The 111,698-nt window shown below is 63.4% G+C and carries 110 protein-coding genes, 4 tRNA genes and 1 riboswitch (1 of these 115 running past the window's edge); of the genes, 67 read left to right on the top strand and 47 right to left on the bottom strand.

Features of this window, described 5'->3' with window-relative positions; all coding sequences use genetic code 11:
- The 11 genes in view from ASD58_RS29760 to ASD58_RS29710 are tightly spaced (at most 22 nt apart) and all read left to right on the top strand, a layout consistent with a single transcriptional unit that may run on beyond the window.
- Positions 1-960: the 3' portion of an ATPase gene (locus ASD58_RS29760; protein ID WP_057266072.1), read on the top strand. It extends 330 nt beyond the left edge of the window; 960 of the gene's 1,290 nt are visible here — the last part of the coding sequence; the start codon falls outside the window, past its left edge; the stop codon is at positions 958-960.
- Positions 957-1,814, top strand: a complete 858-nt coding sequence (gene cpaB, locus ASD58_RS29755; protein ID WP_057266070.1) for a Flp pilus assembly protein CpaB — start codon at positions 957-959, stop codon at positions 1,812-1,814. Before ASD58_RS29760 ends, cpaB begins: the two co-directional genes overlap by 4 nt.
- A gap of 9 nt (positions 1,815-1,823) precedes the next feature.
- Positions 1,824-3,191, top strand: a complete 1,368-nt coding sequence (locus tag ASD58_RS29750; protein ID WP_057266069.1) for a type II and III secretion system protein family protein — start codon at positions 1,824-1,826, stop codon at positions 3,189-3,191.
- The gene (locus tag ASD58_RS29745) at positions 3,188-4,591 is read left to right on the top strand and encodes a pilus assembly protein TadG-related protein (RefSeq protein WP_057266067.1); all 1,404 of its coding nucleotides are present in this window, start codon (positions 3,188-3,190) and stop codon (positions 4,589-4,591) included. Before ASD58_RS29750 ends, ASD58_RS29745 begins: the two co-directional genes overlap by 4 nt.
- On the top strand, positions 4,588-5,025 hold the full coding sequence (locus tag ASD58_RS29740; RefSeq protein ID WP_057266065.1) for a pilus assembly protein: 438 nt from the start codon (positions 4,588-4,590) through the stop codon (positions 5,023-5,025). The genes ASD58_RS29745 and ASD58_RS29740 overlap by 4 nt, the downstream gene beginning before the upstream one ends.
- Positions 5,015-5,575 carry a TadE/TadG family type IV pilus assembly protein gene (locus ASD58_RS29735; protein WP_057266063.1) on the top strand — a complete coding sequence of 187 codons (561 nt, stop codon included), beginning with the start codon at positions 5,015-5,017 and terminating at the stop codon, positions 5,573-5,575. The genes ASD58_RS29740 and ASD58_RS29735 overlap by 11 nt, the downstream gene beginning before the upstream one ends.
- A gap of 22 nt (positions 5,576-5,597) precedes the next feature.
- The gene (locus ASD58_RS29730) at positions 5,598-6,779 is read left to right on the top strand and encodes an AAA family ATPase (protein WP_057266061.1); all 1,182 of its coding nucleotides are present in this window, start codon (positions 5,598-5,600) and stop codon (positions 6,777-6,779) included.
- Between the two features lies 1 nt (position 6,780).
- Positions 6,781-8,124 (top strand): CpaF family protein, encoded by a 1,344-nt coding sequence (locus tag ASD58_RS29725; protein WP_082565780.1) that lies wholly within the window; start codon positions 6,781-6,783, stop codon positions 8,122-8,124.
- Between the two features lie 10 nt (positions 8,125-8,134).
- Complete coding sequence (locus ASD58_RS29720; protein ID WP_057266059.1) at positions 8,135-9,112, top strand: type II secretion system F family protein; 978 nt, start codon at positions 8,135-8,137, stop codon at positions 9,110-9,112.
- The gene (locus ASD58_RS29715; RefSeq protein WP_057266057.1) at positions 9,109-10,044 is read left to right on the top strand and encodes a type II secretion system F family protein; all 936 of its coding nucleotides are present in this window, start codon (positions 9,109-9,111) and stop codon (positions 10,042-10,044) included. The genes ASD58_RS29720 and ASD58_RS29715 overlap by 4 nt, the downstream gene beginning before the upstream one ends.
- A 9-nt stretch (positions 10,045-10,053) precedes the next feature.
- Positions 10,054-10,839, top strand: coding sequence for a tetratricopeptide repeat protein (locus tag ASD58_RS29710; protein WP_057266055.1), 786 nt, complete (start codon positions 10,054-10,056; stop codon positions 10,837-10,839).
- Between the two features lie 33 nt (positions 10,840-10,872).
- Here ASD58_RS29710 and ASD58_RS29705 read toward each other — a convergent pair whose 3' ends face one another.
- Positions 10,873-11,634: a GIN domain-containing protein gene (locus tag ASD58_RS29705; RefSeq protein ID WP_057266053.1), complete on the bottom strand. Its 762-nt coding sequence runs from the start codon at positions 11,632-11,634 to the stop codon at positions 10,873-10,875.
- Between the two features lie 33 nt (positions 11,635-11,667).
- Entirely contained in the window at positions 11,668-11,865 is a 198-nt protein-coding gene (locus tag ASD58_RS29700) for a hypothetical protein (RefSeq protein ID WP_057266051.1), read from the bottom strand.
- A 211-nt stretch (positions 11,866-12,076) separates the two neighbouring features.
- Here ASD58_RS29700 and ASD58_RS29695 point away from each other — a divergent pair, with 211 nt between their 5' ends.
- Complete coding sequence (locus tag ASD58_RS29695) at positions 12,077-13,093, top strand: sensor histidine kinase (RefSeq protein ID WP_229210151.1); 1,017 nt, start codon at positions 12,077-12,079, stop codon at positions 13,091-13,093.
- A complete protein-coding gene (locus tag ASD58_RS29690; RefSeq protein WP_057266047.1) occupies positions 13,090-13,848 on the top strand; it encodes a LytTR family DNA-binding domain-containing protein in 759 nt (252 codons plus the stop codon). Before ASD58_RS29695 ends, ASD58_RS29690 begins: the two co-directional genes overlap by 4 nt.
- Here the strand turns inward: ASD58_RS29690 and ASD58_RS29685 are convergent.
- The 4 genes from ASD58_RS29685 to mscL are packed head-to-tail and all read right to left on the bottom strand — an operon-like array spanning position 13,845 to position 17,205.
- Positions 13,845-14,921 (bottom strand): tartrate dehydrogenase, encoded by a 1,077-nt coding sequence (locus tag ASD58_RS29685; RefSeq protein ID WP_082565779.1) that lies wholly within the window; start codon positions 14,919-14,921, stop codon positions 13,845-13,847. The genes ASD58_RS29690 and ASD58_RS29685 overlap by 4 nt on opposite strands.
- Positions 14,918-15,610: a DUF2461 domain-containing protein gene (locus tag ASD58_RS29680; protein WP_057266045.1), complete on the bottom strand. Its 693-nt coding sequence runs from the start codon at positions 15,608-15,610 to the stop codon at positions 14,918-14,920. The genes ASD58_RS29685 and ASD58_RS29680 overlap by 4 nt, the downstream gene beginning before the upstream one ends.
- A 1-nt stretch (position 15,611) precedes the next feature.
- Positions 15,612-16,748: a S1C family serine protease gene (locus ASD58_RS29675; RefSeq protein ID WP_057266043.1), complete on the bottom strand. Its 1,137-nt coding sequence runs from the start codon at positions 16,746-16,748 to the stop codon at positions 15,612-15,614.
- 31 nt (positions 16,749-16,779) lie between these two features.
- On the bottom strand, positions 16,780-17,205 hold the full coding sequence (gene mscL / locus ASD58_RS29670) for a large conductance mechanosensitive channel protein MscL (protein WP_057266042.1): 426 nt from the start codon (positions 17,203-17,205) through the stop codon (positions 16,780-16,782).
- A gap of 200 nt (positions 17,206-17,405) precedes the next feature.
- Between mscL and petA the strand changes: the two genes are divergently transcribed.
- The 6 genes from petA (at position 17,406) to ASD58_RS29640 (ending at position 21,602) form a co-directional block, all read left to right on the top strand.
- Positions 17,406-18,014: a ubiquinol-cytochrome c reductase iron-sulfur subunit gene (petA, locus tag ASD58_RS29665; protein ID WP_057266040.1), complete on the top strand. Its 609-nt coding sequence runs from the start codon at positions 17,406-17,408 to the stop codon at positions 18,012-18,014.
- Positions 18,015-18,017: 3 nt separating this feature from the next.
- Positions 18,018-19,430 carry a cytochrome bc complex cytochrome b subunit gene (locus ASD58_RS29660; RefSeq protein ID WP_057266038.1) on the top strand — a complete coding sequence of 471 codons (1,413 nt, stop codon included), beginning with the start codon at positions 18,018-18,020 and terminating at the stop codon, positions 19,428-19,430.
- Between the two features lie 35 nt (positions 19,431-19,465).
- On the top strand, positions 19,466-20,230 hold the full coding sequence (locus ASD58_RS29655) for a cytochrome c1 (protein ID WP_057266036.1): 765 nt from the start codon (positions 19,466-19,468) through the stop codon (positions 20,228-20,230).
- A gap of 112 nt (positions 20,231-20,342) precedes the next feature.
- Complete coding sequence (locus tag ASD58_RS29650) at positions 20,343-20,954, top strand: glutathione S-transferase N-terminal domain-containing protein (protein WP_057266034.1); 612 nt, start codon at positions 20,343-20,345, stop codon at positions 20,952-20,954.
- A gap of 60 nt (positions 20,955-21,014) precedes the next feature.
- Positions 21,015-21,500 (top strand): ClpXP protease specificity-enhancing factor, encoded by a 486-nt coding sequence (locus tag ASD58_RS29645; RefSeq protein WP_057266032.1) that lies wholly within the window; start codon positions 21,015-21,017, stop codon positions 21,498-21,500.
- 26 nt (positions 21,501-21,526) lie between these two features.
- Positions 21,527-21,602 (top strand) — tRNA-Thr (locus tag ASD58_RS29640).
- Positions 21,603-21,742: 140 nt separating this feature from the next.
- On the opposite strand, the gene ASD58_RS31745 is transcribed toward ASD58_RS29640, so the two are convergent.
- Positions 21,743-22,045, bottom strand: a complete 303-nt coding sequence (locus tag ASD58_RS31745) for a hypothetical protein (protein WP_057266030.1) — start codon at positions 22,043-22,045, stop codon at positions 21,743-21,745.
- A gap of 68 nt (positions 22,046-22,113) precedes the next feature.
- Here ASD58_RS31745 and ASD58_RS29630 point away from each other — a divergent pair, with 68 nt between their 5' ends.
- A complete protein-coding gene (locus ASD58_RS29630; RefSeq protein WP_373994487.1) occupies positions 22,114-22,440 on the top strand; it encodes a DUF1778 domain-containing protein in 327 nt (108 codons plus the stop codon).
- Positions 22,437-22,928, top strand: coding sequence for a GNAT family N-acetyltransferase (locus ASD58_RS29625; protein WP_057266027.1), 492 nt, complete (start codon positions 22,437-22,439; stop codon positions 22,926-22,928). The genes ASD58_RS29630 and ASD58_RS29625 overlap by 4 nt, the downstream gene beginning before the upstream one ends.
- Before the next feature lie 158 nt (positions 22,929-23,086).
- Here the strand turns inward: ASD58_RS29625 and ASD58_RS29620 are convergent, their stop codons facing one another.
- The 8 genes from ASD58_RS29620 to ASD58_RS29585 all read right to left on the bottom strand — a co-directional run bounded on the left by ASD58_RS29620 (position 23,087) and on the right by ASD58_RS29585 (position 28,435).
- Positions 23,087-23,569 carry a DoxX family protein gene (locus tag ASD58_RS29620; RefSeq protein ID WP_082565778.1) on the bottom strand — a complete coding sequence of 161 codons (483 nt, stop codon included), beginning with the start codon at positions 23,567-23,569 and terminating at the stop codon, positions 23,087-23,089.
- Between the two features lie 24 nt (positions 23,570-23,593).
- The gene (locus tag ASD58_RS29615) at positions 23,594-24,160 is read right to left on the bottom strand and encodes a hypothetical protein (protein ID WP_057266026.1); all 567 of its coding nucleotides are present in this window, start codon (positions 24,158-24,160) and stop codon (positions 23,594-23,596) included.
- Positions 24,153-24,893: a DNA-binding domain-containing protein gene (locus tag ASD58_RS29610; protein ID WP_057266024.1), complete on the bottom strand. Its 741-nt coding sequence runs from the start codon at positions 24,891-24,893 to the stop codon at positions 24,153-24,155. Before ASD58_RS29610 ends, ASD58_RS29615 begins: the two co-directional genes overlap by 8 nt.
- Positions 24,890-25,708, bottom strand: coding sequence for a DUF692 domain-containing protein (locus ASD58_RS29605; protein ID WP_057266022.1), 819 nt, complete (start codon positions 25,706-25,708; stop codon positions 24,890-24,892). The genes ASD58_RS29610 and ASD58_RS29605 overlap by 4 nt, the downstream gene beginning before the upstream one ends.
- A 19-nt stretch (positions 25,709-25,727) precedes the next feature.
- Positions 25,728-25,997 (bottom strand): hypothetical protein, encoded by a 270-nt coding sequence (locus tag ASD58_RS29600; RefSeq protein ID WP_057266020.1) that lies wholly within the window; start codon positions 25,995-25,997, stop codon positions 25,728-25,730.
- 28 nt (positions 25,998-26,025) lie between these two features.
- Entirely contained in the window at positions 26,026-26,787 is a 762-nt protein-coding gene (locus ASD58_RS29595) for an alpha/beta fold hydrolase (RefSeq protein ID WP_057266018.1), read from the bottom strand.
- On the bottom strand, positions 26,787-27,053 hold the full coding sequence (locus ASD58_RS29590; protein WP_057266016.1) for a DUF2282 domain-containing protein: 267 nt from the start codon (positions 27,051-27,053) through the stop codon (positions 26,787-26,789). The genes ASD58_RS29595 and ASD58_RS29590 overlap by 1 nt, the downstream gene beginning before the upstream one ends.
- A gap of 131 nt (positions 27,054-27,184) precedes the next feature.
- Entirely contained in the window at positions 27,185-28,435 is a 1,251-nt protein-coding gene (locus tag ASD58_RS29585) for a DUF3472 domain-containing protein (protein ID WP_082565796.1), read from the bottom strand.
- Positions 28,436-28,528: 93 nt separating this feature from the next.
- Here ASD58_RS29585 and ASD58_RS29580 point away from each other — a divergent pair, with 93 nt between their 5' ends.
- Entirely contained in the window at positions 28,529-28,897 is a 369-nt protein-coding gene (locus tag ASD58_RS29580; protein WP_156401559.1) for a hypothetical protein, read from the top strand.
- Here ASD58_RS29580 and ASD58_RS29575 read toward each other — a convergent pair.
- The 6 genes from ASD58_RS29575 to ASD58_RS29550 form a co-directional block, all read right to left on the bottom strand.
- A complete protein-coding gene (locus tag ASD58_RS29575) occupies positions 28,894-29,658 on the bottom strand; it encodes a hypothetical protein (protein WP_057266012.1) in 765 nt (254 codons plus the stop codon). The two genes, ASD58_RS29580 and ASD58_RS29575, sit on opposite strands and share 4 nt — an antisense overlap.
- Complete coding sequence (locus ASD58_RS29570; protein ID WP_057266010.1) at positions 29,655-29,846, bottom strand: hypothetical protein; 192 nt, start codon at positions 29,844-29,846, stop codon at positions 29,655-29,657. Before ASD58_RS29570 ends, ASD58_RS29575 begins: the two co-directional genes overlap by 4 nt.
- 100 nt (positions 29,847-29,946) lie before the next feature.
- Positions 29,947-31,053 (bottom strand): Rpn family recombination-promoting nuclease/putative transposase, encoded by a 1,107-nt coding sequence (locus ASD58_RS29565; RefSeq protein WP_057266008.1) that lies wholly within the window; start codon positions 31,051-31,053, stop codon positions 29,947-29,949.
- A 59-nt stretch (positions 31,054-31,112) separates the two neighbouring features.
- Entirely contained in the window at positions 31,113-32,813 is a 1,701-nt protein-coding gene (locus ASD58_RS29560) for a long-chain-fatty-acid--CoA ligase (RefSeq protein ID WP_057266006.1), read from the bottom strand.
- Positions 32,810-33,304 (bottom strand): helix-turn-helix domain-containing protein, encoded by a 495-nt coding sequence (locus ASD58_RS29555; RefSeq protein WP_057266004.1) that lies wholly within the window; start codon positions 33,302-33,304, stop codon positions 32,810-32,812. The genes ASD58_RS29560 and ASD58_RS29555 overlap by 4 nt, the downstream gene beginning before the upstream one ends.
- 53 nt (positions 33,305-33,357) lie before the next feature.
- Entirely contained in the window at positions 33,358-34,668 is a 1,311-nt protein-coding gene (locus tag ASD58_RS29550) for an amidohydrolase family protein (protein ID WP_057266002.1), read from the bottom strand.
- Between the two features lie 145 nt (positions 34,669-34,813).
- Between ASD58_RS29550 and aqpZ the strand changes: the two genes are divergently transcribed.
- Both aqpZ and ASD58_RS29540 read left to right on the top strand, forming a co-directional pair.
- The gene (gene aqpZ / locus ASD58_RS29545; RefSeq protein ID WP_057266000.1) at positions 34,814-35,503 is read left to right on the top strand and encodes an aquaporin Z; all 690 of its coding nucleotides are present in this window, start codon (positions 34,814-34,816) and stop codon (positions 35,501-35,503) included.
- A gap of 119 nt (positions 35,504-35,622) precedes the next feature.
- Positions 35,623-35,955, top strand: a complete 333-nt coding sequence (locus ASD58_RS29540; RefSeq protein WP_057265998.1) for a cupin domain-containing protein — start codon at positions 35,623-35,625, stop codon at positions 35,953-35,955.
- On the opposite strand, the gene ASD58_RS29535 is transcribed toward ASD58_RS29540, so the two are convergent.
- From ASD58_RS29535 to ASD58_RS29515, 5 genes are all read right to left on the bottom strand, one after another.
- Positions 35,936-36,964: an NAD(P)H-dependent glycerol-3-phosphate dehydrogenase gene (locus tag ASD58_RS29535; RefSeq protein WP_057265996.1), complete on the bottom strand. Its 1,029-nt coding sequence runs from the start codon at positions 36,962-36,964 to the stop codon at positions 35,936-35,938. The genes ASD58_RS29540 and ASD58_RS29535 overlap by 20 nt on opposite strands.
- Positions 36,965-36,969: 5 nt before the next feature.
- Positions 36,970-37,416, bottom strand: a complete 447-nt coding sequence (locus ASD58_RS29530; RefSeq protein WP_057265994.1) for an SH3 domain-containing protein — start codon at positions 37,414-37,416, stop codon at positions 36,970-36,972.
- Between the two features lie 85 nt (positions 37,417-37,501).
- On the bottom strand, positions 37,502-37,993 hold the full coding sequence (gene secB / locus ASD58_RS29525) for a protein-export chaperone SecB (protein ID WP_055928071.1): 492 nt from the start codon (positions 37,991-37,993) through the stop codon (positions 37,502-37,504).
- A gap of 140 nt (positions 37,994-38,133) precedes the next feature.
- On the bottom strand, positions 38,134-38,394 hold the full coding sequence (gene grxC / locus ASD58_RS29520; protein WP_057265991.1) for a glutaredoxin 3: 261 nt from the start codon (positions 38,392-38,394) through the stop codon (positions 38,134-38,136).
- A 4-nt stretch (positions 38,395-38,398) separates the two neighbouring features.
- Positions 38,399-38,800 carry a rhodanese-like domain-containing protein gene (locus ASD58_RS29515; protein WP_057266261.1) on the bottom strand — a complete coding sequence of 134 codons (402 nt, stop codon included), beginning with the start codon at positions 38,798-38,800 and terminating at the stop codon, positions 38,399-38,401.
- 103 nt (positions 38,801-38,903) lie between these two features.
- On the opposite strand from ASD58_RS29515, the gene gpmA reads away from it, so the two are divergent.
- From gpmA to ASD58_RS29425, 18 genes are all read left to right on the top strand, one after another.
- Complete coding sequence (gene gpmA / locus ASD58_RS29510; protein WP_057265990.1) at positions 38,904-39,650, top strand: 2,3-diphosphoglycerate-dependent phosphoglycerate mutase; 747 nt, start codon at positions 38,904-38,906, stop codon at positions 39,648-39,650.
- 11 nt (positions 39,651-39,661) lie between these two features.
- A complete protein-coding gene (locus tag ASD58_RS29505; protein ID WP_373994490.1) occupies positions 39,662-41,104 on the top strand; it encodes a murein hydrolase activator EnvC in 1,443 nt (480 codons plus the stop codon).
- 16 nt (positions 41,105-41,120) lie between these two features.
- Positions 41,121-42,527, top strand: coding sequence for a S41 family peptidase (locus ASD58_RS29500; RefSeq protein WP_057265988.1), 1,407 nt, complete (start codon positions 41,121-41,123; stop codon positions 42,525-42,527).
- Positions 42,528-43,280 carry a molybdopterin-synthase adenylyltransferase MoeB gene (locus ASD58_RS29495; RefSeq protein ID WP_057265985.1) on the top strand — a complete coding sequence of 251 codons (753 nt, stop codon included), beginning with the start codon at positions 42,528-42,530 and terminating at the stop codon, positions 43,278-43,280. It abuts the gene before it with no gap.
- A gap of 15 nt (positions 43,281-43,295) precedes the next feature.
- Positions 43,296-45,422 (top strand): amidohydrolase family protein, encoded by a 2,127-nt coding sequence (locus ASD58_RS29490; RefSeq protein WP_057265983.1) that lies wholly within the window; start codon positions 43,296-43,298, stop codon positions 45,420-45,422.
- A gap of 37 nt (positions 45,423-45,459) precedes the next feature.
- Entirely contained in the window at positions 45,460-45,894 is a 435-nt protein-coding gene (gene gspG / locus ASD58_RS29485) for a type II secretion system major pseudopilin GspG (protein ID WP_057265982.1), read from the top strand.
- Complete coding sequence (locus ASD58_RS29480) at positions 45,866-46,372, top strand: GspH/FimT family pseudopilin (protein WP_082565777.1); 507 nt, start codon at positions 45,866-45,868, stop codon at positions 46,370-46,372. Before gspG ends, ASD58_RS29480 begins: the two co-directional genes overlap by 29 nt.
- A gap of 3 nt (positions 46,373-46,375) precedes the next feature.
- A complete protein-coding gene (gene gspI, locus ASD58_RS29475) occupies positions 46,376-46,738 on the top strand; it encodes a type II secretion system minor pseudopilin GspI (RefSeq protein WP_057265980.1) in 363 nt (120 codons plus the stop codon).
- Positions 46,735-47,409 (top strand): type II secretion system protein J, encoded by a 675-nt coding sequence (locus ASD58_RS29470; RefSeq protein ID WP_057265978.1) that lies wholly within the window; start codon positions 46,735-46,737, stop codon positions 47,407-47,409. The genes gspI and ASD58_RS29470 overlap by 4 nt, the downstream gene beginning before the upstream one ends.
- Positions 47,406-48,386, top strand: a complete 981-nt coding sequence (gene gspK / locus ASD58_RS29465; RefSeq protein WP_057265976.1) for a type II secretion system minor pseudopilin GspK — start codon at positions 47,406-47,408, stop codon at positions 48,384-48,386. Before ASD58_RS29470 ends, gspK begins: the two co-directional genes overlap by 4 nt.
- Positions 48,387-48,406: 20 nt before the next feature.
- Positions 48,407-49,642: a type II secretion system protein GspL gene (gene gspL / locus ASD58_RS29460; RefSeq protein ID WP_057265974.1), complete on the top strand. Its 1,236-nt coding sequence runs from the start codon at positions 48,407-48,409 to the stop codon at positions 49,640-49,642.
- Positions 49,642-50,160, top strand: coding sequence for a type II secretion system protein GspM (gene gspM / locus ASD58_RS29455; protein WP_057265972.1), 519 nt, complete (start codon positions 49,642-49,644; stop codon positions 50,158-50,160). The genes gspL and gspM overlap by 1 nt, the downstream gene beginning before the upstream one ends.
- On the top strand, positions 50,157-50,930 hold the full coding sequence (locus ASD58_RS29450) for a type II secretion system protein N (RefSeq protein WP_057265971.1): 774 nt from the start codon (positions 50,157-50,159) through the stop codon (positions 50,928-50,930). The genes gspM and ASD58_RS29450 overlap by 4 nt, the downstream gene beginning before the upstream one ends.
- A complete protein-coding gene (gene gspD / locus ASD58_RS29445; RefSeq protein ID WP_057265969.1) occupies positions 50,930-53,137 on the top strand; it encodes a type II secretion system secretin GspD in 2,208 nt (735 codons plus the stop codon). Before ASD58_RS29450 ends, gspD begins: the two co-directional genes overlap by 1 nt.
- Before the next feature lie 9 nt (positions 53,138-53,146).
- Positions 53,147-54,571, top strand: a complete 1,425-nt coding sequence (gspE, locus tag ASD58_RS29440; protein WP_057265967.1) for a type II secretion system ATPase GspE — start codon at positions 53,147-53,149, stop codon at positions 54,569-54,571.
- 3 nt (positions 54,572-54,574) lie between these two features.
- Positions 54,575-55,795, top strand: a complete 1,221-nt coding sequence (gspF, locus tag ASD58_RS29435) for a type II secretion system inner membrane protein GspF (RefSeq protein ID WP_057265964.1) — start codon at positions 54,575-54,577, stop codon at positions 55,793-55,795.
- Between the two features lie 15 nt (positions 55,796-55,810).
- On the top strand, positions 55,811-56,386 hold the full coding sequence (locus ASD58_RS29430) for a type II secretion system protein N (RefSeq protein ID WP_057265962.1): 576 nt from the start codon (positions 55,811-55,813) through the stop codon (positions 56,384-56,386).
- 128 nt (positions 56,387-56,514) lie between these two features.
- Complete coding sequence (locus ASD58_RS29425) at positions 56,515-58,620, top strand: patatin-like phospholipase family protein (RefSeq protein WP_229210150.1); 2,106 nt, start codon at positions 56,515-56,517, stop codon at positions 58,618-58,620.
- 104 nt (positions 58,621-58,724) lie between these two features.
- Here ASD58_RS29425 and ASD58_RS29420 read toward each other — a convergent pair whose 3' ends face one another.
- The 9 genes from ASD58_RS29420 to ASD58_RS29380 all read right to left on the bottom strand — a co-directional run bounded on the left by ASD58_RS29420 (position 58,725) and on the right by ASD58_RS29380 (position 66,937).
- Entirely contained in the window at positions 58,725-58,928 is a 204-nt protein-coding gene (locus tag ASD58_RS29420; protein WP_057265957.1) for a hypothetical protein, read from the bottom strand.
- Positions 58,928-60,262 (bottom strand): ATP-dependent protease ATPase subunit HslU, encoded by a 1,335-nt coding sequence (hslU, locus tag ASD58_RS29415; protein ID WP_057265955.1) that lies wholly within the window; start codon positions 60,260-60,262, stop codon positions 58,928-58,930. Before hslU ends, ASD58_RS29420 begins: the two co-directional genes overlap by 1 nt.
- On the bottom strand, positions 60,259-60,801 hold the full coding sequence (gene hslV / locus ASD58_RS29410) for an ATP-dependent protease subunit HslV (protein ID WP_057265953.1): 543 nt from the start codon (positions 60,799-60,801) through the stop codon (positions 60,259-60,261). Before hslV ends, hslU begins: the two co-directional genes overlap by 4 nt.
- Positions 60,802-60,864: 63 nt before the next feature.
- Complete coding sequence (locus ASD58_RS29405; protein WP_057265951.1) at positions 60,865-62,196, bottom strand: STAS domain-containing protein; 1,332 nt, start codon at positions 62,194-62,196, stop codon at positions 60,865-60,867.
- Between the two features lie 103 nt (positions 62,197-62,299).
- Positions 62,300-62,743, bottom strand: coding sequence for an RNA polymerase-binding protein DksA (gene dksA / locus ASD58_RS29400; RefSeq protein ID WP_057265949.1), 444 nt, complete (start codon positions 62,741-62,743; stop codon positions 62,300-62,302).
- A 72-nt stretch (positions 62,744-62,815) separates the two neighbouring features.
- The gene (locus ASD58_RS29395) at positions 62,816-63,898 is read right to left on the bottom strand and encodes a GTP-binding protein (protein ID WP_057265947.1); all 1,083 of its coding nucleotides are present in this window, start codon (positions 63,896-63,898) and stop codon (positions 62,816-62,818) included.
- 92 nt (positions 63,899-63,990) lie between these two features.
- Complete coding sequence (gene xerC / locus ASD58_RS29390; protein ID WP_057265945.1) at positions 63,991-64,935, bottom strand: tyrosine recombinase XerC; 945 nt, start codon at positions 64,933-64,935, stop codon at positions 63,991-63,993.
- 19 nt (positions 64,936-64,954) lie between these two features.
- A complete protein-coding gene (locus ASD58_RS29385; RefSeq protein WP_057265942.1) occupies positions 64,955-65,626 on the bottom strand; it encodes a DUF484 family protein in 672 nt (223 codons plus the stop codon).
- Between the two features lie 216 nt (positions 65,627-65,842).
- Complete coding sequence (locus ASD58_RS29380) at positions 65,843-66,937, bottom strand: porin (RefSeq protein ID WP_057265940.1); 1,095 nt, start codon at positions 66,935-66,937, stop codon at positions 65,843-65,845.
- A 299-nt stretch (positions 66,938-67,236) separates the two neighbouring features.
- Here ASD58_RS29380 and ASD58_RS29375 point away from each other — a divergent pair, with 299 nt between their 5' ends.
- Positions 67,237-68,493, top strand: coding sequence for an SEL1-like repeat protein (locus ASD58_RS29375; protein WP_057265938.1), 1,257 nt, complete (start codon positions 67,237-67,239; stop codon positions 68,491-68,493).
- Between the two features lie 37 nt (positions 68,494-68,530).
- Here ASD58_RS29375 and dapF read toward each other — a convergent pair whose 3' ends face one another.
- The 3 genes from dapF to ASD58_RS29360 are packed head-to-tail and all read right to left on the bottom strand — an operon-like array spanning position 68,531 to position 71,144.
- Positions 68,531-69,394 carry a diaminopimelate epimerase gene (gene dapF / locus ASD58_RS29370; RefSeq protein ID WP_057265936.1) on the bottom strand — a complete coding sequence of 288 codons (864 nt, stop codon included), beginning with the start codon at positions 69,392-69,394 and terminating at the stop codon, positions 68,531-68,533.
- Positions 69,391-70,287 carry a lipid A biosynthesis acyltransferase gene (locus ASD58_RS29365; RefSeq protein ID WP_057265934.1) on the bottom strand — a complete coding sequence of 299 codons (897 nt, stop codon included), beginning with the start codon at positions 70,285-70,287 and terminating at the stop codon, positions 69,391-69,393. Before ASD58_RS29365 ends, dapF begins: the two co-directional genes overlap by 4 nt.
- The gene (locus ASD58_RS29360; protein WP_057265933.1) at positions 70,284-71,144 is read right to left on the bottom strand and encodes a lysophospholipid acyltransferase family protein; all 861 of its coding nucleotides are present in this window, start codon (positions 71,142-71,144) and stop codon (positions 70,284-70,286) included. The genes ASD58_RS29365 and ASD58_RS29360 overlap by 4 nt, the downstream gene beginning before the upstream one ends.
- A 187-nt stretch (positions 71,145-71,331) precedes the next feature.
- On the opposite strand from ASD58_RS29360, the gene metK reads away from it, so the two are divergent.
- From metK to metF, 4 genes are all read left to right on the top strand, one after another.
- Positions 71,332-72,495 carry a methionine adenosyltransferase gene (gene metK, locus ASD58_RS29355; RefSeq protein WP_057265931.1) on the top strand — a complete coding sequence of 388 codons (1,164 nt, stop codon included), beginning with the start codon at positions 71,332-71,334 and terminating at the stop codon, positions 72,493-72,495.
- Positions 72,496-72,590: 95 nt separating this feature from the next.
- A riboswitch (S-adenosyl-L-homocysteine riboswitch) is annotated at positions 72,591-72,658 on the top strand.
- 28 nt (positions 72,659-72,686) lie between these two features.
- The gene (ahcY, locus tag ASD58_RS29350; RefSeq protein ID WP_057265929.1) at positions 72,687-74,102 is read left to right on the top strand and encodes an adenosylhomocysteinase; all 1,416 of its coding nucleotides are present in this window, start codon (positions 72,687-72,689) and stop codon (positions 74,100-74,102) included.
- Positions 74,103-74,185: 83 nt separating this feature from the next.
- The gene (locus ASD58_RS29345) at positions 74,186-74,536 is read left to right on the top strand and encodes a phage holin family protein (RefSeq protein WP_057265927.1); all 351 of its coding nucleotides are present in this window, start codon (positions 74,186-74,188) and stop codon (positions 74,534-74,536) included.
- Positions 74,529-75,365 carry a methylenetetrahydrofolate reductase [NAD(P)H] gene (gene metF, locus ASD58_RS29340; RefSeq protein ID WP_057266255.1) on the top strand — a complete coding sequence of 279 codons (837 nt, stop codon included), beginning with the start codon at positions 74,529-74,531 and terminating at the stop codon, positions 75,363-75,365. The genes ASD58_RS29345 and metF overlap by 8 nt, the downstream gene beginning before the upstream one ends.
- Here the strand turns inward: metF and ASD58_RS29335 are convergent.
- On the bottom strand, positions 75,352-75,936 hold the full coding sequence (locus ASD58_RS29335; RefSeq protein ID WP_082565776.1) for a 5-formyltetrahydrofolate cyclo-ligase: 585 nt from the start codon (positions 75,934-75,936) through the stop codon (positions 75,352-75,354). The genes metF and ASD58_RS29335 overlap by 14 nt on opposite strands.
- A gap of 63 nt (positions 75,937-75,999) precedes the next feature.
- On the opposite strand from ASD58_RS29335, the gene ASD58_RS29330 reads away from it, so the two are divergent.
- The 5 genes from ASD58_RS29330 to ASD58_RS29310 are packed head-to-tail and all read left to right on the top strand — an operon-like array spanning position 76,000 to position 81,266.
- Complete coding sequence (locus ASD58_RS29330) at positions 76,000-77,940, top strand: lytic transglycosylase domain-containing protein (RefSeq protein WP_229210149.1); 1,941 nt, start codon at positions 76,000-76,002, stop codon at positions 77,938-77,940.
- Between the two features lie 18 nt (positions 77,941-77,958).
- Positions 77,959-78,678, top strand: coding sequence for a glutathione S-transferase family protein (locus tag ASD58_RS29325; RefSeq protein WP_057265923.1), 720 nt, complete (start codon positions 77,959-77,961; stop codon positions 78,676-78,678).
- A 5-nt stretch (positions 78,679-78,683) separates the two neighbouring features.
- Positions 78,684-79,799 (top strand): CCA tRNA nucleotidyltransferase, encoded by a 1,116-nt coding sequence (locus ASD58_RS29320; protein ID WP_057266251.1) that lies wholly within the window; start codon positions 78,684-78,686, stop codon positions 79,797-79,799.
- Entirely contained in the window at positions 79,786-80,466 is a 681-nt protein-coding gene (locus tag ASD58_RS29315) for a GNAT family N-acetyltransferase (RefSeq protein ID WP_057265921.1), read from the top strand. The genes ASD58_RS29320 and ASD58_RS29315 overlap by 14 nt, the downstream gene beginning before the upstream one ends.
- An 11-nt stretch (positions 80,467-80,477) precedes the next feature.
- A complete protein-coding gene (locus ASD58_RS29310; RefSeq protein ID WP_057265919.1) occupies positions 80,478-81,266 on the top strand; it encodes an ABC transporter substrate-binding protein in 789 nt (262 codons plus the stop codon).
- Between the two features lie 13 nt (positions 81,267-81,279).
- Here the strand turns inward: ASD58_RS29310 and ASD58_RS31590 are convergent, their stop codons facing one another.
- Entirely contained in the window at positions 81,280-81,429 is a 150-nt protein-coding gene (locus ASD58_RS31590; protein ID WP_156401558.1) for a hypothetical protein, read from the bottom strand.
- A gap of 13 nt (positions 81,430-81,442) precedes the next feature.
- Positions 81,443-81,964, bottom strand: coding sequence for an Lrp/AsnC family transcriptional regulator (locus ASD58_RS29305; RefSeq protein ID WP_028103119.1), 522 nt, complete (start codon positions 81,962-81,964; stop codon positions 81,443-81,445).
- A 127-nt stretch (positions 81,965-82,091) separates the two neighbouring features.
- Between ASD58_RS29305 and hppD the strand changes: the two genes are divergently transcribed.
- The 6 genes from hppD to ASD58_RS29275 all read left to right on the top strand — a co-directional run bounded on the left by hppD (position 82,092) and on the right by ASD58_RS29275 (position 96,348).
- Positions 82,092-83,219, top strand: a complete 1,128-nt coding sequence (gene hppD / locus ASD58_RS29300; protein ID WP_057265917.1) for a 4-hydroxyphenylpyruvate dioxygenase — start codon at positions 82,092-82,094, stop codon at positions 83,217-83,219.
- A gap of 156 nt (positions 83,220-83,375) precedes the next feature.
- Positions 83,376-86,924 carry an indolepyruvate ferredoxin oxidoreductase family protein gene (locus ASD58_RS29295; RefSeq protein WP_057265915.1) on the top strand — a complete coding sequence of 1,183 codons (3,549 nt, stop codon included), beginning with the start codon at positions 83,376-83,378 and terminating at the stop codon, positions 86,922-86,924.
- A gap of 127 nt (positions 86,925-87,051) precedes the next feature.
- Entirely contained in the window at positions 87,052-89,727 is a 2,676-nt protein-coding gene (locus ASD58_RS29290; protein ID WP_057265913.1) for a TonB-dependent siderophore receptor, read from the top strand.
- Between the two features lie 126 nt (positions 89,728-89,853).
- The gene (locus ASD58_RS29285) at positions 89,854-91,608 is read left to right on the top strand and encodes a M14 family metallopeptidase (protein ID WP_057265912.1); all 1,755 of its coding nucleotides are present in this window, start codon (positions 89,854-89,856) and stop codon (positions 91,606-91,608) included.
- 88 nt (positions 91,609-91,696) lie between these two features.
- Positions 91,697-94,024, top strand: coding sequence for a GH92 family glycosyl hydrolase (locus ASD58_RS29280; RefSeq protein ID WP_057265910.1), 2,328 nt, complete (start codon positions 91,697-91,699; stop codon positions 94,022-94,024).
- Positions 94,021-96,348 (top strand): GH92 family glycosyl hydrolase, encoded by a 2,328-nt coding sequence (locus ASD58_RS29275; protein ID WP_057265908.1) that lies wholly within the window; start codon positions 94,021-94,023, stop codon positions 96,346-96,348. The genes ASD58_RS29280 and ASD58_RS29275 overlap by 4 nt, the downstream gene beginning before the upstream one ends.
- On the opposite strand, the gene ASD58_RS29270 is transcribed toward ASD58_RS29275, so the two are convergent.
- Genes ASD58_RS29270 through ASD58_RS29255 form a run of 4 tightly spaced genes read right to left on the bottom strand, consistent with a single transcriptional unit; the run spans position 96,329 to position 99,670 of the window.
- A complete protein-coding gene (locus tag ASD58_RS29270; protein WP_057265906.1) occupies positions 96,329-97,513 on the bottom strand; it encodes a hypothetical protein in 1,185 nt (394 codons plus the stop codon). The two genes, ASD58_RS29275 and ASD58_RS29270, sit on opposite strands and share 20 nt — an antisense overlap.
- Before the next feature lie 54 nt (positions 97,514-97,567).
- The gene (gene ttcA / locus ASD58_RS29265; protein WP_057265904.1) at positions 97,568-98,470 is read right to left on the bottom strand and encodes a tRNA 2-thiocytidine(32) synthetase TtcA; all 903 of its coding nucleotides are present in this window, start codon (positions 98,468-98,470) and stop codon (positions 97,568-97,570) included.
- Positions 98,467-98,865: a dihydroneopterin aldolase gene (locus tag ASD58_RS29260; RefSeq protein ID WP_057265902.1), complete on the bottom strand. Its 399-nt coding sequence runs from the start codon at positions 98,863-98,865 to the stop codon at positions 98,467-98,469. Before ASD58_RS29260 ends, ttcA begins: the two co-directional genes overlap by 4 nt.
- A 22-nt stretch (positions 98,866-98,887) precedes the next feature.
- Positions 98,888-99,670: an SDR family oxidoreductase gene (locus ASD58_RS29255; RefSeq protein ID WP_057265901.1), complete on the bottom strand. Its 783-nt coding sequence runs from the start codon at positions 99,668-99,670 to the stop codon at positions 98,888-98,890.
- Positions 99,671-99,724: 54 nt separating this feature from the next.
- Between ASD58_RS29255 and ASD58_RS29250 the strand changes: the two genes are divergently transcribed.
- A complete protein-coding gene (locus ASD58_RS29250) occupies positions 99,725-100,873 on the top strand; it encodes a class I SAM-dependent methyltransferase (RefSeq protein WP_057266249.1) in 1,149 nt (382 codons plus the stop codon).
- Positions 100,874-100,885: 12 nt separating this feature from the next.
- A complete protein-coding gene (locus ASD58_RS29245; protein ID WP_057265899.1) occupies positions 100,886-101,836 on the top strand; it encodes a J domain-containing protein in 951 nt (316 codons plus the stop codon).
- Here the strand turns inward: ASD58_RS29245 and ASD58_RS29240 are convergent.
- Positions 101,833-102,324 carry a chemotaxis protein CheW gene (locus ASD58_RS29240; RefSeq protein WP_057265897.1) on the bottom strand — a complete coding sequence of 164 codons (492 nt, stop codon included), beginning with the start codon at positions 102,322-102,324 and terminating at the stop codon, positions 101,833-101,835. The genes ASD58_RS29245 and ASD58_RS29240 overlap by 4 nt on opposite strands.
- 144 nt (positions 102,325-102,468) lie before the next feature.
- Between ASD58_RS29240 and ASD58_RS29235 the strand changes: the two genes are divergently transcribed.
- The 3 genes from ASD58_RS29235 (at position 102,469) to ASD58_RS29225 (ending at position 107,386) form a co-directional block, all read left to right on the top strand.
- Positions 102,469-104,049 (top strand): DUF3369 domain-containing protein, encoded by a 1,581-nt coding sequence (locus ASD58_RS29235; protein WP_057265895.1) that lies wholly within the window; start codon positions 102,469-102,471, stop codon positions 104,047-104,049.
- A gap of 103 nt (positions 104,050-104,152) precedes the next feature.
- Positions 104,153-105,805 carry a response regulator gene (locus ASD58_RS29230; protein ID WP_057265893.1) on the top strand — a complete coding sequence of 551 codons (1,653 nt, stop codon included), beginning with the start codon at positions 104,153-104,155 and terminating at the stop codon, positions 105,803-105,805.
- 24 nt (positions 105,806-105,829) lie between these two features.
- A complete protein-coding gene (locus tag ASD58_RS29225) occupies positions 105,830-107,386 on the top strand; it encodes an HDOD domain-containing protein (protein ID WP_057265891.1) in 1,557 nt (518 codons plus the stop codon).
- Between the two features lie 166 nt (positions 107,387-107,552).
- On the opposite strand, the gene ASD58_RS29220 is transcribed toward ASD58_RS29225, so the two are convergent.
- Complete coding sequence (locus tag ASD58_RS29220) at positions 107,553-110,810, bottom strand: EAL domain-containing protein (RefSeq protein WP_229210148.1); 3,258 nt, start codon at positions 110,808-110,810, stop codon at positions 107,553-107,555.
- Between the two features lie 198 nt (positions 110,811-111,008).
- On the opposite strand from ASD58_RS29220, the gene ASD58_RS29215 reads away from it, so the two are divergent.
- From ASD58_RS29215 to ASD58_RS29200, 4 genes are all read left to right on the top strand, one after another.
- Positions 111,009-111,094: transfer RNA gene (locus tag ASD58_RS29215), tRNA-Tyr, on the top strand.
- 51 nt (positions 111,095-111,145) lie between these two features.
- Positions 111,146-111,219 (top strand) — tRNA-Gly (locus tag ASD58_RS29210).
- Between the two features lie 22 nt (positions 111,220-111,241).
- Positions 111,242-111,316 (top strand) — tRNA-Thr (locus ASD58_RS29205).
- Positions 111,317-111,384: 68 nt separating this feature from the next.
- A partial coding sequence (locus tag ASD58_RS29200) for a GTP-binding protein (protein WP_229210147.1) occupies positions 111,385-111,698 on the top strand: 314 nt, incomplete at its 3' end.

The following is a 111,698-nucleotide window of genomic DNA, read 5'->3' as shown; positions in this document are numbered from 1 at the left end:
GTGCCGCTCGAAGCCTGGCGCGCCCAGTTGCAGCGCCAGGCCCTGCAACTGCCGCCGGTGCTGGCGGCCGACGTAGCCAGCGTCTTCGCCGACGATTGCCTGCCGCCGCGCATTCACGAACTGGTCGGCGCCGCCATGCATGCGGGGCGCTCGGTATGCCTGTACGGGCCTTCCGGCAGCGGCAAGAGCACGCTGGCGCGCAAGCTGGGACGCCTGCTGCAAGGCGTGGTGGCCGTGCCGTATGCGGTGGCGGTGGGCAGCACCATCATCCAATTGTACGACCCGGCGGTGCACCTGGCGCCGCCGCCTTTGCCGGGGCGGCCATCCAGTGCCCGCAGCGGCGACACGCGCTGGCTGCTGTGCCAGCGTCCCGTGGTGCAACTGGGGGCGGAACTCGATGGCGCCATGCTGGACTTGCGTCACGATGCCGCCGGCGGCTGCTACCTGGCGCCACCCCAGCTCAAGGCTTGCCACGGCTTGCTGATCATCGACGACCTGGGGCGCCAGCGCCTGCCGGCCACCGCGCTGCTGAACCGCCTGTCGCAATTGCTCGATACCGGCACCGACCAGCTGGCGCTGCCCGGCGGCCATGCCTTCAGCGTGCCATGCCAGGCGGCGCTGGCCTTTGCCACCAACCTGGCGCCGCAAACGCTGCTCGATGGCGCGGCATTGCGCCGCATCGGCTACAAGGTGGCGCTCGGGCCGCTGCCGGAAGCAAGCTACCGCAGCCTGCTGCGCCAGCAATGCCGGGCGCGCGGCATCGAGGCCGATGAGGCGGCGCTGGCCTACCTGGTCGGAGAACTGCACCAGGGCAGCGGCCAGCCCCTGCTGGCCAGCCTGCCACGGGAAATCGTGGCGCGCGTGGCGGAATTTGCAGGCTTCGCCGGCACCGTGCCAAGCCTGAGCCCCGCCACGCTGGACCAGGCCTGGTCCAGCATGTTCGCCGACGGTGCCGTATGAAGAGCCGGCGCGCCCTGTTGATGCTGGGCCTGGCGATGGTGCTGGGCTTGGCCGCCGTGCTGCTGGCGTCGCGCTGGCTGCGCCAGCCTGCATCGTCCACCGTGCGCATCGCGGTGGCCGCCGCCGATGTCGGCCTGGGCCAGCGCCTGGCGCCGGACATGCTGTCGCTGGCCGAGTGGCCGGCCAGCAGCGTGCCGGCCGGTGCCCGGCGCGAAGTGGCGGCGCTCGCGGGCCGCGTGCTGAAAGCCAGCGTGCAGCGCGGCGAGCCGGTGACGGAAACCAAGCTGGCGCCGGCCGGCACGCTGGGCGGCTTGTCGGCCCTGATCGCGGAAGGCAAGCGCGCCATTACCGTGCGCGTCAACGACGTCGTCGGCGTGGCCGGCTTTGCCTTGCCGGGCAACTTCGTCGACATCCTGGTGTATGCACCGGCGCAGAACAATGGCAGCAGCGGCAACGAGGCCGCACTGTCCAAGATCGTGCTGGAACGGATCCTGGTGCTGGCAGTGGCGCAGGAAGTGGCGCGCGACGACACCAAGCCGCGCGTGGTCAACGCCGTCACGCTGGAAGTGACGCCGGGCCAGGCCGAGCAGCTCGACCTGGCGCGCAGCGTCGGCACGCTGTCGCTGGTGCTGCGCAACCAGGTCGACCCGCGGCCGGGCGCCACAGCGGGTGCCACCCGCCACAGCGTGCTTGGCCTGGAGGCTGCGCTGACAGCGCCGCATGCGGCCGCCGCCACCGCACCGCCCGCTGCCGCGCCACGCCTGGCGCGGGCCGCCCTGCCTCCCTCCGCCGAACCGGTGCGCTATTGCATCGGCGTTATCGACGGCAACCGCAGCAGCAAGGAATGCCTGTGAGGAGGGGCCATGCGATTCGCACCTACCTGCCTGCCGGCCGCGCTGGCACTGTTGCTCCTCCCTGTCGCGCCGGCACTTAGCGACAACCTGCGCTGCGCCGGTTCGCCAGCCGTTCCCGGCAAGCTGGCGCTGGAACTCGGAAAATCCACCCTGATGCGCCTGCCCGATACCGTGAGCGGTCGCAGTATCGGCAACCCGCACGTGCTGCAGGCAACCCTGGTGGCGCCGGACACGCTGTACCTGGTGGGGGCCGAAATCGGCAGCACCAACCTGATCGTGCAGGGCAAGACCGGCGCCTGCAGCGTGGTGGAGGTGGCGGTGGGCCTGGACGTATCGCCGCTGCGCGCCAGCCTGGCGGAGCTGCTGCCGCAGGAGCGCAGCATCAAGGTCAGTGCCGCCGCCGATGCCATCGCCCTGAGCGGCAGCGTGAGCGACGGCGCCACACTGGCGCAGGTGCTGGACCTGGCGCAAGCTTTCGTGCGCCAGGCGCCGCAGCCGCTGGCGCGCAAGGAAGGCGCAACGGCGCAGGCCTCCGCACCCGGCCCGCGATTGGTGAACCTGCTGGCCGTCAGCGCGCCGCAGCAGGTCAAGCTGGAAGTGAAAGTGGCGGAGGTATCCAAAACCCTGCTCGACAAGCTGGAGGCCGGGCTGTCGCTGCGCCATGCCAGCGGCAGTTGGACCGCCATGGTGCTGGCCGACTTCCTGAGCGGCACTTTGGGCAGCGGGCTGGCGCTGACGAAATCCAACGGCAGCAGCGTGCGGCTCGATGCGGAGCGGCAGGATGGCCAGGTGCGCATCCTGGCCGAACCGACCGTGATGGCCATGAGCGGGCAGGAAGGCAGCTTCCTCGCCGGCGGCAAGGTCATGGTGCCGGTGGCGCAGGAAAGCAACCGCATCACGCTGGAGGAAAAGGAATTCGGCGTCGGCCTGAAATTCACCCCGACCGTGCTGGCGGGCGGCCGCATCAACCTGAAGGTGGCGCCGGAAGTGTCGGAGCTGTCGCGTGACGGCGTTGGCGTCAGTAACGGCAACTTCAGCGGGCGCGCCATCTTCCCATTGATCACCACGCGCCGCGCCAGCACCACGGTACAGCTTCAGGATGGCCAGAGCTTTGCCATCGGGGGGCTGATCCGGCACACCCAGGTCAACAACGTCAAGGGTGTGCCATTGCTTAGCGAGATACCGGTGCTGGGCGCCTTGTTCCGCAGCAGCGACTTCCAGAACGACCGCAGCGAACTGCTGTTCGTGATCACGGCCCACCTGGTCAAGCCGGACGGCGAGGGTGCCGGGCTCGATGGCGCGGCGGCGGCGGCGGCCCAGGCGCGCTACCGCAAGTCCTTCACCGAACCAGCGCCGGACGCGGGAGAGCGCAAATGAACAGGCAGCGTGAACGCGGCTCGGTCTTGATCATGACGGCCTTCATCCTGCCGCTGGCAATCGGCGTGTGCGGGCTGGCACTGGAGCTGTCGATGGCCTTCCAGCGCCAGGGCCAGCTGCAGCAGGTGGCTGATTCGGTTGCATTGACCGCCGCGCAGCAGCTCGACGGCAGCGCAAGCGGCATATCGAATGCCGTGTTCGTTGCCGGTGCCGCCGTGGTGAACCGCCGTGTGCGTGGTGTGGGCCGGGTCGGGCTCAATGCCGCCGTGCTGTCGTTTGCCGCCAGCCCGGCCGGCCCCTGGCTGGATTCCAGTGCAGCGCAGGGCGCACCCGGCGGGCTGCGTTATGCGCGCGCCGACATGGCCGCGCAGGGCGAGGCTTTTACCGTCCTGCCGGTGGCGTTCGGCCGCCTGCTGGGCGGCAGCGACGCCACCACGGTGGGCGCGCGCGCCGTGGCCGGGCCGAACGGCTTGCGCGTGCTGCCGCTGGCTATCTGCGCACCGAGCAGCGTGCCGACCGCCACGCGCTACAACGGCGCCGGCCTGGACGAACGCATCGACTACGGCTTCCGCTTTGGCGTCGCCTACAACCTGCTGGCCCTGAATCCGGCGGCCGGCGCCAGCAGCGGCGAGTACTTCCTGATCGATCCGGCCAGCCCGCCAGGCAGCGTCGCGCTAGACGCCAGTACCGACAACAGCCAGGTGGCGCCGTTCATGTGCACCGGCAAGCTGGCCTATCCCGCACTGGACGGTGCGCTGCACTTGCGCCGCAACGCCGGTTTCGGCTTGTGGCAGCAGCTCAATTCGCGCTTCGGTATTTATGGCGGCAGCGACGCCTGCGACCCGTACACGGCGCCGCCGGACACCAATGTGCGCGAGTACCGCGGCAGCCTGGCCAGCTGGATCAGCAGCTACCCGCCGCAAGCCGCGGCCGTTGCCAGTACGCCCGGCGCCGGCAAGCCGCTGATGTCAGTCGCCGATGGCGCCTATCCGCTGCCGGCCATCGCCCCGGCGCAGTACGGGACGCTATGGGCTTACGGCCCCGCCAGGCGGAGCAACAACAGCGCCTTCCTTTCCAGCCATTGGAATAGCCTGTACCCCGCATCGCCGGTGTTCAGCGGCACCGGCACCAACTGGCCCGCCTCCGGCGCCTACATCAACAATGGCTTCAGGACCTCACCTGCCGGATACCCGGGCCGCAAGGAACGGCGCCTGCTGTATGTGCCGCTGCTGGCATGCCCGGTCGCGGCCGGGACCAATGCGGACGGCACGGTGCTGGCGGTGGCGCGCTTCCTGTTGACGGCACAGGCCTCGGCCACCGAAGTGCCGGGCGAGTTCGCCGGCATCCTCAGCGCAAAAGAGCTGGCGGCGCTGGCCACCGACGTGGAGCTGCTGCGATGAGGCAGCTGCGCTGCCGCGGCGTGGCCGCCATCGAGGCCGCCCTGGTGATGGCGGGGCTGGCGCCTTTGCTGGTGCTGGCCCTGAACATGGGGCGGTTGGCCATCAACGGCGCGGCGGTGGACCGCGCCGCCAGCAATGCGGCGCGCTTCCTGTCCACCGTGCCGCTCGAAGTGCTGCGCGACAGCGGCCGGCGTTCCGTGGTGCTGAATACCGCGCGTTCGCTGATCGACAGCACGCTGGCTGCGGCCGAAGTCGACGTCCAGACGCTGCGCGTCGAATTCATTTGCGATATCGGCAGTTGCAGCGCGCTGCTGGCAAGCGATACCCCGACCAAGATTGGCGTGCTACTCAGCGTAGACAACGATGCCATCGTCGATTTCGGCACCGATCCGGTGACGCTGGCGGCGTATGCGGAGGTCGGCCGTGACGACTGAGCCAACCCGCCAGCGCGGCAGCGCCACCGTCGAATTCGGCATGGTCTGCCTGGTCTTCATGCCCCTGCTATTCGCCATGTTCGAATATGGCCGCCTGCTGTTCCTGTGGAACGCGCTGCCCGAAGTCACCCAGCGCGCCGCACGTGCCGCCGCGATTACGGACTTCAGCAACAGCGCGGCAATGCAGGCATTGCGCCAGGCGGCGCTGTTCCGCGACGACGACAGCGCGCTGCCGCTGGCGCCGAACGTCAGCAGCGCCAATCTGCGCATCGAATACCTGTGGCAGAACGGCGCCGGCGAACTGGCGCCAGTATCCGTACTGCCGGCCTGCCCGCTGGCCAACCGCATCAACTGCGCGCGCGATCCGCACGGCCCGAGCTGCATCAGCTTCGTGCGGGTGAGCCTGTGCGGCAGCGGGGCCGATTGCCCGGCACTGTCCTATGAACCGTTGCTGCCGATGGTGCCGGTACCGGCTGTGATGCCGTCTTCCAGCGCGCTGGTGGCAGCCGAATCGCTGGGCTATACGCCGGGCCAGTCGCCATGCCCCTGAACCTGCAAGCAAAGGAGGTCCCATGAAAGCGCTGTTGATCAGCAATGACGAGCGGTTGCAGGCGGAGCTGGCGGCCCAGGGCTCCGCGCGGTTGCCGGCGCTGCTGCTGGCCGCCACGCGGCGCGACTTGCGCGATGCGGTGGAGCGCCTGCTGCCGCAGCCGCCGGAACTGGTGCTGTTCGATGCCAGCGAGGTGGCGCCGGCGCAGGCTGAACTGCTGGAGCCGCTGGCACGGCATTATCCGGACACCTCCTTCATCCTGCTGACGCGCGTGCCGCAGCACGAGTTGCTGATCCGCGCCATGCGCGTCGGCATGCGCGAAGTGCTGCAACTGCCGCTGGTGCACCGCGCGCTGCACGAGGCACTGGACCGCATCGAGATCGAGCGCGGCGTGACGGCGGTGCGCGAGGGCAAGGCGCTGGCCTTCATTTCCTGCAAAGGCGGCAGCGGCGCCACCTTCCTCGCCACCAATTTCGGTTATGCGCTGGCAGCGTTGGCCGGGCGCAAAGTGCTGCTGCTTGACCTGCACGGCCAGTTCGGCGACGCCACGCTGTACGTGTCGGACCAGAAGCCGGCCATGACCTTGTCCGATATCTGCGGCCAGATCGGCCGCCTCGATGCTGCGTTCCTGGAATCGTGCCTGGTGCACGTGGCGCCCGGTTACGGCGTGCTGGCGGCAGCCGACGATCCGGCACAGGCCACACAGATGAAGCCGGACCATATCGACGCCATCCTGCGCGTGGCGCGCCAGCATTACGACTTTGTGCTGCTCGATGTGGGGCGCCAGATCGATGCGCTGTCGCTGCGTGCGCTGGACCAGGCCGATGCCATCTACCCGGTGCTGCAACTGGCGCTGCCGGATATCCGCGACGGGCGCCGTCTGCTCGATATCTTCCGTTCGCTCGGCTATCCGCAGGAGCGCACGCGCCTGATCGTCAACCGGTATGAAAAGGGCGGCAAGTTGCGCCTGGCCGACCTGGAGCAGGCGCTGGGCGCCGACGTGCTGCACACGGTGCCCAACGATTACCTGTCCGCCACCGACTCGGTCAACCAGGGCATCCCGCTGCTACAGCTTGCGCGCAGCAGCCCGGTGGCGCGCAGCCTGGCGGAGCTGGTGGAGACGGTGACCGAGCGCCGCCTGCCCGAAAGCAAAGGCTTGTTCGACCGGCTGTTTGGCCGCGCCGAAACTTCGATGGGAGATTGACATGAGCTTGCGAGAACGCCTGGCACTGGGCGACGACGGACAACAGGCGCCGAGCGCCCCGGCGATGGCCGACGGCGCCTACCAGGAGCTGAAAAAGTCCATGCACCAGATGATCCTGGAGCGCATCGACCTGGAGCGCCTGAAACGCCTGACGCCGGAACAGTTCAAGCACGAACTGGCGCTGCTGGTGGCGCGCATCGTCGACGACGAGCGCATCGTGCTGAACCAGGGCGAACGGCACAAGCTGGTGCTGGACATCCAGAACGAGATGCTGGGCTTTGGCCCGCTGGAGCCGCTGCTGGCCGATCCCGGCGTGTCGGACATCCTGGTCAATACCCATGCTCAGGTCTACGTCGAGCGTACCGGCCGGCTGGAGCTGACCGGGATCAGCTTCCACGACAACACGCACCTGATGAAGATCATCGAAAAGATCGTGTCGCGCGTGGGCCGGCGTGTCGATGAATCAAGCCCGATGGTCGATGCGCGTCTGCCGGACGGCTCACGCGTCAATGCCATCATCCCGCCGCTGGCAGTGGATGGACCGATCCTGTCGATCCGGCGTTTCGCGGCGCAGCCGCTGTCGATGGAAAAACTGCTGGAGTTCAAGAGCCTGACGCCGCCCATGTCGGAAGTGCTGAAGGCGCTGGGCCAGGCGCGCCTGAACGTGCTGATTTCCGGCGGCACCGGCAGCGGCAAGACCACGCTGCTCAACGTGCTGTCCGGTTTCATCCCCGCCAGCGAGCGCATCGTCACCATTGAAGACGCGGCGGAACTGCAGCTGCGCCAGCCGCACATCGTGCGCCTGGAAACGCGGCTGCCGAACGTGGAAGGCAAGGGCGAGGTGACGCAGCGGGCGCTGGTGCGCAATGCGCTGCGCATGCGGCCGGACCGCATCATCCTGGGCGAGGTGCGCGGCGCCGAGGCGATCGACATGCTGCAGGCGATGAACACCGGCCACGAAGGCTCGTTTGCCACCATCCACGCCAACTCGCCGCGCGATGCGCTGTCGCGGCTGGAGAGCATGGTCGGCATGGCGGGCGCCAACCTGACGCCGCGCACCGCGCGCCAGCAGATCTGCTCGGCGATCACGGTGGTGATGCAGCTCTCGCGACTGACCGACGGCACGCGCAAGCTGGTCAGCCTGCAGGAGGTCACCGGCATGGAAGGCGACACCGTCGCCATGCACGAGATATTCCATTTCGAGCAGACTGGCGTCGACGCCCAGGGCAAGGTGCAGGGGCACTACTACGCCACCGGCGTGCGGCCGCGCTTTGTCGAACGCCTGCGCATGTTCGGCGTGCCGGTGCCGGACAGCGTTTTCGATCCCGGCAGGGTGTACGAATAAGGGGGCGGCCATGGACTTAGCCTGGACCGGTTTTTCCGTGCTGCTGTTTGCCGCCGTAATCTGCTTGTGCGAGGGCGTGTGGCTGTGGTGGAGCAGCACGCATGGCCGCAGCGCGCAACGCATCGCGCGCCGCCTGCGGTTGATGTCCGGCCGTACCGACAGTGCTGGCGGCGGCATCAGCATTCTCAAGGAGCGCCGTTACGCCAGGTCGCCGGCATTCGACGCGCTGCTGCGGCGCATCCCGCATATCGGCGCGCTGGACCGGCTGTTGCTGCAGGCCGGCTTGCGCTGGCAGGTGGCACGCTTCCTGCAGGTGCAGGGCGGCACCGCGCTGGCGGGCTTGCTGGCGCCAGCCATCCTGCACATGCCGCCGCTGCCCTCGATCATCGCAGGCGTGCTGTCTTGCTCCGCACCGGCCCTGCTGCTGCTGCGGGCCCGGGCGGCCAGGGTGCGCCGCATCGAATCCCAGCTGCCGGAAATGGCCGACTTCCTGGCGCGCGGGCTGCGGGCTGGCCATTCCTTCGCCAACGTGATGCAGATGGCGGGCGACGAGGTGGCCGATCCGCTGGGCGGGGAATTCCGCGCCACCTACGAGGAAGTCAATTTCGGCGTCACCATGCAGGACGCGCTGCACAACCTGGCGGCGCGGGTGCCGCTGACCGACTTGCGCTACCTGGTGATCGCCGTATTGATCCAGCGCGAGTCCGGCGGCAACCTGGCAGAATTGCTGGACAACGTATCGCGCATGACGCGCGCCCGCCTGCAATTGCTGGCACAGGTGCGGGTAATGTCGGCGGAAGGCCGCATGTCGGCCTGGATCCTGACATTGATGCCGCTCGGCCTGATGGCTGCGATGCAGGTGACCAACCCGAAATACAGTGCTGTCCTGTGGCAGGACCCTGGCGGGCAGCGCATGCTGTGGTATGGCGCGTGCGCCATCGTGGCCGGCATGGTGTGGATGCGCCAGGTCGTGAGGGTGCGCGTATGAACGGCGCCGAGATCCGCAGCGTCCTGTTGTTGCTGCTGGTGTTTATCGTGGTGGCTGGCCTGGCGTGGTGGGCCATGCTGGCACTGTCCAGCGGGCCCTTGCGCGAGCGGCTGAAGTCATTCGCCGGCGGTGCCGAAGCGGCAACTGCGCCGGGACAAGGCGAGTGGATCGAAAAGGTGGCGCGGGTGGCGGAGCCCTTCAGCCGCCTTTCGCTGCCGGAAGACGGCTGGGAGCAGTCGGCATTGCGCACGCGCTTCATGAATGCCGGCTGGCGCCATCCTTCTGCGCCAAAACTGTACTTTGCGGCCAAGACTTTGCTGGCCCTGGCCTTGCCTGCATTGGTGGCGGCGCTGGCGGGACGCCAAGGCAACCTGCTGCTGGTGCTGTTTGCAAGTGCAGCCATTGGTTACTACCTTCCGAATGGCGCGCTGGCGCGCCGCGCGGAAATGCGCCAGCGCGATATCTTCGAGAGCCTGCCCGATGCGCTGGACCTGCTGACCATCTGCGTCGAGGCAGGCCTCAGCATGGAGCGTGCCCTTGCCAAAGTTGCCGGCGAAATCCACATCAAGAGCCTGTCGCTGGCACAGGAACTGCAACTGGTGCTGATGGAGATGCGCTCCGGCTTTTCCAAGGAGCGTGCCTTGCGCAACCTGGCCCTGCGCAGCGGAGTGGAAGACGTGGATGCGCTGGTGGCAATGCTGGTGCAGGCGGAGCGCTTCGGCACCAGCATGGGCGATTCCCTGCGCGTGCATGCGGACAACCTGCGCCGCAAGCGCGCAGTGGTGGCGCAGGAAGCGGCGGCCAAGGTGGCGCTCAAGCTGTTGTTCCCGCTGATCTTCTGCATCTTCCCGGCGCTCATGATCGTATTGCTGGGCCCTGCTTCAATCCAGATGAAAGCCGTATTGCATCCTGTGGCGCAAGGCGCGCGTTAGGAGCTTGTCATGCGTAAGACAATCATTGCTGGCTGTGTTGGACTGATGGCGGCATGCAGCATGCCGGTGGTGCCGCCTGCGCCGGAGGTGGCATTCGCGCCGGCCGTCGCCCCGCCATCGCCCGCCGTTCTGGTTGGCGATGGCCGCTATGCCGAAGCAATCGCCCTGCTGAAAGACAGTGTACGGCGCCGCCCCAATGCGGCGCGCTTTGGCGACCTTGGCTATGCCTACTACCTTGGCGGGCACCTGAAGGAAGCAGTGGAGGCGCTGGAGCGCGCCTGCCTGATGGACCCTTCCAACCCGGTGGCGTGGGAGCGCCTGGCCGCGCTGCTGGAGACGGCCGGAGACAGCGGCCGCGCGCTGGAAGCCATGCGCCATGCGCGCATGCTGCGCGAGGCGGTGGCAGAAGACGGGCGCCCGCCGTTACCGGCCGTGAAAGCAGCACCCATGGAATTGTGGCCGGCCGGCATGGCGCGCGTCGAAGTGCGGCAGGTCAGTGCCGGCCTGGTCGAAGTAGCGCGGGTGGAGGGCAGCGCGCGAGCGCCGGCAGTGAGCCAGCCTGCGCGGCTGGAGGTCAGCAACGGCAACGGTATCCGCGGCATGGCGGCCGCAGTGGCGCGGCGCTTGCGGGCGGAAGGGATGCAGGTGGTGCGCCTGACCAACACCATTCCCTTCAACGTGGAAGAGACGCGGGTTGAAATTCGCGGCAGCGGCGAGCCGCAACTGCGCATCGTGCTTGGCAAGGACGCGGGAATAAAAAAGCCGCCCGGGATTAGCGGGCGGCAAGCACCGTGAAACAACTCACGAGTTGGTTGGGAAATCTTGGCTTCAGTTCCAGGACACGCTGCCCAGGCCACGTGCGGTGGACTGGCGGCTGGCCGGCTTGCCGTAGACGGTTGCCGAACCCATGCCGGACAGGCGCAGGTTGGCGGAAGTCTTTGCGTTGAAGGTGGCGCTGCCAAGGCCGGTCATGTCGGCATCCACGCTTTCGCTTTGCAGTTGCTTCGCATCGAGGCTGCCGATGCCGCCCAATTTGGCGTTCAGTTGCCTGCTCTGGCCGGAGATCGCGATCTGGCCGGCGCCTTTCAGGTTCAGGTCCACCACGTCGGCCTGGGTGTCGCTGACTGTCATGCTGCCCACGCCGGTCAGGCGCGCATCGACTTTCTTGAAGCGTGACGCCATGCTCACGGCGCCGGCGCCTTCCAGGGAGAGGTGTACTTCATCGCCGTCGAATCCCTTCACTTCAGCCGAGCCCACGCCGGCGGAGACCAGTTCGCGCAGTTGCGGCAGCGTCAGTTCCGCTTTCAGGTTGCGCGGGCCGATGTGGATGCCGCGCATATTTTCGGTACCGATGCGGATGGTGTCGCCGTTCTGCGTCACCGTGATCTTTTGCAGGTAGCGCTTGTCGCCGGAGAGCACCAGGGCCGGTGCGCCTTGCTTCAGCTTCAGGTCTACCACGCCATCCAGGACCACTTTCACAGCTCGTCCGTCAACAGTGCGCGCTTCGGTGATGATCTCGTCCGCGCGGGCGGCGCCGCCTGCTGCGAACATCACTGCGGTCATCATCGTGGCGGTGAAAAGCTTTTTCATGTTGGGGCTCCGTGAAGTGTCGATTCGTTCGAATTACAGTGCGGCTTTTTCAGCAGCGCTCAGGCGCTTGGCGGTAACGGTCACCACTGGCATTGCCTGGGCTTCGGCCTTGGCCACTACGGCAGCCGGTGCGCTGTGTTTCAGCGGGGTGGCGGCGGTGGCGAAGCCGGTTGCGCTGATCACGGCAACTGCTGCGAGGAAGATGTATTCCATGTTTTTGGCGATGTTCATTTTGCTCTCCGTTCGGTTGGGTTAAGTTCATTTCGCGTTTCGTTGATTGAACTATAGATATGTGCGGTGTCCAGCACTACCGGTGTGCGACGAAATGCAGAAATGGCGACCTGAAATGCAGGAAAGCCGGTGTGACGAAGGTGGATGCCCGTGTGACGGGGGCCGTCGGCCCCTATGGAAAGGGCCGGTATACTGTCCCGCCATGAGAACCTTGCATTTCCTACGTATCCTCGGCATCTGCGTGCTGGCATGGAGCGTCATCTGCCTGACCGGTGCCGCCTCCTCCTATGGCTCGCTGCTGCAGCGGGGCGCCAATCCCTCCTACCTGGAGCTGCTCGGCGAGTGGGGCGCTGCGCATGCGCTGATGGTGGTGTTCAGCGCAGTGCTGTACCTTGCGCTGGAACGCTGGCCACGATCGCTGGCCAGCCCGCGCGGCATAGTGCGCACTTATCTGCTGGTGCTGCTCCTGTTCCTGCCGCTGGAATGCACCTTCGTCTCGCTGCAGCAGGACCGGAGCTGGTTCGCCATCTTCCTCGAGCTGACCTGGACCACCTTCACTTTCGTGACGGTGGCCGGCATCCGCATCTGGCAGATCCAGCGGGCGCGCGAAACCGACAACCTGACCTTGCGCCTGGAACTGGAACAGCAGCGCCTGGCCGCGTTGCGCGGGCAACTGGAGCCGCATTTCCTGTTCAACGCGCTGAACGCCGTCAGTGCGCTGGTGCGCATGGACGACAAGGGCGCCACCCTGAGCGCGATCAGCCGCCTGAGCGGCCTGTTGCGCTACGCCCAGGCCGCCAGCTCGCGCGATTGGGTCACGCTGGCGGAAGAATTGCAGTTCGTGCGCGATTACCTGGCGCTGCAATCGATGCGCTACGGCGGCCGGCTGCGGGTATCGGTTGAGGGCGACAGCGGCGCGGTGCTGGCTGCCGACTGCCCGCCCCTGCTGCTGCAGCCCCTGGTCGAAAACGCCTTGCGGCATGACCTGGATTGCCATGACGGCGACAGCGACATCAAGCTGTGCTTCTGGGAACAGGGCGGCATGCTGCATATCCATATCAGCAATTCGGTGCGCGAAGTGGCGCCCAATCCCGGCATGGGAATGGGCTTGCGGAATATCGAGGCGCGGCTGCGCATTGCCTGTGGCAGCGGCGCTGGTTTGCGTACCGCGCGCACCGATGGCCGCTTTGTCGCCGAAATCAATATGCCGATGTATTTCGCCTCATGAAGATCCGCGCCCTGATTGTCGACGACGAAGAGCCTGGCCGCATCAACCTGCGCTACGGCCTTGCCGCGCATGCGAATTGGCAGCTGGTTGGCGAATGCGCCAGCGCTGCGGCAGCGCGCGCCGTTCTGGACGAGCAGGAAGTGGACGTCATCTTCCTCGATATCCAGATGCCGCAGGAAACCGGCCTGGCCCTGGCGCGCGACCTGGCCCGGCGCGAAGAACCGCCGCTGGTGATCTTCGCCACCGCCTTTAACGAGCACGCGATCGAAGCCTTCGAAGTGCATGCGCTGGACTACCTGCTCAAGCCCTTCGACGACCAGCGCCTGGCGCAAGCCCTCGAACGGGCCGCCGCCATGTTGGAGCAACGCCAGCGTGCCGCCTATGCCCGCGCCATGCGCGCCTTTACCGGGCCGGCAACCCAGGCATACCTGCAGCAGTTGAATGTGCGCTCCGTCGGGCGCATCGAATGCGTGCAGGTCGCCGAAGTGCTGTGGATCGAAGCGGCTGGCAATTACGTCGAGTTGCGCTTGCCGCAGCGGCGCGTGCTGCACCGCGTGCCGCTGGCGCGGCTGGAACTGCACCTGGACCCGGCCAGCTTCCTGCGCGTGCACCGGCGCGCGCTGGTGCGGGTGGGGGAGGTGGCGTCGCTGGAGCGCGACGCCGAAGGCGCCAGCCAACTGGTCTTGCGCTGCGGCGACCGGGTGCCGGTCAGCGAGCGCCACCTGGCGGCGGTGAAGGCCCTGCTGGGCGCTTAAACCAGGGCGGCGATGGCCGTGCCCATGTCGGTGGTGGAAGCGCTGCCGCCCATGTCCGGCGTGCGCGGTCCCTGTACCAGTACGGTTTCAATCGCGCGCATGATGGCGTCATGCGCCTGGGTGTAGCGGGCGTCGCCATTGCCTAGGAAGTCCAGCATCATGGCGCCGGACCAGATCATGGCAACCGGGTTGGCAATGTTCCTGCCGTAGATATCCGGTGCCGAACCGTGCACCGGCTCGAACAGTGAGGGCAGGGTACGTTCCGGGTTCAGGTTGGCCGATGGCGCGATGCCGATGGTGCCTGCGCAGGCCGGGCCAAGGTCGCTCAGGATGTCGCCGAACAGGTTGGACGCCACCACCACGTCGAAACGTTCAGGGCTCAGCACGAAGCGCGCCGCCAGGATGTCGACGTGGTACTGGTCCCAGCGCACCTCCGGGTAGTTGGCCGACACGGCTTTCACGCGCTCGTCCCAGTACGGCATGCTGATCGCGATGCCGTTCGACTTGGTGGCGGAAGTCAGGTGCTTTTTCGGGCGCGACTGCGCCAGGTCGAAGGCGAACTGCAGGATGCGGTCGACACCCTTGCGGGTGAACACGGCTTCCTGCAGCACGACCTCGCGCTCGGTATTCTCGAACAGGCGGCCGCCGACCGAGGAATATTCGCCCTCGGTGTTTTCGCGCACCACGTAGAAGTCGATATCGCCGGGCTTTTTGTCCGCCAGGGGGCAGGGCACACCTGGCATCAGGCGCACCGGGCGCAGGTTCACATACTGGTCGAATTCGCGGCGGAACTTGATCAGGGAACCCCACAGGGAAATGTGGTCGGGCACCGCATCCGGCCAACCGACGGCGCCGAAATAAATCGCATCGAAGCCCTTGAGCTGGTCGAACCAGTCGGCCGGCATCATCTGGCCGTGCTGCAAGTAATAGTCGCAGTTGGCCCACTCGAAGGTGGTGAATTCCAGCGCCAGGCCAAACCTGGCTGCGGCGGCCTGCAAGGTGCGCAAGCCTTCCGGCATCACTTCCTTGCCGATGCCGTCGCCGGCGATGACTGCGATGCGATGGTTGCTCACGCGGCCTCCTGTTCCTCGACCGGGGCGGAGCGCATCCACTGCACCAGCGGCCAGGCGTCCTTGAAGGCGCCGGCGATCAGGCCCAACAGCTCGTCCGGCTTGTTCAGCGGCAGTTTCACTTCCTGGTAGACGAAGAAGCTTTTCAGCTTGATGAATTCGATATGCTCATGCTCAGGGTCGAAGCCTTTCGGCGGACGCTGCAGCTTGTGTTCTTCGGTGATCGAGCCGTAGCGCGCTTTCAGGGCCTTGTTGTTCAGCGCCTTCTTGAAGCCGGCGGCGTCGTTGACCATGTGCTTGCGCAGCGCCTTCAGGCGGTGCGGCGGCGGGATGTATTCGCCGGCGCCGATGCCCAGCACGCCATCAGGGCTGATCTGGAAATACCAGGTCGGGCCGCCAGCCATGCTGGGGCGGCGCATGTCGTTCGGCGCGATGGCGGCCGAGAAGTGGGTCTTGTACGGACTCTTGTCGTGGGCGAAGCGCACGTCGCGGTTGATGCGGAACATGGCCTTCTTCGGGTTGCAGAACTTGACCTGGGCGTCGAATTTGCCCAGTTCAGCGATCACCTGCGTCACCAGCTCCAGGAATTCCTCGCGCAGGATGTCGTAGCGCGGCTTGTTCATCACAAACCATGGGCGGTTGTTGTTGTCGGACAGTTCGGTCAGGTAGCGGGTCAGGTCGCGCAGGTGCATATTATTTTTTCGCTGGGGGGCGTTTGCCCACGGTGAGTTGGAGTTCGCTTTCGCGGCTCTTGCGCAGGATGCGCATGGTCGACTGGCCGCCGGGCGAGAGCTGGGCGATCAGGTTCAGCATTTCGTTGGTGTCCTTGACCGGCTTGCCGTCCACCGACAGCAGGATGTCGCCCGGCTTCATGCCGGCCTTGTCGGCGGGGCCGTTGCGCACCACGCCGGCGATGATGGCGCCCGAATCGCGGTCCAGGCTGAAGCTGCGCGCCAGCTCCGGCGTAATTTCCTGCGATTCGACGCCGATCCAGCCGCGCACCACATGGCCGTCTTTAATAATGGCTTCCAGCACATTGCGCGCCGTGCTGACCGGAATCGCGAAGCCGATGCCAACCGAGCCGCCGGTCTGGGAGTAAATCGCCGAATTAATCCCCAGCAGGTTGCCCTGGGTGTCGATCAGGGCACCGCCCGAATTGCCGAAATTGATGGCAGCATCGGTCTGGATGAAGTTTTCGAAATGGTTGATATGCAGGTTGTTGCGGCCCAGGGCGGAGATGATGCCCATGGTGACGGTCTGGCCGACGCCGAACGGGTTGCCGATGGCCAGCACCACGTCGCCCACCTTGGCTTGCTCGACCTGGCCCAGCGCCACCACCGGCAGCTTGTCCAGTTCGATGCGGACCACGGCCAGGTCGGTTTCCGGATCGGTGCCGACCATCTTGGCGGCGGCCTTGCGGCCATCGGGCAGTACCACCTGGATTTCGTCGGCGGCTTCCACCACATGGTAATTGGTCAGGATATAGCCTTGCGGGCTGACGATCACGCCGGAGCCGAGGCTGTTCTGGTCATCTTCCTCGTCACGGTCGTCAAAAAAGCGCTTGAAGAAGGGATCGCGCGACAGCGGGTGGCGCTTGCGCACCGCCTTGGTGGTCAGGATGTTGACAACGGCCGGCATGGCGCGGCCGGCGGCAGTCCGGTACGACCCGGGAGAGGGCGGCATGGCCTCGGCCAGCACGGTAGGGCGGCCGGCCGCTGGGGCGGCCGGGGCACCGGAATTCGGTGCCGGCCGCTGCACAGCCGTGTATACAAAGAACAGTGCCAATGCGATGGTCACCGTTTGTGCAAACAATAACCAGAGTCTTCGCATGGCGGTATTGCTACAAAATGGGCGTTAACTCCTATTTTCGCAAAGAATCGCGAATTTCGCGCAGGAGCACGATATCTTCTGAAGGTGGTGCAGGTTCTGCCGGGGCGGCAACCGGTGCTTCGGCGCGGCGCAGCTTGGCGACCAGGCGTACCATCTGGAAGATCACGAAGGCCAGGATGACGAAATTCAGCAGGATGGTAAGGAAATTGCCGTAGGCGATCACCGCGCCCAGTTTCTTCGCCTCGGCCAGGGCCAGGTTGTGCGCCTGTCCGTTGAGAGGAATGTAATAGTTGGCGAAATCGAGGCCGCCCAGCAGCATGCCGATCGGGGGCATGATCACGTCGGCAACGAGGGAATCGACGATTTTGCCGAAGGCTGCACCGATGATGACGCCGACCGCCAGGTCGATGACATTGCCTTTCATTGCAAATTCTTTAAATTCTTGCATCATCCCCATAACACATTCTCCCCAAAAATTTATGGATTTGTATCAACTTTGCTGCAAATTCATCGATCGCGCAAGAGGCGCAACATTGGGATGGATTGGCTATTTGCAAGGTTTTGCTTTAAATCGCATCTTCACTACTTTATAATTTAAGGTTGCTAGAAGCTTTGTTAACAATAAAGATTTTGGATTTTTGACTGATTGGGGTTTGTATGAGTAACGAGAAGCAGGTCGATTCGAGCCGTCGCGGTCTCCTCGTCGCAACGTGTGCGGCAGGTGGTGTGGTCGGTTTGGGTGCAACTGGCGCCCTGGTAAGCACGTTCCAGCCGTCCGAGCGCGCGAAGGCAGCTGGTGCACCGGTGGAAGTGGATATCTCTACGCTGCAGCCGGGCGAAATGAAAACCGTCGAATGGCGTGGTAAGCCAGTCTGGATCCTGAAGCGTACCGCGGAAATGGTGGCAACGCTGGCGAAGGACGAGGCTGAACTGGCCGATCCGAAATCCGAGCGCACCCCCGACGACCTGACGCCGGAATACGCCCGCAACCAGCATCGCTCGATCAAGCCTGAAATCCTGGTGGCCGTGGGCATCTGCTCCCACCTGGGCTGCTCCCCATCGTCCAAATTCACCCCGGGCGCACAGCCTTCGCTGCCAGACAACTGGCTGGGCGGCTTCCTGTGCCCATGCCACGGTTCGACCTTCGACCTGGCTGGCCGCGTATTCAAGAACAAGCCTGCTCCGGACAACCTGCAAGTGCCACGCCATATGTACCTGGGCGACAGCAAGCTGATCATCGGTAAAGACGAGAAAGGCGAGGCATAATCCATGGCCGCATTCAAGGAAACCAAATTCCCTGCCGACGCACCTGCAGCCAAGAAGCTGATGGGCTGGGTCGACGACCGCTTCCCGGCCACCAAGCTGTGGAACGACCAATGGGGCAAGTACTACGCCCCGAAAAACTTCAATTTCTGGTACATCTTCGGTTCCCTGGCCATGCTGGTGCTGGTGCTGCAGATCGTCACCGGCATCTTCCTGACCATGCACTACAAGCCGGACGCCGGCCTGGCTTTCGCATCGGTTGAATACATCATGCGCGAAGTGCCATGGGGCTGGCTGGTGCGTTATATGCACTCGACCGGCGCTTCGGCCTTCTTCATCATCGTGTACCTGCACATGACCCGCGGCCTGATGTACGGTTCCTACCGCAAGCCACGTGAACTGATCTGGCTGTTCGGTTTCGCCATCTTCCTGTGCCTGATGGCCGAAGCATTCTTCGGCTACCTGCTGCCGTGGGGCCAGATGTCGTACTGGGGCGCCCAGGTGATCGTCAACCTGTTCGGCGCGATTCCGCTGATCGGCCCAGACCTGTCGCTGTGGATCCGCGGCGACTACGTGGTGTCCGACGCGACCCTGAACCGCTTCTTCGCTTTCCACGTGATCGCCATCCCGCTGGTTCTGCTGGGCCTGGTGGCTGCCCACCTGATCGCGCTGCACGAAGTCGGCTCGTCCAACCCGGACGGCATCGAAGTGAAAGAAAACCTGGGCCCGGACGGCCACCCGGTGGATTCGATTCCTTCGCACCCGTACTACACCGTGCACGACCTGTTCGGCGTATCGATCTTCCTGACCATCTTCTCGGCGGTGGTGTTCTTCGCGCCTGAGATGGGCGGTTATTTCCTGGAGTACAACAACTTCCTGCCGGGCGATTCGATGAAGACCCCGCCGCACATTGCGCCGACCTGGTACTTCACCGCCTTCTACTCGGTGCTGCGCGCCACCACCTCGGACTTCCTGTGGGTGCTGATGGTGGGCATCGCTGCCTACACCGCCTTCCTGTGGATGAAGTCCAAGCTGCCGGGCATGGTCAAGATCGCTGTCAGCGTGATCGCGCTGCTGATGATCGTCGGCATGCTGCCAGGCGCGCTGGATGCGAAATTCTGGGGCGTGGTGTTCTTCGGCGGTTCCGTGGTGATCCTGGCCTTCCTGCCATGGCTCGACCATTCGCCGGTGAAATCGATCCGTTACCGTCCTGACTGGCACAAGTATGTGTACGCCGGCCTGGGCATTGCCTTCGTAGCCCTGGGCTACCTGGGCACCCAGCCGCCAAGCCCGGTCGGCACGATCATCGCTCAGATTGCGACCCTGTACTACTTCAGCTTCTTCCTGCTGATGCCATGGTGGAGCGCGATGGGTACGTTCAAGAAGGTGCCGGATCGCGTTGTATTCCACGCGCACTAATCGGACGACCAGAACGCTAAGCAAAGGACTAATAAATGATCTTTTCGAAGAAACTGCTGGCCCTCCTGGCCCTGGTACCAGTGCTGGCCTTCGCCAACGAAGGCGGCTTCCCGCTGGAGAAGGCCCCGGACCGCTCGCACAATATGGCTGCCCTGCAAAACGGCGCCAAGCTGTTCGTGAACTACTGCCTGAACTGCCACAATGCGTCGTCCATGCGTTACAACCGCCTGCGCGACCTGGGCCTGACCGAAGACCAGATCAAGAACAACCTGTTGTTCACCGGCGAAAAAGTGGGCGAAATGATGACCACGGCCATGCCGGCCAAGGACGCCAAGGCGTGGTTCGGCACCGTGCCGCCTGACCTGTCCGTGATCGCCCGCGCCAAGGCAACGCCGTCCAACACGGGCAGCGATTACCTGTACACCTACCTGCGTACCTTCTACAAGGACGACACCCGCCCAACCGGCTTCAACAACATGGTGCTGCCGAATGCGGCCATGCCACACGTGCTGTGGGAGCTGCAAGGCGTGCAGGCTGCCAAGTTTGAAGAAGTCGAAGACCCACATGAGCACGGCAAGAAAGTGCACAAGTTCGCGGGCTTCGAGCAAGTAAAACCAGGCACCATGACCAAGCTGGAGTTCGACACTGCAGTAGCCGACATCGTTGGCTACATGGAGTGGATGGCCGAGCCAGCCGCACAGAAGCGCAAGCAGCTGGGCGTATGGGTCCTGATCTTCATGACTATCTTCGCTACCCTGGCATGGCGCCTCAACGCGTCGTACTGGAAAGAAGTCAAATAATTGCGTGCGCCGGCTTTCCGGCGCGTGTTTGCGCCCCCTGCCTCGTGCGGGCGGCCCAACTGGGGTGAACCGTTCGCGGTCTCGCCCCCTTTGTTTCTAAGGAACTAGGAAAATGATGGTTCTCTATTCGGGCACTACCTGCCCATTCTCCCAGCGCTGCCGCCTGGTCCTGTTCGAAAAAGGCATGGACTTTGAAGTGCGCGATGTTGACCTGTTCAACAAGCCGGAAGACATTTCGACCATGAACCCGTATGGCCAGGTACCGATCCTGGTCGAGCGCGAATTGATCCTGTACGAATCGAATATCATCAATGAGTACATCGACGAGCGCTTCCCCCACCCGCAACTGATGCCGGCCGACCCGCTGATGCGTGCCCGTGCCCGCCTGATGCTGTTCAACTTCGAGAAAGAACTGTTCGTTCACGTGCACACGCTGGAAAGCGAGCGCAACAAGGCGAGCGACAAGAGCCACGACAAGGCCCGCGCAGAAATCCGCGACCGCCTGACTACCCTGGCTCCACTGTTCTTGAAGAACAAGTACATGCTGGGTGACGAGTTCTCCATGCTGGACGTGGCCGTGGCTCCGCTGCTGTGGCGCCTGGACCACTACGGCATCGAGCTGTCGAAGACCGCAGCGCCGTTGATGAAGTACGCCGAGCGCATCTTCTCGCGCCCTGCCTACATCGAAGCGCTGACTCCGTCCGAGAAAGTAATGCGCCGTTAATTGCGGCCCCGGCGGCGCGCCTTTGCTTGCAATGCGCGCGCCGCACCATATAGTTTGAACATGTCAGAAATCTCCACCAAGCCCTATATGCTGCGCGCCATCTACGAATGGTGCACCGATTGCGGCTATACCCCCTACCTGGCGGTCAAGGTCGACGCAGCAACCCAGGTACCGATGGAATACGTGCGGAAGGGCGAGATCGTCCTGAATATCAGCTTCGGCGCCACCTCCGGCCTGAAGATGGATAATGATGCGATCCACTTCCACGCCCGCTTCGGCGGCGTGTCGCGCGAAATCTACGTGCCGGTCAACAACGTGATGGCGATTTACGCCAATGAAAACGGCCAGGGCATGGCGTTCGAACCATTGCTGGGCCAGGCGCCGGCAGCGAAAACGCCTGCGCCAGTCGAAGAAATTGCGCCGGTCCCGACCCTGTCTTCCGTGCCAAGCGCCCCGGCGCCGCGCAGCGAAGACGACAATGGACCGGACGATGGCGGCGAGCCACCAAAGAAAGGTGGCCGTCCAACCCTCACTCGCATTAAATAGCGTATAATCGCGGCGAAAGTTTTACAGCCGGCTTAGCTCATCAGGTAGAGCAGTTGATTTGTAATCATCAGGTGGCGGGTTCGAGTCCTGCAGCCGGCACCAGCATTATCAAGGGCTTACAGCGATGTAAGCCCTTTTCATTTGGGCGAGTGTCAACGAACTGTCAACCGCGTCAACGGGTTCAGCATTTTGGCTTCGTGAAGATGTTCCGGGCTCAAATGTGCGTAGATCATCCCGCTCTTCTAGTGTTCGCGAATCTCGTCGGCGAGCTCGTCGTCAATCGGGATAGATCTGTTCTTGTCGGTCTTCGTTTGCGTAAAATCAATCATGCCGCTATGTAACTGGGAGATGCGTAGCGACTCGCCTTCATTCCAACCAGCGGCCGAGGCTAAGCACAGTTTAGTAATCAGCAATGCATCTCGATCATTGCGCGCCGCCAACGCCGCAAGTAGTGCCCGAATCTCATCATCATTAGACGAAATCAGCTCGTTGCTAAGGGAAATCAACAGATCAGGTCGCGGCGAGTGGCGCCAGTGCGACTTCATGCTAACATGTGAGTCAGATTGGCGCACAATTTCCTTTAGCAACAGGAGAGATTGCCAGGAGAATGATGATGAAAGCAACATTACATGCCGAGCCGGCCATGGCCGCCCTGCCAGCCGAGCAAGAGGATGAGCAAGCCCGCCTCAACGCCCGCGTGCCAGGAAAGGTGTACAACCAGATCAAGCGCGCCGCCGCCATCAATGGCGTGACAATTACGGACTTCGTGCTTTCGGCCGCCATCGAAGCAGCCCAGCGGACAGTCGAGCAGGCTAATGTCATGCGCCTGTCCTTGGCCGACCAGGAATGTTTTGCTGCGGCGCTGCTGGACCCACCCAAGCCGAATGCCGCCCTACAGCGCGCGCTGACCCGCCGTACCCAACTTCTTCGGGAAGAATGAGCGGGGGGCCGTTTGTTATGGCCTCTCTGAACGGGGACCATGACCGATCCACCTTTTCCTGCGCCACCGAAGCACTGGACCGCTACTTCCAACAGCAGCTGTCCCAAGATGTGCGCCGTCGCGTAGCAGCATGCTTCGTGGCCTCAACACTGACCGGGACGGTGGCCGGCTACTACACGCTGGCTTCGTCGAGCATGATGCTGGGGGACTTGCCGCCCGAGGTGGCCAACAAGCTGCCGCGTTACCCGCTGGTGCCGGCGGTGCGCATGGGACGCCTGGCGGTCGACAAGGCCTTCGCCGGCCAAGGCCTCGGCGCCGCGCTGCTGGCCGACGCACTGGTGCGCGCGGCGCAGTCCGAGATCGCGGCCTATGCCATGGTGGTCGATGCCAAGGATGACAAGGCCAAGGCGTTCTATACGCACCACGGCTTCATCGCTTTCCCCGATGCGCCGTTGACGCTGTTCCTGCCACTGGCCAGCGTGAAGTAGCGCTACAGGCCTCGGCCTGTTTCAGGATGGCGATGATCTGGCTCTCGGTCAAACGGGACGTCTTCATGCAGTAGAACCTTCAATTTCAAAGTTGGAAAATTCCACTTCTTGGGCCGATCATTTGGTGGGGTATCCTGGCATCCGCCAGTGTCATGACTTCATCGCTTCCACAGGTAGTCCAGCGAAAACTTGCCGGCGCCTTGGGAAATCAGTGGCAGCAGCAGTGCGGCCCAGCTCAGGTGGGTGGGCCAGGCTTGCGGGTAGACGAAGATTTCGATGACGGCGGTCATGGCAAGCAGGCCGAGGGCGGCGAAGCGGGTGAGCAGGCCGGCGACCAGCAGCAGCGGCAGGGCGTGTTCGGCAAAGGTGGCCAGCGGGGCGGCAATCTCGGGCGGGACCAGGGGCAGCATGTATTCGTAGCGGAACAGGTCGATCGTCGAATCCTTCAGCGTGAACCAGCCTTCGACCTTGGTGCGGCCGGAGAGAAAGAATATCGCGGCGATGCCAAGGCGTGCGGCGAGCAGTTGCACGGACGCGGGCAACAGGCGCGCGGCGAGCGTATGGAGTGTTGTGATGCGGCCTGGGATGGCGCCCGCGGTAGAACTGGTGGCGCGACGCGATTGGGCGATGTTGGTGTTCATGGTGGTCTCCGTGTTTGTCTGGTGTCAGGTGCGCCACTTACCTTGGCGCGCGAGTGCGATGGCTGCGTCTGCGAGCTGTTGGGGCGTGGCGCCGGCAGTGAGGCCTATGGTTGGGACAGCGCTTGGCGCGGCATTGGCGCCTGTCAGTACGAGGCCGATGACGCGAGTGCGGCGCTGGCTTGCGGCGGCGCGTGCAGCTTGCGCACCTTGGCCGGCACCGATGAAGACTGCTTCCGGGATATGCAGGCTGTCGATGAAGGCGAGCAGGTCCTGGCCTAGCGCGGCGGCATCCGCGTCACGCAGGGCTGGAAGCAGGACGCGGTAACCTTGTGCGGCCAGCAGCGAGGCGGTTTCGGTATGGCTGTCGATGGAGTCGCCGGGGCTCCGAACGAGCACGATGGGGCGGCCGTCGTCCGGTCCGGCAGCGTGGAAGCTGAGCGCCGGCTGTGCGGCGGCGACTGCGCGCAGGACTTCGGTTGCGCTGCGGATGGGCAGCGCGGCGCCGGCGAGTGCCGGTGCGAAGGCGAGGCTTGCGGTCCCTGCCAGTCCGGCCAGGGCGGACAGCAGCAACAGGCGGCGGGTTTCATTCATTTTCAACTCCGGTAATGAGTTCACTGCCAAGCCAGTCGGCCAGCATGGCGCCGGCGCTGGCGATGCCCTGTTCTTCGCCAATGCGCTCGACCAGCAGTGCGCACAGGCCGACAAAGCTGCCGTCGCGCTGAAGCTGCGTCAGCGCGGCAAATTCGACTGCGTCCAATGCGCGCAGGCAGGAAACGAAGCCGCGGCGCCAGACCAGGAGACCGCCGGAAGCAGGCAGCATTTCGCCTTCTGGTGCGCTGCTGCCGTCGCGCAGTGCGAACCACAGGTCGGCGGCGTTGGTGGTGGCGGTGCGCAGGTACAGGGTAGGCGTCAGCTTCAGGCGCGCGTGGTCCCAGTCGACGGCTGCCAGCGCGTCGGCGGCGACCGGCGCCGCATCAGGCCCGATGAACGATTGGCCCAGCGCGTGCTCGATCCAGGCCAGTTCGTGCAGGTCGGGGTTGTCGGGGAAAAGGGCCTGCAGGGAGTCGCAAAAGTCGTCAGCATACGCGTCCAGCGTCCAGGCATGCGGCGGACTGCGCTTGATGTGCGCGGCGGCCGCGTGCAGGAAGGCTTCTTCGCCGATGAAGGAACGCAGTTGCGGGTAGCTCTCTTCGAGGCAGCCGACCAGCTGCGCGCGGTAGTTATTCTGGTACACGGCGCGGCCCGGGCCGACAGGCACGCCGATAGCCGGCATGGACGCTGCGAGCATGGCCTGGAAGTCGCCCTGGAGGTCTGCGAGGTTCATGCTGCCTCCCTGTGCGCGGCAAGGCGGCGCGCGATATCAAGTTCCGCCAGCAGGTCGGCTAGCGGCGGGATGTCGCCGTCGCGTTCGATCATGGCGGCGACCGGGCCACAGCGCGCCATCGCCTGCTGGTACAACGACCACACGGCATCGTTGACGGCGCTGTCGTGCGTGTCGATCAGCAGGCCGTCGCCCTGGCTATGTCCGGCGAGGTGAATTTGGCATACGCGGTTCATCGGCATGCCGCGCAGGAAATCGAGCGGATCGAAACCGTGGTTGCTGGCGCTGACGAAGACGTTATTCACGTCCAGCAGCAGGCCGCAGCCGGTGCGCTTGGACATGGCAGAAATGAACTCCCATTCCGTCATGGTCGACTCGGCATACGCCAGGTAGCTCGATGGATTCTCGACCAGCATGGTGCGCCCCAACGCTTCCTGCGCCTGGTCGATGTTGTTGCAGATGATGTTGAGCGCCTCCTGCGTGTAGGGCAGGGGCAGCAGGTCGTGCGAATTAAAGCGGCCGATGCGCGACCAGCTCAGGTGATCGGAGACGAACATCGGTTCGATCTCCTCCACCAATGTGCACAGGCGCGCCAGGTAGTCCGGCCGCAAGCCGTCGGCCGAACCGAGCGACATCGACACACCATGCAGCACCACAGGGTGCTTCTCCCTCACGCGGCGCAGTATATCGCGCGGCTGGCCGCCGGCGACCATGAAGTTCTCGGAGATCACTTCGACGAAATCCACGTCGACGTCGCCTTCGAGGAAATCGCGGTAGTGTTCGCGGCGCAGGCCGAGGCCAAAGCGATGGGTGTGCATGGTGTGCCTCCGTCGGATCTTACTTGGCTTCGGTCAGGCTGCCGCCCAGCGCCTTGCACTCGGTCGGGGTTTTCACCAGCACGCCCTGGCCTTTGCACTGGTTCAGGCCCTTGCAGTCGTTCTTGGCGGTGGCGCACAGGCTGGTGCCCTTGCAGGTGTTGATGCCGTAGCAGCGGCCTGGTTCTTCCTTCACTTTTTCAGCAGCGAAGGATGGTGCGGACAGGGATGCCAGCGCGATCAGGGCGGCGGCGCCGGCCAGGCCAGCGCGGGTTTTGGTAGCGATGCTCATGATGAATCTCCTTTAGTTGAGGTGGGACTTACAGGACGCTGAGGGCAGCGTCTTCGATAACTTTCGCAACCGCTTCCGGCTGCGAGACTTGCACTGCATGGCTTGCTGCAATTTCAGTAACCTTGGCGCCGGCGCGCTTGTACATCCAGCGCTGCAGTTCAGGGTTCACCAGACGGTCTTGCGTGGCGACGATGCCGAAGCTTGGCTTCTGGCGCCACGTCGCGAACCAGCTTGGAGTCCCCATCAGCACATTGCTGACCGGGACCTGCGAGGCGGCCATGAAGTTGACGCGGTTAGGCGTCAGGTCGGCCGCCAGGTCGGCGTGGAAGCGCGCAGCGTCATAGAACTGGAACCCGGCACGGTCCGGACGGACGCCTTCGCCGGCGCCGGGCATCGACGACAGCAGTTGCTGCGACGTTTCTCCGACTTCAGGCATCAGCGCCGCCACATATACCAGCGCCTTGACCTTGTCGCCGGTGGCCACATTCGACATCACCGCGCCGCCAATGCCATTGCCGACCACAACCACGTTGCCGAACTGCTGGAAGATCGCCTTGCGGGCGATCGCAATGTCGTCGTCGAGCGAGGTGTGCGGCAGTTGGGCGACGGTGACGTTGAAGCCCTTCAGGCGCAGCGTGTCGTGCACAACGCGCCAACTGGAGGCGTCAATGAAGGCGCCAGGCACGATCACGATGTTTTTTGCTGCCGGTTGCGCGGCTGGTGCGGCGGCGTGCGCCGCGCCCGCAAACCCTGCGGCCAGCGCGATCGCGGATGCAATTGCGCGTTTCATCACTTCGCTTTCAGCGAGCCGAAGCCCTTAGGGGTTTTGATGGTGGTGCAGGTGCCTTTTTCGACCAGCATCCAGGCATCGCCCTGGTAGTCGACTTTGGAGGTGGCGGCGCATGATGTGCCCGGCCCTGCGGCGCAGTCGTTCTGGCCGGCTTTCGCCACGCCGTAGCACTTCTCCATTTCTTTCTTGGGTTCTGCGGCGTGTGCGGAGGATGCGCACAGAGCGATTGCCAGGGTTGCTGCCAGTCCTGCGTAAGCGGTTTTCATAATCTTGGTCTCCTTGGTTAAGGTGTGACCAGATTAAGGGGGCAGTGTGTATCGCTTGTGTCGGTGGCGTGGGGTGTTTTCGCGAGTTGTGTATCTGGCATGGCGCCAGATACACTGGGATACAAAAATGTCTACGGCAGGGTGCTGACGTCGACCGCTGGAACCTGTCCCGTTGCCGGGCGCGTGAAATTCTGGTTGATCGCCACGTGCGGGCTGAAGAAACCGCCATTGCGCAGGTAGAAACTGCCGTTCTGCAAGCCGCCTGCGTAGTCCATGCGCTGGGCATTGGCTGCGGTGGCGTCGCCGGTGAAGCGTGCGGTCACCAGTTCGCTCCAGTTGCCGCTGGTGCTGCGCGCCCATTGGTTGTTGAACTGTACGCTGCGGCCAAGGTAGCCGTTGGTGTCGATGAAGTTTTCGAGGAAGGAATAGACGCCGGCGTGGTAGGTGGTGGTGGCCGGGCGCTTCCAGGTGGCGATGAGGCGCCAGGCGTTGGTTTCCGGCGCGTAGAACCAGGCTGAGAAGTCGGTATTGCCGGCGCCATCCGGTTGGGTGCGCGTGATGAAGCGGTAGGTATTGCCGGCTGCCCAGTTGTACAGCAAGTAGGATTGGCCTCCCGTGCCTTCGCCGCCGAACGTGTTGTCGACGACGTTCGGCCCCTTGCGCACCAGGGTGGTCTTGGCGCCATTGTCGGCGTCCCAGATCGAAAACAGCACACGGCGCTCGGTCGGCGAATTGACCTGGATGCCGAAGTACCCGCCGTTGAAGCCGTTCGCCATGAAGTAGGCGCCGATCTTGTCCTCGCCGGCAGGCACCGTCACCTCGTTGTAGAAGTATTCCGTATTAGCCGGCACCGTGTAGCCCAGGTGGACCGATGGGCCGCGGCGCGACCAGTAGTAGTTGGCGGCGTCGTTGGCGTAGTTCAGTGCCGTGGTGGTGTTGACGCGCAGCGCCGACACTTCGCCGAAGTAGGTGCCGGATTTGCTGATGCCCTGCAGGTCCACCCGCACATAGCCGGCGGCAGGCACGTTGATCGAGCCAACCGCGTAGGTTTTCGTTCTGCCCTTGGCAAGGGTGATGTCGAAGGGCGTGCCGTTAGCGGTGACGCGGATCTTGCTGGATTTGCTGCCGCTCAGGCCTGCGTCCAGCGAGAACGTGGCATTGCCGGCGGCGGACATGTGGAACCAGATGCTGGTGACGGTATTGGGGCTGGTCCAATTGGACAGGCCATTGTTGTCGATGACTTCCGTCGAGGCGGAATCGGCGCTGGTGACAAAGCCATTACCGGCCAGGGCAACAACGGCGTCGCCGCTCACGACCGGCTGGCCCGCCAGGGCCGCCGCAGCAGAAAACGCAAGGATTAACAGCGAAATTCTTCGTTTCATCTCCATTTCCTTTCAAATTATTTGCTATGCGAAAGGTAAACTACGATTAATCGAAAGAAAGCGCAACCGAATTCGCGGCGTAGAATGGGCGGCATGAGGCCAGACCTGTTACCCGACCAACAATGGAAGCTGATGCTGGGGAGCTTCATCCATGAGTTCTCCCGGCTTGAGGCACATGTATTCATCCTGTGTGCGCGCAGCATCGGCACTGACGACACCCGCAAACTCACCTTCGGCAAACGGCTTGACCGCATCAAGGCGAGCCTGAAGCAGCAATCGCCGGCAAACAGCGAAGGCATGCTGGGGCTACTGCGCGAGGCGCGCGGCCTGGCGGAGTTCCGCAATGGGCTGCTGCACAACACCGCATTCCACGGAATGGGCGGCAGTGCGCCGCAGATGGAAGAAATGGAAGCGCGCCTGCAGCAGCTTGAGTTGTTGCTGGACGCGCTGGCGCTGGCTTAAGCGCGAAGGGAGGTAATGGCTTCCTGTACCCGCGCGCTGTCCACACGTTTGGCCAGTTTGCGGCCTTGTTCGCGCATGCGTTCGAACGCTTCGTCGAGTTCCACCACGCTTGGCTGCAATGGGGCCAGCGAACGGGCCAGCTTGGGCAGGATGGCGCGGCGCAGGAAGCGTTCTCCCATCTGGCTCAATTGCCAGGCCACGGCGCCCAGGCTGAGGAAGAAGGCGATGATGAAACCGGTATCCATATTTTCCGGCGCCTGCTGGCGCAAGGCCGCGAGCACCAGGGTGCAAAACGCAAACGCTCCTGCGATCGACCACCACACTTCGCGGTCGAGCCGCGTGGCCGCCTCGAATTCGTCGAGTGCATCGGCTTGCAGGCGCAGCGCGGAGTCGACCTGGCGGCGGCGTTCCGATGCATCGAGTAGCAAAGGCGCCTCGCGCAGGCGCGCGGCAGCGGCCAGTGCGTCGGCGTGGCGGATCGACAGGTGAGGATTGGTGGTTTGTTCCAACTGCACCAGCGGAAGCTGTTCGGCACTCAACTGGCTGTAGTGTCCGACTTCCATTGGCAACACCATGCCGCAATCGCAGCAAGTGCGCTGGTATCCGGCCAGCTCGCCTTTGGAAACGGTGACGTAGTACACGTGCCAGGCCATGCCGATGCGCTGCACAGAGAACGCACGGGCTGCCCGGCATACGGGGCAGAAGTCAGCGACGTAGCCGGCGTGGGTGTAGACCGCCTTCCTGCCCCAGACGAAAATCATGCGTGCTTGTGATGGGTGGTTGCCTTCGCGGTCTTATGATGCGCGGCAGTTTTCTTCTTGGCCACGTGGTGCTTGCTGGTGGTCGAAGATGTTTTGTGATGGGTGGCGGTGGACTTGGCGTGGGTGGTACTTGCAAAGGCAGGCACGGTCAGTGCGAGGGCCAGACTGGCAACAATCAGATGTTTCATGCGGTATCTCCGAGGGCGGCAATGGCGTGCCGTTTCGCCCAGCCATTATAGGCGCCGTTATCGGAGATTATCCATAGGCACAAACCGTAAGGGAAGCCCTTTAAGCATTGGCTAATTCTGGCGGCAAGCCGCCGTCGGAAATCATGTGGTCGATCCATTCGGCAAGTTGGTCTGGATCAGCCTGCATTAAGACGAAGGCGATATGCCCCGCAACTGGAATTCCGGTGCGCTCAATCAACAACGACAGCACGCGACGCCGTTCAAGTACCCTTGCTTCTTCTCGACCACGCTCGAGCCCTCGCGCGAGCCCTTGTGCGAGTCCCTGCTCAAGGCCTTGTTCAATTCCTTGCTCAAGTCCTCGCTCAAGTCCTTGTTCAAGTCCTCGCTCAAGTCCTTGTTCAAGTCCTTGCTCAATTCCTTGCGCGATCCCTATCGCCATGCCCTTCTCTTTGCCGCGCTCGATTGCTTGATATTCAAGCAGTGCTTCGTAGTCCCTGAATTTGTGTTCGAACATCATGACGATCTCCTCCAAGCTGCTTTCCGGTGGGAGAGTTACCAAATCGAATGCCGTTCCCATCTGACGCTTTATCCAGTCGATTACTGTTCGGGACAGGTCTGGATTGTGCTGGCGGCGCAACCATATGTCGATTATTGACATCAACTCTGGCAGCCGGGTCTGGCGATCGTCTGCCTGGTTGAGCTCAAGTACCGCATGAATCAGGTGGGAAGCAGTATTTCGATCCACTACACAGTATTTTAGTTCCGGCTGCATCGCTTCCAAGTGCGGATTCGCCTGTGGCCGCAAATCGGCAAGGCTGGTGGCTGCATTCCACTGGGAGCGCCCGCTATACAGCACCACGGGCAATACGAGCGGAAAATGGCCATGGGTCGCTCGCCGCTGCCTGAGCAGGTCCTCGCAAAGCAGGCACACGTAGGAAAACATGCGCAGCGCCATGAATTTTTCGGGGCGCGACTGGAATTCAAGCAACATGTAGATGTTTGGCCGCGCAGGTCGATGGACGCACCAGACGATGTCGTCGTGCCGTTGCTTGCCGTCCAGGTTGACATAACTCGCGTTGAGGCGTGTAAAGTCGCCGGCCCTCGCGTGGCGAGCCCATGGCGATGGCACGGCTGCGCGCAGCAATTCGCACGCCAGCTCGGGAAAGGCGAACAGTTGTTTGAAGTCAGAATCGCTGTGCGCAGCCATGTCCCAGTCTAAGCTGGAGCATGGTGCGAGACTTTGGCGGCGCGCAATGCACCGCGTGTTTATGCGGCCGCTTTTTCTTCGCGCGGATCTTCGCGCAGTTCGCGACGCAGGATCTTGCCGACGTTGGACTTGGGCAAGCTGTCGCGGAATTCGATGTGCTTTGGCTTTTTGTAGGCGGTCAATTGTTGCCTGCAGTAGTCCATCAACTGTTCGCTGGTAAGCGAAGGATCCTTGCGCACGACGAACAGCTTCACGGCTTCGCCCGAGCCGGCATCCGGCACGCCGATGCAAGCACATTCGAGCACCATCGGATGCGCAGCCACTACGCACTCCACTTCTGTAGGATAGACATTGAAGCCGGAGACCAGGATCATGTCTTTCTTGCGGTCGACAATGCGCACATAGCCTTGTTCATCCATGATGCCGATGTCGCCGGACTTGAAGTAGCCGGAAGCAGTCATCACGTTGGCGGTTTCGCTCGGGCGGCGCCAGTAGCCTGCCATCACCTGCGGCCCGCGGATCGCAATTTCGCCCGGCTGCCCGAAGGGGAGCGCCTTGCCGTTTTCATCGAGGATAGCCACTTCGGTCGAAGGCACCGGCAAACCGATGGTGCCGCTGAAACACTGCTGGTCCGGGCGGCACAGCGTGGCCGTGGGCGAAGTCTCGGACAAGCCATAGCCTTCCAGGATCGGGCTGCCCGTCATTTTGATCCAGCGCTCACTGACCACCTGCTGCACGGCCATGCCGCCACCGAGCGTAATGCGCAGCCCGGAGAAGTCGACCTTGGCGAGTTCGGGCTGGTTCAACAGTGCGTTGAACAAGGTGTTCACGCCCGGGAAGAAGTTGACGCGGTACTTTGCCAACTCTTTCGCGAAACCCGCCATGTCGCGCGGATTTGGCACCAGCAAATTCATCGCACCCCAGCGTGCACCCATCAGCATGCAGGCGTTCAATGCGAGGATGTGGTACAGCGGCAGCGCGCAAACCGTGACGACCTGTTTGCCATTGCCCTCCTTGAGCAGAGCCGGGCCCGCCCAGGCATCGTTCTGCAGCATATTGGCGATCACATTGCGATGGGTCAGCATCGCACCCTTCGACAGCCCGGTCGTGCCGCCCGTGTACTGCAGGAAGGCGATGTCCTCATGTGCCAGGTCGGGCTTGCGCAGGTCGAATCCTGCGCCGGCACGCAAGGCGGCGCGGAACGGAACCGCATTCGGCAAGCTAAAGCCGGGCACCAGCTTTTTCACCTTGCGCACCACAAAGTTGACCAGTGCGCCTTTGCCGAAGCCCAGCATGTCGCCCATGCTGGCCACGACGATGTGCTTGACCTGGGTGTGCGGCAGTACCTTCTCAAGCGTGATGGCAAAGTTCTCGAGGATGACGATCGCTTCCGCGCCGGAATCGGCCAACTGGTGTTCCAGCTCGCGCGCGGTGTAAAGCGGATTGACGTTCACCACCGTGAAGCCCGCACGCAGCACCGCCGCAACGGCGATCGGATATTGCAGCACATTCGGCATCATCACCGCCACGCGCGCGCCTTTCGGCAAGCCGCGCTGCTGCAGCCAGGCTGCCAGGTCGCGCGAGTGGCGGTCCCATTCGCGATAGCCCATGGTGCTGCCCATGCAAGCGTATGCCTTGCGCTCGGAATATCGCGAAAACGATTCTTCCAGCAGGTGCGGCAGCGAGCCATACAGTTCGGGATCGATGGTGGCGGGAATGCCATCGGGGTAGGACTTCAGCCAGACTTTTTCAGCGGTCATGCAGTCTCCTCTCCTATGCGCACCAGGGCGTGCGTCTTGTCATCGGCGCCGGGACCGGCCACCGTCTCGATTTGTTCGGGTTGCAGCGCGCGTCCATCCGCGGCGAGAATGCCGACGCCGGCCACCGGCAAGCCTGTAGCCTTTTCCACCATCGTCAGGCGGGCGCCTTGCGGATTCGGCGCCCATTGCTCGCCCCACAGGGTCATGGCAGCCAGGATGGGGGAGAGCGCGCGGCCCTTTTCCGTCAGGCGGTAGTGGACGATGCGGGCGTCTTCGGCCGAGGGCTGGCGCAGCAGGATGCCGTTTTCCACCAGCTTTTCCAAGCGCCGCGCCAGGATGCTGGAGCTGATGCCCAGGTGGCGCTGGAAATCCTGGAAGCGGCTCATGCCGCAGAACGCGTTGCGCAGGATGACAAAGGTCCACCATTCGCCCACCTGTTCAAGGGTTTGGGCGATGGGGCAGTTCATCTCCACGAACGAATTCTTGCTCATGGATTGAATTTATTGCAATTACTTCGGTAACGCAAGCGAAATTTGAATGCTTGCTATTCCTGCTTGAAGACTTTGCCGGCCGCCATCACGAATGGCACCCGCTTCAGTACCTTCACATCCTTCAGCGGATCGCCATCAACCGCGATGATGTCGGCAGCCTTGCCCGCTTCCAGGGTGCCGGCGACGGCGGAAACACCCAGCAGGTCGGCGGCGTTGACGGTGGCCGCCTTGATCGCTTCGGCCGCGGTCATGCCGAATTCCACCATGTACTCGAATTCATCGGCATTACGGCCATGCTTGGACACGCCGGCATCGGTGCCGAAGGCGATCTTTACGCCGCTCTTGTGCGCCAGCCTGAAGGCCTTGCCGGTAATGCCGATGCGCCATTTGATCTTTTCCAGCACGGCCGGCTCATAGGCATTCGGCTTGGCTGCCAGGCGCTCCTTGTAGCCGTTCACAGTCGACATGGTGGAGACGTAATAAGCCCCCGATTTCAGGAACAGATTGACGCTGCCTTCGTCCAGCATGGTGCCGTGCTCGATCGAATCCGCGCCCATGGCCAGTGCCAGGTCGATGCCGTCCTTGCCGTGCGCATGCACCGCCACCTTCTTGCCGTACAGGTGGGCGGTATCGACCAGGGCTTTGGCTTCATCGTCGAACATCTGCCTATTGACGCCGGCGCCGATCTTGCTGTTGACGCCACCGGTGGTGGCGATCTTGATCACGTCCACGCCGCGGCCGACCTGCAGGCGCACGGCCTTGCGGCAGGCCTCCGCGCTGTCGCACACGTTATCGGTGTGGATCGCTTCCTGCACCCAGTCGGCATAACCGAGGCGGCCGTCCATATGGCCGGAGGTGGTCGAAATCGGCATGCCGGCATCGATGATGCGCGGGCCCTTGGCCCAGCCTTTTGCAATCGCGTCGCGCAGCGCCAGGGTGATGCCCTGGTCGCTGTCGCCCAGGTTGCGCACCGTGGTGAAGCCGGCGTTCAGCGTCTTGCCCGCATTCATTTCCGCCTCATAGGCCCAGGCCGCGGCGCTGGTGGTCACGCCTGCCAGCGCGCCTTCAAGCCCGGCGCGGTCGGACACCAGGTGCACATGGCTGTCGATCAGGCCAGGCAGCACGAAGCGCCGGCGCAGGTCGATCACCCTGGCGCCCGGATAGCGTTCGGCGCCGACAAAGCCATCCAGCACGGCCAGGACCTTGCCGTCTTCCACCACCAGGGTCGAGTTGCCGCGCGGCGCCTGGCCCGGCTTGTCCAGCAGGGTGCCGGCCTGGATCAGGGTCGGTGCAGCAGCGGCAGCGCCGCAGGCGAAAGTGAACGCCGCAGCAATTGCGGAACGCAGGGGGAAGGAGGACGGCATGGCATTCCTATCGTGGTGAAAGTTCACAAATGTAGCACGCCGGATATCGCATGTGTTCCGCAGTGCAACACATCACACCGTTGTCATTTCCGCCATTTATAGTTAGTCTGTTTGCACAATTACTAACTGTCAACGGAGGTGTGACATGCAAAAACTGGGTGCGGAATTCTTCGGTACGTTCTGGCTGGTGTTGGGCGGTTGTGGCAGCGCGGTGCTGGCGGCAGCTTTTCCTGGCGTGGGGATTGGCTTGCACGGGGTGTCGCTGGCCTTTGGCCTGACGGTGCTGACCATGGCCTTCGCCATCGGGCATATTTCGGGTTGCCACTTGAACCCGGCCGTGTCGGTCGGCTTGTGGCTGGGCGGCCGTTTCCCGGCCAAGGACCTGCCGGGATATATCGTGGCGCAGGTGCTGGGCGGTATCGCGGCGGGCGGCGTGCTGTACCTGATTGCCAGTGGCAAGGCTGGCTTTGATGTTGCGGCCGGTTTCGCCTCCAACGGTTACGGCGAGCATTCGCCTGGTGGCTACAGCCTAGTGGCGGCACTGGTGACGGAAGTAGTGATGACGGCCTTCTTCCTGGTTGTGATCCTGGGCGCGACCGACAAGCGCGCGCCGGCCGGCTTCGCGCCGATCGCCATCGGCTTGTGCCTGACGCTGATCCACTTAATCTCGATTCCGGTCACCAATACTTCGGTCAACCCGGCGCGCAGCACCGGCGTGGCGCTGTACGTCGGTGGCTGGGCCGTGGCGCAGTTGTGGCTGTTCTGGGTGGCGCCGATCGTTGGCGCCGGCGTAGGCGCAGGCATCTACCGCGTCATCGGCGGCGAGCAGAAGTAGATTAAATGGGGACGTACCCCATTTATTGATTTCGCCGGCAGGATCAGGTGCGCTGAAAAAATGGGGTACGTCCCCATTTAATCCTTGCTGCTATCATTGGGATTATCCAGGGAGGGTATATGGCGCTACCACATGCATCATCCGGGCAAGTGGTCCGGATCAGCCGCGAGGCCGGTGAAAGCCTGTCGCAATTTTCTTCCATTGCACTGGCCAAGACGGAGCAGCTCGAATTGATCCGCATGACCGTGCCCGCGGGCCGCGCCTTGCCGGAGCACGCGGTGCGCGGCCAGATCACGCTGCAATGCCTGGAGGGGGAAGTGTCCTTCGATGCCCATGGCCGCACCACCATCCTGCGTGCGGGCGAGCTGCTGTTCCTGGAGGGCGGCGCGCCCCATTCCTTGCAGGCGAACGCCGATTCCCTGTTGCTGCTGACTATTTTGCTGCCGGATTGAAGCTTTCGTAGCGCGGGTCGCGCGCCAGCAGGCCCTGTACCAGGTCGGCTGGCTGCAGGCCGTCGAACAGCACGCTGGCGACCGCATTCGTGATCGGCATGTCCACGCCGAGGCGGCGCGCCAGTTCGCGTACCGCTTTTGCGCAAGGCACGCCCTCGGCCACATGGCCCAGTTCATTGACCACGGTTTCCAGCGACTTGCCTTGCGCCAGGCCCAGGCCCACGCGGCGGTTGCGCGACAGGTCGCCAGTGCAGGTAAGGATCAGGTCGCCCATGCCGGTCAAGCCCATGAAGGTCTCGACGCTGCCGCCCAGTGCGGTGCCAAGGCGGGTGATTTCAGCCAGGCCGCGCGTGATCAGGGCGGCGCGTGCATTCAGGCCCAGGCCCATGCCGTCCGCTACGCCGGTGGCAATCGCCAGCACGTTTTTCACAGCGCCGCCTACTTCCACGCCGACGATGTCTTCGCTGGAATAGACGCGCATGGTGCCGCCATGCACGGCGCCCACCACCAGCTCGCACAGGGCGGCATCGGAGGAAGCAATCGTCAGCGCGCAAGGCAGGCCCTTGGCCACTTCCTGCGCGAACGATGGGCCGGACAGCGCGCCGGCCGGCACGCCGTCACCCAGCACTTCGCGCACGATCTGGTGCGGCAGCATGCCGGTGTCGTATTCGAAGCCCTTGCACAGCCAGACGATGTTCGGGATCTGCTTGCCCTTCAAGGCATGCAGCAGCGGGCGCAGTCCAGCCACAGGGCAGGCCGCGATCAGCAGGCCATCCTGACCCGCATGGGCCACGGCGGCGTCGAAATCGGAACTCACCTGCAGCGCTGGCGGGAAAGGATAGCCTTTCAGGTAATTGGTATTGTCGCGGGCGGCGGCCATTGCAGCCATCGCGGCGGCATCGCGGCCCCACAGCACCACATCGTGGCGGGCGGCGACTGCGATGGCAACAGCGGTGCCCCAGGCGCCTGCGCCCAGCACGCTGATCTTGCGTTTGCCTTCTTGCTGCATCTTGCTCAGTTACCCCAGATATCGTTGCTGCGCACGTAGCCAACCAGGCCGTCGCGGTGCTTGACCTTGGTCCAGCCATTGGCGGCCGGTTCGGTCAGTTCCAGCAGCACGCCCTTGTCGGCGATGAACACCACCGGCGAAGTATCGTCGGCCGCGCCGCGCACCTTGGTATTGGCAGCGCGCACGATCACGTTGCGCTGCTTGTTGCTCAAGCCCTTGGCTTCAGTCCAGGCCAGGTCGCCGGCCATATCGCGCACCTTGACCCACTCGCCGTAAGTCAGCACCACTTCCAGCGGGGCGCCGGAAGGGACGATGTATTGCTTGGCTGCCCGGGTCGACGGGGCGCCGTACAGCACGGCAGGATTGGCGCCGACCGCCCGGTAGTCGATGGCCTGGGCGCTGGCGCAGGCCAGCAGCGCGGCGGCAATGGCGACAATTCGGCGTAAATTCATCGATTAGAACCTTAAAAATGCGCAAAGGCCCGCGGGGGCCTTTGCATGCGGGGGAACCGTGGTTCCCCATGATATCGCAGAAGTATTACTGTACGGTTGCCGAGCCTTCGACCGGGGTCGCGCCAGCGTCAGCAGCTTGCTGCTGGGCGATGGCTGCCAGGCGCTGCTGGTAGAACACTTCGAAGTTGATTTCGGCCAGGTGGATCGGAGGGAAACCGGCGCGGGTGATCATGTCGGCGATGTTTGAACGCAGGTATGGGTACACAATGTTCGGGCAGCCGATGCCCAGCAGTGGGTCCAGTTGCTCGGCTGGAATATTGCGGGCTTCGAAGATACCGGCCTGTTTGCCTTCAACCAGGAAAGCGACTTTGTCCTTGATCTTGGCAGTCACGGTCACGGTCACGGTGGACTCGAAGATGCCTTCGGACAGCGGCTCAGCGCCAACGTCCAGCGCCACTTCGATCGAAGGGGCTTCCTGTTCCAGGAAGATTGCTGGGGAATTAGGCTGTTCCAGCGACATGTCTTTCAGGTAGACGCGTTGGATTTGGAATACAGGTTGCAGGTTTTCTTCAGACATGGAACGCTTTCGTATCAGTTATATAGTTAATGCTTGTCCAGGCCACGGGGGGTAAGCCCAAGTCAAACGCGACGGCAATTGTAGCAAAACTGAACTATCTTCCAAGGTTTTGCCCGCATGTCCGTTGTATTTGGGGGCGTTTAACCTTTTAACAAGGGGTCGAGGCCGCCAGCCTGGTCCAAAGCATACAAATCGTCAAAACCGCCAACGTGGGTGTCGCCGATATAGATCTGCGGCACGGTGCGGCGGCCGGTCTTTTCCATCATGAGCTGGCGCTGGGCCGGGTCGAGGTCGACGCGGATCTTGTTGATGGCAGTGACACCCTTGCTTTCCAGTAAACGTTCGGCGCGCACGCAATATGGGCACACCAGGGTGCTGTACATGGTAACGTTGGCAGTCATTTTCTTAGCTCCGTGTCAGTGGCAGGTTTTGCGACTTCCAGGCATCGATGCCGCCTTCCATCACGACAACGTCGGAGAAACCGGACTTTTCCAGCATGCGGGCGGCGCTGAAGGCGCTGATCCCTTTATCGCATACCACCACCAGGGTCTTGTCCTTGAACTTTTTCAGTTCGTCCATGCGCTTGCCCAGTTCGGCCAGTGGAATATGCTTGGAATCGATGATACGGCTTTCGGCCTTGTCCTTGGCGCGCACATCGAGAATGCCGGCTTTGCCGCGGTTGATCAGCAGGGTGACTTCGGCTGGCGAAGCTTTTTTGCCGCGCTGGGTCAGGACTGGGAACAGCAGGGCGCCGCCGGACAACAGGACGATGGCGATCAGAAAAATATTGTCGATGATGAATTTCACGGTAATCCAATGGTTGAACTTAATCTGCGCATTATAAAATAGATGCTTGTTCGTGGCTTCGGCGGCGATTTTCACCCATTTCCAACTCTATTGTTATAGCTCTATGTATAAAATCGTATTCATGCGTCACGGCGAGTCCACCTGGAACCTGGAAAATCGCTTTACCGGCTGGACCGATGTGGACCTGACCGAAAAAGGCGTCAACGAAGCCAAATCTGCCGGCAAAATCCTGAAAGATGCTGGCTTCTCCTTCGACCTGTGCTACACCTCCGTGCTCAAGCGCGCCATCCGCACCCTGTGGCTGACACTGGACGAGATGGACGAAATGTATGTGCCGATCAAGCATGATTGGCGCCTGAACGAGCGTCATTACGGCGCCCTGCAAGGCCTGGACAAGGGCGAAACCGCCGCCAAGTTCGGCGATGCGCAGGTGCTGGTATGGCGCCGCAGCTACGATATCCCGCCGCCAGCGCTGGAAGCCGGCGATGACCGCGCCTCCTTCAGCGACCCGCGCTACGCCGGCTTGCCGAAGGATTCCATTCCGCTGACCGAATGTCTGAAAGACACCGTGGCGCGCGTGATGCCGGCCTGGAACGATGACATCGCCCCAGCCATCAAGGCCGGCAAGCAGATCCTGATTTCGGCCCACGGCAACAGCCTGCGCGCCCTGATCAAGATGCTCGACGGTATCAGCGACGAGGAAATTGTCGGCCTGAACATCCCGAACGGCCAGCCGCTGGTGTACGAACTGGATGCCGACCTGAAGCCGATCAAGCATTACTACCTGGGCGACCCGGCCGCCATCGCCGCCGCCCAGGCTGCCGTGGCAAACCAGGGCAAGGCCAAGTAATCCCCGTGGCCTTGCATCCGACTCGCCGCGCTTGGCGTGGCGTTGCGCTGGCCCTGCTATTGGCGCTGGGGGCCGTGCATGGCGCTTATGCCGCTCCGAAGCCGACCGAACGCAGCAAGCAAAAAGCTGCGGCCGAAACAGAACGGGCGGCATTGTCGCGCAAGCTGGCCACCCTGAAGGCGGAAATCGGCAAGACCGAGAGCGCCAAGGAAGACGCGGCCGACACCCTGGCCGAGTCGGAGGAAGCCATTTCCGACGCCAATCGCACCCTGCGCGACTTGGCGGCGGAGCAATCCCAGATCAATAGCAAGGTGGCCGAGCTGGCTGCCGAGCAGCTGCGGCTGTCCGCCACCGTGGCGGCCCAGAAGCAGCAACTGGCCAAGCTGCTGCGCGAGCAGTACGTGGCCGGCAATGAAGACCGCATCAAGCTGCTGCTGTCGGGCGACAATCCCAACCGCATCAACCGCGAACTGCAACTGATGGCCTATGTGTCACAGTCGCAGGCCAAGCTGCTCGACTCCCTGCGCGCCAACCTGAAAAAGGTCGAGGAAAACCAGGCCGAGGCCCAAAACGCCAAGCAGGAACTGGACGAAATCGCCGCGGAAGAAAAGCAGCAGAAAGCCAAGCTGGAACAGGAAAAGGGCCGCCGCGCCGCTGCCCTGGCCAGCCTGTCCAAGAAGCTGGTGGCGCAGCGCAAGGAAGCGGGCCGCATGGAGCAGGATGCCCAGCGCCTGGATGCCCTGGTCGACAAGCTGAATAAGCTGATCGAAGAACAGGCGCGTATCGCCGCCGCCGAAAAAGCGCGCCAGGAAAAGCTGGCCGCCGAACGCGCCGCCAAGGCCAAGGCGGAAGCGGAAGCGCGTGCGCTGGCCCGCGCCAAGGCGCAGGCCGAGCGCGAGCGCCTGGCACAGGAAGCGAAGAAAGCCGGCAAGCCGGCGCCAAGGCCGCTGCCGGTCGAAGACGAGCCGAAGGTCGCCGCCAAGCCGGAACCTTCCGAGCAGCGCGACGAGAAATCGCCGCGGCCATCCGAGGTGGCGTTGGCGCCGGTGGTGCCGGATGGCGTGTTCGCACGGCTGAAAGGCGAGTTGCCGATGCCGGTCGCGGGCAAGGTGGACAAGCGCTTCGGCAGCAAGAATGCCGACGGCGTGGCCTGGAAAGGCATGGTGGTGAAAGCCGCCGCCGGCGCCGAAGTCCGTGCCGTGGCGGCTGGCCGCGTGGTGTACGCTACGTCGCTGCGCGGCTATGGCAATTTCATTATCATCGACCACGGCGGCCAGTATTGGAGCGGCTACGGCTACAACGAGTCTGTGCTGAAACGCGCCGGCGACGTGGTGAAAGCGGGCGAGGTGATCGCCACCGTCGGAAATACCGGCGGTTACGAAGAATCGGGTTTATACTTTGAAATGCGCCACCAGGGCAAGCCGATCGATCCGGCCGGGTGGGTCAAGTTCTAGCGGCGGAAAGCAATCAATGGGCAACAAAACGAAGAGTCTGGGCCTGGTCGGCCTTGGTATGGTGGCTGGCATAGCCGTCTCGATGCAGTTTTCCGCCCTTGCGCAAAAGGCCGCGACGCCTTTGCCGCTGGAAGAACTGCGCACCCTGTCCGAAGTGTTCAGCCTGATCAAAACCGACTACGTCGAACAGGTCGACGACAAGAAGCTGCTGCAGGACGCCATCGCGGGCATGGTGTCCTCGCTCGATCCGCATTCCACCTACCTCGATAAGGCCGCATTCAAGGAAATGCGCGAATCCATCCACGGCAAGTTTGTCGGCATCGGCATCGAGGTCGGCGTGGAAGACGGCTACATCAAGGTGGTGGCGCCGATCGAGGATTCGCCAGCCTGGCGCGCCGGCATCAAGGCGGGCGACCTGATTACCCGCCTCGACAGCCAGCCGCTGAAAGGCCTGTCGCTGGACGAAGCGATCAAGAAAATGCGCGGCGAGCCGCGCACCAAGGTGGTGCTGACGGTGTCGCGCAAGGATGAAGAAAAGCCGCTGCTGATTCCCATCGTGCGCGAAGAAATCCGCGTGCAAAGCGTGAAGCTGAAGATGGTGGAGCCGGACTACGCCTGGCTGCGCATCTCGCAATTCCAGGAACCGACAGTGGAAGACATGGCGAAGAAGCTCAGCGCCCTGTATGCCAGGAACCCGAACATCAAGGGCCTGGTGCTGGACCTGCGCAACGACCCGGGAGGCGTGGTGCAGGGTGCGGTCGGCGTTTCGGCCGCCTTCCTGCCGAAGGATGCGCTGGTGGTGTCGACCGACGGCCAACTGGCCGATTCCAAGCAGGCTTTCCACGCCACGTCGGAAAACTATTCCAGCCGCAGCGGCGGCGACCCGCTGGCCAAGCTGCCGGCCGCGCTGAAAACCGTACCGATGGTGGTGCTGGTCAATGGCGGCTCCGCCTCGGCTTCCGAAATCGTGGCCGGCGCCTTGCAGGACTACAAGCGCGCCATCGTGATGGGCAGCCAGACTTTCGGCAAGGGTTCGGTGCAGACGCTGCGCCAGATCACCGCCGATTCGGCCGTCAAGCTGACCACCGCGCGCTACTTCACGCCGAACGGCCGCGGCATCCAGGCCAAGGGCATCGTGCCCGACGTGCTGGTGGACGAAACCTCGGAAGGCGATGCCATCAACAGCCTGCGCCTGCGCGAAGCGGACTTGCAGAAACACCTGGCCAACGGCGACGGCGAAGAAGACAAGCAAGGGCGCATCCGCCGCGACGAACTGGAAGAAGAGCAGCGCCTCCTGGCCGCCGCGAAAAAGCAGAAGCCTTTCGAGTTCGGCGGCAAGGACGACTTCCAGCTCGAACAGGCACTGCGCCATTTCAAAGGCTTGCCGGTGAAGACCGCCAAGCCGGAACTAGCAGCGCAGTAAATGAACGACCAGCAGTTGCTGCGTTATTCGCGCCACATCCTACTCGATGAAATCGGCATCGAGGGGCAGCAGGCGATGTTGCAGGGCAGGGCGCTGGTGATCGGCGCCGGCGGCCTCGGTTCGCCGGCCGCGCTCTACCTGGCCTCGGCCGGCATCGGCCAACTGACCATCGTCGACCATGACAGCGTCGACCTGACCAACCTGCAGCGCCAGATCGCCCACACCACCGAGCGTGTCGGCCAGCCCAAGGCGGAATCGGCGCGCACCACGCTGAATGCCATCAATCCTGAATGCCAGGTGAATGCCCTGGTCGAGCGCGTCGACGATGCGCGCCTGGCAGCGCTGGTGGCGCAGCACGACGTGGTGCTCGATTGCACCGACAACTTCAAGACCCGCCATGCCGTCAACCGTGCTTGCGTGGCGCATCGCGTGCCGCTGGTGTCGGGCGCCGTGATCCGCTTCGACGGGCAGGTCAGCGTATTCGATACGCGGGTGTCCGGACCTTGCTATTCCTGCCTGTTCCCGCAAGACCAGCCATTTGAAGACGTGGCCTGCTCCACCATGGGCGTGTTCGCGCCGCTGGTGGGCGTGGTCGGCGCCATGCAGGCAGCCGAAGCGCTCAAGCTGGTGATGGGCATCGGCGAATCGCTGTCCGGCCGCCTGCTGCTGCTGGATGGATTGCGCATGGAGTGGAACAGCATTAGCATCACCCGCAACGAAGCCTGTCCTGTGTGCGGGACACAACATCAATAAACAGGAGATCCAATAATGAAGCGAGTTTCCGCCGTCCTGGCGTTGGCGATCGCAAGTGCGTTCAGCGCACAGGCGGCAGTCACGCAAACCACCCGCTATCTCATCATTTCCGAAAACAACGGCAAGCAGATGGGCGAGCAGGTGGTGGAAAACCACGACGACGGCTTGACCAAGGTTCGCTACATTTACAAGGACAATGGCCGCGGTCCCGAGCTGACCGAAGAATTCCGCCTGGCTGCCGACGGCACCATGTCGCACTACCATTCCAAAGGCAATTCGACCTTCGGCGCAGTGGTGGACGAAGTCTTTGAGCGCAACGGCGACAAGGCCTCCTGGAAGTCCACCACCGAGCAAGGCGCAACAGATGTCAACGGCCCGGCCGTCTACGTCGCGCTGAACGGCAGCTTCGAAGTCGACTCGCGCGCGATTGCCGCACTGGCCAAGACGCCGAACGCCAGCATCCCGCTGCTGCCTTCCGGGACCTTGAAGCAGGTCGTGCTCGATGAAGTGCAGGTTGCGGGCCCTGGCGGCCAGTCGCAGCAGGTGCAACTGGTGGCGCAGACCGGCCTGGGGCTGAGCCCGAAATTCCTGTGGATCACCAAGGGCGCCAATCCCTCCCTGTTCGCCGTCGTCGAGCCGGGCACCTTCGTGTTCGCCATCGAGGGCTGGCAAGGCAACGGCAAGCTGCTGGCCGAGCGCCAGAAAGCTGCCGAAGCGAAAATGCTGAACGACATGGCCGCCAAGCTGCAGCACCCGCTGCAAGGCCTGACGGTGGTGAAGAACGCCCGCATTTTTGACAGCAACAAGGCCACCGTCGGCGCACCGTCCGACGTGTATGTGCTGCGCGGCCGCATCGCCGCCATCATGCCGGCCGGTTCGCCGGTACGCGGCGCCGTCAACGAGATCGATGCCGCGGGCCGCATCATGCTGCCAGGACTGTTCGACATGCACGGCCACATCGGCCGCTGGGAAGGCGCGCTGCACGTTGCTGCCGGCGTGACCACGCTGCGCGACATGGGCAATGACAACGCCCAGCTGCAGATGATGATCGACGAGACTGCGGGCGGCAAGCTGCTGGCGCCGCAAATCGTGCCGGCCGGCTTCCTGGAAGGCGAAAGCCCGTATTCGTCGAACGGCGGCTTCGTGGTGAAGACGCTGGAGCAGTCCAAGCGCGCCATCGACTGGTACGCCGAGCATGGCTACCCGCAACTGAAGATCTACAACTCCTTCCCGAAAGAGATCCTGAAGGACACCGTGGCCTACGCCCATTCGCGCGGCATGCGCGTCTCCGGCCACGTGCCGGCCGGCCTGCGCGCCCAGCAGGCGCTGGATGCCGGCTACGACGAGCTGCAGCACATCAACCAGGTCATGCTGAACTTCCTGTTCAAGCCGGGCGTGGAAACCCGCAGCCTGGAGCGCTTCTACCTGCCGGCCGAAAAAGTCGCGGACCTGGACTTCAACTCGAAGGAAGTGAAGGACTTCGTCGGCACGCTGAAGAAAAAGCAGATCGTGATCGACCCGACCCTGGCCACCTTCGCCTTCCTGAAGCAGAAGGACGGCGACGTCAACGAACCGTGGGCGGCAGTGGAAGGCAATATGCCGCCTGACGTGGCGCGCGGCTTCCACGTCGGCACCATGAAGATCCCGGATGCCGCCACCCAGGCGCGCTACGAGAAATCTTTCGCCAAGATGGTGCAGTTCGTCGGCACCCTGCATAAAGCCGGCGTGCCGATCGTGGCCGGCACCGACGACCTGGCCGGCTTCACCCTGCATTCGGAGCTGGCCTTGCTGGTGAAGGCGGGCCTGACCCCGGCCGAAGCGATCCAGATCGCTACCCGCAACGGTGCCCGCTACACCCGCACCAGCGGCGACCGCGGCAGCATCGAAACCGGCAAGCTGGCCGACCTGGTGCTGGTCGACGGCGACCCGACCAGGGATATCCAGGACCTGCGCAAGGTATCCGCCGTGATCACGCGTGGCCAGGTGATCTATCCCAAGGAAGTGGACGAGGCGCTGGGCATCAAGCCTTTCGTCGCCGGCGTGCCTGCGGTGAAGCCGCTGGAAGCGGTGCCGTCGAATATCGCCGGTTCCAACGACGGGGTGTTGCGCCACGCAGCCGCATTTGGCCGCAAGCACGATTGAATCACTTATACTGCCAGTTTAATTTTTCGTGAATCTTATGCAAAAACCAAGCAAACGCCGCTCCGGCGGCTTCACGCTGATCGAGATCATGGTTGTCGTGGTGATCATGGGCGTGCTGGCGGCCCTGGTGCTGCCTAAGGTGCTCGACCGGGTCGGCCAGTCCAAGACTGCCGCCGCCAAGGTCGAAATCTCCACCATCATGCAGGCGCTGAAGATGTACAAGCTGGATAACCAGCGCTACCCGACCACGGAACAGGGCCTGCAAGCCCTGATGTCCAAGCCGACCGCCGGCCCGGCCGCCAACGGCTGGAAGGCGCCGTACCTGGAAAAAATGCCGAAGGACCCATGGGGCAACCCGTACCAGTTCCTGTCCCCGGGCGTAAAGGGTGAAATCGATGTGTTCTCTTATGGCGCCGACGGCCAGCCAGGCGGCAGCGGCGACGATGCAGATATCGGTTCCTGGGAAATTTAAGCGTTCGGCTGCGCATTCGGCGGCGCATTCGTTTGGATTCACGCTGATCGAGCTGCTGGTGGTGCTGGTCATCATCGGCATTACGCTCGGCCTGACCGTGATGAATGTCGCGCCGTCCCAGGCGCAGGCCATGCAGAAGGAAGCGCAGCGTATTGCGCTCCTGATGCAGCTGGCGCGCGATGAAGCCATCGTGCGCAACCGCCCGATCGCCTTCGAGGCGGGGCCGGACAGCTACCGCTTCCTGGTGCGCAACGACAAAACCTGGGAGACGCTGCCGCAGGACGACCTGCTGCGCGAACGCCCGTTCCAGTTCAGCCCCATGACGCTGCTGCTCGACCCGCCGACCAATGTGCCGGGTACCATGCGCATTGTCTTCGGCCGCGAGCCGGTCGACCGGCCGTTCATGCTGACCATGGCCAGCGGCGACCTGCGCGCCATCATCCGTGCCGACGGCGTCGGCCATTTCACGGTGGACTGAAGAATGCGGCAAAGAGGCTTTACCCTGCTGGAAGTGCTGGTGGCGCTGCTGATCGTCTGCACCGCGCTGGGCGCTGCCTTGCGCGCCATGGGTAGCCTGACGCAGAACAGCGAAGGCCTGCGCACCAATATGATGGCCATCTGGTCGGCCGAGAACCGCATGGTGCAAGTGCGGCTGGCCAAGGTCTGGCCGGCGCCGGGCAAGACCACCTTCGAATGCCCGCAAGCCGATTTCAAGTTCATTTGTGAAGAAGTGGTGTACTCCCTGCCGAACCCGCGCATGCGCCGCATCGAGGTGAGCGTGTTCGACGCCAGCGCGCCGGAGCGCCGCATCACGTCGCTGAATCAACTGGTGCTGCAAGAATGAAGAACGCGCGCGGCTTTACCTTGATTGAACTGCTGGTGGCGATCACCGTGCTGGCCATCGTTGCCGTGCTGGGTTGGCGTGGCCTGGATGGCATCGTGCGTTCGCGCGAGCAGCTCACGCTGAACATGGAGCAGACGCGCGGCACCCAGCTCACCTTCGCCCAGATGCAAAGCGACCTGGAACAGATCGCCGACAAGCCCTTGCTGCGCGAGCGCCAGACTATGCTGGCCGAGAACAACCGCCTGGTTTTCGTGCGTACCGTGATGGTCGAGAATGCGGCGTCCCAGCTCCAGGTGGTCAGCTACACCATCCGCGACGGCCTGCTGTCGCGCACCGAATCGCGCGGCGCACGCGACCTGATCGAACTCGACGCGCTGTGGAAAGCCGCCCTCGAACAATCGGGTCCGCAGTCGCCGGTGGGCTTGCAGTCTGGCGTCGCCAATATGGAATTCCGGGTGTGGGAGGGCGGCGGCTGGCGCCAGCCGGGCAATTCAGCGACTTCGGCATCCGAGCCGAAGTGCGCAGATCCCGACCCGAACAAATGCAAGGATTTGATGGCGAAGGCCGCGGCGGCGAACAAGGCGGAAGGCCCGAGCGGGCTGGAAATCTCGCTGCAAATCCAGGGGCAGCCGGCGCCGCTGGTCAAAGTTTTCCTGCTGGGGTCCGTATGAAACGACGCATTCCGGCCCGCCAGCGCGGTGTAGCTGTTGTTACGGCGCTACTGTTAACCACCCTGGCCGTGACCATCGTGGCCAGCCTGTTCTGGCAGCAGCAGGTGCAGGTGCGCTCGATTGAAAACCAGCGCCTGCACTCCCAAACGCGCTGGATTGTGCGCTCCGGGCTTGATCTGGCGAGGCTTATCCTGCGCCAGGACATGCTCGATAGCCGTAGCATGACGCGCGCTGACGGCCTGTGGGCCACGCCGCTGGCCGAAACGCGGCTCGACGACTTCGTCAAACGCGAAAAGATTGAAGGCGAAACTTTCGACGCGACCATTTCTGGACAGAATTACGACGCACAATCGCGCTACAATCTTGCGAATCTGGCCAGTACGACCGGGGCTGGCGGCATCAACAAGAAACAGGTGGCGGTATTTGCCCGCCTGCTGCAAATCCTGCAGCTTGACCCGTCGCTGGCCAAGGCTGTGGCGATCCAGGTTGCGCGCAGCGAGGGCGCTGGCCTGTTGCAGCAGCCGCCGGGAAGCCCGCCGTCGCCGGATGTCGAAGCGGTGCCTCCGGGCAGCGGACAGCCGATGAAGATGCTGCGGGCCGAGGATTTGCTGTCGGTGGCGGGCTTTGACCAGAAAGCCATCGACAAGCTGCGCGACCTGGTGGTTGTCTTGCCCGCTGCGACGCCGATCAACGTCAACACGGCGCCGGCGGAAATCCTGGCGGCCTTGATCAACGGCTCGGTGTCGGAGGGGCAGAACCTGGTGGTGGCGCGCAAGCGCGCTCCCTTCCTCAACGTCGGCAACTTCAAGCAGAACGCGGGTAAGCCGCCGCTGCTGCAGGACAGCGACATGGACTGCCGCAGCGACTACTTCCTGGTGATGAGCCGGGTGAAGCTGGATCGGGCGGAACTGGTGTCGTGGTCGCTGATCCACCGCGACCAGAACGGCACCCAGGTGGTGTGGATACGGGAAATTTAAGGAAATAGGGAAGGCCAGCTTTGACAACACTCTACATTCGGTATCCGGCCCGCGCCGCAGCCGCCGACAACGGCGTGCCGGCGAGCTGCCAGTTCGCGCTGGTGGGCGATGGCGGCAATGTGATGCAGCAGGGCGCCGGCGCGCTGGGCAACCTGGGCGAGCTGGTGTCGAGCGCGCGCCGCGTGGTGCTGCTGCTGGCCGCTGCCGATGTCTCGCTGCTGAAGGTCAAAATGCCGCCGCTGTCGGGCGCCCGCCTGAAGGCCGCCCTGCCTAACCTGGTGGAAGAACAAGTGCTGGGCGATCCGGCCGACTGCGTGCTGGCCCTGGCTCCCGCCAGCGGCGACAGCGACGAACGCGTTGTGGCCGTGGCCAACCGCGCCTGGCTGGAAGTGCTGGTCAAGGCCCTGGTGGCGCAAGGCGCGCATGGCGTATCGGCGCTGCCGGTGCAATTGAGCCTGCCGCTGGCGCCGGGCAGCGTGTCCGCCGCCCTGGGCGTGGACGATGCCGGCCTGGAGCTGACCTTGCGCAGTGCGCCCAACGAAGGCCTGGGCCTGACCCTGCCGAATGCTGCCGAACCAGCCCTGCATACCGTGCGCGCGCTGGCCGGCGAAGCCCCGGTCACCCTGTATGTGGCGCCGGCCCAGCGCGCCGAATATGCCGCAGCGGCAGCCAATGTGCCGGGCATCACGATTGAAGAAGACAACTGGGTGCACCGCATTGCAGCTGCCAAGGCAGTGCCATTCGACCTGGCTGCAGGCCTGGGTGCCGTCAGCGGCGCCACCGCCCGTGCCTGGGCGCGCTGGAAATGGCCTTACCGCATCGCCATTGCGGCGGTGCTGGTCAATATCGTCGGCATGAACTGGGAATGGCTGCGCCTGAGGGCCGAAGCCAAGGCGCTGACCCAGAACATGACCCAGGTATTCCGCGCTGCCTATCCCAACCAGCCGGTGAGCGGCGATCCGGCGGACCAGATGCGCAAGAATATCGCCCGGGCGCGCGCTGCCGCCGGCGGTGGCGGCGGTCCCGATGAATTTACCAATATGAGCGCCGCGCTGGGCGAAGCGCTGGCCGTGCTGCCCAACCGCGAAGCGGTGGCAGGCATCGAATACAAGGAACGCAGCATGACGGTCAAGTTCAAGCCGAACAGCGTCGACGCCAACGCGCTGGCGCAGGTGCAGGCCGCACTGGCCCAGCGCAAGATGAGCGCCACCGAAACCGGCCCCGGCGTGTGGCAGGTGAAGGCAGGGGGCAAGTGATGGCAAAGCTGAACGACACCATCGCTGGCTACCGCGCTGCTGCCGCCACCTGGTGGGCGGCGCGCAACGAACAGGAACAGCGCATGCTGACCATTGGCGGCATCGTGGTCGCCCTCGGTCTGGTGTGGGGCGTGCTGATCGACCCGGCCTTGACTGGCCGCGCCAAGCTGCAGAAAGAGCTGCCGCAACTGAACCAGCAGTTGGCGGAATTGCAAGCGCTGGCCGGTGAAGCGACCCAGTTGGCGGCCCAGCCTCCGGTGCAGCCGCAGCCCCTGAGCAAGGACGGTGTGGCGGCACGGCTGCAAGCGGCCGGCCTGACCACGCAAAACCTGGCAGTCACGGGCGATTACATTAAAGTGGAATTCAAGGGGGTGCCGTTTGCCGGCCTGGTGACCTGGCTGGATGCGATGCGCCGCGAGCAGCGCGTGCTGGTGCAGGAAGGCAGCGTGACGCAGCAAGGCCCGGCCGGCCAGGTCGATGCCAACCTGACCATGCGCCAGGAGTCTTCCGCACAATGAAGCGCGCAGTGTTGTGGTTGTTGGCGATCATCCTCAGTGCCGGCCTGACCGTGCTGGTTTTCCTGCCGGCGAGCTGGATGGGGCAGATTGTGGAAAGCCAGAGCGGCGGCCGTTTGACCCTGGGCGACGCCCAAGGTACGCTGTGGCGCGGTTCGGCCTTCATCGGCGGCGCCGCCAGCAAGGATGGGGCGGTGACGCCGCTGCTGCCCGGACGGTTCAGCTGGCGCCTGTCGCCGCTGGTCCTGTTTGGCAGCGTCGACGTGGAACTGCAAAACCCGGATGCGCTGACGCAGCCGGTAACGCTGCGCGGCGGCTGGAACAATTGGGACGTCAGCCCGGCGGCGCTGATGCTGCCGGCCGACGGCCTGGCCGGATTGGGCGCGCCATTGAATACGCTGGCGCCAAGCGGCCGCATGAAATTGTCCTGGACTTCGTTGCACCTGGCGCGCGAAGGGCAGGCGGTGTCGCTGAATGGGCGCACCACGCTGGAAATGCAGGACATGTCGTCGCGCCTGACGCCGGTGAAGCCTTTGGGCAGCTACCAGTTGGCCTTCGACTGGAAGGGCCAGCAAGCCGCGCTGGCGCTGAATTCACAGCGCGGACCCTTGCTGTTAAGCGGCGCAGGAAAGTTCGCCAACGGTCGGCTGGAGTTTTCCGGCCAGGCGGAAGCGGCAACAGGATTTGAAGACCAGCTTGGCGGCTTGTTGAGCATGCTGGGCCAGCGTAAGCCAAATAGCGTTAAAAACGTCATTGCACTAGAGTTCCGATAATGAAAACACACACTGCAAGCCCAACCCCCTTCCCGGCGCTGCGCCGTTTGAGCGCTGCCGCGCTGCTGTGCTGTGCGCTGGCGCCTGCCGCCGCTCCGGTCACGGCCTGGGCCCAGCCCAATGACGAAGCCGCGCTGAATTTTGTCGGCGCCGACATCGAATCGGTGATCAAGGCAGTCGGCCATTACACCAACATCACCTTCCTGATCGACCCGCGCGTCAAAGGCACGCTGACCCTGGTCTCTGAAAAATCCATCACCAAGTCGCAAGCCTTCCAGTTGCTGGCCTCCGCGCTGCGCCTGCAAGGCTATGCCATTGTCAGCGGCGACGGTTACGCCAAGGTGGTGCCGGAAGCGGAAGCCAAGCTGCAGGCCTCGCCGACCATCATCGGCGGCCAGAAAAGCCCGCAGGGCGACCAGATCGTGACCCAGGTCTTCCACCTGAACCACGAAAACTCGGCCAACCTGGTGACCGTGCTGCGTCCCCTGATCACGCCGAACAACACCATCAACGCCAACCCGGGCAACAACACCCTGGTGATCACCGACTATTCGGACAACCTGAAGCGGCTGGCCAAGATCGTCGCTTCGCTGGACGCACCTTCCTCGGCCGACCTCGACGTGGTGCCGGTGCGCTACGCCATCGCCAGCGACCTGGCCACCATGATCAACAAGCTGATGGAACCGGGCGCCGGCGGCGACTCCGGCCGCGTGACCCTGGTGCCGGACCCGCGCACCAACTCGCTGGTGGTGCGCGCACCGTCGGCGGCACGCGCCAACCTGGCCAAGTCCCTGATCGCAAAGCTGGACCAGCCGACCGCGCAGGCGGGCAATGTGCACGTGGTGTACCTGAAGAATGCGGAAGCCAGCAAGCTGGCCGAGACCTTGCGTTCCGTGGTGTCGGGCGATGGCGGCAGCAGCCAGTCCGGCAGCAATAGCGGCAGCCTGAACTCGCTGGGCGGCGCCGGCAGCGGCAACAGCCAGATGGGCCAGTCCGGCCTTGGCTCGTCGTCGCAGTCGGGCACCGGGCAGAACGGCCCGAGCAACCCGGCGCTGCAAAGCGGCAGCCGCAGCGGCGCGCAGTCCTCGGGGGCGGGCGGTTCTGCCGGCTACATCCAGGCCGATGCCACCACCAACACCCTGATCATCACCGCGCCGGAAGCCGTCTACCGCAGCCTGCGCACCGTGATCGACCAGCTCGACGTGCGCCGTGCGCAGGTCTACATCGAATCGATGATCGTCGAAGTCAATGCCGACAAGCTGTCCGAGTTCGGCGTGCAGTGGGCGGGCCTGAGCGGCAACTCCAACAGCAGCTATCGCGTCGGCGGCGGCACTTCCTTCGCGACCGATTCCGGCAACAACATCATCAGCCTGAACAACATCGCCAATGGCGCCACCGGCACCAGCCTGACGCCGCCGGGCGCCGGCCTGACGCTGGGCGTGTTCAAGCAGCTCGCCAATGGCAAGCTGGGGCTGGGCGCGATTGCCCACGCGCTGGGTTCGGACGGCGACAGCAACATCCTCTCCACGCCGAACATGATCACGCTGGACAACGAAGTGGCAACCATCAAGGTTGGCCAGAATGTGCCAATCGTGACCGGCTCGTACACCAACACCGCCGGCACCGCCGGCAACCCGTTCACTACGGTGGACCGCAAAGACGTTGGCATTACCCTGAAAGTGCGCCCGCAGATTTCCGAAGGCGGCACCATCAAGCTGGCGATCTATAACGAAAGCTCGAGCATCGATACCAGCGTGACCTCCACCAGTGGCCTGATCCTGAAGAACCGCGTGATCGAAACCAACATCCTGGCCGACGACGGCCAGGTGCTGATCCTCGGCGGCCTGATCCAGGACGACACCAGCGACGGCGTGGAAAAAGTGCCGGGCCTCGGCGACATCCCGCTGATCGGCAATCTGTTCAAGTACCAAAAGCGCCAACGCAAGAAGACCAACCTGATGGTGTTCCTGCGCCCGGTGGTGGTGCGCAACCGCGAGCAGCAAATGAGCCTGACTGCCGACCGCTACGACTTTATCCGCGGTTCGCAGGAAGCGTCGCGGCCTGAAGCGAGCATGGTGGTGCAGGATCTGGGCCGCCCGACCCTGCCGGAACTGGTGAACGGCGAGCCGAATGGCGGCGGCCAGATGGTGCGCCCGATTCCGCCGGCGCCACGCACCGTGCCTGAACAGAAGCAACAGCAACAGTAAAAGCGAGCAATGACCAACCTCCTGCCCTACGCCTTCGCACGCGACTTCCTGGTGCTGGCCCAGCCCAGCGCCGAAGCCGAACACGCGGTCGATGTCATGATGTCGGCCGCCACGCCGGCTTCGGCGATCGCGGAAGTGTCGCGCCGCTTCGGCCGCATCAACCTCAAGCACCTGTCGCGCGCCGACCTGGAAGCGGCGATTGCCACTGCTTATGCCAGTGCCAGCGGCGACGCCTCGCAAGTGGCGGAGGAATTCGACGCCGACCTGGACCTGACCAAGCTGCTGCAGGACGTGCCGGCGATCGAGGATTTGCTGGAATCGTCCGACGATGCGCCGGTGATCCGCATGATCAATGCACTGCTGACGCAAGCACTGCGCGACGGCGCATCGGACATCCACATCGAACCGTTCGAGCAGACCTCCGTGGTGCGCTTCCGTGTCGACGGCGCGCTGCGCGACATCGTGCGACCGCGCAAGGCGATCCACGGGTCGCTGATCTCGCGTATCAAGATCATGGCGCAGCTGGACATCGCCGAAAAGCGCCTGCCGCAAGACGGCCGCATTACGCTGCGCGTAGGCGGCAAGCCGGTCGACGTGCGTGTTTCGACCCTGCCGACCGGCCATGGCGAACGCGCCGTGCTGCGCCTGCTGGACAAGGAGGCCGGCCGCCTCGACCTGTCCCACCTCGGCATGAGCGAGAAGATGATGGGGCAGTTCAATAGCCTGATCAACCAGCCGCACGGCATCGTGCTGGTCACCGGGCCGACCGGCTCCGGCAAGACCACCACGCTGTACGCTGCGCTGTCCATGCTGAACAACACTTCCACCAACATCATGACGGTGGAAGACCCGGTCGAATACGACCTGCACGGCGTGGGCCAGACCCAGGTCAACGCGCGTATCGACATGACCTTCGCCAAGGCCCTGCGCGCCATCCTGCGCCAGGACCCGGACGTGATCATGATCGGTGAGATCCGCGACCTGGAAACCGCGCAGATCGCGGTGCAGGCCTCGCTGACCGGCCACCTGGTGCTGGCGACCCTGCACACCAACGACGCCGCGGCTGCCGTGACCCGTTTGCTGGACATGGGCATCGAGCCGTTCCTGCTGTCCTCGTCCCTGCTTGGCGTGCTGGCCCAGCGCCTGGTGCGCAAGCTGTGCCCAAGCTGCAAGACTTTCGACGGCACCCAATGGAAGGCCGTGGGCTGCGAACATTGCGGCAACACCGGCTACCAGGGCCGCGTCGGCATCTACGAGCTGCTGCAGACGGACGAACATATCCGGGCCCAGATCCACGACCGCACCTCGGAAGCGGAAATCCGCGTGACCGCACAGCAGCACGGCGGCATGACCACCATGCGCGAAGACGGCGAACGCTGGCTGCAGCAAGGCGTCACCACGCCGGCCGAATTGCTGCGCGTGACAAAGGACTAAGCGATGCCGGCCTTCCGTTATGAAGCCGTCGATGCGGCAGGCGCCAGCAAGAAGGGCGTGGTCAATGCCGACAGCGCCCGCTCCGCGCGTGCCGACCTGCGTTCGCAAGGCCTGGTGCCGATCAAGGTCGACGCCATCTCGGCGCAAGTCGATGCCAGCGGCGCCACCTCGCGCCGCGGCTTCGGCGAAAAGCTCAGCACCACGGAGCTGGCGCTGTTCACGCGTCAGCTCGCCAGCCTGCTGGAAGCGGGCTTGCCGCTGGAGCAAGCCTTTACCGCCTTGCTGGAACAGGCCGAACGCCAGTACGTGCGCGACCTGGTGGCGTCGATCCGCTCGGAAGTGATGGGCGGTTCCTCGCTGTCGGACGCGCTGTCGCGCCACCCGCGCGACTTCCAGGAAATCTACCGCGCCCTGGTCGCATCGGGCGAGCAGATCGGCCAGTTGTCGCGTGTGCTGTCGCGCCTTGCCGACTATATCGAACGGCGCAATGCGCTGGTGCAGAAGGTCAAGCTGGCCTTCACGTATCCGGCCATCGTAACCGTGGTGGCCTTCCTGATCGTGATCTTCCTGCTCACCTACGTGGTGCCGCAGATCGTATCAGTGTTTGCCAACACCAAGCAAAAGCTGCCGCTGCTGACGGTGATCATGCTGGCGATCTCGGACTTTGTGCGCAGCTACGGCTTTGTCGTGCTGGGCCTGCTGGTTGCCGGCGGCTTCGTGGTGCGGCGCATGCTGCAGAACCCGGAGATCAAGCTGCGCTGGCACACCTGGCTGCTGACCGCGCCGCTGTACGGCAAGTTCGAGCGCAGCCTGAATACTTCGCGCTTCGCCAGCACCCTGGCGATTACCACCGGCTCCGGCGTGCCTATCCTGCGCGCGCTGGAAACCAGCCGCGACACGCTGTCCAACGTGGCCATGCGCGATCTGGTTGAGCAGGCCAGCGACTCGGTGCGCGAAGGCGCCAGCCTGGCCCGTTCGCTATCGGCACAGAAGCACTTCCCGCCGATGCTGATCCACATGATCCGCGCCGGCGAAATCACCGGCGAACTGCCCGCCATGCTGGACCGGGCGGCCAGCGCGCAGGAATCCGACCTGGAGCGCCGCACGCTGACCATCGCCGGCCTGCTGGAACCGATGCTGATCCTGGCGATGGGCGTGGTGGTGCTGCTGATCGTGCTGGCCGTGCTGATGCCGATCATCGAAATCAATCAGCTCGTGCGCTGAACCTGGAGAATTGAATTGAAACGTTTGCCTTTGATTTGCAGTGTGGCCGCCGTTGCGGTGCTGTCTGCCTCGCTGGCCTACTGGGGCATGCAGCTATTCAAGCCGAAGCAGCGCCCGATTGCGGCGGTGCCGGTGGCACAGGCGCCGGAAGCGAACATGGATGCGGCGCGCGGGCTGTTCGGCGGGAACACGGCGGTGGCTGTGGTCAGCAATTACCAGTTGCGCGGGGTGGTGGCCGATACGCGCGGCCACGGCAGCGTGGCGATTATTTCCGCCGACGGGCAGCCGGCCAAGGCATTCCCGGTCGGTTCCGAACTGTCGCCTGGCGTCAGCGTGAAGGACGTGCAGCCGCGCCATGTGATCCTGATGGAAGGCGGGGTGCAGAAGCGCCTTGACCTGATGAACGACCAGGGCGTGAGTTCGAGCGGCGGCATTATGCCTCCGCTCGGCATGGGCGGGCCGCAGGAGCCGCCGCCAGTGCCGCTGCCGCAACCGGCTACGCCGATGACCCCGCCGCCAGTGCAGATGGCGCCGGCCCAGCCGCCAACCACTTCGGCGCAGCCGACAGGCGGAGCGCCGCAAGCGCGATGAGGCGCTTAGTATTTTTACTTGCATTGTGCGCGGGCCTGGCCAGCGCAACAGAAAACCGGCAAACCGGGGGCGGACCCGCAGGGTCTGGCACGGAATTACCGGTTGCAAAGCGCCCGAGAGTCGCCCTGGTGTTATCCGGCGGCGGCGCCCGCGGCTTCGCCCACGTCGGCGTGCTGCGCGCCCTGCAGGACATGCGCATTCCGGTCGACATCGTCGTCGGCACCTCGATGGGCAGCGTCATCGGCGGCGCCTGGGCCGCCGGCGCCTCCCTGAAAGACCTCGAGCGCATGGCCGCCACCACCGACTGGGACAGCGTGGTCGCCGACCGCCCGGCGCGCGACGAGCTGCATTTCCGCCGCCGCGACGAAGACATCCAGATCCCGTCCCGCATCGAATTCGGCATCACGCGCACAGGCGTGCTGGGCCCGCCCGGCGCCGCCAGTAACGCCGCGCTGGAGATGGCCCTGCAGCGCCTGCTGCCGCGCGGCACGCGCGACCTGCCGGTCAGCCAGTTGCCGCTGCCATTCCGCTCGGTGGCCTCCGATCTGCTGACCGGCGAGCTGGTAGTGCTCGACAACACGCCGCTGTTCCAGACCATCCGCGCTTCGCTGGCCGTGCCGGGCGTGTTCGCACCGGTGCGCATCAAGGACCACCTGGTGGTGGACGGCGGCCTGGTCCGCAACCTGCCGGTCGACATGGCGCGTGCCATGGGCGCCGACATTGTCATCGCCGTCAACGTCGGCACCACGCTGGCGCCGGAGAAGGAATTGGGCAGCGCGCTGGGCGTGGCCAACCAGATGTTGCAGATCCTGACCGAGCAGAACGTCCAGCGCTCGCTCAGCGAGTTGCGCAAGGACGACATCCTGATCGCGCCCAAGCTGGATGGCGTGACCTTCCTCGACTTCTCCACCTGGGAGAAAGCCATGGCGGCCGGCGAGGCCGCCGCGCGCGAGCTGGCGCCGCGCCTGGCGGCGCTGGCATTGCCGGAGCGCGACTACATCAGCATGGAGAGCCTGCGCCTGGCAACGCCGGCCGACTCCGACCGTCCCGTCAAGCTGGCCAAAGTGCAGATCCAGGGTACGCGCGACGTGAACCCGGAAGTGCTGGAAAAGCAGTCCGGCCTCGAGCCCGGCCAGCCCACTACGCGCGAACAGGTGCGGCAAGCCGCCATTGCGCTGTACGGCCGCGGCGACATGGCCCGCGTGGAAACCGATATCGACGACGTGGATGGCGAACGCACCGTCACCATCCGCACCACGGAAGCCGAGTGGGCGCGCAGCCGCATGCGCGTCGGCCTCGAGCTGGCCAGCGACTTCCGCGACTCGAACAATTTCGCCATCAAGGTGATGCACGTGCTGTCTGCGCTCAATAGCTGGGGCGGCGAACTGCGCACCGAAGGACGCATCGGCAATGAGCGCGGCCTCGGCGTCCAGTGGTGGCAGCCGCTGGGGCCCGGCTCGCAATGGTTCGTGATGCCGTCGGCGCAGATCGGCAGGATTGCCGGCGATATCTTCCTGAAGGAGCAGCGCATGTCGCGCGTGGCTTACAGCACGCGTGCCGCTTCCTTCGCGCTGGGACGGCAGTTCGGCAACTGGGGCGAACTGTCGATAGGCGTGACACGCCAGGCCAATTCGGTGCGGCCGCTGATCCCGCAAGACCCGACGATCCCCGTCAATCGGGTGTACAACAGCAAGACTTTCGCCCGCTTCCGCGTCGACACGCTGGATTCGCTGGCCTTTCCGACGCGCGGCACGCTGATCACCATCGGCCGCGAGCAAACGCCGGGCAGCGGCCGAAGTGTCGGTTCGGCGGGCGTCAACTGGGGGGCGACCGCGCTGCAGGCTTTCGAGTGGAATGATTGGGCGGGCCACGTGTCGTTGGAATGGGCCAAGGCGCAAGCGGGGGCGTCGCCGGTGACGCTGGGTGGCTTCCTGCGCCTGTCGGGCACGTCGACCGACTCGATCCAGGAACCGACGATCCTGCTGGGACGCCTGGTGCTGGCGCGCCGCATCGCTGCGCTGCCGAGCGCTTTCGGCGGCAACATGCGGGCCGGCTTCTCGCTGGAGACCGGCGGCGGTTTTGACCGCGGGACGACTGCGACGGGACGCGCGTTGAAACAGGCCGGCAGCGCCTTCCTGTCGGTGGAGACCCGTTTTGGCCCGCTGTTCCTCGGCGCCGGCGCCACCCGCAATGGCGAGGAGACGCTTTACCTGTTCCTCGGCCCGATCTGGTGATTTCAGCGTAATTCAGAAATTATCGGGCTTTTTTCAGGAATTCAGCGGCAGCCAGCCGGTACACGGCCACGGTCCAGTCACCGACGCGCAGCGTGGCGGCCGGGCTATTCGCCATCGGAACCGGTGATTTTCTTGTCGATCAGCTTCCTGGCAGCCTGGCGCTCGGCAGTCGTGCGGTTCTTGTCGTGCGGGCCCGCCGCGCGTGCCTTGGCCAGCGCCGCAATCGGATTGCGGGGCTTGCCAAAGTTTTGCGAGGGCTCGACGCGGATCCGCATCTTCTGCCGGGTTGCCAGTTGCTTGTTGGCCATTACAGTACGTAGCGTGACAGGTCTTCGTTGACGGCCAGCGCATCCAGCCGCTGGTTCACATAAGCTGCATCGATGGTGACGGTCTGGTCGCCGGTTTCGGTCGCCGTGTAGGAGATCTCTTCCAGCAGCTTTTCCATCACCGTGTACAGGCGGCGCGCGCCGATATTTTCGGTGCGCTCGTTGACCTGGAAGGCAATCTCCGCCAGGCGATGGATGCCGTCCGATGCAAACTCCAGGTGTACGCCTTCGGTCGCCAGCAAGGCCTGGTACTGCTTGGTCAGGCAGGCGTCGGTACTGGTCAGGATACGCTCGAAGTCCGCAATCGACAACGACTCCAGCTCAACGCGGATCGGGAAGCGGCCCTGCAACTCGGGGATCAGATCCGACGGCTTTGCCAGGTGGAAAGCGCCGGAAGCGATGAACAGGATATGGTCGGTGCGTACCATGCCGTACTTGGTGTTGACGGTGGTGCCTTCCACCAGCGGCAGCAGGTCGCGCTGCACGCCGGCGCGCGACACGTCGGCGCCGCCCACCTCCGAGCGCGAGGCGATCTTGTCCACCTCGTCCAGGAACACGATGCCGTTCTGCTCCACGTTGGTGAGGGCAATCTTCTTCATTTCGTCTTCGTTGACCAGTTTGGCAGCCTCTTCCTCGAGCAGGAATTTCATGGCTTCCTTGATCTTGATCTTGCGCGCCTTTTTGCGGCCGCCACCCATGCCGGAGAACATGGACTTGATCTGTTCCGTCATTTCTTCCATGCCCGGCGGCGCCATGATTTCCATGGTCGGGCTCTGCTCGGCCAGCTCGATTTCGACTTCCTTGTCATCGAGCTCGCCCTGGCGCAGGCGCTTGCGGAAGGTCTGGCGCGTGCTGTCATCGGTGCGCGGTTCGGACGTTGCGTTGGCAAAGCCGAAGTCGCGCGGCGGCGGCAGCAGGATGTCGAGGATGCGGTCTTCCGCCGCATCTTCGGCGCGTGCGCGCACCTTGGCCATTTCCGACTGGCGGGTCTGCTTCACGCCGATGTCGATCAGGTCGCGGATGATGGTGTCGACGTCGCGGCCGACGTAGCCCACTTCGGTGAACTTGGTCGCTTCCACCTTGATGAATGGTGCGTCGGCCAGCTTGGCCAGGCGGCGCGCGATCTCGGTCTTGCCGACGCCGGTGGGGCCGATCATCAGGATGTTCTTCGGGGTGATTTCGTGGCGCAGCGGTTCTTCCACCTGCTGGCGGCGCCAGCGGTTGCGCAGCGCAATGGCGACGGCCTTCTTGGCCTTGCCCTGGCCGACCACATGCTTGTCGAGTTCGCCGACGATTTCTTGAGGGGTCATGTTCATGCTTGGTCCAGGGTCTCGATAATGTGGTTCAGGTTGGTGTAGATGCACAGCTCGCCAGCGATGGTCAGCGACTTCTTCACCACGTCAACAGGGGACAGGTCGGTGTTCTCGATCAGGGCCTTGGCAGCCGACTGGGCGTAGCTGCCGCCGGAGCCGATGGCGCCGACGCCGCCTTCCGGTTCCAGCACGTCGCCGTTACCGGTGATCACCAGGGTGGACTCCTTGTCGGCCACCAGCAGCATGGCTTCCAGGCGGCGCAGCACGCGGTCGGTGCGCCAGTCCTTGGCCATCTCGACCGAGGCGCGCAACAGGTTGCCCTGGTGTTTCTCCAGCTTGGCTTCGAAGCGGTCGAGCAGGGTGAAGGCGTCGGCGGTGCCGCCGGCGAAGCCGCACAGGACCTTGTTCTGGTACAGCTTGCGCACCTTGCGTGCGGTGCCCTTCATCACGATGTTGCCCAGCGTGACCTGGCCATCACCGCCGATCGCGACATCGTTGCCGCGACGCACGCACAGGATGGTAGTGCCGTGAAATTGTTCCATGTTAATGCCTTTGTATTGGGATTAACGCGGTATTTTGGGGCCGAAGCCTCAAAATTCAACTGCTCAGTACTTGTGGGGGAAGAGCCGCGCTATATCAGCATAGCCCAGCAGGCGCATCAGCGCTGCCACCAGATGGTTCAGGTCGCGGAACTCGACACGGCGCTCGCCAGTGGCCAATTCAGCCACCTTGGCCTGCAGTGCGCTGGCTGCGCCGAACTCCATGCGCGCCAGGCGGCCGCAATCGAACACCACCACCTGGTTTTCGCTGGCATAGGCATCGATGGCAGTCAGCAGGCTGCTGATGTCGCCTTCGATCACGGCCGGCAGCATGAAGCGGTCGGAAGCGGCCGCCGTTGCCTGGCGGGGAGCATTGGCAACTTTCTTGGGCGCGACGAAAGGCGGCGGCGAGACCTCGAAGGTGACGCAGTAGTCCATCGAGGCCTCTTCGAATTCCTTTTCCTGGTTCAGCAGGCGCAGCAGTTCGAGGTAGAGCAGCCATGGCGCTTCGCCAACGTCGCGATTGCCGATAGTCAGGATGTCGCGCACCTGCTCGGCCAGTTCAGCGGCGCCGACCACGATCAGTTCGCGATCGCTGGCCTGTACCTTCTTCAGGGCAGCCAGCAGCAGGGCGCAGCCTTCCGGCTCAACCCCGTTGACGCGCGAGAAGTCCAGGCGCAGCGGCTGCTTCTGGTCCATGCTGTCGAGTCGTTCGAGTTGTGGTGCAAGCGAGGCATTCAGCACGCCGGACAAGCCCAGGGTCGGGGTCACGCCGGAGTAGCCGCGCGCCACGGCCGGGGCCTTGCTGTCCGCGCTGGCGGGCGGCACCCAGGACGGCGGCGAGGTTTCATACTGGCTGGCATAGTCGATCGATACGTTCTCGAACGATTCCTGGCGGCCCAGTACCTGGTAGAGGTCGAACAGCATCCACCACACGGTGCGGTCTTGCGCCGAGTCCGGCAGGCTGCCCAGCAGCATTTGTTCGGCCACCTCGGCCTGGCCGTTGGAATACAGGATCGCGATCTCTTCCACGATCGGCGCGCTCTCGGCGGCCGCCGCTTCGAGAGGCACGTCCTCGTCGCCCAGCAGTTCGGTGGTGTATTGGTCCAGCAGGGGCAAGGTCGCGCCATCATTGGCGGCAGCAGCGGCTGGCTGCAGCGTGCGCGGCTTGCGGGCCCAGGCTGGTTCCGGTTCGTTAAAGATGTCCGCTGCCATCGCCGCCTCGATGGCGTCGATTTTCATGGCGGTGGCGCGGGCGATTTCGCGTTGCAGGTCCGACTGTTGCGCGCGTTGGCGCTCCAGTTCGCTGTTCGCGGCCAGGCGTGCAGCGTCCGCATCGTCAGTTTCGACGGCGCTTTCGTCAACCTTGCCTTTTTTGAAAATGGAGAACAGTCCCATAGGATCACTAGTGTAGCCCAACGGAAAATTATAAGGGCGTACAGTACGTGTAAAGAAATGAAAAAAGCACGCCTTAGCGTGCTTTTTCTCGATTTGTGGCGGATCAGTCGCCGTACAGCTTCTGTTTCAGCTCACGGCGCTGCTGTGCTTCCAGCGACAAGGTAGCCGTTGGACGTGCGATCAGGCGTGGAATGCCAATCGGTTCGCCGGTTTCCTCGCAATAACCATAGTCGTTATTGTCGATGGCCGCGATCGATTGCTGCACTTTCTTCAGCAGCTTGCGTTCGCGGTCACGGGTACGCAGTTCCAGTGCGTGCTCTTCTTCGATGGTGGCGCGGTCGGCGGGATCCGGCACCAGCACGGTTTCGCGCAGGTGTTCGGTGGTTTCGCCAGCGTTTTTCAGCAATTCTTTTTCAAGGTTTTGCAGCTTGTTCTTGAAAAACGCCATCTGGGCCGGGTTCATATAGTCCTTGTCGCTCATCTTCAGAATTTCTTCTTCAGTGAGCAGGACTTCCGCGGCGGGGGTCGATTTATTTGCTTTTGTCATGACTTCGCTTACCTTCGATACGACAGAGTTTTCAAATTTCTGCTTGGGTGGCGTCAAAAAAAACGCCTTAGTTTATACCAAACATTGTTCAAGGCCAGTAATAAAGATGTCTTTTGGGAGATTTTTGCCAATAAACACCATTTTGCTTGCCCGTGTCTCGTTTTCGCCCCATTTTGCACCCAGGTCGCTGCCCATCAGCTGATGCACGCCCTGGAACACTACTTTCCTTTCTGCGCCCTGCATCAACAATACGCCTTTGTAACGCAACATGCGAGGACCGTACACATCAACGAGACCGCCCAGGAATTCATCCAGTTTGGCCGGGTCAAACGGGCGTTCGCTCTTGAACACGAAGGCCGCGATATCGTCGGTGTGATGGGCATGATGGTGATCGTGATGGCCGCAGTGCTCGTCGTGCACATGGCCATGCTCGTGGTCGTGACCGCAATGCTCGTGATCGTGATCGTGATCGTGCTCGTGATCGTGATCGTGCTCGTCTTCGGCCAGGAAGTCGGGGTCGATTTCCAGCTTTTCGTTCAGGTTGAAGCCGCGCAGGTCCAGCACCTCGGTCAGCGGCGCCTTGCCGAAATCGGAACGGCTGATCGGCGCGCGCGGGTTGATGCGCTTCAGGCGCGCGCTCAGCGCGTCGACCGCGGCGGCATCCACCAGGTCGGTCTTGGACAGCAGGATCTTGTCGGCAAAGCCTACCTGGCGCTGGGCTTCTTCGTGCTCGTCGAGCTGCTGCATGGCGTGGCGCGCATCGACCACCGTGACCACGGCGTCGAGCATGTAGTTAGCGCCTACTTCCTCGTCGATGAAGAAAGTCTGGGCCACCGGGCCCGGATTGGCCAGGCCGGTGGTTTCAATCACCACGCGGTCGAACTGGATTTCGCCGGCGGCGCGGCGCTTGGCCAAATCGCTGAGGCCGACGATCAGATCGCCGCGCACAGTGCAGCAAATGCAGCCGTTATTCATTTCCACGATTTGCTCGCGCGATTCCTGCACCAGGATTTCGTTGTCGATATTTTCCTGGCCGAATTCGTTTTCGATCACGGCGATCTTCATGCCATGCTCTTCGCGCAAGATGCGGTTCAGCAGCGTGGTTTTGCCGGCGCCAAGAAAGCCGGTCAGGATAGTGGTAGGAATCATTGCCATAGTCGTGCGGGAAGCATGTGGAATCGGTCGATTATGCCGGAATTCTGGAAATGCTGGCAAATGGGCAAACTTGAGCGGGATCAAGTTCCCGGCTATTTAATTTTAGCCCTTGGATGGGCCTTGTCATAGACCAGCGCCAGGTGCTGGAAATCAAGAGCCGTGTAGACCTGGGTCGAGGTAATGCTGGCGTGTCCCAGCATCTCCTGCACGGCGCGCAAGTCGCCTGAAGACTGCAGCACGTGCGAAGCAAACGAATGGCGCAGCATATGCGGATGCACCGCCACCGGCGAGCCGGCCTGGATGCCGTGCGCCTTCAGCCGCAGTTGCACCACGCGCGGCGTGACCCGCTTGCCGCGCTCGTTGACGAACAGGGCGCTGCTGCCATCGGCCGGCGCCGGGCGAACCGCCAGCCAGGCCTGCAGCGCATCCAGGGCGGCGCTGCCGACCGGCACGCGGCGCATCTTGCTGCCCTTGCCGGTCACCACGACTTCGGCGTTGTCCAGTTCCAGCCAGCCCAGCGAGGCGGGCTGGCCGTCGCCGGCCTTGCGGAATTCGCGGTCCAGGCTGGCCAGTTCGGATACCCGCAGGCCGCTTGAATACAGCAGTTCGAACATGGCGCGGTTGCACAGGCGGGCCGGTTCGCCATCGCCGGCGCTTGGCGTGGCCGGTGCCACCAGCTGCACCGCATCGTCGACCGCCAAGGCCTTGGGCAAGGTCTTGGCGCGCTTGGGCGCGCGCACCCCTTGCACCGGATTGGCCGCCAGCGTGCTGTGCTGGCCCAGCCAGGTGAAGAAACCACGCCAGCCGGATAGCTTGCGTGCAATGCTGCGCGCGTCCAGGCCGCGGCTATGGAGCTGGGCCGCGTAGCGGCGGATATCGAAGTGGCTGAGGGCATCCCAGGCTTTGCCGTCGGACAGTGTGGCCAGTTCGCGCAGGTCGCGGCCATAAGCGGCGACCGTGTGCGCGGACAGCTTGCGCTGGGTGGCCAGGTGGGCCAGGTAGGCGTCGGCCTGTTCTTGCTTACCGGCGCTGCTCATCGAAGGTTCGGCCTTAATCCTAGGCCAGCAGGGGCGCCAGCGCCACGCTGGCGGTTTCGCCGATGTGGACCAGGAAGTCGGTCGCCATCAGGGAGGTGAAGCGCTCCGGGTCCGGCGAGCCCATGATCAGCAGGCCGAAGGCGGCGCCCTTGGCGCCCGGCTTGCGCAGCGGCAGGATCACCGCGGACTTGATGTGCTCGGCGTCGTCCAGCCAGCGCACGGCTTCGAAATCGTTATTGCTGCCGCAGTAAGGCGTCATCAGGCTGTTGGCGAACAGGCGGGCGTCTTCCGACACGCCGCTGGCGAACCATTCAGCGGCGAATTCCGGCGCTACATTGAACAGGCGCAGGGTGGCAGCCGGCACGTGGAAGCTGTCGATCAGGCCCTGCACGATGGCGCGCGGCACTGCGGCATCGTCGCGCGTTTGCAGGATGGCCTGGTTCCAGCTATGGAAGCGGTTGGCGATGGCGGCGTTGGCCTCGGCGTGGCGGGTCAGGTCGGCCATGCGCAGTTCCAGCGCTTTATATTTGTCGCGCATGACTTCCATCTGGCGTTCCTGCAACGAGACCGCGCGCCCGGTCAGCGGGCTGGACAGCCTGACCTCGCCCAGCAGGTTGGCGTGTTCTTCGAAGAAGTGCGGATTGTCGGCCAGGTACTGCGCGACGATTGCGGAATCCAGGGTGTCGGTCATTGTTGATGTCACATCGAATGTTGCAGGCGTGGACATTTTAACCGATCCAAACCGGTAAAGCGGGGTCCGACCCAAGGGGCAGACCCCGAATGATCTTAAGCAACGGGGTTGGTTCCGGGCCTTTGACGTTTCGTGAAAGTCAAAGGCCCGGAACCAACCCCGCGCCCGGTGCGTCGACTGGGTCAGACCCAAGGGCCTGACCCAGGTTTGCCGGTGTTAGAAGTTGTGATGGATCCCCAGCGCGTAATGATTCTGGCTGGTGTCCACGATCGCAGTCGAGACCAGTGGCAGCTTCTTCTGCGACAGGTCCAGGTACAGGTAAGTACGCGGCGACAGGTTGTACTCATAGCCGACCGAGAACTGCCGGGTCTTGAGCTGGCCGTCCGGATCCTTCTGGCCATAGCCGATCAGGAACTTGCCCGGCCCCACGTTGTAGTTCGCACCCACCATCCAGGACGTGATGCCATCGTTGGCCGCCAGGATGTGGCCCAGGTCCTGCTTGCCATAATTGGCCATCAGCTTCAGCTCGGGAATCGGGCGGTAGTAGGCGCCGATCGAATGCCATTTGACTTCGGTCGCATTGCGTTCGGTACCGGCATAGACCGCCCAGGCCGGCGTGGTGCCCGGCGCCATATAAGTTGCGCTGACCGAGTAAGGGTAGGCACCAGCCATCGCACCCACCGGATACTGTGGCGCGGCAACGGTGCCGCGGCCGACGATGGCAGTGCTCAAGCCATTGTTTTCCTTGCTGCCGACGTTCACATTGAGCTGGAAGCCATTCCACACCGGCGTGTTGTACCAGATCGCGTTGGCGAAGCGGTTGCCGGAGTTGCCGGCCACGCCCAGCGGATCGGAGCCGCTGCCCGCCAGGGCGGTGCGATAGCCGGTAACCATGATGTCGGTCTGGAAGCCGGCCTGGTTAGGCATGCCGGACCATGGCTCGAACTGGGTGCTGGTTTCCTGCAGCGAGGTCAGCGCGCGGCCGGCGCGGATGGTACCGAAGCCGCCTTGCAGGCCGACCCGGCTCTGGCCCTGGAACAGTGGACGGCTCACACCTTCGATGGTGCCGGTGTCGGACTCGAAGCGGATCTCCAGGTGGAACAGGGCTTTCAGCCCGCTGCCCAGGTCTTCCACGCCGCGGAAGCCCAGTTTGTTGTTGTCGCGTTTGCCTTCCTGGATGGCGCTGTTCGTCGTATGGGTGGTCTTGGTAATGCCTGCATCCAACGTGCCGTAGACGGTGACGGAGGATTGCGCAAAGGCAGCACCGCTGAAGGCGCCCATCAAGGCCAGGGCCAGTAACGATTTCTTCATGTGTTGTTCCTTTTTATAAGTCAAACCGGGGTACAGGGATGGTTATACGATAAGTGCAGACCACCCCTCATCCGGGCCGATTGGTCACTTACCTGCACGAAAAAGGGTCAAAACCGGGCAGCACTGTTGTATTTTTGAAACGCTTGCCAGCCTGTTCATTTAGTGAAAGCGCTGTAAGGAAGCCGAAAGCCAGGACTGTCACATTTGTCACACATCAAAAAGTCCGGGAGTCATGCGCCACCGCATAGTGGTGCGGCTACACTGGGCATGCAGCTTATTCCTTGGAACCGGATACATCGATGGCAAATCGAGACGAGCTGGTGATTATCAGGGGAGCGCGGTCAGGAGACGCCGCAGCCCAGCTAGCGCTGGGCAAGCTCTACCTTTTTGGCGGGGCCAGCCTGCCGCAAAACATGCCGACCGCATTGCATTGGCTATGCCGCGCCGCGACCCAGGGCGTGGAAGAAGCCTGGCAGCTGATCGGCGCCAATATCCCATTTGAAGTGGCGCAGCCTGCGCGGGCCCAGGCGTTGCAGTGGTTCGTGCGCGCCGCGCAGGAAGGCATTCCGGCCGCAGTGCGCGTGCTGGCCCAATTGCGGCGAGTCGATGCGGCGCCGCCTGCAGCAGCCGGCCAGGGGCGCAAGGCTGCCGTGCCGGCAGCCGCGCAGCGCGCGGCGCCGTCACCCAGCCTGGAAGTGCCGGCCAGCGTGCCGGAAGCCTGGCGGGCCCTGGAGGGCGAGCAGGATGCCGACCAGGACGAGCTGCTGCGCCTGCGCACCCTGGCCGCCCAGGGCGGCGACCGCGATGCCCAGTTGGCGCTGGGCTTGCACCTGGCACGCATGAACAGCGAAGGCGACCGGCTGGAATCCAGCAGCGGCACGGTCAACTTCAAGCGCGCCTTGCGTTGGCTGGCGCAAGCTGGCGAGCAAGGACTGGCCGATGCCTGGTTTGCCATGTCGCGCATATATATCCGTCCCGAATTCTCCCAGCGCAGCGCGAGCGAAGCGCATGCCTGCCTGGAGCGCGCGGCGGACATGGGGCATAGCGGGGCGCAGCTTGAATGCGGCATCCACGCCTGGCGGGCGCGCCGCGGCGCCGAAGACAATGATGTGCGGGCGGTGTTCTGGCTGCAGAAGGCTGCGGCGCAGGGCAGCGTCGAGGCGCAGCAGGCGCTGGAGCGGATCTCGCCAGCGCCGCCGCCGGCCGGCTGGGCAGATCCCTTGCTGCCATTGCTGACGCGTGACATCCTCAGCAGCCAGCCTTTGCTGGCGGCACGCATCGAGTTGGCGGCGATGTTCCGGCTGACGCGGGCCGAGGCTTTGCTCCTCGACGTGAAGGCGGCCGACCAGGGGCATTGCCTGGTGGTCGATATCCGCGCCAGCTATGGCCGCAGCAAGCGCCGCCTGGTGCTGGTGCGCACCGCAGCGGAGCGGCAGAAGCTCGATCGCATCGTGCGCCTGTTCGAGCTGGTTGATGTGGATATGGAGGGGAATTACCGCCAGCGCTTGTACCGGCTGAAAAGCTGGCTGGGGGCTGACATGATGGCTGCGGCCTGAAAACCGGTAAACCAGGGCCCGGCCCGGGTTTGCGGTGTTAGATGGTGATCTCACCCTCAAACACAGTCACCGCCGGCCCAGTCAGGTAAACCGGCTGCCCCTCACCCGCCCAGGCAATCGACAACTGCCCGCCGCGCGCATCGACGCGCACCGGCGAATCCAGCAAGCCGCGGCGGATCCCCGCCACCACCGCCGCACAAGCGCCAGTGCCGCAAGCCAGCGTTTCACCGGCACCGCGTTCGAACACGCGCAGTTTCACATGCTGGCGGTCTACCAGCTGCATGAAGCCGGCATTCACCCGTTTCGGGAAGCGCTGGTGATGCTCGATCAGCGGCCCCACCAGTTCCACCGGCGCAGAATCCACATCAGCCACCACCTGCACCGCATGCGGGTTACCCATCGACACCACCGACACCTGCACCGACTCGCGCTGGCCGCCCAGTTCCAGTACCAGTGGCCACAGGGTTTCCCGGCCTTCCGGCTGGCCCTGCAAGCCATCCGCATCGAACGGCACTTGTGCCGGCTCCAGTACTGGCGCACCCATGTCGACGGTAATGCTGCCATCGTCCTCCAGGCGCGGCGAAATGATGCCGGCCAGGGTTTCCACCGTGATCTTGCGTTCCGATGTCAGGCCTTTTTCAACCACGAACTTGACGAAGGCGCGCGAGCCATTGCCGCACTGTTCCACTTCGCCACCGTCGTTGTTGAAGATGCGATAGCGGAAATCGCAACCCGGCACGGTCGATTTTTCCACTACCAGCATCTGGTCCGCGCCGACGCCGAAGCGGCGGTCGGCCAGCGCCTGCCACTGGGCCGGCGTGAAATCGATCTGCTGGTTAATGGCGTCAATGACCACGAAGTCATTGCCGGCGCCGTGCATCTTGGTGAATTTGAGTTTCATCGTTTCCTGGAGTAGAAGGAAGGCTGGCCTTCCGGGCGGGTCTTGAAGCGCTTGTGGGTCCAGAAGTATTCGGCAGGCGCTTCCTTCACACGTTCTTCAATAAATTCATTCATACGGCGCGTTGCAGCTGCCATATCGGGCCCTGGGTAATTCTCCCACACCGGATAGAACTTGACACGGTAGCCTTGGTAATTGGGCAGGAAGGTGGCAATCACCGGCATGACCTGGCCGCCGGTTGCGGCGGCGATGCGTGCAGTGGCGGTCAAGGTGGCGGCAGGTACGCCGAAGAAGGGCACGAATTCGGCATCCTTGTCGCCGAAATCCATGTCCGGCAGCATGAAGTAGGGCAGCTTTTCCTTCAGCGCGCGCAGGATGGGCTTGATGCCGTCCTGGCGGGTGAACAGCCGGACCGGCTTGAATCGCGCACGGCCGGCGCGCAGCACTTCATCGAACACCTTGTTCTTTTGCGCGACGTACATCGACGATGCCGACGCTTCCATGGCGATTGAAGCGCCGCCAACGTCGAGGCAAACGAAATGCGGGCACAGCAGGATGGTTGGCTTTTCCGTCATCTCGGCCACCGGAACCTTGCCGGGCGGCATGCCGGTGCTGGTTTCCACCGTGATCAGCTTGCGCAGGCGTTCCTCGGAAGCCCACCACAGGATCGAGCGCTCCAGCACGCTGCGCGAGTAAGCCTGGAAATGCTGGCGGGCAATGGCGCGCCGCTGCTCCTCCGACAATTCCGGCATGGTCAGGCGCAGGTTGGTTAACGCAATTTCGCGGCGTGGCCCCATGACGATGAACAGCAGGCTGCCGACCGCCTTGCCGATGCGGCCCAGCACTGGCAGCGGCAACCAGTGCAGCAGCCACATCATTCCAAGCAGCAGCCTCATGCCGATGCCTCCTGCGTCGCGGCACCCGGGCCGGCCACGCCGGCCGGCACCTTGTAGCGGTTATAGCTCCAGTAATACTGCGCCGGGCAGCGCGCAATCAGCTTTTCCATTTCAGCGTTGATGGCGCGTGCCTGGGCCGCGCCATCGCCTGCCAGTGAGCCTTCAAACGGCACGAAGCGCACCACATAGCCTTTACCGCCTGGCAGGCGTTCGGCATACACGATCAGGATCACGGCATCGCCCAACTGGGCCATCTTGGCTGGCAAGGTCATGGTGTAGGCCGTGCGGCCGAAGAAGTCTGCCCACACGCCTTCGCCTTCCTGCGGCACCTGGTCGGGCAGCAGGCCGATCGGCTGGCCTTTCTTCAGGAACTTGGCCAGCATGCGCACGCCGCCCATATTGGCAGGCGCCAGCAGCAGGTTCTTGCGGGCACGCGCGCCTTCGATCAGCGGCTTCATCGCTTCCTTGCGCGGCGGGCGATACATCACCATCAGTTCCGTGCGGTGGGCGATTTCCTGTGCGGTAATCTCGAAGCAGCCCAGGTGCGGGGTGAGGAACACGATGCCCTTGCCGGCATCCAGGTATTTCTGCACCAGATCCCAGTTCTCCACCGTGGCGCGGTCGGTCACGCGCTGCGGATCGGCGCACCAGATGAACGGCAATTCGGCAATGGCCTTGCCCGCTTCGCCCACGGCGCGGCCGAGGTGGGCGGAAAAGCCTGCCTGCGTCATGTTGGCCCGCATCCGACGTCGGTACGAAGGTGATAGCAAGTAGACCAGCCAGCCGAGCCCTACGCCCAAGGCATGCAGTACTGGCAAGGGGAAGATGGAGAAGAAGCGGAATATTCTTAACAGCATGTATTAATATATAAGAGCATTTTTACGTTGCTCTGCACAAAATTTTTTTAAGAAGCGTAAAATACCACGTTGCAGTAGCCGCTGAGTTAACAGACAACTTGCGAGGCGGGATACAAACTTCGCTAAAGCGTCGCAAGCTTTATTGGTTTTGCGACAATGTTATGTAGAGCCAAACTAGGAGCTTGCGATGTCCAACGATTTCCTTTTCACCTCTGAATCCGTCTCTGAAGGCCACCCGGACAAGGTAGCCGACCAGATTTCCGACGCGATTCTGGATGCCATCCTCACCCAGGACCCACGCGCCCGCGTTGCCGCGGAAACGCTGTGCAATACCGGCCTGGTGGTGCTGGCAGGTGAAATCACCACCCACGCCAACGTGGATTATATTCAAGTGGCCCGCGATACCATCAAGCGTATCGGCTACGACAACACCGAATACGGTATCGACTACAAGGGCTGCGCCGTGCTGGTTGCTTACGACAAGCAATCGCCGGACATCGCCCAGGGCGTCGACGAAGGTGCAGGCCTCGACCTGGACCAGGGCGCCGGCGACCAGGGCCTGATGTTCGGTTACGCCTGCGACGAAACCCCGGAACTGATGCCCGCGCCGATTTACTACTCGCACCGCCTGGTCGAGCGCCAGTCGCAGCTGCGCAAGGATGGCCGCCTGCCATGGCTGCGTCCGGACGCGAAGTCGCAGGTCACCCTGCGCTACGTCGATGGCCGTCCGGTGTCGGTGGACACCGTGGTGCTGTCGACCCAGCACGCGCCTGAACTGAGCCACTCGCAGATCGAAGAAGCGGTCATTGAAGAGATCATCCGCCCGGTACTGCCGACCGAATGGATCAAGGACACCAAGTTCCTGGTCAACCCGACCGGCCGATTCGTCATCGGCGGCCCGCAGGGCGACTGCGGCCTGACCGGCCGCAAGATCATCGTCGACACCTACGGCGGCGCAGCCCCGCACGGCGGCGGCGCGTTCTCCGGCAAGGATCCTTCGAAGGTTGACCGTTCGGCAGCCTATGCCGCCCGCTACGTCGCCAAGAACGTGGTGGCCGCCGGCCTGGCGCGCCAGTGCCAGGTGCAGGTGTCGTATGCGATCGGCGTGGCACGCCCGATCAACATCACCGTGTACACCGAAGGCACCGGCGTGATCTCCGACGAGAAGATCGCACAACTGGTTCAGGAACACTTCGACCTGCGCCCGAAAGGCATCGTGCAGATGCTGGACCTGCTGCGCCCGATCTACGCCAAGACCGCGGCCTACGGCCACTTTGGCCGCGAAGAGCCGGAGTTCAGCTGGGAGCGTACCGACAAGGCCGCGATCCTGCGCGCCGCCGCCGGCTTGTAATTGAAAAGTCGGGGTCAGCTCCGGCAATCGGACATTTTGCGCAGCAAAATGTCCGATTGCCGGAGCTGACCCCGACTTCTTTGATACAATCCCCACTCTCCGAGGAGCGCTGCGACCAGCAAGCCTGGCCAGGCTCGGAACATCAACACCGCGCTCACGTTACTTTTTTCAACCAATGAAAGGAGGGCGTGATGAACGCCGTACTCAAAGACTCCCAAGACTACATCATCGCTGACATCGGCCTGGCCGCCTGGGGCGAAAAAGAGATCAAGATCGCCGAAACGGAAATGCCGGGCCTGATGGCAATCCGTGAGGAATTCGCCGCCGCGCAGCCGCTGAAAGGCGCCCGCATCACCGGCTCGCTGCACATGACCATCCAGACTGCAGTGCTGATCCGCACCCTGGAAGCGCTGGGCGCGCAAGTGCGCTGGGCATCCTGCAACATCTACTCGACCCAGGACCACGCTGCCGCTGCCATCGCATCGGTCGGCACCCCTGTGTTCGCAGTCAAGGGCGAAACCCTGGCCGACTACTGGGACTACACCCACCGCATCTTCGAATGGCCAGGTGAGGGTGTGTATTCCAACATGATCCTGGACGACGGCGGCGACGCAACCCTGCTGCTGCACCTGGGCGCCCGCGCCGAAAAAGACCTCTCGGTCCTGAACAACCCAGGCTCGGAAGAAGAAATCTGCCTGTTCAACTCCATCAAGGCCCACCTGGCCAAGGATGCGACCTGGTATTCCAAGCGCCTGCCGCACATCCTGGGCGTGACCGAAGAAACCACCACCGGCGTGCACCGCCTGTACCAGATGCACAAGGAAGGCAAGCTGGCCTTCCCTGCCATCAACGTGAACGACTCCGTCACCAAGTCCAAGTTCGACAACCTGTATGGCTGCCGCGAGTCGCTGGTGGATGGCATCAAGCGCGCCACCGACGTGATGGTGGCGGGTAAGATCGCCGTGATTGCCGGCTACGGCGACGTGGGCAAGGGCTCGGCGCAAGCCATGCGCGCCCTGTCGGCCCAAGTGTGGGTGACCGAGATCGACCCGATCTGCGCCCTGCAGGCTGCGATGGAAGGCTACCGCGTGGTGACCATGGATTACGCCGCTGAACACGGCGACATCTTCGTCACCTGCACCGGCAACTACCACATCCTCACCGAACAGCACATGCTGAAGATGAAGGACCAGGCGATCGTCTGCAACATCGGCCACTTCGACAACGAGATCGATGTCGCTTCCCTGAAGAAGTACCAGTGGGAGAACATCAAGCCGCAGGTCGACCACGTGATCTTCCCGGACGGTAAGCGCATCATCCTGCTGGCGGAAGGCCGCCTGGTGAACCTGGGCTGCGGTACCGGCCACCCATCGTATGTGATGTCGTCGTCGTTCGCCAACCAGACCATCGCCCAGATCGAACTGTTCGCCAACACCAAAGCCTACCCGGTCGGCGTGTACACCCTGCCTAAGCACCTGGACGAGAAGGTTGCGCGCCTGCAGCTCAAAAAGCTGAATGCGCAGCTGACCACCCTGACCGAAGAGCAGGCGGCGTACATCAACGTTAAAGTCGAAGGCCCTTACAAGCCTGAGCACTACCGTTACTAAAATCCGTCTACGGCACCGGTAAAACCGGGTCAGGCCCAAGGGCCTGACCCGGTTTTACCGGGTTAATGAATCGAGCAAATATCATGCGTTTGGTCCTCACCTGGATAATCAATGCCGCCGCGCTCTTCGCGGTGCCTTACCTGATGCATTCCGTCAATGTCACAAGCATTGGCGCCGCCTTGGTTGCTGCCCTCCTGCTTGGCCTGGTCAACACTTTGGTGCGTCCTGTGCTGCTGTTGCTGACATTGCCTGTTACCGTGCTGTCGCTCGGCCTGTTCATCTTCATCATCAACGGCTTCATGTTCTGGCTGGTGGCGAAAGTGGTGGAAGGCTTCCATGTCGACAGCTTTGGCTCTGCCATCCTCGGCGCACTCCTGTACAGCGTGATTTCCTGGGCCTTGTCTACCCTTCTGTTGAAAGACAATGATGGCTAACCATAATTTCAGTATCGAGTTCTTCCCGCCGAAAACGCCGGAAGGGGCAGAGAAGCTGCGCGGCGTGCGCGCTAAACTGTCCGAGCTGCATCCCAAGTATTTTTCCGTGACCTTCGGCGCCGGCGGTTCGACCCAGCAGGGCACCCTGGACACCGTACTTGAGATCATGGAGGCCGGCGAAGAAGCCGCGCCGCACCTGTCCTGCATCGGCGGCACGCGCGAATCGATCCGCGCCATCCTGCAGCAGTACAAGTCGCACGGCATCAAGCGCCTGGTGGCGCTGCGCGGCGACCTGCCGTCCGGCTATGGCATGTCGGGCGAATTCCGCTACGCCAATGAGCTGGTGGAATTCGTGCGCGCGGAAACGGGCGACTGGTTCCATATCGAAGTGGCGGCCTATCCTGAGGTGCATCCCCAGGCGCGTTCGCCGCAGGACGATATGCAAGCCTTCGTGCGCAAGGTGAATGCCGGCGCCAATGCCGCGATCACCCAGTACTTCTACAATGCCGACGCCTATTTCCATTTCGTCGACGCGGCGCAGAAGGCGGGCGTGAACGTGCCTATCGTGGCCGGCATCATGCCGATCACCAATTACACGCAGCTGATGCGCTTCTCGGATATGTGCGGTGCGGAGATTCCGCGCTGGGTGCGCCTGAAGCTGGCGTCGTTCGGCGACGATTCGGCCTCGATCAAGGCTTTCGGGCTCGACGTGGTGTCGGACCTGTGCGAACGCCTGCTGGCAGGCGGCGCGCCGGGACTGCACTTCTACTCGATGAACCAGGCCGTCGCCACGACGGCCCTGTGGAACCGCCTGGTCAGTCCTCAGTGAGGATGCGGTCCAGCGCCACATCGTGCCCATCGCTGCCGAAATCGGCAGCGAGGCAGCGATAGGCCACCCCCACGGTGGCCGGGCGCGGCTCGCGCGCCAGGGTGCGGTCATAGAACCCGCCACCATATCCAAGCCGGTAGCCCTGCGGGTTATAGCCCAGGCAAGGTATCAGCAAGGCAGGCGGAAACTCTTCCACCAGCCGCAGCATGGCCGGCACGCCCACTCCCATCGAATCCTTCAGCATCGGTTCCCCGATGGTCCACTCGGCAAATGCGAGTGGCGCATTTTTCTCAAGCACCACCGGCAGCAGCAGTCTCACACCCAGCTCCGCCAATTCCGCATAACAGGCGTGCAAGTTCGGCTCGTCGCGCAAGGGCCAGTACACCCCCAGCGTGCCGACACCGGACTCGCGCCACCACTGGACCACTTTTGCACCGATTTCGCCGTCCCACTGCGCACGTGTTTCCGCTGCCAGCGCACGGCGCACCGCCAGCATATGCTTGCGCAGTTCCGCCTTGCCGGATGCTGGCTGGCCGTCGGGGTTGCGTGGTATCCTAGTTGGGCTGGTCATATCGTGAATTACCTTGAGAGTCGTACATTGATTTCCACCTCGAAATGGATAGCCGGCGCACTGATGGTCGCAGCATGCGCCGCCTCGCCACTGGCTTTGGCGCAGGATAACGCAAGCGACAGCCGCAAGGAAGACGATGCCTTCCTCCTGCTGCGCGATTCGGTGCGGCGCGACGATGCGGCCAAGGCGGAGTTTTACGCCGCCCGCCTGCCAGATTATTCGATTCCCTCCTACGTCGACTATTACCGCCTGAAAGCCCGTTTCAAGGAAGTGGCGGATCCGGAGGTGCGTGCCTTCCTGAGCAAATACCAGGGCAGCGCAATTGCCGACCGCATGCGCAACGATTGGCTGCTGGAACTGGGCCGCAAGCGCGAATGGGCCACCTTCGATGAACAGTTCCCGCAGTTCGTGCTGCAGGACGATACCCAGGTCAAGTGCTACAACCTGCTGTCGCGCCTCTCCAAAGGCCAGAACGTGGCAGCCGATGCGCGCGCGCTGCTGGTCTTTCCGCCGTACTACGGTGAAGGCTGCGGCGCGCTGATTGCGGCGCTGGCGCAGACCGGGCAATTCACAGAGGAAGATTTGTGGACGCAGGTGCGCCTGGCCGGAGAAACCAATTCCACCGGCCCAGCCAAGCGCATCGTGATGCTGCTGAATGGCTCGGACAAGAAGATGGGCCAGGCGGTGGACCTGCCGACGCTGGCGCTGGCCAAAGGTGCCGGCAGCACGCGTGCCGACCACGAGACTTTCCTGGTGGCGGTAGGCCGCGGCGCCCGCACCAGCATGAACCTGGCCCGGATGGCGCTGGAAAAGAACTCGCCGCACCTGACGCCGCAGGAACGCGCCATCGGCTGGGCTAACCTGGCGCTGGTGTCGTCCTACTCGTTTTCGCCTGACACGGCGGGCTATTGGGCCAAGTCGGCCGGTGCTCCGCTGTCCCTGGACCAGATGCAGTGGAAGACCCGTATCGCCCTGCGTGAACGCGACTGGAAAACCGTGAAGGCCACCATCGCCGCCATGCCGCCGCAATTGCGCAAGGATCCGGCCTGGATTTACTGGAACGCGCGCGCCATCGCCGCCGAAGCAGGCAGCAACACGCCGGAAGTGCTGGCCGCCTACCGCAGCATTGCCGACCAGTCCAGCTATTACGGCATCTTGGCCGGCGAGGAACTGGGCCAACTGGTAACCATCCCGCCTCCGGGCCCGGCCCCTACACCAGCCGAAATGGCAGCCATTTCCGCCAATCCCGGCCTGCAGCGCGCGCTCAAGTTCTTCGACATGCGCCTGCGCTTTGAAGGCACGCGCGAGTGGAACTGGGAGACCCGCCGCCTGAACGAACGCGAGCTGATCGCCGCCGCCGAATTCGCACGCGAAAAGCATGTGCTGGACCGCATGGTGTACACCTCCGAGAAGACCCGCGTGCAGGCCGACTACACGCACCGCTACCCGGTGCCGCATGACGACATCATGCAACCAACCACCAGCACGCTGGGCCTGGACCGCGCCTGGGTGTATGGCCTGATCCGCCAGGAATCGCGCTTCGTGATGGACGCGCAATCCTCGGTCGGCGCCTCGGGCCTGATGCAGGTGATGCCTTCCACCGGACGCTGGGTGGCGCGCAAGATAGGCCTGACCGACTTCGTGCAGGGCATGCTGACAGACGTGAAGACCAATATCCTGTTGGGCGCCAACTACATGAACATGGTCCTGGGCAGCATGGACGGCTCGCAGGTACTGGCCACCGCCGCCTATAACGCCGGGCCGGGCCGGCTGCGCGCCTGGCGCACGCAGCTGACCAAGCCGATGGACAGCACCATCTTCATCGAATCGATTCCTTTCGCGGAAACGCGCGGCTACGTGAAAAACGTGATGGTCAACGCCACTTATTACGCAGCACTGTTCGACGGCCGCCCGCAATCGCTGAAGGCGCGCCTGGGCAGCACCGTCACGCCGAAGGGCTATACCGAGCAGGAACAACAGGAAGCCGCTTACGGCGGCCGTTAAAACGATAACAGAGGAATCATGCAGACCACAGAACTCGACCCGAAACTTGCCGAAACCCTTGCCGCCGCGCGTGAGCCTGGCCTGACCCTGGTCATCGGCAACAAGAACTATTCCTCGTGGTCGATGCGCCCGTGGGTTGCGATGAAAGCCTTCAACATCCCGTTCACGGAAGTGCGCGTGCTGCTCGACCAGCCGGACACCTCCAACAACATCGCCAGGTACAGCGCCAGTGGCCGCGTGCCGGTGCTGCTGGCCGGCGACATGGCAATCTGGGACAGCCTGGCAATCTGTGAATACCTGGCCGAGCAATTCCCCGACAAGCCGCTGTGGCCGCGCGACGTGGCCGCACGTGCGCTGGCGCGTTCGGTCTGCGCCGAAATGCACAGCTCCTTCGGCAGCCTGCGCACCACGATGTCGATGAACATCAAGGGCAGCTACCCGGGCAAGGGCCGCACGCCGGCCACCCAGGCCGACATCGGCCGCATCAGCGAAATGTGGGAAGAGTGCCTGAGCCGCTTCGGCCATAACGAATTCCTGTTCGGCGAGTTCTCGATTGCCGACGCCTTCTTTGCACCGGTGGTGTGCCGCTTCAAGACCTATGGCGTGGTGCTGCCGCCGGCGCTGTCCGCCTATTGCGAGCGTATGCGCAATCATCCGGCGGTCGATGCCTGGATCGCCGGCGCACTGGCCGAAACTGAAACCGCGCCACTGCACGACGCGGAGATGCCGGACGATTGATGGTGATGAAGACTTACGTGGTCGGCGGCGCGGTGCGCGATGATTTGCTTGGTTTGCCCGTCAAGGACCATGACCATGTGGTGGTAGGCGCCACGCCGGAAGAAATGGTGAAGGCCGGCTTCCGCCCGGTGGGCAAGGATTTCCCGGTGTTCCTGCATCCGCAAACGCAGGAGGAATATGCGCTGGCGCGTACCGAGCGCAAAACGGCGCCCGGCTACAAGGGCTTCGTGTTCCACACCTCCAGCGACGTGACGCTGGAAGAAGACCTGGTGCGGCGCGACCTGACCATCAACGCCATTGCGCGCGGCGACGATGGCGCGCTGGTCGACCCTTACAACGGCCAGCAGGACATCAAGGACCGCATTTTCCGCCACGTGTCGGACGCTTTCGCCGAAGACCCGGTGCGCATCCTGCGCCTGGCGCGCTTTGCCGCGCGCTATCCGGAGTTCCGCGTGGCGCCTGAAACCAATGCGCTGATGCAGCGCATGGTGGAGCAGGGCGAGGTCGATGCCCTGGTGCCGGAACGCGTGTGGCAGGAAATCGCGCGCGGCCTGATGGAGCAGAAGCCTTCGCGCATGCTGCAAGCGCTGCGCGGCTGCGGCGCCCTGTCGCACATCGTTCCCGAAATCGGCGATGGACTTGCAGTGGCCCCGGTGATCGATCGTGCCGCCGCAGCGGGCCTGGAGCTGCCGGTTCGCTTTGCTGCGCTGATGCAGGCGCTCGACGTGGCGCAAGTGGAGCAAGCCAGCAAGCGCCTGAAAGTGCCGACCGAATGCCGCGACCTGGCCGTGATGACGGCGCGCGACCGCGGCAGCGTGGACAAGGCGCTGGAACTGGATGCCGCCGCGCTGGTCAGCTTGTTCGAGCGCTGCGATGGCTTCCGCAAGCCGGCGCGCTTTGCGCAGATGGTGGCGGCTGCGGAATGTGCCGGTGGCGCGTCGCCGGGCCGGAGCGAATTGTTGGCCCGGGCGCTCGACGCAGCCCGTGCAGTCAATGCCGGCGAAATCGCCCAGCGTTCGGCGGACGCGCCGCAGCAGATCCCGGAGCGCGTGCGCGCAGCCCGCGTACAGGCAGTGCATGCTGCGATCGGCGTGAAGGGGCGCAACGATGACCAGTCTTAACTTCTTCCGCAATCCCTTGCGCGGCCTGTTCGGCGGCAAGGACCGGCCGACAGTGCCGGTCAAGGAGTTGCGCGAGCGCGACCGCCGCCGCATGCTCAAGCACTTCCTCTCGCTGGAGCGCCACGACCGCCTGTTGCGCTTCGGCACACCGGTCAACGACGAGCAGATCACGCGCTATGTGGGCAGCATCGATTTCGACCGCGACCTGGTGTTCGGCGTGTACAACCGCGTCTTCAAGCTGGTGGCCGTCGGTCACCTGGCCTTTGCCGAGCGCGACGCCGACAAGCACAAGGCCACCGAGAAAGACCAGGTGGCGGAGTTCGGCGTGTCGGTTTCCAAGTCCGCGCGTGGCCTCGGCATCGGTTCCAAGCTGTTCGAACGCGCCAACATCGCTTGCCGCAACAATGACGTCGACACCCTGTACATGCACTGCCTGTCGTCCAATGCGACCATGATGCACATCGCCAAAAAGGCCGGCATGGAAATCCACCGCGACTATGGGGAAGCGGATGCCTACCTCAAGCTCGGCCCGGCCGACCCTGCCAGCGTGCTGCAGGAAGCGATGGAAGAACAGCTTGCCTCTCTCGACTACGCGCTGAAAGCCAACGTCCGCGCCGCCGCCAAACTGCTCGACAAGATCCCTGGAGTAAAATCGGAGGAAAAGTAGAGGAGGCTTCCATGCCGTTCGCCCTGCGCAGCATCGCTTTAGCCGTGACCATGGCCGCACCGCTGGCGCAGGCGGCGGGGGCGCCCTTGAAATTCTGCTTCGAAGACATCCCCCAGGCGCCGTGGACCATGCCGGACGGCACCGGCCTGAATATCGAGCTGCTGAAACGCGCAGCGAAAATCACCGGCGACCAGATCAACTTTGTCCCCCGCCCGTGGAAGCGCTGTGAAGAGGAAACCCGTACCGGCGTGATCGACGCCATGGTCGGCCCCTCCGACAATCCGCGCCGCCGTGCCTACAGCCAGCCGCCTACCAAGGCCGATGGCAGCCAGGACCCCGAGCGCGCCATGTACCGCGACCACGTGGACCTGTATCTGCGCGTCGACAGCGGCGCCAGTTGGGACGGCAAGACCCTGGTCAACCCGCGCAAGCTGGTGGTGGCGCAGCGTGGCTACTATATTGTGGACATGTTGCAGGCACGCGGCCAGACGGTGATCGACACGCCCAAGACGGCAGAAGAAGGCCTGCGCCTGCTGGCAGCCGGCAGCGCCGACGTCGCCGTGCTGATGGGACGCGACGCGGAAAACCTGCTGAAAGAAGACCCGCGCTACCAGGGCCGCGTGATCCTGGCGAAGCAACCGTTCGCCAGTTTCGACTTCCACCTGATGGTGGGCCGCAAGGCCTATGACAGGGAACCCAAGCGCTTCGAAGCGCTCTGGAACGCGATCGCCAAAGTGCGCGCTACGTCTGAATACCAGCGCCTTGAGCAGTCGCTGGTACGCCAGCACGAACACGACTAGCCAGGCCGCTTGCTTATGCGAGATCCCAATGGGCGGTCTTGCGTCCGCAGCAGCTGCATTCAAAGGCGTAAATCCCGGTGTCGTCGTGAAGCTGGTCGCCCCAAAGTCCTGGGATGACGGCAAAGAGCGGAAATGGAATCCCGAGATCGGCAAAGGTCTTCAATCTGATTTCTCAATCAGACCAGCGGCAGGGCCGTGGTGTCCTTGATGCGCTGCAGGGCGAAGGAGGACTTCACGTCCAGCACGGCCGGGTGGCGCAACAGGGTCGCCATCATGAAGCGCGAGAAGTGGTCCATGTCTTCCACGTGCACGCGCAGCAGGTAATCCATTTCGCCGGTCATGGCGTAGCAGGCCACCACTTCAGGCCATTGTTCGACTGCCACCGCGAAGTCGGCGCGCGGCGAGGTGCCGGTCGGGTTCACGCCCAGGGCGCGCGCGTTGCTGTGGGCGGCCGCGTCGCTGTGCTTCTCGAGGCGCACATTGACGTAAGCCAGCAGGCCGAGGCCGATCTTGTCCGGATCCAGCAGCGCCACATACTGGCGAATAACGCCTTCCTCTTCCAGGCGCTTGATGCGGCGCAGGCAGGGGGAAGGGGAGAGGTTGACTTGCTCTGCGACATCCTGATTGGACAGCCGGCCGTCCGTTTGCAAGATGGACAATATCTTGCGATCCGTTTTATCCAGCGCAATCTTGGTCATAAATTCCTCTTTCAGTCGATGTTCTCGCAATATTATTGCTCAATCCAATCAATGTTGGGAAATGTTTGCAATTAAATGTCGCATGCAGGGGACTATACTGTGCGCAATTCTAATAGGGAGACGCACCATGAAATTCACCCCCTGGGAAAACCCCATGCGCACCGACGGCTTCGAGTTCGTCGAGTTCGCGGCACCCGATCCAAAAGCCCTGGGCAAGCTGTTTGAAAACATGGGCTTCACCGCTATCGCCCGTCACCGCCATAAGGACGTGACCCTGTACCGCCAGGGCGATATCAACTTCATCATCAACGCCGAACAAGATTCGTTCGCCCAGCGCTTCGCCCGCCAGCACGGCCCGTCCGTGTGCGCCATCGCGATCCGCGTGGACGATGCGGCCTTCGCCTACAAGCGCGCGCTGGAACTGGGCGCGTGGGGTTTTGACAACAAGACCGGCCCGATGGAGCTGAATATCCCCGCCATCAAGGGCGTGGGCGACTCCCTGCTGTACCTGGTTGACCGCTGGCGCGGCAAGAATTCGGCTGACGGCAAGCCGACTGGCGCCATTGGCGACATCTCGATTTACGACGCGGACTTCGTGGCCATCCCTGGCGCCGAAGCCAACCCGGTCGGCAATGGCCTGACCTATATCGACCACCTGACCCACAATGTGCACCGTGGCCGCATGAAGGAATGGGCTGACTTCTACGAGCGCCTGTTCAACTTCCGCGAAGTGCGCTACTTCGACATCGAAGGCAAGCTGACTGGCTTGAAGTCGAAGGCCATGACTTCGCCATGCGGCAAGATCCGCATTCCGATCAATGAATCGTCGGATGACAAGTCGCAGATCGCGGAGTACCTGAACGAGTACCACGGCGAAGGCATCCAGCACATCGCGCTGGGCACCGACGGTATTTATGATTCCGTGCAAGGCCTGCGCAACCAGGGCATCGTGTTCCAGGACACGATCGAAACCTACTATGAGCTGGTCAACCGCCGCTTGCCAAACCATGGCGAGAATGTGGAAGAACTGCGCCGCCTGCGTATCCTGATCGACGGCCATTCGAACGAATCGGAACGCGAACTGCTGCTGCAGATCTTTACCCAGAACGTGATTGGGCCGATCTTCTTCGAGATCATCCAGCGCAAGGGCGACCAGGGCTTCGGCGAAGGCAATTTCCGTGCGCTGTTTGAGTCGATTGAGCTCGATCAGATTCGCCGCGGGGTGCTGGATGACCCGAGCAAGACGGCCGCTTAAAACCGGTAAACCAGCCGGGTCGCCGTCCGGTCTGACCCGCAGGGTCAGACACTATTGCCAGCGGCAGCCACGTACCGGTTTAAAGAATTCCGGCAGCCCCGCAAATAAGAACAGGGCGCCGTTCTAACTTTGAAGAAGTTTTTGGAGACACACCTGATGAACGCACCCGTCAAGAGCGGCGAGCTATCGCCCGCGCACGACATTACCCTCGACGACAAGTGGACCCTTGAGCGCGGCCGCGCCTTCATGACCGGCACGCAAGCCCTGATCCGCCTGCCAATGCTGCAGCGTGAGCGCGACCTGAAAGCCGGCCTGAATACCGCCGGCTACATCACCGGCTACCGCGGTTCGCCGGTCACCTCGGTCGACCAGACCGCGATGAAGGCCAAGAAGCACCTCGACGCGCACCACGTCAAGTTCCACCCTGGCATGAACGAAGACCTGGCGGCGACTGCCGTCTGGGGCACCCAGCAGACCAACCTGTTCGAAGATGCCAAGTACGACGGCGTGTTCTCCATGTGGTACGGCAAGGGTCCAGGCGTCGACCGCTGCGGCGACGTGTTCAAGCATGCCAATAACGCCGGCTCCTCCAAGCACGGCGGCGTGCTGGTGCTGGCGGGCGACGACCACGCTGCGAAATCGTCCTCCACCGCCCACCAGTCGGACCACATCCTGAACGCCTGCGGCATTCCGGTGCTGTACCCATCGTCGGTGCAGGAATACATCGACTACGGCCTGCACGCCTGGGCCATGAGCCGCTACACCGGCCTGTGGGTGTCGATGAAGTGCGTGACGGACATCATCGAGTCGGGCGCGGTGGTCGACTTCGACCCGGACCGCGTCCAGATCCAGATGCCGGAAGACTTCGAGCTGCCGGCGGGCGGCCTGAATATCCGCTGGCCGGACACCGTGCTGGACATGGAAGTGCGCATGAACAGCTACAAGTGGTACGCCGCGCTGGCCTACTGCCGCGCCAATAAGCTGAACAAGATCATCTGGGATGCGCCGAAGCCGAAGATCGGCATCATCACCGCCGGCAAGTCCTACCTGGACACCCGCCAGGCGCTGGCCGACCTGGGCATCGACGAACAAGCCGCGGCCGATATCGGCATCCGCCTGTACAAGATCGGCATGACCTGGCCGCTGGAAGCGGACGGCGTGCACGAATTCGCCAAGGGCCTGGACGAGATCCTGGTGGTGGAAGAAAAGCGCCAGATCCTGGAATACGCGCTGAAGGAAGAGCTGTACAACCTGCCGGACGGCGAGCGTCCGCGCGTGGTCGGCAAATTCGACGACACCGGCGAGTGGAGCAACAAGGGCAAGACCGGCCACGGCGACTGGCTGCTGCCTGCGACCTATGAACTGAACCCGGCCCAGATCGCACGCGCCATCGCTTCGCGCATCGAGCACTATTGCAAGGACCATCCGGTCGCGGCACGCGTGAAAGAGCGTATCGCCTTCCTGGAAGCCAAGGAAGCAGCGCTGAAAAACCTGCCGGCCAAGGCCAATCCGGAAACGGACCGTATCCCTTACTTCTGCTCCGGCTGCCCGCACAACTCCTCGACCAAGGTGCCGGAGGGCTCGCGCGCCATGGCAGGTATCGGCTGCCACTACATGGTGCTGTGGATGGACCGCGAGACGTCCACCTTCACCCATATGGGCGCGGAAGGCGTGACCTGGGTTGGCCAGGCGCCGTTCACCAATGAGAAGCACGTCTTCACCAACCTCGGCGACGGTACCTATTTCCACTCCGGCATCCTGGCGATCCGCGCTGCCGTGGCGGCAAAGGTGAACATCACCTACAAGATCCTGTACAACGACGCCGTGGCAATGACCGGCGGCCAGAACGTGGACGGTCCGCTCGACCCAGGCATGATCTCGCGCCAGATCGCGGCGGAAGGCGTGACCCCGATCATCGTGGTCACCGACGATCCTGAAAAATATCCGGACGATTACAACTGGGCGCCAGGCGTCACCGTGCGCCACCGTTCCGAACTGATGGACGTGCAGAAGGAACTGCGCGACAAGCCGGGCGTGTCGGCCATGATCTACGACCAGACCTGCGCCTCCGAGAAGCGTCGCCGCCGCAAAAAAGGCGAGTACCCTGACCCGGCCAAGCGCGCCGTGATCAACGAAGCCGTCTGCGAAGGCTGCGGCGACTGCTCCGTGCAGTCCAACTGCCTGTCGGTGGAGCCGCTGGAAACTGAACTGGGCCGCAAGCGCCAGATCAACCAGTCCAGCTGCAACAAGGACTTCTCCTGCGTGAACGGTTTCTGCCCGTCCTTCGTGACGGTGGAAGGCGGCGGCCTGAAAAAGCCGAAGAAAGCAGCTGCAGCGGGCGGCGGAGAAGTGCCGGCATTGCCTGCTCCTGTGATCCCTTCGACTGCGAATCCATACGGCATCCTGATCACCGGTATCGGCGGCACCGGCGTGGTGACCGTCGGCCAGATCCTGGCCGTTGCGGCACACGTGGAAGGCAAGGGCGCCATCGTGCTGGACATGTCCGGCCTGGCCCAGAAGGGCGGTCCGGTGATGTCGCACGTGCGCCTGGCCGACAAGCAGGCCGACCTGCACTCGACCCGCGTCGGCACTGGCAGTGCCAACCTGGTGATCGGCTGCGACCAGATCGTGACCGCCTCGAAAGACGCGCTGTCGCGCATGGGCGAAGGCCGCACTTATGCTGCCATCAACTCGACCGGCGCTACCACGGCGGCCTTCGTGAAGAACCCCGACTGGCAGTTCCCAGGCACTTCTTCCCAGTCCGAGATCAAGCGCGCCTGCGGCGAATCCAATGTGGACTTCGTCGACGCCGGCAAGATCGCTACTGCGCTGATGGGCGATTCGATCGCGACCAATATGTTCATGCTGGGCTACTCGTTCCAGAAAGGCCACGTGCCTCTGTCGGAAGCGTCGCTGATGAAGGCGATCGAGCTGAATGGCGTGTCCGTGCCGTTCAACAAGGCAGCTTTCAACTGGGGCCGCTACTGCGCGCACGACACCGCCGCGGTGACCAAGCTGGCCACGCCAGCGACCGTGATCGAATTCAAGCGCACCCAGACGCTGGAAGAGATCATCGCCAAGCGCGTGGAACTGCTGACTGCTTACCAGGACGCGGCATACGCCAGGCAGTACAGCGACTTCGTGGCGCAGGTGCAAGCGGCTGAAGGCGCCTTCGGTTCGAAGAAGCTGACCGAAGCCGTAGCCCGCTACTTCTACAAGCTGATGGCCTACAAGGACGAGTATGAAGTGGCACGCCTGCACAGCGACCCGGCCTTCCGTGCCAAGATCGAAAGCATGTTCGAAGGCGACTACAAGGTGAAATTCCACCTGGCGCCTCCGCTGCTGGTGAAGAAGGATAAGGAAGGCCATCTGGTCAAGCAGGAATTCGGCCCATGGATGCTGAAAGCCTTCAGCGTGCTGGCCAAGTTCAAGGGCCTGCGCGGCACCGCCCTCGACGTCTTCGGCTACACCGCAGAGCGCAAGATGGAACGCGCCCTGATCGGCGAATACCGCAACACTGTGTCCGGTCTCCTGGACAAGCTGACTGCCGATAACCTGGCGACCGCAGTGTCTATCGCGCGCATTCCTGAAGACATCCGCGGCTACGGCCACGTCAAGGAGCGCCACCTGAAGGCCGCCAAGCAGAAGGAAGCATCGCTGCTGGCAGAGTTCAGCAAACCGGCTGTCGCAACGCACGCAGCCTGAAACCACGCGGTTTCCTGAAAAGCCGGGGCGAGTCCCCGGCTTTTTTCATAAGGATCTGCAAAATCATTCGTTCAGTAATAAAGACCGGCTTGATAAGGTGGCGCCTCTTCACAAGAGGACCACTTCAATGCAGACAAAATTCAAATTGAAACCGTTGGCGGCAGGCGCTTTCGTTTTGCTGGCCGGCGTGGCGCATGCCCAGGAAACAGCATCGCCGGCGGCCGTCGTGATCACCGGCTCGCGCATCCCGCGCGCCAGCCTGGAAGGCCCATCGGCGGTGACCGTCATCACCGGCGAGGACATCACCAAGCAAGGCTACAAGAACGTGTTCGACGCACTGACCAACCAGTCGCAGAACAGCGGCTTCGTGCAGGGCGCAGACTACGGCAACACTTTCACGCCATCGGCCAACGCCATCAGCCTGCGAGGACTGGGACCGAACCATACGCTGGTGCTGCTGAACGGCCGCCGCATGGCCGACTTCCCGATCGCATACGAGGGTACGGTCAACTTCACCAACCTGGCCAATATTCCATCGAGCGTGGTGGAACGCATCGAGATCCTGAGCGGCGGCGCATCGGCCGTCTACGGCTCCGACGCGATTGCGGGCGTGGTCAACATCATCCTGAAGAAGCAAGCCAACGGTTACGACATCAACCTCAAGGCCGGCACCACAACGCGCGGCGGCGGCGGAGACAAGCGCCTGCAATTTACCGGCGGCCAGAGCTTCGACAAGCTGAACACCATATTCAGCGTGGAGTTGCTGGAGCGCGACCCGCTGTGGAGCGCCGACCGCGACTTCATGGCCAGCAAGACCGGCGTGGCGCCGACTTCCGTCCTGGCGCGCAAGAACGTCAGCAGCGGCAAATACATCGACCTGGGCACTGCCTGCTCCGACATCGGCGACCTGTTCGGCGCCAGCACCGCCAGGTACACGGCCAAGGCGGGTAGCTACTGTGCCAGCCCGAAGGTCGGCCCGACCTACTGGACCATCCAGACCAAGAACAGCAGCCAGAACCTGTTCGGCAGCGCCAATTATGAGCTGTCCGCGACCACCACGCTGTTTGCGGAAGCGCTTTACGGCAACAACCGCAGCAGCAACAACACGCGCGGCCCGTCGTGGACCTCGCGCTCGGCCACCGACAACTATTTCTGGAACCAGAACAGCAGCCGCTATGAAGCGTGGAGCCGCTACATTTCGCCGGAAGAAATGGGCGGCGTAGAGCGTTACAACCGCCGCTGGGACGACCAGGCGGCATCGCTGTCGCTGGGCTTGCGCGGCCAGGTCCCGCACACCTCGTGGAACTATGAGGCCGGCTACACTGCCTCGCAGTACAAGAGCCAGAACCACACCCAGCGTGCGCTGGCCAATATCGACAGCTTCTTCCTCGGCCAGCAACTGGGTGTGAATGCCAGCGGCGTCGCTATCTTCGCTCCCGACCCGGCGCGATTGACCACGCGCCTGACGCCGGGCGAATTCAATACCATCACCGGTGAATCGGTCAGCGACGACAAGTCCTGGACCAATACCCTGAGCCTGACGGCCAACGGCGAAGTCTTCACGCTGCCGGCCGGCCCGGTCAAGGTTGCCACCGTGGCGGAACTGGGCAAGCAAGGCTTCTCCAACGCTCCCGATCCGCGCATCAACCAGGGCTACTTCAACACGCTGGTGCCGTCAGACGTGACGGCCGGCACCCGCAAGCGCTACGCGCTCGGCGCCGAGGCCAGCATCCCGCTGGTGAATACGCTGGCCGGCACGCTGGCAGGCCGCTACGATCATTACTCATTCGCCGGCCGCGGCGACGGCAAGTTCACCTACAACGGCGGCCTGGAATGGCGGCCAGCCGCGCAGTTCCTGCTGCGCGGGAATGTCGCGACCAGCTTCCGCGCGCCGGACATGAATTACATCTACAAAGCGCGCGGCACCGGCTACTACTCGTCCACCACGGACTATTACCGCTGCGCCAAGGCCGGCCAGCCGGTGGCCGATTGCGATTTTGCGAATTACTCGCCCGGCGCGGACTATGTGCAGACCGGCAGCAAGGACCTGCGTTCGGAAAAGGGGCGCTCGGCCGGCTTGGGCGCTGTCTGGTCGCCGAGCGCCGACTTCGACGTCACGCTGGACTACTGGAAGATCCGCATCGACGACCTGGTCACCAACCTGAGCGCCGACAAGCTGCTGCGCGATGAAGCTGAATGCCGCATCAAGGGCGACCTCGCTTCGCCGACCTGCGCCGATGCGATTCGCCGCATCGTCCGTTACGCCGACAATGCGCTGAACAAGCCAGGCGAGATCAAGCAGATCCTGGTCAACCCGATCAATGCTGCGTCGACCAAGGTCAGCGGCATCGACCTGTCGGCCAGGTACGTCCTGCGTACCAAGGGCTACGGCAATTTCATCACCAAGGTGAACTACTCGAAGACCCTGAAACAGGAGTCGCGCCAGTTCGCCGCCGACCCGCTGAACAACGACAAGGACGACCTGGGCAACTACGACTGGCGCGACAAGTTGAATGCCAGCCTGACCTGGAATGCCGGCGCCTGGTCGAACACCCTGTTCCTGCAGCGCTACGGCAAGGTGCCTGATGCCGCCGGCGAAGCCTGGCTGACCCCGACCACCCTGGTCAACGCCAGCTCGGTAGTCAAGCTGAACCAGCGCACCAGCGTATCGCTGGCCGTAAACAACTTGTTCAACCGCATCAAGCATGACGCCAGCGGCGGCTGGCCTTACTACCCGGTAGGCAACTACAGCCCGGCAGGCCGCCAGGTCTGGCTGGAGGTGAATTACCATTTCGGCTCTTGATATGTGGTAATTATTGTTGGCGAAACGCCGCAAGCGTGGCGCTGTTTGCGGTGGCGCGCCCGTACCGGCGTTTCTGAAGCGCACTATAATGCTCCGGCGCTTTTCCACAACCGCCGGAGCATAGAAATGATTCGTACTGCTGTACTGCTTTCCCTGTTTGCCGCTTTCCCGCTGGCGCAAGCCGCCCCTGACCTCAGCACGGTGGCGGAACGCTCCGGCTACCACGCCACTGGCCGCTACGACGAAGTGCAGCGCCTGTGCGCGGATTACCAGAGGGCTTACCCGAAAGCAGTGCGCTGCTTCTCCTTCGGCGAAACACCGGAAGGACGTCCGATGCTGGCGCTGGCCATCTCGCGCACCGGCGCGCTGACTGCCGTCGCGGCCAGACAGCGCAAGCTGCCGGTGCTGCTGGTGCAGGGCGGCATTCATGCCGGCGAGATCGACGGCAAGGATGCCGGCTTCTGGGCACTGCGCGAAGCGCTGGACGGCAAGGCTGCCGCCGGTGCGCTTGACAAGCAGGTAGTGCTGTTCGTCCCCGTTTTCAACGTCGACGGCCACGAGCGCTTCGGCAAGAACAACCGCCCCAACCAGCGCGGCCCGGCGGAGATGGGCTGGCGCGTCACCGCGCAGAATTACAACCTCAATCGCGACTACGTGAAAGCCGATGCGCCGGAAATGCAGGCCATGCTCAAGCTGGTCAACGAATGGGACCCGCTGGCTTATATCGACCTTCACGTGACCGACGGCGCCAAGTTCCAGCCCGACGTGTCGATCCAGGTCGAACCGCTGCACGGCGGCGACGCGGCCCTGCTCCCGCTTGGCAAGGAATTGCGCGACAACGTCATGGCCGACTTGCGCAAGCAGGGTTCCGACCCGCGCCACTTCTACATCTCTTTCGACAAGACCGACCAACCGGATTCAGGCTTCGTCGACAGCATGGCCACGCCGCGATTTTCGACCGGCTATTTCCCGCTGCGTAACCGCTTTGCCATGCTGGTGGAAACCCACTCGTGGCGCGATTACCCGCACCGCGTGAAGGTGACGCGCAACACCATCGTCTCGCTGATGGAGCAGTTTGCGCAACATGGCGCGGCCTGGGCCAGGGCCGCTGCGGAAGCCGATGTACGGGCCGCCAGGCTGGCCGACATGCCCCTCAGCTACAAGACCACCGAGCGCACGGAAATGATCGACTTCCCGGGCTATGAATATAGCCGCACCCCATCCGACGTGTCGGGCGGCACCTGGACGAAATACGACGAGTCCAAGCCGCAGAAGTGGACCGTTCCACTGCGCGACGAAGTGGTGCCGGACGTGGTGGCCAAAGCACCCGCCGGTGGCTACCTGGTGCCGGCCGCGCAAGCTGCGCTGGTGGAACCGAAGCTGAAGGCGCACGGCATCGGCTACAAGCGCCTGGAGCAGGCGCCGGGCAAGGTGGCGGTTGAGGCCTTCCGCGCCGATGAAGCCAAGCTGAGCGCAACCTCCTTCGAAGGCCACCAGCTCGCAAGCTGGAAGGGCGCCTGGAAGACGGAGCAGCGCGAAGTAGGCAAGGGCGCCCTGTTCGTGCCGATTGCCCAGCCGAAGTCGCGCCTCGTGATGACCATGCTGGAACCGTCCGGCGCCGATTCGCTGGCTGCCTGGGGCTTCTTCAACAACTACCTGGAACGCAAGGAGTACATGGAGGAGTACGTGGCAGAGCAGGCCGCGCGTGAAATGCTGGCTGCCGATCCGGCGCTGGCCGCCGCCTTCAAAGCCAGGCTGGAAAGCGACCCGGCTTTCGCCAATAATCCGCGTGCCCGCCTGGACTTCTTCGCCCGCCGCCATGCCACCTGGGACGAGCGCCTTAACCTGTATCCGGTGTACCGCACCGGCCTTGTTTACTAAACTTTCTGAAACTTCGCCGTTTCTGTCACTTTCGATTGCGAGGAAATATCGGGTAAAGGTATAACAGCACCATCATAAAGGAGACACCATGGGTATCCGACCTTTCGTGGCGCTGTTTACCGCAACGCTGCTTGCAGCCACGGCGCAAGCGGCGCCCGCAGGCAGTCCGGCGGCCGCCGTCAACGTGTTTATCGGCACGGGCGGCGACGGCCACACCTTCCCCGGCGCCACGCGCCCGTTCGGCATGGTGCAGCTAAGCCCGGACACCCAGCTGCGGCATTTCCGTCAAAGCTACCCATGGGCGGCCGGCTACCGCTACGAGGACGACTCGATCCTCGGCTTCTCCCACACCCATTTCTCCGGCAGCGGCCACTCCGACCTGGGCGATATCCTGCTAATGCCGTACAGCGGCGAGACCAAGCTGGAACCAGGCTATCCGGAGCGTCCGTTCAGCGGCTACCGCTCCCGCTTCCGGCACGAGGATGAACGCGCGGAACCCGGCTACTATGCGGTGCGGCTGCAGGATCACGACGTCGACGTCGAACTGACTGCCAGCGAACGCGTAGGCCTGCACCGCTACCGCTACGCCAGGGGCGCGCAGGCGAAGCTGATCCTTGACCTGCGCCAGAGCATTTACGACTACGCCGGCAAGAACCTGTGGTCGTCGCTGCGCCTGCGCGACAGCACCACCATTACCGGCATGCGCATCACGCGCGGCTGGGCGCCTGGCCGCCAGGTTTACTTCGCCATGAAGCTCTCGCGCCCCATCGCCGGCCACGCCCTGGTCAACCGCGAAGAAGGCGTTGAATATAAAGGCTTTGCCGGCCCGGGCAAGACGCCGGCCGACAAGGTGCAGGTGGAAGGCAAGGCGCTGGTGGCAGCCCTCGACTTCGGCACGCCGGAAGACGGTACCTTGATGGTGAAGGTTGCGCTATCCGGCGTCAGCGAAGATGGCGCACTGGCCAACCTGGATGAAATGCCGGGCTGGGACTTCGACGCCGAACGCCAGCGCGCAGGCGCCGCCTGGAACGAGGCGCTGTCGGCTGTCGCCATCGAAGCGCCGGCCGATATGCGCAGCATGGTCTATACCAGCCTGTACCATGCCATGCTGGCGCCAAGCCTGTTTATGGACCGCGACGGCAGGTATCGCGGCCCGGACAACCAGGTGCACCAGGCCCAAGGCTTCCGCTACCACTCGACGTTCTCGCTATGGGATACCTACCGTGCCTTGCATCCATTGCTCACGCTGGTGCAGCCGGAGCAGCGCAATGCCGACTTCGTAAACTCGCTGGTGGCTTCGCGCCAGCATAGCCCGCACGGCATCCTGCCGGTGTGGGCCTTCCACGGCCTGGAAACCTGGTGCATGATCGGCTACCACGCGGTGCCGGTGATTGCCGACGCCTACATGAAAGGCATCAAGGGCATCCATGCCGACGAAGCGCTGGCCGCCATGGTAGCCAGTGCCGATTACGGCCCTTACGGCGGCATTGAACACTACAAGAAGCTGGGCTATGTGCCGATCGACCTGGAACCGGAAGCCGCCTCCAAGACCGTGGAATACGCCTTCGACGACTGGACCATCGCGCGCATGGCCGAGAAGATGGGCAGGAAGGAGGTGGCCGCGCGCTTCTATCAGCGGGCGCAGAACTACCGCAATGTGTTCGACACCAGGACTGGTTTCGTGCGCGCCCGCAAGTCGACTGGCGAATTCCGCGAGCCATTCAATCCGGTGCAGTCCAACTTCGGCAGCGACTACACCGAAGGCAGCGCCTGGCAGTATTCCTGGTACATGCCGCACGATAATGCGGGCCTGGTCAGCATGCTGGGCGGCGATGCCGGCCTGCAGTCGAAGATCGACCAGGTGTTCGACGCCAAAGTCGATGAGAACGTCTACGCCCACATGGAAGACATCTCCGGCCTGATTGGCCACTACGCACACGGCAACGAGCCATCGCACCACGTGGCCTACCTGTACAACTTCGCCGGCGCGCCATGGAAGACGCAGGCACGCCTGGCGCAGATCGTCGCCAGCCAGTACCACAACAAGGCGGACGGCCTGGCGGGCAATGACGACCTGGGCCAGATGTCGGCCTGGCTCACTTTCACGGCGTTGGGCTTCTACCCGGTCGCCCCGGGCAGCAACGAGTATGTGATCGGCCGCCCCTTCGTCGACAAGGCCACGCTCAACCTGCCGAACGGGAAACGCTTCACCATTCGCGCCGAGCAGCTTTCGGCTGTCAACGCCTACGTCGGCAGCGTTACGCTGAACGGCAAGGCGCTGGCGCGCACCTTCCTGCGCCATGAGGACATCATGGCTGGCGGCGAGCTGGTATTCCGCATGCAGGCAGCACCGAACAAAGAGTGGGGCCGCGAAACCAGTGCCCGTCCATACAGCCAAACGGGGTACCAACAATGAGCGTCACCATTTTGCGCGCCGGCGTGGCGCTCGTGCTGGCTGCTGCCGCGCCGCTGGCTGCCGCACAATTCGTCGGCAAGGTCAGCGACCCGGTCGAGTGGGTCAATCCCCTGATGGGTACCTCCAGCAAGCCGGAAATGTCGAACGGGAATACCTATCCCGCCATCGCCGTCCCTTGGGGCATGAACCTGTGGACGCCGCAGACCGGCAAGATGGGCAACGGCTGGGCCTATCAGTATGAAGCCGACAGGCTGCGCGGCTTGAAACAGACGCACCAGCCCTCGCCATGGATGAACGACTATGGCCAGTTTTCCGTCATGCCGGTGACCGGCGCCAAGCGCTTCATGGAAGACGACCGCGCCAGCGCGTTCTCGCACAAGGCCGAAACCTCCAAGCCTTACTACTACAGCGTCTACCTGGCGGATGCCGACGTCACCGCGGAATTGACGCCGACCGAGCGCGCGGCGCAATTCCGTTTCACTTTCCCCGAATCGGACAAGAGTTACGTGGTGGTGGACGCCTTCGACAAAGGCTCCTACGTCAAGATCATCCCGGAGCAGCGCAAGGTCATCGGCTATAGCACCCGTTATGCGCGCGGCCCGCTGCCAGCCAACTTCCGCCTGTATTTCGTGATGGTGTTCGACAAGCCGTTCACCTCGACCGACGTATGGCGCGGCAAGGAACTGGTGGAAGGCGCGCTCGAAATGGAAAGCCAGCATAGCGGCGCCATCGTCGGCTTCAAGACCAGGCGCGGGGAGCAAGTGCACATGAAGGTGGCTTCCTCCTTCATCAGCCCCGAGCAGGCGGAATTGAACCTGCAGCGCGAACTGGCAAACGACGACTTCGACACCACGCACTCCCGCGCCAAAGCGGCCTGGAACCGGGTGCTGTCCAAAGTGGAAGTGGAGGGCGGCAGCATCGACCAGGTGCGCACCTTCTACTCAAGCCTGTACCGCATGGTGCAGTTCCCGAACAAGATGTATGAAGTCGACGCCGCCGGCCAGCCGGTGCACTGGAGCCCTTACAACGGCAAGGTCTTGCCCGGCTACCTGTTTGCTGGCACCGGCTTCTGGGACACCTTCCGCGCCCTGTATCCCTTCCTGAACCTGGTCTACCCGTCGATCAACCGCGAAATGCAGGCCGGCCTCGCCAATGCCTACCGCGAAGGCGGCTGGCTGCCCGAGTGGTCGAGCCCCGGCTATGCCGACATCATGGTCGGCAACAACTCCGCCTCGGTGGTGGCCGACGCCTGGATCAAGGGCAGCCGCAGTCCCGACATTGAAACCCTGTGGCAAGCACTCAAGCACGGCGCCGACAACGAAGGGCCGGTCAGCGCAGTGGGCCGCGCCGGCGTGAAGTACTACAACGAGCTTGGCTACGTGCCTTACGACGTCAAGATCAACGAGAACGCCGCACGCACGCTGGAATATGCCTACGACGACTTTGCGATCTACCAGCTGGGCAAGGCGCTCGGCAAGCCGGAATCGGAAATCGCCATCTACGCGCAGCGCGCCATGAACTACAAGAAGCTGTTCGACCCCGAGACCGGCCTGATGCGCGGCCGTAACAAGGATGGCAGCTTCCAGTCGCCGTTCAACCCGGTCAAGTGGGGCGATGCCTTCACGGAAGGGAATAGCTGGCATTACACCTGGTCGGTCTTCCACGACATCGATGGCCTGGTGAACCTGATGGGCGGCCGGGCCGCCTTCGTCGACAAGCTGGACACGGTGATGAGCATGCCGCCGCTGTTCGACGAGAGCTATTACGGCTCGGTGATCCACGAGATCCGCGAAATGCAGGTAGCGAACATGGGCCAGTACGCCCATGGCAACCAGCCGATCCAGCACATGCTGTACTTGTACAACTATGCTGGCGCGCCATGGAAGTCGCAGTACTGGATCCGCGAAACGCTGAACCGCATGTACAAGCCAACGCCGGATGGCTACTGCGGCGACGAAGACAATGGCCAGACCTCGGCCTGGTACGTGTTTTCCGCGCTGGGCTTCTATCCGGTGACGCCGGCCGTCGGCCAGTACGTGGTGGGCGCGCCGCTGTTCCAGCATGCCACTGTGCACCTGGAAAACGGCAAGCAGGTTCGCATCAATGCTCCGGCCAATGGCGCCGGCATGCGCTACATCCGCACCGCGAAACTGAATGGCCGCACGCTGCAGCGCAACTGGCTGGGCCACGATGAACTGCTGCGCGGCGCGATCTTCGACGTGGAGATGTCGGCGCAACCGAACCAGCAGCGCGGCATCGCACCGGCCGATGCGCCATATTCCTTCTCGCGTGCCGAAGGCGCGGCTACTTCGCTGAAACGATAGTGTCGATCATCTGCTGGGAATACGCATCGCCCGTCGTTTCGGTCGCTTCCATCATGGAGCGCCAAAGCGGGACGATGCCGATGCCCAGCTGGTCGAAGCGCACCAGGCCGCAGGCATAAATGCCGTCATAGGTGTCGACGGTGTTGTTAAGCTTCTCGCAAGTGGCAGCCTGTTTCGCACGGTAGGCTTGCACCGATTCTTCGCTTAACACACCGGTCTTGACCAAGGCATCGAGGGCCATTGCCTCCGCACCGCCCTCGTGGATCCACGGCCCCTGGTCTCCGCGCATGCCGCCGCGGGAAACGGCCATCTGCCAGATGTGCGCCATCTCGTGTGCCACGTTGAGAGCCGCATACTCGCGCAGCTTCGGATGGTCGAGCAGTACCTGCTTGCCTTCCAGCCGGTAGGAAACCTGGCCCTGGCCCAAGATGGCGCCGCCCTTCATCGAAAAGCCCGACGACTCGAAATTGTCCACCGATACCATGATCAGCAGCTCGTCCTTTAAACTCCTTTGGTAGGCCTTCTCATAGTAGGCGGAAGTCTTTGCGCCAACATCGAGGATCGTTTCGCGCAGCCACTGCGGGATGCGTGGATCGATCAGGACTTTCACCGCACCGGCAGGGATAGCCTGTGCAGGACCAAAGTAGGCATAACCGCGGTCGCCTCCCGGCTCCAGGCGGTTAGCCGGCGGAGCAATCACGTTTTCCTGCGCCAGGCCAAACAGCTTGATATCGGTGTGCATCGAGAGCGTTTTCTTGCCCTGCTCGACGTCACCTTGCAGGTGGCCGAGGTAAACAGCCGTTCCGCCATCGCCGAAGCGGTTGAACGAGACATACTCCTTGGGCGACCAGCCATCGAACGTCTTGACCTGCACGCTGGCCGACTTGAACGGCTTGCCCTTCGCCGCAATCACATCGAAGTCCGGTCCGGATTTCATGGCCATGCCGGGTGTGAGCACCTTCCACTCCTGCTTGCGGAACGCGCCGATGGAGTGCAGCTTGAGCGCCGTAACGGCTTGCGCAAACCGGTAATCCACGCGCCACAAGTCTTTCGCCACATGGCGCACGTCCACCGCCACGGCAAGCTTGGGCTGCTCCTCCGCATGCAGGAGCGGAGCGGCACACAACATCAGGAAAGCGGCGCACAGGCCGAGGAAACGCTGCATCGGGAAGTCCCTTCAGTGAGATGAAGGGAGCTATTCTACCCCGGTGAGTTGCTTTTATTGCAAATTAACGAGAGGGATTGTCGTGGCAGCAGGCGTGGAGCAAGGCTCCTCGTCGAAGGCGATATCGCCCAGCGGATTGGCGATGCCGTCGGTCTTCAGGTCCTTGAAGCCGAACAGGTCGCGGTCCATCAGGTGCGATGGCACGACGGTGGACAGGGCGGAGAAGGTATTCTCCACGCGGCCCGGGTGCTTCTTCTCCCAGTCGCGCAGCATGGCCTTGATCTGCTTGCGCTGCAGGTTTTCCTGCGAGCCGCACAGGTCGCACGGGATGATCGGGAAGTTCTTCACCTCGGCATAGCGCTCGGTATCTTCTTCTTTCACATAAGCCAGCGGGCGGATCACCATGTGCTTGCCGTCGTCGGACACCAGCTTGGCCGGCATGCCCTTGATCTTCCCGCCGAAGAACATGTTCAGGAAGAAGGTCTCGAGGATGTCATCGCGGTGGTGACCCAGGGCGATCTTGTTGCAGCCCAGTTCATCGGCTACGCGGTACAGGATGCCGCGCCGCAGGCGCGAGCACAGCGAGCAGGTGGTCTTGCCTTCCGGGATCAGGCGCTTGACGATCGAGTACGTGTCCTGGTTTTCGATGTGGAACGGCACGCCGAGTTTTTCCAGGTAGGCCGGCAGCACGTCGGCCGGGAAGTTCGGCTGCTTCTGGTCCAGGTTGACGGCGACGATCTCGAAATTGATCGGTGCGCGTTCGCGCAGCGTCATCAGGATGTCGAGCAGGGCGTAAGAGTCCTTGCCGCCCGACAGGCAAACCATCACCTTGTCGCCGTCTTCGATCATGTTGAAATCGCCGATGGCCTGGCCGACCAGGCGGCACAGGCGCTTGTGCAGCTTGTTGTTTTCGTAGGCGGTCTTGTCTTCCGCCTTGGTGTCTACTACCGCGTTCATGCTGCGTCCTTGATCTTGAATACTTCCACGCCCACGCCTTCGCAATCGGGATATACGTCAGGCTTCATGGTCGACACGCGGGCGGCACGCACGCTAGGGTGGGCCAGCATTGCCTGCACCACGTCGTCCACCAGGGTTTCCTGCAGGTGCACGTGGCCTTCGGCCATGCGGCGCGCAATGGTCTCGCGCATGAAGTCGTAGTCGACCACTTCGTGCAGTTCGTCGGCCTTCGGGGTCGACACCGCCAGCGGGATGTACAGGTCAACGTTGATCAGTACGCGCTGCTCGCCTTTCTTTTCGAAATCGTGCACGCCGATGTTGATCAGCACTTCATAGTTGCGCAGGAACAGCCGGCGGCAGTCTTGCAGTTGCGGGTGAATCAGGGCGGACAGCATGGTGCTTAAACCTTCAATGAAGTTATTTGGTAAGGAACATCACATCGCGTGGCGACGGCAGCAAATGCTGGCCGCCATCGACCAGCAGGGTGGTGCCGGTCATGGCACGCGCGCCTGCCGCATACACCACGGCGGCGGCGATGTCCTCCGGAGTACTGGAACGGCCCAGCGGCGTCTGGGTGTGCGCCTTGGCGAAGCCTTCCTCGCTCTGGTCTCCCGACACCATGGTGATGCCGGGCGCCACGCCCACTACCCGGACCTTCGGCGCCAGCGACTGGGCCAGCATCGTGTTGGCCGCCTGCAGCGCCGCCTTGGACAGGGTATAGGACAGGAAATCAGGGTTGAGATTATAAAGCTTCTGGTCCAGCAGGTTCACAACCACGGCCTGGCCGCCTTCCGGCGTGGCGTCGTACAGGGCGCGCGCCAGCTGGATCGGTGCGGCGACATTGGCATGCATGTGCGCGTCCAGCCGGGCGTGGCTGAAGTTCAAATCGCTGTCGTAATCGAACAGGGAAGCGTTGTTCACCACGCAGTCGACCCGTTCCAGCGCCTTCAGCGCCGCCGGCAGCAGGCCGCGCACGGCTTCTTCATCGGACAGGTCGCATTGCAGCGTGATGGCGCGGCGGCCCAGGGCGGCAACGGCCTGCGCCACTTCGCGTGCCTCGTCGTGCGAGTGGCGGTAATGGACGGCGATGTCCCAGCCGGCGCGCGCCAGGCCGAGCGCGATTTCGCGTCCCAGGCGGCGCCCGGCCCCGGTCACCAGGGCCACGCGTGGCTGGTCGGGCGTCGAAGTTGAAGTAGTCATAGTCAAATTGAGCAAAATGGCGCCGGGCTGCGCTGAACCGCTACAATGCCGGGCATGTCTTTACCAGCACCTTCCCCTGACGCGCTGGCCGCGTCCCAAGCCCTGCAGCGCCTGATTGCCGACGACATCGCGCGGCAAGGCGGCGCCATTCCGTTCTCCCGCTTCATGGAACTGGCGCTGTATGCGCCGGGCCTGGGTTATTACAGCGGCGGCGCTGCCAAGCTGGGCAAGGATGGCGATTTTACAACTGCACCCGAACTGAGCGCCCTGTTCGGGCAGTCGCTGGCGCACGTTGCAGCCGCTATTATGGACCAAAGCGCGCCGCATATCCTCGAATTCGGCGCCGGAACGGGCAAGCTGGCCAGGGATATCCTGACCGAGGCGGCGCACGCCGGCATCGTGGTCGAGAGCTATTCCATCGTCGAGCTGTCCGGCGAACTGCGCGCCCGCCAGCAGGAACTGCTGCGCGGTTTCCCGCAAGTGCGCTGGCTCGACGCGCTGCCCGATTCTTTCCAAGGCGCGGTGTTCGGCAATGAGGTGCTGGATGCGATGCCGGTCGACGTGGTCACGCTGACCGGGCAAGGCTGGCAATCGCTGCACGTGGCTGTCGCGGAAACCGGCTTCGCCTGGCGCCCAACGGCAGCCGACGCGGTGCTGCTGGCGCAAATCGCGCGCCAGGTGCCTGACGCCGAACAGTTGCCAGTCGGCTATGTGACCGAAGTACACGGCGCCGGCTGTGGCTTCATGGCCACGCTGGCCGCCATGCTGGCCAAAGGCAAGGGCGCCGCGTTTCTGTTCGACTACGGCTTCCCGGCCCGCGAGTTCTATCTGGGCGACCGCGCCACCGGCACCCTGATGTGCCACTACCGCCACCACGCCCACCCGGAACCGTTCTACCTGCCTGGCCTGCAGGACATCACCGCCCACGTCGATTTCACCGCCATGGCGCTGGCGGCGCAGGACGCCGGCGCCGAAGTCATGGCCTACAACAGCCAGGCCGGCTTCCTGATCGGTGCCGGTATTGGCGAGCTGATCCAGCGTTACGATCCGGCCGACGCCCTGAACTACCTGCCGCACGCCAACGCACTGCAGAAATTGCTTTCTCCAGCCGAAATGGGAGAATTATTCAAAGTGCTGGTGATTGGCCATGGCGTTGAGTTGCCCGGGCAATTGCTGCGTAGCGACCGCAGCCACCGTTTGTAATATGATTGAGAGATGGGAAAGATACATACTCACTATGACAACCTGAAGGTAGCGCGTGGAGCGCCACAGGAAGTCATACGTGCTGCGTACAAAGCGCTGAGCCAGAAATATCATCCTGACAAGAATCCGGGGGATGAAAAGGCGGCTCGCATCATGGCGATCGTCAACACAGCCTATGGCACGCTGTCCGATCCGCAACGGCGCAAGGAGCATGACGAGTGGATCACCCAGGAAGAATGGGAAATCGAATGGCTGGAAAGCACCAGGCATGAACCGGCGCATGAGCCAGGCTGGTCGGACCAGCTCGACTTGCCGCGCCGGCGCCGGGTCCTGAAATCCTGGCGCTTCTGGGGCACGGTCAGCGGCGCCGCCGCCGCCGGCTGGCTGGGCGGCGTACTGACGGTGACCGAGCCGCGCGCCATGTCCAGCGTGCTGGCTGGCGCCTGGGGTGGCAAGCCGCCCGCCGAGCTGACGGCCACTGCGGCCGCCACCCCGAAAATCCATCCGCCCCGGGTGGAAAAAGTCACCCCCGACGATGGCTGGGCCGTGGCCAAGCCGTATTCGCCGGAGCCGTCGGTATCTGCCGCCGCCGCGCCGCCGATCAAGGTGCTGGCCCTGTCGCAGGTCGTGCTGCCGGGCGCTGCCGTCGACTGTGAAGCCGAGGTCGCCCCGGCAGTCGCCCCGAATGGCGAACCGTGGCCGGTACAGTCCGGCTATGTGGAAGGATTCCCGGTCGGGAACAAGGGCGAGGACATGCAGCTCACGCTGGACAACAGCGCCAACGCTGCGCCGGTGTTCATCAAGGTGTATGACCTCGAGCGCCGTTCCAACGTGCGCTATGCCTACGTGCAGCCGCACGACAAGCTGGTGGTCGACCAGCTATCGAACGGCAAATATGAAATCCGCTACCAGAACCTGAACCTTGGCGCCAGCCAGAACGGCTGCACCCATAAGAACGGTTAAGCAGTCCCCGCAGCCAGGGTTTCGCTGAGGCCCATTTCCGGGCTCGCCATCAGGCGGTAGATATCCACCAGGATCAGCATGCGCTCGTCGATGGTGCCGAGGCCGATCATGTATTCCGAGCTGAAGGCGGTGCCCAGGTCCGGCGCCGGCTTGATCTGCTCCGGCATCAGGGTGGTCACGTCGGACACCGAATCGACCACCATGCCCACCACGCGGCCATTGATGTTCAGGATGATCACCACCGTGAACTGGTCGTACACCGGCTCGCCCAGCTTGAACTTGATGCGCATGTCCACCACCGGGATGATGATGCCGCGCAGGTTGATCACGCCCTTGATGAACTCGGGTGCATTGGCGATGCGGGTCACCGCCTCATAACCGCGGATTTCCTGCACTTTCAGGATATCGATGCCGTACTCTTCGGCCCCCAGCTTGAATGCCAGGAATTCCTTGCCTTGGCTAGCGTCTTCTTGCGCAGTAACTTGCATGGTTTTTTCCTTTAGCAAAATCTGTGTTGTCAAAGCGTATCAGAGTGCAAAGCGATTTACGAGTGGGCAATTTTTAATTGCTAGCTAAGTCAAATCTGATTATGCTGGATGTAAAGATTAGCGCATTTTGATCAAGGAGATTTCATGGCGGACCCTCAAGCCGTCGATGACAACTGGCTGCTGGAAGAAGACGAAGAAGAGAAGCAGCCAACATCGGCAGGATCGCCTGAACAGCGGCTGTGGCGCGTGCTGATAGTTGATGACGACCAGGACGTGCATGCGGTGACCCGCCTGGCGCTGCGCAATGTCAGTTTCAAGGGGCGCGAGCTGGAGTTGTTCTCGGCCTACAGTGGCCGCGAGGCATTTGAAATCCTGCGCGACACGCCGGACATCGCCCTGGTGCTGCTCGACGTTGTGATGGAAACCGACGACGCCGGCCTGCTGCTGGCGCGCCGCATCCGTGAAGAACTGCACAATTCCATCGTGCGCGTGGTGTTGCGTACCGGCCAGCCGGGCCAGGCGCCGGAACAGCGCGTCATCATCGAATACGACATCAACGATTACAAGGCCAAGACCGAGCTCACCACGCAGAAGCTGTTTACCACCGTGATCTCGGCCCTGCGCGCGTATGAGAGCCTGAACATGCTGGAGCGCTCGCGCATCGGCCTGGGCAAGATCCTGGCCGGCGCGACCAACCTGTACCAGATCCATTCGCTGCGCGAATTCGCTTCCGGCGTGCTGAACCAGGTTTCCGCCATCCTCGACGTGGGGGCGGACGGTGTGCTGTGCCTGATGCAGGCCGATACGGGCGACACCACCGTGGTCGCGGCCACCGGCGGCTATGCGCCGCTGGCGGAAAACGAGCAGATGCCGGAAAGCCACCCGCTGTGGCCGACCATCAAGAAAGCCTTCAAGGAAAAGAAGAGCCAGTTCGAACACCCGGCCAATGTGCTGTTCATCCATACGCAGGAAAATCGCGACGTGCTGATCTCGGTGACGCCGCCGTGGCCGCTGGCCCAGATCCAGCGCGACCTGCTGGAAGTGTTCTGCGAACGCATTGCCGCTGCCTTCGACAACCTGTACATGTTCGGCCAACTGCGCAAGGCGCAGGAAGCCACCGTGGTGGCGCTGGCCGACCTGGCGGAATTCCGCGACGGCTGCACCGGCGGCCATGTGCGGCGCGTGCAGCAATTGTCCTCGGCCATTGCCGCCCGCATGAAAGAGCGCGGCGTGTATGACGACGAACTGACGCCGCAACTGGTGGACATGATCGGCCTCGCTTCCATCCTGCACGACGTGGGCAAGGTGGCGACGCCGGATCACATCCTGCTGAAGCCGGGCGCCCATACCGAGGAAGAGCGCGCACTGATGCAAACCCATGCTGCCGTCGGGCGCAGCGTGCTGGAGCGCGCGGCCAATATGGTCGATGGCGTCAGCTACCTGACTTACGGCGCGGAAATCGCCGGCGGCCATCACGAGCACTGGGATGGCGGCGGTTATCCGAGCCAGCTCAAGGGCAAGCAGATTCCTTTGTCGGCGCGTATCGTGGCGGTGGTCGATGTCTTCGATTCACTGCTGCATGAGCGCCCGTACAAGGAGCCATGGCCGTATCCGGAAGTCATGACCTATATCCGCGACCGTAACGGTACCCAGTTCGATCCCGAAGTGGTCGCCGCCCTGAACGACGTGGTGGAACGCAACCCCGGCCTGGGCCAGGGAGGCTGAGCCAACCCTGCTGTGGCAGCCGCGCCGCGCTGCCGCGTTCATTCTCACAAAAACTCACGGCGCGGGATAGAATAAGGGCAGCCCTTGTCCTACGCCGAAAGCCATGAATGAACTGAAGGGCCTGACAGCGCTGGTCATCGAGCCCAATCCCAGCATGCGCGCCAGCTTGCACAATATGCTGAGCTTGTGCGGCCTGGTGCGAATTGACGATGCCGCCAGTTCCAACCAGGCTATCCGCGCGCTGGAAACCCGGATCTACGACCTGGTCCTGTGCGAGTACGCCCTGGAAGGGGGGCAGGATGGCCAGCAGATGCTGGAAGACTTGCGCCACCACCGCTTGATCAATGCCTCCACCATGTTCTTCATGGTCACCGGCGAAGGCCAGTTCAGCAAGGTGGTCAGCGCCGCCGAGCTGATGCCCAACGATTACATCCTCAAGCCTTTCGCCGCCGATGCCATGCTGGAGCGCATCTGGCGCGCCCTCGACCGCCGCAATGCCCTGCTGCCGGTGTACCAGTTGGTCGACATGGGCGACTTGCGCGCTGCGATCGAAGCGTGCGAGGAAGGGGAAATCGCGCAGCCGCGCTTTGCCATGGAATTCCGCCGCCTGCGCGCGGAAATGCATATCCAGGCTGGCGAGCCGGAACTGGCAGAGCCGCTCTATGCCGAGCTGTGGGACAGCCGCCAGGTGCCGTGGGCCCGGCTGGGCCAGGCCAAGACCCTGTACCTGCGCGGCCGCTTCGACGAAGCGCGCGCGATGCTGGAAGACCTGCTGGGCAAGAACACACGCTTCCTGGATGCCTACGACTGGCTGGCGCGCACGCATGAAGCGAATGGCGACCCGGCCGCGGCGCAAGCCGTTCTGGCCAATGCAGTTGAGCTGTCGCCGCACGCGGTGCGCCGCCTGCGCCGGCTGGGCGAAGTCGCGCTGGAGGCGGGCGACGTCGATGGTGCGGAACGCGCCTTCAAGCAGGTGGTCAGCAAGACCCGCTATTCCGAATTCCGCACGCCGGAAGATCATGCCAAGCTAGCCCAGACCCTGGTCAAGAAAGGCGACCCGGTGCAGGCGGCCGCCGTGATCCGCGACCTGGACAAATCGCTGTCCGGCACCCCGAATACCGACGTCTGCAGCGCCATTGCCTCGGCCGCGCTGCACGAATTCACCGGCAACGTGGCGCGCATGAATGCCTCGCTGGACTACGCGGTAAGCGGCGTGCGCAGCGCTTCCGGCCTGTCGAACGAGATGAAGATGGAGCTGGCGCGTACCTGCCTGGAAGTGGGCAAGGAGGAGCAGGCGACGGAAGTGATGCGCGACGTGATGCGCAATTCCGCCACGCCGGGGGCTATGGAGCGCGCCATGCGCATGATGGAAAAGAGCGGCCACGCCGAATTGGGCCAGCGCCTGGCCGACGAAAGCCGCAACGAAGTCGGCGAGATGGTGGCAGCCGGCGCGGCGCTGGCGAAGAAGGGCGATTTCCGCGGTGCGGTCGACCTGATGCTGGAAGCCGTGGCCAAGCTGCCGGACAATGCCCAGGTGGCCTTCAACGCTGCGGTGGCTATCCTCAAATGTCTGGAGAGCGAGGGCTGGGACGACGCCCTCGGACGCCATGTGCTGGCGCTGGTGGCCACCGTGCGCCGCCTCGATCCGGCCAACGACAAGCTGAATGCGCTGGCCGGCCTGCACCAGGACATATTGAAGAAATACAACATCCGGCCTGCGGCACGGCGCGAAGCGGGAGTGCGCGTCGCGATCTGATAGCCGCTGGCGCTACAATGGGCTATGAGCTCCAATCCACCAGAAGAACGTCCGGTCCGCACCTACCTGCTGAAAAAGTTATGCAGCGACGATGAGGGCTTGTTTGCACTCGGCGTGTCGATTGCGCGCGTAGTGCAGATGGCCGACTCGGACGACCAGGGCACACAGAGCCTGGCGTACCACGTGCTGTCCGATGTCGCGCTGACGCAGAAGATCCTGCGCCTGGCCAATACGCCGCAATACCGCCAGGCTTCGGGCGCGCCGGTAACCACAATTTCCCATGCGATTTCGCTGCTTGGTTTCGATAATGTGAAAACCACGGCACTGGCCATGCTGCTGGTCGATACCATGGCCAACAGCAAGCACGCGCAAAGCGTGCGGGTGGAGCTGGAGGCTGCGCTGTGCGCCAGCCTGGTGGGGCGCGAGCTGGCGCGCTACAGCCCGTACCAGAAGGCGGAAGAAGCAGCCATTGGGGCCCTGTTCAAGAACCTGGGACCGTTGTTGATCGCGTCGCGCGAGCACGACCGCTTCCGCGAAATCAATGCGCTGGTAGTGGCGGGCGAGCACTCGCAGGCGCAGGCTTCGCAGATGATCCTGGGCAGTACCTATGACACCCTGACCGCGACCGTGCTGCGGGAGTGGAAGATTCCCGATGTGATCATCCGCTCATTGGCGCCCCTGTACGGCAGCACCCTGCGGCCGCCGGCCGACCGCACCGAATGGATACGCCAGGTAGTGCACTTCAGCATGGATGCCGCGCGCGCCCTGACGCGCCTTGGCGGCGTTGCTTCCGATGACGTGCGCCTGCTGCACCAGCGTTTCGGCAGCTCGCTGGAGCTGGAGCGCGAGCAGGTAAGCACCGTGCTGTCGCGGGCGCGCAGCAGCATGGATGCCTTGTTGAACAGCATGCAGCTGGATGGTTCGTCCAGCGGTGCTGCCGGCGAGCCGGGCGATCCGTATGCGGAATCGGGCGAAGTGCCCGGTCCGGCCGGAACTTTGCCGAGCGTGCTGGCGCTGGCCAGCATGGATGCCGGTGCGAAGGAGGGCGCTTACCCGAGCGGCAAGCCGTATGACGCGCGTGAGCAGTTGCTGGCGGGCGTGCAGGAGCTGACCGAGATGCGGGTGGAGGGCAAGGCGCGCGTCAATGAACTGGTGCAGGCGGTGCTGGAGACTTTATACCGCAGCATGGGGTTCCGCTTTGCCACGGTTTGTCTTAAGGATGCGAAGACGGGGCAATTCAGGGCACGTATTGCCTTGGGTGACAAGCGGGCCTTGCGGCAGGAGGGATTTGTGTTCCCGCTGCAGGGCAAGGATTTGTTCCACCTGGCGCTGGATAATGATGCGGATTTGATGATCGCGGACGCCAGCGTGGCCAAGATTCGTGACCTGCTGCCGAAGTGGCATCTTGATTTGCTGCCGGATGCGCGCAGCTTTATCGTGCTGCCGCTGGTGGTGCAGGGCGTACAGCTTGGCTTGTTTTATGCGGATCGCGCGCAGCCGGCGCCGGAGGGCGTACCGCCAGATGAGACTTCGTTGATTCGGGCGTTGAAGGCGCAGGTGCTGGCGGCGTTGTCGCCCTAAAACCGGCAAACCTGGGTCAGACCCAAGGGTCTGCCCCCCAACGGCCTAGAAGCCGCGGGGTTGGAGGCCTTTGACTTTTTGAAAAGATCAACGGCGCACAACCGTAACCCGCGGCCGCTGCGCAGACGGGGTCTGACCCTGCGGGTCAGACCCCGGTTTACCGGTTTTAAGCAGGCTCCGGCAACCGTCCGGCAAGCGCCTCGAACTGCGCCACCGGCATCGGCCTTGCAAACAAATACCCCTGCGCCTCATTGCAATACTTACTGCGCAAGAACGCCAGCTGCGCCTCCGTCTCCACCCCTTCCGCCACCACTCCCAACCCCAGCGCATGCGCCAGCCCAATGGTCGCAGTCACAATCACCGCATCATTCGGATCGCTCTCGATGTCTTTAACAAACCCGCGATCAATCTTGATCCGGTCAATTTCGAACAACTTCAGGTAGCTGAGCGAGGAATACCCCGTCCCGAAATCGTCAATCGCCACCTTGATCCCGCGCGCCCGTAGCTCGCGCAGCAAGTCGCGGCTGCGTTCCGGATCCTGCATCGCCGCCGACTCGGTAATCTCCAGTTCCAGCAGCGCAGGATCAATCCCGCTCTCGCGCAGCAACTGGTCCAGCAGCGGCAACAGCGCGTTGCCGTGGCACTGGCGCGCCGACAGGTTGACGGCGAGCCGCAGTGAACCCTGCCAGCGGCGCAGCAAGCCCACCGTCTGCTGCAGCACCCAGTCGCCAAGCGGCAGGATCAGCCCCGATTCTTCCGCGATCGGGATAAAGCGATCCGGCCCCACCATGCCCAACTCAGGATGGTGCCAGCGCAGCAGCACCTCGGCGCCGATCACGCGGCGCGTAGCCAGTTCCACCTGAGGCTGCAGGTACAGCTCGAACTCCCTGCGTTCCAGCGCCTGCCACAGGCGGTTTTCCATCATCAGCCGGTCGTGGGTAGCGGCATTCATGGCCGCTTCGAAGAATTGGAAGTTGCCGCGGCCCTGGCTCTTGGCCGCGTACATCGCCGTATCGGCATGGCGCAGCAGGGTCGCGCTGTCATGGCCATCGGGCGGGAACATGGCGACGCCGACGCTGGTGCCGGTATGGATGGTCTTGCCTGCCAGCTGGAACGGCTCGGCCAGTGCGGCGACGATGCGCACGGCGATCTGGCTGGCCTCTGCCGGCGTCACGTTGCCACCGGTGACCACGATGAATTCATCGCCGCCCAGCCGGGCGATGGTGTCGACTTCGCGCAGCAGGTCGCGCAAGCGGTCGGCCACGGCCACCAGCAACTGGTCGCCGGTGGCATGGCCATGGGTGTCGTTGATCTTCTTGAAGTGGTCGAGGTCGAGGAACATCACTGCTGCGCTGCCCTGGGCGCGGCGCGTTTGCGCCAGCAACTGGTCGAGGCGCAGGTTGAGCGACAGGCGGTTATCCAGGCCGGTCAGCGGGTCGTGGTGGGCCAGCTTGTAGATGCGCTCCTGGGCGCGTTGCTGCTCGGTCAAATCGTGCAGGATGGCGACGAACACATTGCCATCCGGGAGTTCCACCTCGCTCACCGAAATCGCAATCGGGAAGATGCTGCCATCGTGGCGGCGGCCGCTCGATTCGTGCTCGTGGGTTGCGCCGCTGGCAATATTGCGCAGCAGGCGTGCGGCGCTATCGCTTTCCGCTTCCGGCAGCAGGATCGCCAGCGGCATGCCGGCCAGGGCTTCCGCCGGATAGCCGAACAGGCGGCAGGCCGCAGCATTAGCGGAGACCAGCAAGCCATCGGCGCCGATGGTCAGGATGGCGTCCGCCGCCTTGTCGAGAATTGCCTGAAGGCGCGCTTCGCGTTCGCGCAGGCGGATCGTGCTTTCCTTCACCTGCTGCTGGATCAGGGCGCGCTCGCCGCTGGTCAGCAGCATCAGGGCGCCAAGCAAACCGGTCAGCATCAGGCCTGCGCTCAGCACCAGCCAGCTTTGCCAGCCATGCTGGTGCACCATGTAAGAGGCCGAAGGCAGCAGCACCAACTCATACTCACGGCCGCCAAGGCTGAGCTTGCGCCAGTAGTCCTCGTCATTCGGCTCGCGCGACAACTGGTCGACCAGGGTTGTCGGGCCCGGCTTGCTGCGGTCCACCAGGCGTGCCTGGATATGCGGGAACTCGGCGGTGGCCAAGGCCCCGCTGACGTAAGAGTCGAACTGCATGGCCAGCAACAGCATGCCGGCAGCCGGCTGGCCGTCGCCCGGATCGACCGCCTGCAGCAGCACCACGCCGCTGCCTTCGCCCGGCATCGATAGCGCCACAGGTGCGCTGGCCACCGGTTTGCCGGTGCGCAGCGCCTCGCGCACTGCCTGGGCGCGCACCGGTTCGGCCAGCCAGTCAAGGCCCAGGTAGTGGCGGCGCACAGCGGGCTCGACGAACAAGGTCACCATGTGGTCGCCAGGCGGCACTTCGGCATGGCTGTGCGCGGAATGGCTGTGTGTGTGGCCCGGTTCGGTGGACGGGGCGATGATGCGGAAGTCGGGACCGATGGTGTCGCGGGCCCAGGCATCGAAGGCTGGCCGCTCCGCTTCAGACACCGGACGCAGCCAGGCCATCGACAGCAGCTCTGGCCGCTGGTCGAGGTAGCCGTGGGCGATCTTGTCGAAGCCTTGGGCCGACATCACGCGGCCGTAGCGATTGATGGCGCGCGCCATCGCGAACACATAGCGCTCGTGCTCGCTGAAGCGCGACTGCAGCAAGTCGCCCACCTGTTGCGCCTTGAGCCGGAAGCCTTCCAGGTGCTGCCGGGTTTCCCAGCGCGCCACCAGCACGTACAGCATCACGCACAAGCTCACCAGGAACAATTGCGGCACGCCCACCAGCAGGCGGCGCCGCTGCCACAGCGCGCGCGGCTGGCCGAACAGCACCCAGCACAGCGGCGCGGCCAGCAGCACGCCGATCGCATCGCCAATCCACCAGGTCAGCCAGCTCGTCAGCAAATCCTGCGGCGCAATGGCGCCGGATGCGACCGCCGCCAGATTGGACAGCGTACTGCTGACCAGGGTGATGCAGACTGCCAGCAACAGGAAACGCAGCACGTCGCGCCCGGCACCGATTTCCGGACGGATCGCACGGCGGAAATACAGCATGCCCAGCCAAGCCTGCAGCGCCGCGCCGCCGGCAGCAGCCAGCGCCGCCAAGCCTTGCGGCAAGGGCGGCAGGGTGAGCGGGTTGGGCGCGCCAGGCAGGGGCAGGAAATTGATCAGCAAGGCGCCGATGGCTACGCCTGGCAGCAGGCGCCGGCCGAAAGTGACGACAGCGGCGAGGGCAATGCCGGCCGGCAGGAAGAGGGGACTGGCATAGCCGGGCGCCAGCGACAGATAGAGGCAAAAGCGTCCAATGACCGCGTAAGCCGCCAGCATCAACAGGTTGGCGGCCAGCGTTTGCTGCCAGCCGGTGGCGGGATTCTTCACAGAATGAGCACTCCGGTGCACAGGATAAGTTGACCGATTTTATAGCAAACGGTGCAACGCAAAAACAACACTTGCAAATTTGCAGGAGTAGCCATTACAATCTCGCCCCGAAGCGCACGTCATGCAGCGTTTGCGAAATAAGCAAATAACGTTCTTGACAGTGTAAGAAAGTTGCTTCATACTCTGCGGTTCCTTCGCGGAGGGGTGGCCGAGTGGTTAAAGGCAGCAGACTGTAAATCTGCCCTCTTATGAGTACACTGGTTCGAATCCAGTCCCCTCCACCAAAGCTTGCAGGTAGCTGAGTGAAGTTAGTAGTCGAAAGTAGTCGGAACCTCGCGGGTGTAGCTCAATGGTAGAGCTGAAGCCTTCCAAGCTTAAGACGAGGGTTCGATTCCCTTCACCCGCTCCATGCAGCACGGTAGTAAAAATAAGCCCTTGTAGCTCAGTGGTAGAGCACTCCCTTGGTAAGGGAGAGGCCACGTGTTCAATCCACGTCAAGGGCACCAGAATTCTGCAGTATCTATCAGTTAGTCGGGCGCGTGCCCAGCAAATCAACATTTGTTAGGAGTCTAAAATGGCAAAAGAAAAGTTCGAGCGGACTAAGCCGCACGTGAACGTTGGCACCATCGGTCACGTTGACCATGGCAAGACCACCCTGACCGCTGCAATCGCGACTGTTCTGTCGAAGAAGTTCGGCGGCGAAGCTAAAGCTTACGACCAGATCGACGCTGCTCCAGAAGAAAAAGCACGCGGCATTACCATCAACACCGCCCACGTTGAGTACGAGACTGCAAACCGTCACTACGCTCACGTTGACTGCCCAGGCCACGCCGACTACATGACTGCCCAGGCCACGCCGACTACCTTCGAAACTCAAACGATGCGATC

The organism is Duganella sp. Root1480D1, from assembly GCF_001427305.1.
Classification (GTDB): domain Bacteria; phylum Pseudomonadota; class Gammaproteobacteria; order Burkholderiales; family Burkholderiaceae_D; genus Rugamonas.
The sequence above is the reverse complement of the archived record's forward strand: the minus strand, read 5'-3'. Positions and strand labels throughout refer to the sequence as shown.

Bases quoted from the DNA above. Each gene is read 5' to 3' on its own strand.
- xerC (WP_057265945.1), bottom strand. From the start codon at position 64,935: ATGAGCAGCGCCGGTAAGCAAGAACAGGCCGACGCCTACCTGGCCCAC.
- ASD58_RS29610 (WP_057266024.1), bottom strand. From the start codon at position 24,893: ATGAACCTCGCAGACCTCCAGGGCGACTTCCAGGCCATGCTCGCAGCG.
- ASD58_RS29560 (WP_057266006.1), bottom strand. From the start codon at position 32,813: ATGACCGCTGAAAAAGTCTGGCTGAAGTCCTACCCCGATGGCATTCCC.
- ASD58_RS29275 (WP_057265908.1), top strand. From the start codon at position 94,021: ATGAGCGTCACCATTTTGCGCGCCGGCGTGGCGCTCGTGCTGGCTGCT.
- ASD58_RS29550 (WP_057266002.1), bottom strand. From the start codon at position 34,668: ATGCCGTCCTCCTTCCCCCTGCGTTCCGCAATTGCTGCGGCGTTCACT.
- ASD58_RS29240 (WP_057265897.1), bottom strand. From the start codon at position 102,324: ATGCAAGTTACTGCGCAAGAAGACGCTAGCCAAGGCAAGGAATTCCTG.
- ASD58_RS29380 (WP_057265940.1), bottom strand. From the start codon at position 66,937: ATGAAGAAATCGTTACTGGCCCTGGCCTTGATGGGCGCCTTCAGCGGT.
- gspE (WP_057265967.1), top strand. From the start codon at position 53,147: ATGACCAACCTCCTGCCCTACGCCTTCGCACGCGACTTCCTGGTGCTG.
- ASD58_RS29645 (WP_057266032.1), top strand. From the start codon at position 21,015: ATGTCAGAAATCTCCACCAAGCCCTATATGCTGCGCGCCATCTACGAA.
- ASD58_RS29480 (WP_082565777.1), top strand. From the start codon at position 45,866: ATGCAGATATCGGTTCCTGGGAAATTTAAGCGTTCGGCTGCGCATTCG.
- mscL (WP_057266042.1), bottom strand. From the start codon at position 17,205: ATGGGGATGATGCAAGAATTTAAAGAATTTGCAATGAAAGGCAATGTC.
- metK (WP_057265931.1), top strand. From the start codon at position 71,332: ATGTCCAACGATTTCCTTTTCACCTCTGAATCCGTCTCTGAAGGCCAC.
- ASD58_RS29335 (WP_082565776.1), bottom strand. From the start codon at position 75,936: ATGACCAGCCCAACTAGGATACCACGCAACCCCGACGGCCAGCCAGCA.
- ASD58_RS29745 (WP_057266067.1), top strand. From the start codon at position 3,188: ATGAACAGGCAGCGTGAACGCGGCTCGGTCTTGATCATGACGGCCTTC.
- dksA (WP_057265949.1), bottom strand. From the start codon at position 62,743: ATGACAAAAGCAAATAAATCGACCCCCGCCGCGGAAGTCCTGCTCACT.
- gspM (WP_057265972.1), top strand. From the start codon at position 49,642: ATGGCAAAGCTGAACGACACCATCGCTGGCTACCGCGCTGCTGCCGCC.
- ttcA (WP_057265904.1), bottom strand. From the start codon at position 98,470: ATGAACGCGGTAGTAGACACCAAGGCGGAAGACAAGACCGCCTACGAA.
- dapF (WP_057265936.1), bottom strand. From the start codon at position 69,394: ATGAAACTCAAATTCACCAAGATGCACGGCGCCGGCAATGACTTCGTG.
- ASD58_RS29630 (WP_373994487.1), top strand. From the start codon at position 22,114: ATGAAAGCAACATTACATGCCGAGCCGGCCATGGCCGCCCTGCCAGCC.
- ASD58_RS29285 (WP_057265912.1), top strand. From the start codon at position 89,854: ATGATTCGTACTGCTGTACTGCTTTCCCTGTTTGCCGCTTTCCCGCTG.
- metF (WP_057266255.1), top strand. From the start codon at position 74,529: ATGGCTAACCATAATTTCAGTATCGAGTTCTTCCCGCCGAAAACGCCG.
- ASD58_RS29535 (WP_057265996.1), bottom strand. From the start codon at position 36,964: ATGCAGCAAGAAGGCAAACGCAAGATCAGCGTGCTGGGCGCAGGCGCC.
- ASD58_RS29660 (WP_057266038.1), top strand. From the start codon at position 18,018: ATGGCCGCATTCAAGGAAACCAAATTCCCTGCCGACGCACCTGCAGCC.
- ASD58_RS29325 (WP_057265923.1), top strand. From the start codon at position 77,959: ATGCAGACCACAGAACTCGACCCGAAACTTGCCGAAACCCTTGCCGCC.
- ASD58_RS29245 (WP_057265899.1), top strand. From the start codon at position 100,886: ATGGGAAAGATACATACTCACTATGACAACCTGAAGGTAGCGCGTGGA.
- ASD58_RS29720 (WP_057266059.1), top strand. From the start codon at position 8,135: ATGGACTTAGCCTGGACCGGTTTTTCCGTGCTGCTGTTTGCCGCCGTA.
- ASD58_RS29500 (WP_057265988.1), top strand. From the start codon at position 41,121: ATGGGCAACAAAACGAAGAGTCTGGGCCTGGTCGGCCTTGGTATGGTG.
- ASD58_RS29235 (WP_057265895.1), top strand. From the start codon at position 102,469: ATGGCGGACCCTCAAGCCGTCGATGACAACTGGCTGCTGGAAGAAGAC.
- secB (WP_055928071.1), bottom strand. From the start codon at position 37,993: ATGTCTGAAGAAAACCTGCAACCTGTATTCCAAATCCAACGCGTCTAC.
- ASD58_RS29375 (WP_057265938.1), top strand. From the start codon at position 67,237: ATGGCAAATCGAGACGAGCTGGTGATTATCAGGGGAGCGCGGTCAGGA.
- ASD58_RS29365 (WP_057265934.1), bottom strand. From the start codon at position 70,287: ATGAGGCTGCTGCTTGGAATGATGTGGCTGCTGCACTGGTTGCCGCTG.
- ASD58_RS29305 (WP_028103119.1), bottom strand. From the start codon at position 81,964: ATGACCAAGATTGCGCTGGATAAAACGGATCGCAAGATATTGTCCATC.
- ASD58_RS29320 (WP_057266251.1), top strand. From the start codon at position 78,684: ATGAAGACTTACGTGGTCGGCGGCGCGGTGCGCGATGATTTGCTTGGT.
- ASD58_RS29530 (WP_057265994.1), bottom strand. From the start codon at position 37,416: ATGAATTTACGCCGAATTGTCGCCATTGCCGCCGCGCTGCTGGCCTGC.
- ASD58_RS29540 (WP_057265998.1), top strand. From the start codon at position 35,623: ATGGCGCTACCACATGCATCATCCGGGCAAGTGGTCCGGATCAGCCGC.
- ASD58_RS29600 (WP_057266020.1), bottom strand. From the start codon at position 25,997: ATGAGCATCGCTACCAAAACCCGCGCTGGCCTGGCCGGCGCCGCCGCC.
- gspI (WP_057265980.1), top strand. From the start codon at position 46,376: ATGCGGCAAAGAGGCTTTACCCTGCTGGAAGTGCTGGTGGCGCTGCTG.
- ASD58_RS29595 (WP_057266018.1), bottom strand. From the start codon at position 26,787: ATGAAACGCGCAATTGCATCCGCGATCGCGCTGGCCGCAGGGTTTGCG.
- ASD58_RS29270 (WP_057265906.1), bottom strand. From the start codon at position 97,513: ATGCAGCGTTTCCTCGGCCTGTGCGCCGCTTTCCTGATGTTGTGTGCC.
- ASD58_RS29620 (WP_082565778.1), bottom strand. From the start codon at position 23,569: ATGAACACCAACATCGCCCAATCGCGTCGCGCCACCAGTTCTACCGCG.
- ASD58_RS29680 (WP_057266045.1), bottom strand. From the start codon at position 15,610: ATGCACCTGCGCGACCTGACCCGCTACCTGACCGAACTGTCCGACAAC.
- ASD58_RS29360 (WP_057265933.1), bottom strand. From the start codon at position 71,144: ATGCTGTTAAGAATATTCCGCTTCTTCTCCATCTTCCCCTTGCCAGTA.
- ASD58_RS29385 (WP_057265942.1), bottom strand. From the start codon at position 65,626: ATGACCGACACCCTGGATTCCGCAATCGTCGCGCAGTACCTGGCCGAC.
- hppD (WP_057265917.1), top strand. From the start codon at position 82,092: ATGAAATTCACCCCCTGGGAAAACCCCATGCGCACCGACGGCTTCGAG.
- ASD58_RS29615 (WP_057266026.1), bottom strand. From the start codon at position 24,160: ATGAATGAAACCCGCCGCCTGTTGCTGCTGTCCGCCCTGGCCGGACTG.
- ASD58_RS29450 (WP_057265971.1), top strand. From the start codon at position 50,157: ATGAAGCGCGCAGTGTTGTGGTTGTTGGCGATCATCCTCAGTGCCGGC.
- ASD58_RS29395 (WP_057265947.1), bottom strand. From the start codon at position 63,898: ATGGCAATGATTCCTACCACTATCCTGACCGGCTTTCTTGGCGCCGGC.
- ASD58_RS29750 (WP_057266069.1), top strand. From the start codon at position 1,824: ATGCGATTCGCACCTACCTGCCTGCCGGCCGCGCTGGCACTGTTGCTC.
- grxC (WP_057265991.1), bottom strand. From the start codon at position 38,394: ATGACTGCCAACGTTACCATGTACAGCACCCTGGTGTGCCCATATTGC.
- aqpZ (WP_057266000.1), top strand. From the start codon at position 34,814: ATGCAAAAACTGGGTGCGGAATTCTTCGGTACGTTCTGGCTGGTGTTG.
- ASD58_RS29655 (WP_057266036.1), top strand. From the start codon at position 19,466: ATGATCTTTTCGAAGAAACTGCTGGCCCTCCTGGCCCTGGTACCAGTG.
- ASD58_RS29605 (WP_057266022.1), bottom strand. From the start codon at position 25,708: ATGCACACCCATCGCTTTGGCCTCGGCCTGCGCCGCGAACACTACCGC.
- ASD58_RS29255 (WP_057265901.1), bottom strand. From the start codon at position 99,670: ATGACTACTTCAACTTCGACGCCCGACCAGCCACGCGTGGCCCTGGTG.
- ASD58_RS29420 (WP_057265957.1), bottom strand. From the start codon at position 58,928: ATGGCCAACAAGCAACTGGCAACCCGGCAGAAGATGCGGATCCGCGTC.
- ASD58_RS29740 (WP_057266065.1), top strand. From the start codon at position 4,588: ATGAGGCAGCTGCGCTGCCGCGGCGTGGCCGCCATCGAGGCCGCCCTG.
- ASD58_RS29715 (WP_057266057.1), top strand. From the start codon at position 9,109: ATGAACGGCGCCGAGATCCGCAGCGTCCTGTTGTTGCTGCTGGTGTTT.
- ASD58_RS29260 (WP_057265902.1), bottom strand. From the start codon at position 98,865: ATGCTGTCCGCCCTGATTCACCCGCAACTGCAAGACTGCCGCCGGCTG.
- gspG (WP_057265982.1), top strand. From the start codon at position 45,460: ATGCAAAAACCAAGCAAACGCCGCTCCGGCGGCTTCACGCTGATCGAG.
- ASD58_RS29675 (WP_057266043.1), bottom strand. From the start codon at position 16,748: ATGCGAAGACTCTGGTTATTGTTTGCACAAACGGTGACCATCGCATTG.
- ASD58_RS29570 (WP_057266010.1), bottom strand. From the start codon at position 29,846: ATGAAACATCTGATTGTTGCCAGTCTGGCCCTCGCACTGACCGTGCCT.
- ASD58_RS29315 (WP_057265921.1), top strand. From the start codon at position 79,786: ATGACCAGTCTTAACTTCTTCCGCAATCCCTTGCGCGGCCTGTTCGGC.
- cpaB (WP_057266070.1), top strand. From the start codon at position 957: ATGAAGAGCCGGCGCGCCCTGTTGATGCTGGGCCTGGCGATGGTGCTG.
- ASD58_RS29225 (WP_057265891.1), top strand. From the start codon at position 105,830: ATGAGCTCCAATCCACCAGAAGAACGTCCGGTCCGCACCTACCTGCTG.
- ASD58_RS29565 (WP_057266008.1), bottom strand. From the start codon at position 31,053: ATGGCTGCGCACAGCGATTCTGACTTCAAACAACTGTTCGCCTTTCCC.
- ASD58_RS29700 (WP_057266051.1), bottom strand. From the start codon at position 11,865: ATGAACATCGCCAAAAACATGGAATACATCTTCCTCGCAGCAGTTGCC.
- ASD58_RS31745 (WP_057266030.1), bottom strand. From the start codon at position 22,045: ATGAAGTCGCACTGGCGCCACTCGCCGCGACCTGATCTGTTGATTTCC.
- ASD58_RS29490 (WP_057265983.1), top strand. From the start codon at position 43,296: ATGAAGCGAGTTTCCGCCGTCCTGGCGTTGGCGATCGCAAGTGCGTTC.
- ASD58_RS29575 (WP_057266012.1), bottom strand. From the start codon at position 29,658: ATGATTTTCGTCTGGGGCAGGAAGGCGGTCTACACCCACGCCGGCTAC.
- ASD58_RS29625 (WP_057266027.1), top strand. From the start codon at position 22,437: ATGAGCGGGGGGCCGTTTGTTATGGCCTCTCTGAACGGGGACCATGAC.
- ASD58_RS29405 (WP_057265951.1), bottom strand. From the start codon at position 62,196: ATGGGACTGTTCTCCATTTTCAAAAAAGGCAAGGTTGACGAAAGCGCC.
- ASD58_RS29690 (WP_057266047.1), top strand. From the start codon at position 13,090: ATGAAGATCCGCGCCCTGATTGTCGACGACGAAGAGCCTGGCCGCATC.
- ASD58_RS29730 (WP_057266061.1), top strand. From the start codon at position 5,598: ATGAAAGCGCTGTTGATCAGCAATGACGAGCGGTTGCAGGCGGAGCTG.
- gpmA (WP_057265990.1), top strand. From the start codon at position 38,904: ATGTATAAAATCGTATTCATGCGTCACGGCGAGTCCACCTGGAACCTG.
- ASD58_RS29650 (WP_057266034.1), top strand. From the start codon at position 20,343: ATGATGGTTCTCTATTCGGGCACTACCTGCCCATTCTCCCAGCGCTGC.
- ASD58_RS29725 (WP_082565780.1), top strand. From the start codon at position 6,781: ATGAGCTTGCGAGAACGCCTGGCACTGGGCGACGACGGACAACAGGCG.
- ASD58_RS29590 (WP_057266016.1), bottom strand. From the start codon at position 27,053: ATGAAAACCGCTTACGCAGGACTGGCAGCAACCCTGGCAATCGCTCTG.
- ASD58_RS29495 (WP_057265985.1), top strand. From the start codon at position 42,528: ATGAACGACCAGCAGTTGCTGCGTTATTCGCGCCACATCCTACTCGAT.
- hslU (WP_057265955.1), bottom strand. From the start codon at position 60,262: ATGAACATGACCCCTCAAGAAATCGTCGGCGAACTCGACAAGCATGTG.
- ASD58_RS29310 (WP_057265919.1), top strand. From the start codon at position 80,478: ATGCCGTTCGCCCTGCGCAGCATCGCTTTAGCCGTGACCATGGCCGCA.
- petA (WP_057266040.1), top strand. From the start codon at position 17,406: ATGAGTAACGAGAAGCAGGTCGATTCGAGCCGTCGCGGTCTCCTCGTC.
- ASD58_RS29585 (WP_082565796.1), bottom strand. From the start codon at position 28,435: ATGAAACGAAGAATTTCGCTGTTAATCCTTGCGTTTTCTGCTGCGGCG.
- ASD58_RS29250 (WP_057266249.1), top strand. From the start codon at position 99,725: ATGTCTTTACCAGCACCTTCCCCTGACGCGCTGGCCGCGTCCCAAGCC.
- gspK (WP_057265976.1), top strand. From the start codon at position 47,406: ATGAAACGACGCATTCCGGCCCGCCAGCGCGGTGTAGCTGTTGTTACG.
- ASD58_RS29230 (WP_057265893.1), top strand. From the start codon at position 104,153: ATGAATGAACTGAAGGGCCTGACAGCGCTGGTCATCGAGCCCAATCCC.
- ASD58_RS29710 (WP_057266055.1), top strand. From the start codon at position 10,054: ATGCGTAAGACAATCATTGCTGGCTGTGTTGGACTGATGGCGGCATGC.
- ASD58_RS29330 (WP_229210149.1), top strand. From the start codon at position 76,000: ATGGTCGCAGCATGCGCCGCCTCGCCACTGGCTTTGGCGCAGGATAAC.
- ASD58_RS29345 (WP_057265927.1), top strand. From the start codon at position 74,186: ATGCGTTTGGTCCTCACCTGGATAATCAATGCCGCCGCGCTCTTCGCG.
- ASD58_RS29295 (WP_057265915.1), top strand. From the start codon at position 83,376: ATGAACGCACCCGTCAAGAGCGGCGAGCTATCGCCCGCGCACGACATT.
- ahcY (WP_057265929.1), top strand. From the start codon at position 72,687: ATGAACGCCGTACTCAAAGACTCCCAAGACTACATCATCGCTGACATC.
- ASD58_RS29555 (WP_057266004.1), bottom strand. From the start codon at position 33,304: ATGAGCAAGAATTCGTTCGTGGAGATGAACTGCCCCATCGCCCAAACC.
- gspD (WP_057265969.1), top strand. From the start codon at position 50,930: ATGAAAACACACACTGCAAGCCCAACCCCCTTCCCGGCGCTGCGCCGT.
- ASD58_RS29580 (WP_156401559.1), top strand. From the start codon at position 28,529: ATGAGGCCAGACCTGTTACCCGACCAACAATGGAAGCTGATGCTGGGG.
- gspF (WP_057265964.1), top strand. From the start codon at position 54,575: ATGCCGGCCTTCCGTTATGAAGCCGTCGATGCGGCAGGCGCCAGCAAG.
- hslV (WP_057265953.1), bottom strand. From the start codon at position 60,801: ATGGAACAATTTCACGGCACTACCATCCTGTGCGTGCGTCGCGGCAAC.
- ASD58_RS29280 (WP_057265910.1), top strand. From the start codon at position 91,697: ATGGGTATCCGACCTTTCGTGGCGCTGTTTACCGCAACGCTGCTTGCA.
- ASD58_RS29290 (WP_057265913.1), top strand. From the start codon at position 87,052: ATGCAGACAAAATTCAAATTGAAACCGTTGGCGGCAGGCGCTTTCGTT.
- ASD58_RS29470 (WP_057265978.1), top strand. From the start codon at position 46,735: ATGAAGAACGCGCGCGGCTTTACCTTGATTGAACTGCTGGTGGCGATC.
- ASD58_RS29705 (WP_057266053.1), bottom strand. From the start codon at position 11,634: ATGAAAAAGCTTTTCACCGCCACGATGATGACCGCAGTGATGTTCGCA.